At 56.9% G+C, this 112,614-nt stretch carries 112 protein-coding genes; 59 read left to right on the top strand and 53 right to left on the bottom strand.

The annotated features are described in order from the left end of the window. Positions 1 to 38: 38 nt before the first annotated feature. The 5 genes from malK (at position 39) to ubiA (ending at position 5,171) form a co-directional block, all read left to right on the top strand. Positions 39 to 1,148, top strand: coding sequence for a maltose/maltodextrin ABC transporter ATP-binding protein MalK (malK, locus tag C6A40_RS17525; RefSeq protein ID WP_008500080.1), 1,110 nt, complete (start codon positions 39 to 41; stop codon positions 1,146 to 1,148). A gap of 71 nt (positions 1,149 to 1,219) precedes the next feature. Beyond that, a complete protein-coding gene (locus tag C6A40_RS17520; protein WP_008500081.1) occupies positions 1,220 to 2,545 on the top strand; it encodes a maltoporin in 1,326 nt (441 codons plus the stop codon). Positions 2,546 to 2,657: 112 nt separating this feature from the next. After that, positions 2,658 to 3,611 (top strand): maltose operon protein MalM, encoded by a 954-nt coding sequence (gene malM, locus C6A40_RS17515; RefSeq protein WP_008500082.1) that lies wholly within the window; start codon positions 2,658 to 2,660, stop codon positions 3,609 to 3,611. 180 nt (positions 3,612 to 3,791) lie between these two features. Further along, a complete protein-coding gene (ubiC, locus tag C6A40_RS17510) occupies positions 3,792 to 4,289 on the top strand; it encodes a chorismate lyase (RefSeq protein ID WP_021242729.1) in 498 nt (165 codons plus the stop codon). 12 nt (positions 4,290 to 4,301) lie between these two features. Then, positions 4,302 to 5,171: a 4-hydroxybenzoate octaprenyltransferase gene (gene ubiA, locus C6A40_RS17505; protein WP_008500084.1), complete on the top strand. Its 870-nt coding sequence runs from the start codon at positions 4,302 to 4,304 to the stop codon at positions 5,169 to 5,171. Between the two features lie 88 nt (positions 5,172 to 5,259). Here ubiA and zntA read toward each other — a convergent pair whose 3' ends face one another. Together zntA and C6A40_RS17495 are read right to left on the bottom strand one after the other, a co-directional pair. Further along, the gene (gene zntA / locus C6A40_RS17500; RefSeq protein WP_045335133.1) at positions 5,260 to 7,431 is read right to left on the bottom strand and encodes a Zn(II)/Cd(II)/Pb(II) translocating P-type ATPase ZntA; all 2,172 of its coding nucleotides are present in this window, start codon (positions 7,429 to 7,431) and stop codon (positions 5,260 to 5,262) included. Between the two features lie 76 nt (positions 7,432 to 7,507). Then, entirely contained in the window at positions 7,508 to 8,134 is a 627-nt protein-coding gene (locus tag C6A40_RS17495) for a lysoplasmalogenase (RefSeq protein WP_008500086.1), read from the bottom strand. A 129-nt stretch (positions 8,135 to 8,263) separates the two neighbouring features. Here C6A40_RS17495 and C6A40_RS17490 point away from each other — a divergent pair, with 129 nt between their 5' ends. Then, the gene (locus tag C6A40_RS17490) at positions 8,264 to 8,623 is read left to right on the top strand and encodes a DUF2500 domain-containing protein (RefSeq protein ID WP_045335135.1); all 360 of its coding nucleotides are present in this window, start codon (positions 8,264 to 8,266) and stop codon (positions 8,621 to 8,623) included. 82 nt (positions 8,624 to 8,705) lie between these two features. On the opposite strand, the gene C6A40_RS17485 is transcribed toward C6A40_RS17490, so the two are convergent. Together C6A40_RS17485 and rsmD are read right to left on the bottom strand one after the other, a co-directional pair. Next, positions 8,706 to 8,987: a DUF1145 family protein gene (locus C6A40_RS17485; RefSeq protein WP_008500088.1), complete on the bottom strand. Its 282-nt coding sequence runs from the start codon at positions 8,985 to 8,987 to the stop codon at positions 8,706 to 8,708. Beyond that, complete coding sequence (gene rsmD / locus C6A40_RS17480) at positions 8,971 to 9,573, bottom strand: 16S rRNA (guanine(966)-N(2))-methyltransferase (protein ID WP_008500089.1); 603 nt, start codon at positions 9,571 to 9,573, stop codon at positions 8,971 to 8,973. The genes C6A40_RS17485 and rsmD overlap by 17 nt, the downstream gene beginning before the upstream one ends. Positions 9,574 to 9,700: 127 nt before the next feature. Here rsmD and ftsY point away from each other — a divergent pair, with 127 nt between their 5' ends. From ftsY to livJ, 6 genes are all read left to right on the top strand, one after another. After that, positions 9,701 to 11,161, top strand: a complete 1,461-nt coding sequence (ftsY, locus tag C6A40_RS17475; RefSeq protein WP_045335137.1) for a signal recognition particle-docking protein FtsY — start codon at positions 9,701 to 9,703, stop codon at positions 11,159 to 11,161. Between the two features lie 2 nt (positions 11,162 to 11,163). Next, positions 11,164 to 11,835, top strand: a complete 672-nt coding sequence (gene ftsE / locus C6A40_RS17470) for a cell division ATP-binding protein FtsE (protein ID WP_008500091.1) — start codon at positions 11,164 to 11,166, stop codon at positions 11,833 to 11,835. Continuing rightward, the gene (ftsX, locus tag C6A40_RS17465) at positions 11,822 to 12,877 is read left to right on the top strand and encodes a permease-like cell division protein FtsX (protein ID WP_025912214.1); all 1,056 of its coding nucleotides are present in this window, start codon (positions 11,822 to 11,824) and stop codon (positions 12,875 to 12,877) included. The genes ftsE and ftsX overlap by 14 nt, the downstream gene beginning before the upstream one ends. Before the next feature lie 251 nt (positions 12,878 to 13,128). After that, on the top strand, positions 13,129 to 13,986 hold the full coding sequence (gene rpoH / locus C6A40_RS17460) for an RNA polymerase sigma factor RpoH (RefSeq protein WP_008500093.1): 858 nt from the start codon (positions 13,129 to 13,131) through the stop codon (positions 13,984 to 13,986). A 136-nt stretch (positions 13,987 to 14,122) separates the two neighbouring features. After that, positions 14,123 to 15,388 (top strand): 4-aminobutyrate--2-oxoglutarate transaminase, encoded by a 1,266-nt coding sequence (locus C6A40_RS17455; protein WP_114191320.1) that lies wholly within the window; start codon positions 14,123 to 14,125, stop codon positions 15,386 to 15,388. 197 nt (positions 15,389 to 15,585) lie between these two features. Then, positions 15,586 to 16,686, top strand: a complete 1,101-nt coding sequence (gene livJ, locus C6A40_RS17450) for a branched chain amino acid ABC transporter substrate-binding protein LivJ (RefSeq protein ID WP_021242735.1) — start codon at positions 15,586 to 15,588, stop codon at positions 16,684 to 16,686. 177 nt (positions 16,687 to 16,863) lie between these two features. On the opposite strand, the gene panM is transcribed toward livJ, so the two are convergent. After that, positions 16,864 to 17,247 (bottom strand): aspartate 1-decarboxylase autocleavage activator PanM, encoded by a 384-nt coding sequence (gene panM, locus C6A40_RS17445; protein WP_008500097.1) that lies wholly within the window; start codon positions 17,245 to 17,247, stop codon positions 16,864 to 16,866. 424 nt (positions 17,248 to 17,671) lie between these two features. Here panM and livK point away from each other — a divergent pair, with 424 nt between their 5' ends. The 10 genes from livK (at position 17,672) to ugpQ (ending at position 27,722) form a co-directional block, all read left to right on the top strand. Continuing rightward, positions 17,672 to 18,781: a high-affinity branched-chain amino acid ABC transporter substrate-binding protein LivK gene (livK, locus tag C6A40_RS17440; RefSeq protein WP_008500098.1), complete on the top strand. Its 1,110-nt coding sequence runs from the start codon at positions 17,672 to 17,674 to the stop codon at positions 18,779 to 18,781. A gap of 46 nt (positions 18,782 to 18,827) precedes the next feature. Further along, positions 18,828 to 19,754, top strand: a complete 927-nt coding sequence (livH, locus tag C6A40_RS17435) for a high-affinity branched-chain amino acid ABC transporter permease LivH (protein ID WP_021242737.1) — start codon at positions 18,828 to 18,830, stop codon at positions 19,752 to 19,754. Continuing rightward, entirely contained in the window at positions 19,751 to 21,028 is a 1,278-nt protein-coding gene (gene livM / locus C6A40_RS17430; RefSeq protein WP_008500100.1) for a branched chain amino acid ABC transporter permease LivM, read from the top strand. Before livH ends, livM begins: the two co-directional genes overlap by 4 nt. After that, positions 21,025 to 21,792: a high-affinity branched-chain amino acid ABC transporter ATP-binding protein LivG gene (gene livG, locus C6A40_RS17425; protein ID WP_008500101.1), complete on the top strand. Its 768-nt coding sequence runs from the start codon at positions 21,025 to 21,027 to the stop codon at positions 21,790 to 21,792. The genes livM and livG overlap by 4 nt, the downstream gene beginning before the upstream one ends. 1 nt (position 21,793) lies before the next feature. Continuing rightward, positions 21,794 to 22,507 (top strand): high-affinity branched-chain amino acid ABC transporter ATP-binding protein LivF, encoded by a 714-nt coding sequence (gene livF / locus C6A40_RS17420; RefSeq protein ID WP_008500102.1) that lies wholly within the window; start codon positions 21,794 to 21,796, stop codon positions 22,505 to 22,507. Positions 22,508 to 22,754: 247 nt separating this feature from the next. Beyond that, complete coding sequence (gene ugpB / locus C6A40_RS17415; RefSeq protein WP_021242738.1) at positions 22,755 to 24,071, top strand: sn-glycerol-3-phosphate ABC transporter substrate-binding protein UgpB; 1,317 nt, start codon at positions 22,755 to 22,757, stop codon at positions 24,069 to 24,071. 106 nt (positions 24,072 to 24,177) lie between these two features. After that, a complete protein-coding gene (gene ugpA, locus C6A40_RS17410) occupies positions 24,178 to 25,065 on the top strand; it encodes a sn-glycerol-3-phosphate ABC transporter permease UgpA (protein WP_008503352.1) in 888 nt (295 codons plus the stop codon). Then, entirely contained in the window at positions 25,062 to 25,907 is an 846-nt protein-coding gene (gene ugpE / locus C6A40_RS17405) for a sn-glycerol-3-phosphate ABC transporter permease UgpE (RefSeq protein ID WP_013099125.1), read from the top strand. Before ugpA ends, ugpE begins: the two co-directional genes overlap by 4 nt. 1 nt (position 25,908) lies before the next feature. After that, positions 25,909 to 26,979: a sn-glycerol-3-phosphate import ATP-binding protein UgpC gene (locus C6A40_RS17400; protein ID WP_008503354.1), complete on the top strand. Its 1,071-nt coding sequence runs from the start codon at positions 25,909 to 25,911 to the stop codon at positions 26,977 to 26,979. Further along, positions 26,976 to 27,722, top strand: coding sequence for a glycerophosphodiester phosphodiesterase (gene ugpQ / locus C6A40_RS17395; RefSeq protein WP_021242741.1), 747 nt, complete (start codon positions 26,976 to 26,978; stop codon positions 27,720 to 27,722). The genes C6A40_RS17400 and ugpQ overlap by 4 nt, the downstream gene beginning before the upstream one ends. Here the strand turns inward: ugpQ and C6A40_RS17390 are convergent. Beyond that, positions 27,706 to 28,083 carry a DUF2756 family protein gene (locus C6A40_RS17390; RefSeq protein ID WP_045335144.1) on the bottom strand — a complete coding sequence of 126 codons (378 nt, stop codon included), beginning with the start codon at positions 28,081 to 28,083 and terminating at the stop codon, positions 27,706 to 27,708. The genes ugpQ and C6A40_RS17390 overlap by 17 nt on opposite strands. 123 nt (positions 28,084 to 28,206) lie before the next feature. Between C6A40_RS17390 and ggt the strand changes: the two genes are divergently transcribed. Beyond that, entirely contained in the window at positions 28,207 to 29,952 is a 1,746-nt protein-coding gene (gene ggt / locus C6A40_RS17385) for a gamma-glutamyltransferase (RefSeq protein ID WP_072204957.1), read from the top strand. An 86-nt stretch (positions 29,953 to 30,038) separates the two neighbouring features. On the opposite strand, the gene yhhY is transcribed toward ggt, so the two are convergent. Then, positions 30,039 to 30,527, bottom strand: coding sequence for an N-acetyltransferase (gene yhhY / locus C6A40_RS17380; RefSeq protein ID WP_045335146.1), 489 nt, complete (start codon positions 30,525 to 30,527; stop codon positions 30,039 to 30,041). Between the two features lie 256 nt (positions 30,528 to 30,783). Between yhhY and C6A40_RS17375 the strand changes: the two genes are divergently transcribed. The 5 genes from C6A40_RS17375 (at position 30,784) to gntU (ending at position 35,735) form a co-directional block, all read left to right on the top strand. After that, positions 30,784 to 31,821 (top strand): oxidoreductase, encoded by a 1,038-nt coding sequence (locus C6A40_RS17375; RefSeq protein WP_045335148.1) that lies wholly within the window; start codon positions 30,784 to 30,786, stop codon positions 31,819 to 31,821. Positions 31,822 to 31,944: 123 nt separating this feature from the next. Continuing rightward, on the top strand, positions 31,945 to 32,640 hold the full coding sequence (locus C6A40_RS17370) for a pirin family protein (RefSeq protein WP_021242746.1): 696 nt from the start codon (positions 31,945 to 31,947) through the stop codon (positions 32,638 to 32,640). A gap of 101 nt (positions 32,641 to 32,741) precedes the next feature. After that, complete coding sequence (gntR, locus tag C6A40_RS17365; protein WP_021242747.1) at positions 32,742 to 33,737, top strand: gluconate operon transcriptional repressor GntR; 996 nt, start codon at positions 32,742 to 32,744, stop codon at positions 33,735 to 33,737. A 126-nt stretch (positions 33,738 to 33,863) separates the two neighbouring features. Next, positions 33,864 to 34,391, top strand: a complete 528-nt coding sequence (gene gntK / locus C6A40_RS17360) for a gluconokinase (RefSeq protein WP_008503362.1) — start codon at positions 33,864 to 33,866, stop codon at positions 34,389 to 34,391. A gap of 3 nt (positions 34,392 to 34,394) precedes the next feature. Beyond that, positions 34,395 to 35,735 (top strand): gluconate transporter, encoded by a 1,341-nt coding sequence (gene gntU / locus C6A40_RS17355; RefSeq protein ID WP_114191319.1) that lies wholly within the window; start codon positions 34,395 to 34,397, stop codon positions 35,733 to 35,735. A gap of 102 nt (positions 35,736 to 35,837) precedes the next feature. On the opposite strand, the gene plsB is transcribed toward gntU, so the two are convergent. Next, positions 35,838 to 38,258, bottom strand: coding sequence for a glycerol-3-phosphate 1-O-acyltransferase PlsB (gene plsB, locus C6A40_RS17350; RefSeq protein ID WP_021242749.1), 2,421 nt, complete (start codon positions 38,256 to 38,258; stop codon positions 35,838 to 35,840). Between the two features lie 154 nt (positions 38,259 to 38,412). Here plsB and C6A40_RS17345 point away from each other — a divergent pair, with 154 nt between their 5' ends. The 4 genes from C6A40_RS17345 to C6A40_RS17330 all read left to right on the top strand — a co-directional run bounded on the left by C6A40_RS17345 (position 38,413) and on the right by C6A40_RS17330 (position 41,229). After that, positions 38,413 to 38,781 (top strand): diacylglycerol kinase, encoded by a 369-nt coding sequence (locus C6A40_RS17345; RefSeq protein ID WP_045335150.1) that lies wholly within the window; start codon positions 38,413 to 38,415, stop codon positions 38,779 to 38,781. A 108-nt stretch (positions 38,782 to 38,889) separates the two neighbouring features. After that, positions 38,890 to 39,498, top strand: coding sequence for a transcriptional repressor LexA (lexA, locus tag C6A40_RS17340; RefSeq protein WP_045335152.1), 609 nt, complete (start codon positions 38,890 to 38,892; stop codon positions 39,496 to 39,498). 63 nt (positions 39,499 to 39,561) lie between these two features. Continuing rightward, positions 39,562 to 40,899 carry an MATE family efflux transporter DinF gene (dinF, locus tag C6A40_RS17335; RefSeq protein ID WP_045335153.1) on the top strand — a complete coding sequence of 446 codons (1,338 nt, stop codon included), beginning with the start codon at positions 39,562 to 39,564 and terminating at the stop codon, positions 40,897 to 40,899. A 120-nt stretch (positions 40,900 to 41,019) separates the two neighbouring features. Beyond that, complete coding sequence (locus C6A40_RS17330; protein ID WP_014830284.1) at positions 41,020 to 41,229, top strand: CsbD family protein; 210 nt, start codon at positions 41,020 to 41,022, stop codon at positions 41,227 to 41,229. Between the two features lie 69 nt (positions 41,230 to 41,298). Here C6A40_RS17330 and zur read toward each other — a convergent pair whose 3' ends face one another. Further along, a complete protein-coding gene (zur, locus tag C6A40_RS17325) occupies positions 41,299 to 41,811 on the bottom strand; it encodes a zinc uptake transcriptional repressor Zur (RefSeq protein ID WP_008503369.1) in 513 nt (170 codons plus the stop codon). Between the two features lie 115 nt (positions 41,812 to 41,926). On the opposite strand from zur, the gene C6A40_RS17320 reads away from it, so the two are divergent. The 4 genes from C6A40_RS17320 (at position 41,927) to pspG (ending at position 45,355) form a co-directional block, all read left to right on the top strand. Continuing rightward, on the top strand, positions 41,927 to 42,415 hold the full coding sequence (locus C6A40_RS17320; protein WP_023293524.1) for a cupin domain-containing protein: 489 nt from the start codon (positions 41,927 to 41,929) through the stop codon (positions 42,413 to 42,415). Positions 42,416 to 42,587: 172 nt separating this feature from the next. After that, positions 42,588 to 43,898, top strand: coding sequence for a conjugal transfer protein TraF (locus C6A40_RS17315; protein ID WP_021242754.1), 1,311 nt, complete (start codon positions 42,588 to 42,590; stop codon positions 43,896 to 43,898). Between the two features lie 82 nt (positions 43,899 to 43,980). Further along, complete coding sequence (gene dusA / locus C6A40_RS17310; protein WP_045335154.1) at positions 43,981 to 44,976, top strand: tRNA dihydrouridine(20/20a) synthase DusA; 996 nt, start codon at positions 43,981 to 43,983, stop codon at positions 44,974 to 44,976. Positions 44,977 to 45,112: 136 nt separating this feature from the next. Beyond that, complete coding sequence (gene pspG, locus C6A40_RS17305; protein WP_008503373.1) at positions 45,113 to 45,355, top strand: envelope stress response protein PspG; 243 nt, start codon at positions 45,113 to 45,115, stop codon at positions 45,353 to 45,355. Positions 45,356 to 45,539: 184 nt separating this feature from the next. On the opposite strand, the gene C6A40_RS17300 is transcribed toward pspG, so the two are convergent. Continuing rightward, a complete protein-coding gene (locus tag C6A40_RS17300) occupies positions 45,540 to 46,523 on the bottom strand; it encodes a quinone oxidoreductase (RefSeq protein WP_045335155.1) in 984 nt (327 codons plus the stop codon). 60 nt (positions 46,524 to 46,583) lie between these two features. Between C6A40_RS17300 and dnaB the strand changes: the two genes are divergently transcribed. Together dnaB and alr are read left to right on the top strand one after the other, a co-directional pair. Further along, complete coding sequence (gene dnaB, locus C6A40_RS17295; RefSeq protein WP_008503375.1) at positions 46,584 to 47,996, top strand: replicative DNA helicase; 1,413 nt, start codon at positions 46,584 to 46,586, stop codon at positions 47,994 to 47,996. 16 nt (positions 47,997 to 48,012) lie between these two features. Next, a complete protein-coding gene (gene alr, locus C6A40_RS17290; protein ID WP_045335156.1) occupies positions 48,013 to 49,092 on the top strand; it encodes an alanine racemase in 1,080 nt (359 codons plus the stop codon). Between the two features lie 40 nt (positions 49,093 to 49,132). Here the strand turns inward: alr and C6A40_RS17285 are convergent, their stop codons facing one another. Then, the gene (locus C6A40_RS17285; protein ID WP_045335157.1) at positions 49,133 to 49,687 is read right to left on the bottom strand and encodes a hypothetical protein; all 555 of its coding nucleotides are present in this window, start codon (positions 49,685 to 49,687) and stop codon (positions 49,133 to 49,135) included. A gap of 302 nt (positions 49,688 to 49,989) precedes the next feature. Between C6A40_RS17285 and C6A40_RS17280 the strand changes: the two genes are divergently transcribed. After that, a complete protein-coding gene (locus C6A40_RS17280) occupies positions 49,990 to 50,583 on the top strand; it encodes a helix-turn-helix transcriptional regulator (protein ID WP_239991053.1) in 594 nt (197 codons plus the stop codon). Positions 50,584 to 50,675: 92 nt separating this feature from the next. Here the strand turns inward: C6A40_RS17280 and C6A40_RS17275 are convergent, their stop codons facing one another. From C6A40_RS17275 to C6A40_RS17245, 7 genes are all read right to left on the bottom strand, one after another. After that, positions 50,676 to 50,960 carry a hypothetical protein gene (locus C6A40_RS17275; protein WP_045335159.1) on the bottom strand — a complete coding sequence of 95 codons (285 nt, stop codon included), beginning with the start codon at positions 50,958 to 50,960 and terminating at the stop codon, positions 50,676 to 50,678. Position 50,961: 1 nt separating this feature from the next. Further along, positions 50,962 to 51,366 (bottom strand): hypothetical protein, encoded by a 405-nt coding sequence (locus C6A40_RS17270; RefSeq protein WP_045335161.1) that lies wholly within the window; start codon positions 51,364 to 51,366, stop codon positions 50,962 to 50,964. Between the two features lie 71 nt (positions 51,367 to 51,437). Next, positions 51,438 to 51,974 (bottom strand): hypothetical protein, encoded by a 537-nt coding sequence (locus C6A40_RS17265; protein ID WP_049107607.1) that lies wholly within the window; start codon positions 51,972 to 51,974, stop codon positions 51,438 to 51,440. A 24-nt stretch (positions 51,975 to 51,998) separates the two neighbouring features. Beyond that, on the bottom strand, positions 51,999 to 52,481 hold the full coding sequence (locus C6A40_RS17260; protein ID WP_045335163.1) for a ribonuclease domain-containing protein: 483 nt from the start codon (positions 52,479 to 52,481) through the stop codon (positions 51,999 to 52,001). A gap of 14 nt (positions 52,482 to 52,495) precedes the next feature. Further along, complete coding sequence (locus tag C6A40_RS17255) at positions 52,496 to 52,945, bottom strand: lysozyme (RefSeq protein WP_045335165.1); 450 nt, start codon at positions 52,943 to 52,945, stop codon at positions 52,496 to 52,498. Further along, on the bottom strand, positions 52,945 to 53,547 hold the full coding sequence (locus C6A40_RS17250) for a DUF2589 domain-containing protein (RefSeq protein WP_072050929.1): 603 nt from the start codon (positions 53,545 to 53,547) through the stop codon (positions 52,945 to 52,947). Before C6A40_RS17250 ends, C6A40_RS17255 begins: the two co-directional genes overlap by 1 nt. A gap of 75 nt (positions 53,548 to 53,622) precedes the next feature. Further along, the gene (locus C6A40_RS17245; RefSeq protein ID WP_045335167.1) at positions 53,623 to 54,180 is read right to left on the bottom strand and encodes a DUF2589 domain-containing protein; all 558 of its coding nucleotides are present in this window, start codon (positions 54,178 to 54,180) and stop codon (positions 53,623 to 53,625) included. A gap of 206 nt (positions 54,181 to 54,386) precedes the next feature. Between C6A40_RS17245 and tyrB the strand changes: the two genes are divergently transcribed. From tyrB to C6A40_RS17225, 4 genes are all read left to right on the top strand, one after another. Continuing rightward, positions 54,387 to 55,580, top strand: coding sequence for an aromatic amino acid transaminase (tyrB, locus tag C6A40_RS17240; protein WP_045335168.1), 1,194 nt, complete (start codon positions 54,387 to 54,389; stop codon positions 55,578 to 55,580). A 253-nt stretch (positions 55,581 to 55,833) separates the two neighbouring features. Next, a complete protein-coding gene (aphA, locus tag C6A40_RS17235; RefSeq protein WP_021242762.1) occupies positions 55,834 to 56,547 on the top strand; it encodes an acid phosphatase AphA in 714 nt (237 codons plus the stop codon). 113 nt (positions 56,548 to 56,660) lie between these two features. Next, entirely contained in the window at positions 56,661 to 57,077 is a 417-nt protein-coding gene (locus C6A40_RS17230) for a secondary thiamine-phosphate synthase enzyme YjbQ (protein ID WP_008503381.1), read from the top strand. Positions 57,078 to 57,079: 2 nt separating this feature from the next. Next, positions 57,080 to 57,433 (top strand): MmcQ/YjbR family DNA-binding protein, encoded by a 354-nt coding sequence (locus C6A40_RS17225; protein WP_008503382.1) that lies wholly within the window; start codon positions 57,080 to 57,082, stop codon positions 57,431 to 57,433. Positions 57,434 to 57,436: 3 nt separating this feature from the next. Here C6A40_RS17225 and uvrA read toward each other — a convergent pair whose 3' ends face one another. Next, the gene (gene uvrA / locus C6A40_RS17220; protein ID WP_045335169.1) at positions 57,437 to 60,259 is read right to left on the bottom strand and encodes an excinuclease ABC subunit UvrA; all 2,823 of its coding nucleotides are present in this window, start codon (positions 60,257 to 60,259) and stop codon (positions 57,437 to 57,439) included. Positions 60,260 to 60,510: 251 nt separating this feature from the next. Between uvrA and ssb1 the strand changes: the two genes are divergently transcribed. Then, the gene (gene ssb1, locus C6A40_RS17210; RefSeq protein ID WP_008503384.1) at positions 60,511 to 61,035 is read left to right on the top strand and encodes a single-stranded DNA-binding protein SSB1; all 525 of its coding nucleotides are present in this window, start codon (positions 60,511 to 60,513) and stop codon (positions 61,033 to 61,035) included. Between the two features lie 62 nt (positions 61,036 to 61,097). On the opposite strand, the gene C6A40_RS17205 is transcribed toward ssb1, so the two are convergent. Further along, the gene (locus C6A40_RS17205) at positions 61,098 to 61,379 is read right to left on the bottom strand and encodes a YjcB family protein (protein WP_008503385.1); all 282 of its coding nucleotides are present in this window, start codon (positions 61,377 to 61,379) and stop codon (positions 61,098 to 61,100) included. A gap of 635 nt (positions 61,380 to 62,014) precedes the next feature. Here C6A40_RS17205 and C6A40_RS17200 point away from each other — a divergent pair. Further along, positions 62,015 to 63,580, top strand: coding sequence for an EAL domain-containing protein (locus tag C6A40_RS17200; RefSeq protein WP_023293514.1), 1,566 nt, complete (start codon positions 62,015 to 62,017; stop codon positions 63,578 to 63,580). 6 nt (positions 63,581 to 63,586) lie between these two features. Here the strand turns inward: C6A40_RS17200 and soxS are convergent, their stop codons facing one another. Beyond that, on the bottom strand, positions 63,587 to 63,913 hold the full coding sequence (gene soxS, locus C6A40_RS17195) for a superoxide response transcriptional regulator SoxS (RefSeq protein WP_008503387.1): 327 nt from the start codon (positions 63,911 to 63,913) through the stop codon (positions 63,587 to 63,589). Positions 63,914 to 64,011: 98 nt separating this feature from the next. Between soxS and soxR the strand changes: the two genes are divergently transcribed. From soxR to C6A40_RS17170, 4 genes are all read left to right on the top strand, one after another. Next, positions 64,012 to 64,470, top strand: coding sequence for a redox-sensitive transcriptional activator SoxR (gene soxR, locus C6A40_RS17190; protein ID WP_008503388.1), 459 nt, complete (start codon positions 64,012 to 64,014; stop codon positions 64,468 to 64,470). Positions 64,471 to 64,832: 362 nt separating this feature from the next. After that, on the top strand, positions 64,833 to 65,504 hold the full coding sequence (locus C6A40_RS17180) for a glutathione S-transferase family protein (RefSeq protein WP_008503389.1): 672 nt from the start codon (positions 64,833 to 64,835) through the stop codon (positions 65,502 to 65,504). 294 nt (positions 65,505 to 65,798) lie between these two features. Next, positions 65,799 to 67,148, top strand: coding sequence for a guanine/hypoxanthine transporter GhxP (gene ghxP, locus C6A40_RS17175; RefSeq protein WP_008503390.1), 1,350 nt, complete (start codon positions 65,799 to 65,801; stop codon positions 67,146 to 67,148). A gap of 150 nt (positions 67,149 to 67,298) precedes the next feature. Then, entirely contained in the window at positions 67,299 to 68,945 is a 1,647-nt protein-coding gene (locus tag C6A40_RS17170; RefSeq protein ID WP_008503391.1) for a Na+/H+ antiporter, read from the top strand. Positions 68,946 to 69,026: 81 nt separating this feature from the next. On the opposite strand, the gene C6A40_RS17165 is transcribed toward C6A40_RS17170, so the two are convergent. Then, positions 69,027 to 69,914 carry a LysR family transcriptional regulator gene (locus tag C6A40_RS17165; protein WP_045335170.1) on the bottom strand — a complete coding sequence of 296 codons (888 nt, stop codon included), beginning with the start codon at positions 69,912 to 69,914 and terminating at the stop codon, positions 69,027 to 69,029. 102 nt (positions 69,915 to 70,016) lie between these two features. Here C6A40_RS17165 and C6A40_RS17160 point away from each other — a divergent pair, with 102 nt between their 5' ends. After that, entirely contained in the window at positions 70,017 to 70,427 is a 411-nt protein-coding gene (locus C6A40_RS17160) for a CidA/LrgA family protein (RefSeq protein ID WP_021242769.1), read from the top strand. Further along, on the top strand, positions 70,420 to 71,109 hold the full coding sequence (locus C6A40_RS17155; protein WP_032664712.1) for an LrgB family protein: 690 nt from the start codon (positions 70,420 to 70,422) through the stop codon (positions 71,107 to 71,109). The genes C6A40_RS17160 and C6A40_RS17155 overlap by 8 nt, the downstream gene beginning before the upstream one ends. Before the next feature lie 32 nt (positions 71,110 to 71,141). Here C6A40_RS17155 and actP read toward each other — a convergent pair whose 3' ends face one another. The 3 genes from actP to acs all read right to left on the bottom strand — a co-directional run bounded on the left by actP (position 71,142) and on the right by acs (position 75,143). Then, on the bottom strand, positions 71,142 to 72,791 hold the full coding sequence (gene actP, locus C6A40_RS17150) for a cation/acetate symporter ActP (RefSeq protein ID WP_008503395.1): 1,650 nt from the start codon (positions 72,789 to 72,791) through the stop codon (positions 71,142 to 71,144). Continuing rightward, positions 72,788 to 73,102: a DUF485 domain-containing protein gene (locus C6A40_RS17145; RefSeq protein ID WP_008503396.1), complete on the bottom strand. Its 315-nt coding sequence runs from the start codon at positions 73,100 to 73,102 to the stop codon at positions 72,788 to 72,790. The genes actP and C6A40_RS17145 overlap by 4 nt, the downstream gene beginning before the upstream one ends. An 82-nt stretch (positions 73,103 to 73,184) precedes the next feature. Continuing rightward, on the bottom strand, positions 73,185 to 75,143 hold the full coding sequence (gene acs, locus C6A40_RS17140) for an acetate--CoA ligase (protein ID WP_008503397.1): 1,959 nt from the start codon (positions 75,141 to 75,143) through the stop codon (positions 73,185 to 73,187). A gap of 423 nt (positions 75,144 to 75,566) precedes the next feature. On the opposite strand from acs, the gene gltP reads away from it, so the two are divergent. After that, positions 75,567 to 76,880, top strand: a complete 1,314-nt coding sequence (gene gltP, locus C6A40_RS17135) for a glutamate/aspartate:proton symporter GltP (protein ID WP_008503398.1) — start codon at positions 75,567 to 75,569, stop codon at positions 76,878 to 76,880. An 80-nt stretch (positions 76,881 to 76,960) separates the two neighbouring features. Here gltP and C6A40_RS17125 read toward each other — a convergent pair whose 3' ends face one another. From C6A40_RS17125 to fdhF, 3 genes are all read right to left on the bottom strand, one after another. After that, positions 76,961 to 77,635 (bottom strand): tetratricopeptide repeat protein, encoded by a 675-nt coding sequence (locus tag C6A40_RS17125; protein ID WP_023293510.1) that lies wholly within the window; start codon positions 77,633 to 77,635, stop codon positions 76,961 to 76,963. Positions 77,636 to 77,756: 121 nt separating this feature from the next. Beyond that, positions 77,757 to 77,909, bottom strand: coding sequence for a Hok/Gef family protein (locus tag C6A40_RS17120; protein ID WP_045335172.1), 153 nt, complete (start codon positions 77,907 to 77,909; stop codon positions 77,757 to 77,759). Positions 77,910 to 78,232: 323 nt separating this feature from the next. Next, entirely contained in the window at positions 78,233 to 80,380 is a 2,148-nt protein-coding gene (fdhF, locus tag C6A40_RS17115) for a formate dehydrogenase subunit alpha (RefSeq protein ID WP_084832316.1), read from the bottom strand. A 256-nt stretch (positions 80,381 to 80,636) separates the two neighbouring features. Between fdhF and C6A40_RS17110 the strand changes: the two genes are divergently transcribed. Further along, on the top strand, positions 80,637 to 81,368 hold the full coding sequence (locus C6A40_RS17110) for a response regulator (RefSeq protein ID WP_021242940.1): 732 nt from the start codon (positions 80,637 to 80,639) through the stop codon (positions 81,366 to 81,368). A gap of 3 nt (positions 81,369 to 81,371) precedes the next feature. On the opposite strand, the gene lpxO is transcribed toward C6A40_RS17110, so the two are convergent. The 7 genes from lpxO to C6A40_RS17075 form a co-directional block, all read right to left on the bottom strand. After that, on the bottom strand, positions 81,372 to 82,280 hold the full coding sequence (lpxO, locus tag C6A40_RS17105) for a lipid A hydroxylase LpxO (protein WP_045335176.1): 909 nt from the start codon (positions 82,278 to 82,280) through the stop codon (positions 81,372 to 81,374). A 143-nt stretch (positions 82,281 to 82,423) separates the two neighbouring features. After that, positions 82,424 to 83,431 (bottom strand): carbohydrate kinase family protein, encoded by a 1,008-nt coding sequence (locus tag C6A40_RS17100; protein WP_023293506.1) that lies wholly within the window; start codon positions 83,429 to 83,431, stop codon positions 82,424 to 82,426. Further along, entirely contained in the window at positions 83,428 to 84,288 is an 861-nt protein-coding gene (locus C6A40_RS17095; protein ID WP_025912336.1) for a ketose 1,6-bisphosphate aldolase, read from the bottom strand. The genes C6A40_RS17100 and C6A40_RS17095 overlap by 4 nt, the downstream gene beginning before the upstream one ends. 10 nt (positions 84,289 to 84,298) lie before the next feature. Then, positions 84,299 to 84,985, bottom strand: a complete 687-nt coding sequence (locus tag C6A40_RS17090; protein ID WP_023293504.1) for a D-lyxose/D-mannose isomerase — start codon at positions 84,983 to 84,985, stop codon at positions 84,299 to 84,301. 49 nt (positions 84,986 to 85,034) lie between these two features. After that, positions 85,035 to 85,976 (bottom strand): ABC transporter substrate-binding protein, encoded by a 942-nt coding sequence (locus C6A40_RS17085; protein WP_021242935.1) that lies wholly within the window; start codon positions 85,974 to 85,976, stop codon positions 85,035 to 85,037. A gap of 30 nt (positions 85,977 to 86,006) precedes the next feature. Further along, complete coding sequence (locus C6A40_RS17080) at positions 86,007 to 87,002, bottom strand: ABC transporter permease subunit (RefSeq protein WP_023293503.1); 996 nt, start codon at positions 87,000 to 87,002, stop codon at positions 86,007 to 86,009. Further along, entirely contained in the window at positions 86,999 to 88,519 is a 1,521-nt protein-coding gene (locus C6A40_RS17075) for a sugar ABC transporter ATP-binding protein (RefSeq protein ID WP_021242933.1), read from the bottom strand. Before C6A40_RS17075 ends, C6A40_RS17080 begins: the two co-directional genes overlap by 4 nt. Before the next feature lie 181 nt (positions 88,520 to 88,700). Here C6A40_RS17075 and C6A40_RS17070 point away from each other — a divergent pair, with 181 nt between their 5' ends. The 3 genes from C6A40_RS17070 (at position 88,701) to yjdP (ending at position 92,124) form a co-directional block, all read left to right on the top strand. After that, positions 88,701 to 90,977, top strand: a complete 2,277-nt coding sequence (locus C6A40_RS17070; protein ID WP_045335179.1) for an ATP-binding protein — start codon at positions 88,701 to 88,703, stop codon at positions 90,975 to 90,977. A gap of 121 nt (positions 90,978 to 91,098) precedes the next feature. Then, positions 91,099 to 91,725, top strand: coding sequence for a GNAT family N-acetyltransferase (locus C6A40_RS17065; protein WP_008500049.1), 627 nt, complete (start codon positions 91,099 to 91,101; stop codon positions 91,723 to 91,725). Between the two features lie 75 nt (positions 91,726 to 91,800). Further along, positions 91,801 to 92,124: a DDRRRQL repeat protein YjdP gene (gene yjdP / locus C6A40_RS17060; RefSeq protein ID WP_021242926.1), complete on the top strand. Its 324-nt coding sequence runs from the start codon at positions 91,801 to 91,803 to the stop codon at positions 92,122 to 92,124. Between the two features lie 82 nt (positions 92,125 to 92,206). On the opposite strand, the gene phnP is transcribed toward yjdP, so the two are convergent. The 16 genes from phnP to C6A40_RS16975 form a co-directional block, all read right to left on the bottom strand. Next, a complete protein-coding gene (gene phnP / locus C6A40_RS17055; RefSeq protein ID WP_045335181.1) occupies positions 92,207 to 92,965 on the bottom strand; it encodes a phosphonate metabolism protein PhnP in 759 nt (252 codons plus the stop codon). Between the two features lie 9 nt (positions 92,966 to 92,974). Next, a complete protein-coding gene (gene phnO / locus C6A40_RS17050; protein WP_021242924.1) occupies positions 92,975 to 93,409 on the bottom strand; it encodes an aminoalkylphosphonate N-acetyltransferase in 435 nt (144 codons plus the stop codon). Continuing rightward, complete coding sequence (gene phnN, locus C6A40_RS17045; RefSeq protein WP_102046715.1) at positions 93,402 to 93,953, bottom strand: ribose 1,5-bisphosphokinase; 552 nt, start codon at positions 93,951 to 93,953, stop codon at positions 93,402 to 93,404. The genes phnO and phnN overlap by 8 nt, the downstream gene beginning before the upstream one ends. Next, the gene (phnM, locus tag C6A40_RS17040) at positions 93,950 to 95,086 is read right to left on the bottom strand and encodes an alpha-D-ribose 1-methylphosphonate 5-triphosphate diphosphatase (RefSeq protein WP_045335184.1); all 1,137 of its coding nucleotides are present in this window, start codon (positions 95,084 to 95,086) and stop codon (positions 93,950 to 93,952) included. Before phnM ends, phnN begins: the two co-directional genes overlap by 4 nt. Then, positions 95,083 to 95,763, bottom strand: coding sequence for a phosphonate C-P lyase system protein PhnL (gene phnL / locus C6A40_RS17035; protein WP_045335185.1), 681 nt, complete (start codon positions 95,761 to 95,763; stop codon positions 95,083 to 95,085). Before phnL ends, phnM begins: the two co-directional genes overlap by 4 nt. A 208-nt stretch (positions 95,764 to 95,971) precedes the next feature. Next, positions 95,972 to 96,727, bottom strand: a complete 756-nt coding sequence (phnK, locus tag C6A40_RS17025; protein ID WP_008500057.1) for a phosphonate C-P lyase system protein PhnK — start codon at positions 96,725 to 96,727, stop codon at positions 95,972 to 95,974. Then, positions 96,724 to 97,569, bottom strand: coding sequence for an alpha-D-ribose 1-methylphosphonate 5-phosphate C-P-lyase PhnJ (locus tag C6A40_RS17020; protein ID WP_045335187.1), 846 nt, complete (start codon positions 97,567 to 97,569; stop codon positions 96,724 to 96,726). Before C6A40_RS17020 ends, phnK begins: the two co-directional genes overlap by 4 nt. Further along, positions 97,562 to 98,626 (bottom strand): carbon-phosphorus lyase complex subunit PhnI, encoded by a 1,065-nt coding sequence (locus C6A40_RS17015; RefSeq protein WP_045335188.1) that lies wholly within the window; start codon positions 98,624 to 98,626, stop codon positions 97,562 to 97,564. The genes C6A40_RS17020 and C6A40_RS17015 overlap by 8 nt, the downstream gene beginning before the upstream one ends. Next, positions 98,626 to 99,210: a phosphonate C-P lyase system protein PhnH gene (gene phnH, locus C6A40_RS17010; RefSeq protein ID WP_008500060.1), complete on the bottom strand. Its 585-nt coding sequence runs from the start codon at positions 99,208 to 99,210 to the stop codon at positions 98,626 to 98,628. The genes C6A40_RS17015 and phnH overlap by 1 nt, the downstream gene beginning before the upstream one ends. Further along, on the bottom strand, positions 99,207 to 99,659 hold the full coding sequence (phnG, locus tag C6A40_RS17005; protein WP_045335189.1) for a phosphonate C-P lyase system protein PhnG: 453 nt from the start codon (positions 99,657 to 99,659) through the stop codon (positions 99,207 to 99,209). The genes phnH and phnG overlap by 4 nt, the downstream gene beginning before the upstream one ends. Next, the gene (gene phnF / locus C6A40_RS17000) at positions 99,660 to 100,385 is read right to left on the bottom strand and encodes a phosphonate metabolism transcriptional regulator PhnF (protein ID WP_023326523.1); all 726 of its coding nucleotides are present in this window, start codon (positions 100,383 to 100,385) and stop codon (positions 99,660 to 99,662) included. Between the two features lie 20 nt (positions 100,386 to 100,405). Continuing rightward, positions 100,406 to 101,185: a phosphonate ABC transporter, permease protein PhnE gene (phnE, locus tag C6A40_RS16995; protein WP_008500063.1), complete on the bottom strand. Its 780-nt coding sequence runs from the start codon at positions 101,183 to 101,185 to the stop codon at positions 100,406 to 100,408. A 102-nt stretch (positions 101,186 to 101,287) separates the two neighbouring features. Further along, on the bottom strand, positions 101,288 to 102,304 hold the full coding sequence (gene phnD, locus C6A40_RS16990) for a phosphonate ABC transporter substrate-binding protein (protein ID WP_045335191.1): 1,017 nt from the start codon (positions 102,302 to 102,304) through the stop codon (positions 101,288 to 101,290). A gap of 24 nt (positions 102,305 to 102,328) precedes the next feature. Continuing rightward, positions 102,329 to 103,117 (bottom strand): phosphonate ABC transporter ATP-binding protein, encoded by a 789-nt coding sequence (phnC, locus tag C6A40_RS16985; protein WP_023618659.1) that lies wholly within the window; start codon positions 103,115 to 103,117, stop codon positions 102,329 to 102,331. 173 nt (positions 103,118 to 103,290) lie between these two features. After that, positions 103,291 to 103,731: a VOC family metalloprotein YjdN gene (gene yjdN / locus C6A40_RS16980; RefSeq protein WP_045335202.1), complete on the bottom strand. Its 441-nt coding sequence runs from the start codon at positions 103,729 to 103,731 to the stop codon at positions 103,291 to 103,293. Between the two features lie 123 nt (positions 103,732 to 103,854). Continuing rightward, complete coding sequence (locus C6A40_RS16975) at positions 103,855 to 104,190, bottom strand: zinc ribbon domain-containing protein YjdM (protein WP_008500067.1); 336 nt, start codon at positions 104,188 to 104,190, stop codon at positions 103,855 to 103,857. A gap of 594 nt (positions 104,191 to 104,784) precedes the next feature. On the opposite strand from C6A40_RS16975, the gene crfC reads away from it, so the two are divergent. Further along, complete coding sequence (crfC, locus tag C6A40_RS16970; RefSeq protein WP_045335192.1) at positions 104,785 to 107,130, top strand: clamp-binding protein CrfC; 2,346 nt, start codon at positions 104,785 to 104,787, stop codon at positions 107,128 to 107,130. Next, on the top strand, positions 107,127 to 108,002 hold the full coding sequence (locus tag C6A40_RS16965; RefSeq protein WP_045335194.1) for a diguanylate cyclase regulator RdcB family protein: 876 nt from the start codon (positions 107,127 to 107,129) through the stop codon (positions 108,000 to 108,002). Before crfC ends, C6A40_RS16965 begins: the two co-directional genes overlap by 4 nt. 57 nt (positions 108,003 to 108,059) lie before the next feature. Here C6A40_RS16965 and kdgT read toward each other — a convergent pair whose 3' ends face one another. Beyond that, positions 108,060 to 109,052, bottom strand: a complete 993-nt coding sequence (gene kdgT / locus C6A40_RS16960; protein ID WP_008500071.1) for a 2-keto-3-deoxygluconate transporter — start codon at positions 109,050 to 109,052, stop codon at positions 108,060 to 108,062. Between the two features lie 650 nt (positions 109,053 to 109,702). Here kdgT and proP point away from each other — a divergent pair. Further along, complete coding sequence (proP, locus tag C6A40_RS16955; protein ID WP_008500072.1) at positions 109,703 to 111,205, top strand: glycine betaine/L-proline transporter ProP; 1,503 nt, start codon at positions 109,703 to 109,705, stop codon at positions 111,203 to 111,205. A 32-nt stretch (positions 111,206 to 111,237) separates the two neighbouring features. Here the strand turns inward: proP and C6A40_RS16950 are convergent, their stop codons facing one another. Continuing rightward, the gene (locus C6A40_RS16950; RefSeq protein WP_045335196.1) at positions 111,238 to 112,191 is read right to left on the bottom strand and encodes a nickel/cobalt transporter; all 954 of its coding nucleotides are present in this window, start codon (positions 112,189 to 112,191) and stop codon (positions 111,238 to 111,240) included. Between the last annotated feature and the right edge of the window lie 423 nt (positions 112,192 to 112,614).

Genomic DNA, 112,614 nt, shown 5'->3' with positions numbered 1-112,614 from the left:
TTTCTGTCGGTGACAGGTTGTAACGAAGGGAGAAGGGCATGGCGAGCGTACAGCTGCGTAATGTAACGAAAGCCTGGGGTGACGTTGTGGTGTCGAAAGACATCAATCTGGACATCCACGAAGGTGAATTCGTGGTATTTGTCGGCCCATCAGGCTGCGGTAAATCAACCCTGCTGCGTATGATTGCCGGTCTTGAAACCATCACCAGCGGCGACCTGCTGATCGGTGATACCCGAATGAATGACATCCCGCCTGCCGAACGTGGCGTAGGCATGGTGTTCCAGTCTTATGCACTCTATCCCCATCTTTCCGTCGCCGAGAACATGTCCTTTGGTTTGAAGCTGGCCGGCGCGAAGAAAGAGGTGATTAACCAGCGCGTGACGCAGGTGGCGGAAGTATTACAGCTGGCGCACCTGCTGGAGCGTAAACCGAAAGCGCTTTCCGGCGGTCAGCGTCAGCGTGTGGCGATTGGCCGTACCCTGGTCGCCGAGCCGCGCGTCTTCCTGCTCGATGAACCGCTTTCCAACCTGGATGCCGCCCTGCGCGTCCAGATGCGTATCGAAATCTCCCGTCTGCACAAGCGTCTTGGCCGCACGATGATTTACGTCACCCACGATCAGGTCGAAGCGATGACCCTCGCCGACAAAATCGTGGTGCTGGATGCCGGCCGCGTGGCGCAGGTGGGCAAACCGCTGGAGCTGTATCACTACCCGGCAGACCGATTTGTTGCGGGCTTCATTGGCTCGCCAAAGATGAACTTCCTGCCCGTCAAAGTGACCGCGACAGCCATTGAACAGGTACAGGTGGAGCTGCCAAACCGCCAGCAGGTCTGGCTGCCGGTCGACAGCGCCAACGTACAGGTGGGGGCAAATATGTCCCTCGGTATTCGTCCTGAGCATTTACTGCCGAGCCACATTGCCGATGTGACGCTGGAAGGTGAGGTTCAGGTCGTCGAACAGCTTGGTCACGAAACACAGATTCATATCCAGATCCCCGCCATCCGTCAGAACCTGGTCTACCGCCAGAATGACGTGGTGTTGGTAGAAGAGGGTGCCACATTCGCTATCGGCTTGCCGCCAGAGCGCTGCCATCTGTTCCGTGAGGATGGCACCGCATGTCGTCGGTTGCACAAAGAGCCAGGCGTTTAAGCAATCCCAAAAGAAGACACGAAACCGACAGGTGAAGTGTTCAAAGAAAAGCAATGATCTCAGGAGATAGAATGATGATTACTCTGCGCAAACTTCCTCTGGCAGTTGCCGTCGCAGCGGGCGTAATGTCTGCTCAGGCACTGGCCGTGGATTTCCATGGTTATGCTCGTTCCGGTATCGGCTGGACGGGTAGTGGCGGCGAACAGCAGTGCTTCCAGGCAACCGGTGCCCAAAGTAAATACCGTCTGGGTAACGAATGTGAAACCTATGCGGAACTGAAGCTGGGCCAGGAAGTGTGGAAAGAAGGCGACAAGAGCTTCTACTTCGACACCAACGTAGCGTACTCCGTGGCGCAACAGAACGACTGGGAAGCTACCGACCCGGCGTTCCGTGAAGCCAACGTGCAGGGTAAAAACCTGATTGAGTGGCTGCCAGGTTCCACCATCTGGGCCGGTAAGCGCTTCTATCAGCGTCATGACGTTCACATGATCGACTTCTACTACTGGGATATTTCAGGTCCTGGTGCCGGTATCGAAAACGTCGATCTGGGCTTCGGTAAACTGTCTCTGGCAGCGACCCGTTCTCAGGAAGCAGGCGGCTCATACATCTTCACCAGCAACGATATCTATCATGACTTCAAAGACACCGCTAACGACGTCTTCGATGTGCGCTTGGCGCAGATGGAAATCAACCCGGGCGGCACGCTGGAGTTGGGTGTTGACTATGGCCGAGCTAACAAAACTGACGGTTACAGCTTCGCTGACGGCGCATCTAAAGATGGCTGGATGTTCACCGCTGAACATACCCAGAGCATGCTGAAAGGCTACAACAAGTTTGTTGTCCAGTACGCTACCGATGCAATGACCACTCAGGGCAAAGGTATTCCGCAGGGTTCCTTCACCGGCAACAACTATGACAAAGACGCTGAAATTGGTGTTGTAAATAACAAGATTAACAACAACGGTTCCCTGGTTCGTATTCTCGACCACGGTGCGATCTCTCTGGGTGACAGCTGGGATCTGATGTACGTCGGTATGTATCAGGATATCGATCGTGACGACAACAACGGTACGACCTGGTACACCGTGGGTGTGCGCCCAATGTATAAATGGACGCCAATCATGAGTACCTTGCTTGAAGTTGGCTACGACAACGTTAAGTCGCAGAAAACTGACGATACCAACAACCAGTACAAAATTACCCTTGCACAGCAATGGCAGGCCGGTAACAGCATCTGGTCCCGTCCAGCGATCCGTGTCTTCGCAACTTACGCGAAGTGGGATGAGAAATGGGGTTATGACAACGGCATTGCAAAAAGCGATACCAAAGCCACAACCTACAGCCGTGGTGACAACGATGAGTGGTCCTTCGGCGCCCAGATGGAAATCTGGTGGTAATCCCGTCTTAATCTGACGTAATGACCAAACTGAGGGGCGCAAGCCCCTCAATCCTTGGGACGGCGCGCTATTGCCTGGCTACCGCTGACCTGTGCATTTTGAGGTGATAACAATGAAAATGAACAAAACTCTCCTTGCCCTTTGTTTATCCGCAGGGTTGCTGGCGAGCGCGCCTGCTGTAACGCTCGCTAATGTGAATTTCGTTCCGCAAAACACAACATCCGCGCCGGCCATTCCGGCAGCTGCGTTGCAACAGCTGGTCTGGACGCCTGTCGATCAATCTAAAGCCCAAACGACCCAGCTCTCGACGGGTGGGCAACCGCTTAATGTTCCGGGTATTAGTGGTCCGGTGGTCGCGTACAGCGTGCCCGCTAACATTGGCGAACTGACGTTAACGCTCTCCAGTGAAGTCAATAAACAGACCAGCGTCTTTGCGCCGAACGTGCTGATTCTTGACCAGAACATGACGCCTTCTGCGTTCTTCCCGAGCGAATATTTTACCTATCAGGAACCGGGTGTCATGAGCGCCGATCGCCTGGAAGGGGTAATGCGCCTGACGCCTGCGCTGGGTCAGCAGAAAATTTATGTACTCGTCTTCACCACGGAAAAAGATTTGCAGCAAACCACCACGCTGCTTGATCCTGCGAAGGCCTATGCCAAAGGCGTAGGTAACGCCGCACCGGATATCCCGGATCCGATCGCCCGCCACACCACTGACGGCCTTGTGAAGCTGAAAGTGTCGACCAGCAGTGCGTCCAGCGTCCTGGTCGGCCCGCTGTTTGGCTCCTCCGGTACCGGCCCTGTCACCGTGGGCAACACCGCTGCGCCTGCCTATACCGCACCCGCTGCCACGGCAGCCGCACCGGTAGCGACCGCAGCGCCGGCCCCGGCGAAGAAAGCGGAGCCGGTACTGAACGACACCGAAGAATACTTCAACAATGCCATCAAGCAGGCGGTGAAGCGCGGCGATGTCGATAAAGCGCTGAAGCTGCTTGATGAAGCCGAACGTTTAGGTTCAACCACTGCCCGTTCCACCTTTATCAGCAGTGTAAAAGGCAAGGGGTAACCGTTTCCCCACAATGCTGATTTGTTAGTCGTTTGGTGCGCCTGAGTGGGCGCACTTTTTTTCGTCTCCGCCGGGCTGTTGCACTCTTGTTGCGATCGTGATCGTTAAATAACGTTTGGCCCCCCTCAATCCGCGTTTCTGCGATACAATGCCTGTACGTTATGTATCGGAGAGTCTGGCATGTCACACCCTGCGCTAACGCAACTGCGTGCGCTGCGCTATTTCGACCAAATACCTGCGCTTGATCCGCAGCAGCTGGACTGGCTGTTGCTGGAAGATTCCATGACAAAACGTTTTGAGCAGCAGGGAAAAACGGTCACGGTGACCCTGATTCAGGAAGGGTTTGTCTCCGGCGATGAGATCGCCAACGAGCTGCCGCTGCTGCCGCACGAGCCACGTTACTGGCTGCGTGAAATTTTACTCTGCGCTGACGGCGAGCCGTGGCTTGCCGGACGGACGGTGGTGCCCGAGTCCACCCTTTCCGGGCCCGAGCTGGCGCTGCAGCGTCTGGGGAAAACGCCGCTGGGGCGTTACCTCTTCACCTCGTCAGAACTTACCCGGGATTTTATTGAAATTGGTCGTGATGCCGAACTGTGGGGGCGTCGTTCCCGCCTTCGCCTGAGCGGTAAACCGTTAATTCTGACGGAGCTTTTTTTACCGGCATCACCGTTGTACTAAGAGGAAGAAAAAATGGAGTGGAGCCTGACGCAGAATAAGCTGTTGGCGTATCACCGCTTAATGCGTACCGATAAACCGATTGGCGCGTTACTGCTGCTGTGGCCGACCTTATGGGCGCTGTGGGTCGCCACGCCGGGCGTGCCGCCGCTGTGGATCCTGGGCGTGTTTGTTGCTGGCGTCTGGCTGATGCGCGCAGCGGGCTGCGTGGTCAATGATTATGCCGATCGTAAATTCGACGGCCATGTAAAGCGGACTGCCGGTCGTCCGTTACCCAGCGGACAGGTGACCGGGAAAGAAGCTCGCGTGCTGTTTGCTGTTCTGGTGCTGCTCTCTTTCCTGCTGGTGTTAACCCTGAACACCATGACCATACTGCTTTCCGTTGCGGCGCTGGCACTGGCCTGGGTTTATCCGTTCATGAAGCGCTATACCCACCTGCCTCAGGTGGTGCTGGGCGCAGCGTTTGGCTGGTCGATTCCAATGGCGTTTGCGGCAGTTAGTGAGTCCTTACCGCTCAGCTGCTGGCTGATGTTCCTGGCGAACATACTTTGGGCCGTGGCTTACGACACGCAATACGCGATGGTTGACCGCGACGATGACCTGAAAATTGGCATCAAATCCACCGCCATCCTCTTTGGCCGTCAGGACAAGCTGATTATCGGGATTCTGCAGGTCGCCGTGCTGGCGCTGATGGTGGCGATTGGCCGCCTGAACGGGCTGAACTGGGCGTTTTACTGGTCGGTGCTGGTGGCGGGGCTGCTGTTTGCGTACCAGCAAAAGCTGATTGCGAAGCGCGAACGCGACGCCTGCTTCAAGGCGTTTATGAACAATAACTACGTCGGTCTGGTGCTGTTTTTAGGGCTGGCGATGAGCTACTTCATATAAAAAAGCCGGGTGGCGGCTTCGCCTTACCCGGCCTACGTTTTAGCAGGATATGTAGGCCCGGTAAGCGTCAGCGCCACCGGGCGTTTTTTTACCGGCGACGCAGCAGCCGCAGCGCGTTCGCCGTCACCAGCACCGTCGCGCCGGTATCCGCCAGTACCGCCAGCCAAAGCCCGGTCATGCCCAGCAGGGTGGTCACCAGGAAAATCCCCTTCAGCCCCAGCGCGATGCCGATGTTCTGGCGGATGTTGGCACGCGTCGCCCGCGCAAGATCGATCATCTGCGCCAGTCCGGTCAGGCGGTTGTGGGTCAGCGCCGCGTCCGCCGTCTCTAGCGCCACGTCGGTGCCGCTGCCCATCGCAATGCCGATGGTGGACGCCTTCATCGCCGGGGCATCGTTAATCCCGTCTCCGACCATCGCCAGCGGGGCGTGCGCGTTCAGCTCCGTTACCGCGCTGACCTTATCCGCCGGTAGTAATCCGGCCTTAAACGCCAGCCCCAGCTCACCGGCAATCGCTGCCGCCGCGCGAGGGTTATCGCCGGTGAGAATCACCCCCTGCACGCCCAGCTGATGCAGCGCCGCCACGGCTTCTTTTGCGTCATCGCGCAGGGTGTCGCGCAGCGCCAGCATCCCTTTTGCGACGCCGTCCTGCATGACGGTCACGACAGTTTGTCCGGTCTGTTCTAACGCCTCCACCTCTGGATGAGAAGACTTGCCCGCCGCGACAATCAGAACTTTTTTACCGTCAACGGTGGCCTCAATCCCGGAGCCTACCAGCGCCCGCTGAGCGGTTGCCGGTGGGATATTCAGCCCGCGCGACTGCGCTTCTCGCACAATCGCCAGCGCCAGCGGGTGAGTGGAACCCTGCTCAACGGCGGCGGCCAGGATCAGCAGTTCGTCTTCACTGATGCCCTGCGAATACACGCCGGTCACCTGCGGCTTGCCGACGGTCAGCGTGCCGGTTTTATCGAAGGCGATATGCTGCACCTGACTCAGCTGCTCCAGCGCCGCGCCGCCCTTAATCAGCGCCCCGCGACGTGCCGCAGCCGCCAGCCCGGAGGTAATGGCCGCCGGGGTGGAAATCACCAGCGCGCACGGGCAGCCGATCAGCAATAGCGTCAGCCCTTTATAAATCCACCCCTCCCACGGCGCGCCAAAGAACAGCGGTGGGACGACGGTGACCAGCAGGGCAACCAGCATAATGGCGGGCGTGTAGATGCGGCTGAAGCGGTCGATAAAGCGTTCGACCGGCGCGCGGCGCTCTTCGGCCTCTTCAATCAGCTTCAGGATGCGGTCGATGGCGCTGTCACCCGGCTCGGAAAGCACGGTGAGCTGCACCAGACGGTCGACGCTGGTGGCGCCAGCAGGCACTTTTTCACCTGCCGCGCGTTCTACCGGAATGGATTCCCCGGTCAGGGCGCTCTCGTCGAAGCTGGCGGTGGCGGTAACCAGCGCGCCGTCGGCGGGTAAACGACCGCCCGCGGCGACTTCAATCACGTCTCCGGGACGCAGGGTATTAATCGCCACCGTTTCACGATTGCCGTTATTTACCCGTGTGGCGGTTTCAGGCTTCAGCGCCATCAGCGCGCTGACCCCTTTACGCGCCCGGCTCGCCGCCCAGCCCTCAAGACGTTCACCGATTAAGAACAGCAGCAATACCATCGCCGCTTCTGCCGTCGCGCCAATAAACAGCGCGCCGATGGCCGCCACGCTCATCAGCGTTTCAATGGCGAACCAGCTGCCGCTTTTCATCAGACGCAGTGCCTGGCGGGCAATCGGGAACAGCCCGACCAGCGTGGTGGCGATAAACGCCAGGTTGCCGAACGGATGGTTGATCTGTTCCAGCCCCCAGCTCAGGGCCATCATGATGATCAGGGTAATGAGCGGCAGGTTTTCTTTCAGTGAAGAGGTTTTTTCCGCGGGCGCGGCTTCACTACGCAGGCTGTAACCTGCCTTGCTTACCGCGTCCTCAACCTGTTTGCTGACGTCGTTATCGGCGCTAACCAGCAGCTTTTCGGTGGCGAACAGCACCTGAACGTGGCTGACGCCCGGCACCTGTTTCACCGCATTTTCCACTTTGCGGGCGCAGGCAGCGCAGTCCATGCCGTTAACGACCCAGCTGTAGCGGTTGCCGCTTTCAGGAAGCGTTTGAGTTTGCGTTTCGCACGCGCCTTCGCAGCAGCAGCCACCTTTCGACGGAACGGGACTGAGCTTAAGCGCCGAGAATTGAGGGACTTTTTTGGGTGTTTCTGGAGTCGACATGGCAGTCTCCGGCAATGATAATTTTCTCATTAACCGCAGCATACACTCTGGAGTCGACTCCAGAGTCAAGCGTTATTTAGATATACAGCGAACGCACAATCAGGAAGTGCCCGGCAAAGTAGCAGGCGGCGGCAATCGCGTTATCCGCCCGGAAACGGCGGCGATAGTGGCTGCCCAGCCACACGATATTCCCAATCAGCAGCAGCGCGGCCCCGAAGAACGCGGACATCGCCGGAGCGGTCGGACGGAAGAACCACAGTTCACCTGCCAGCCATACCATCACCAGCGTCATGGCGATAAACGTGCAGATCGGCAACCGCATCTCTTCCAGACGCGACCAGATCACCGCGATCAGCAGGGCACCAATCACCAGCAGGACCAGCGGCAGCGGCCAGAAGAAAGAGAGCGTCATCTGGCTGGCGAAGTAGATGGTATACAGCAGATGCGACAGGAAAAATGCCCCTACGGCATACAGCAGGCGCTGGCGCGGCAGCAGGGTTAAGGCATCGCCAATCAGAGAGGCGCACAGCCCGGCGAGGACCAGATAGCTGACGGCATTAAACATCGGTGCTTGCCAGGCCAGCAGCAGGAGCAGCAACAGCGTGACGGGTTTAAACAGCCAGCGCTGCCAGGTGGGACCACGGTACGACGCATCGACATAAAGCCATGCGGAAAAACAGACAGCGATAAATGACCAAAGCATATTAACTCCCTGTATCTGTTAAGTCTGAATAATCAGTTTCTGATCCAGTGTAGTGACGCGGGCGGGCGTTTGGCAATGCCGGGGAAGGCAGGGTATCCTGAATTCCGCATAATCTGATGGGATAGTTGAATGAGCAAGATGCCGCTGTTTTTCATTATCGTGGTGGCGATTATCGTCATTGCCGCCTCGTTCCGCTTCGTGCAGCAGCGCCGCGAGAAGGCGGATAACGATGCCGCGCCGCTGATGCAAAAGCGCGTGGTGGTGACGAACAAACGCGAAAAGCCGCTCAATGACCGCCGCTCGCGCCAGCAGCAGGTGACGCCTGCGGGCACAACAATGCGTTATGAAGCGAGCTTTAAGCCGGAAACGGGCGGCCTGGAGATAACCTTCCGCCTGGAGGCGCAGCAGTACCACCAGCTGACGGTGGGAGAGAAAGGAACGCTGAGTTACAAAGGATCGCGGTTTGAGGGGTTTGTTCCGGAGTTGTAACGCCGGGCGGCACTGCGTTTGCCCGGCCTACGTGGTTTCGTAGTCCCGGTAAGCGAAGCGCCACCGGGCGACTAAACGCACCTTACTTCTTCACCTGCGCCTTAAACTTCTTCATCCAAACCAGCAGCTCAAACACGCCGAAAATAAACACGCGCAGCTGCTGCCAGCCCGTCATCTGCGGGCCATCTTTCGGCAGACCGTTTTTCAGCATCACCATCTGCAGGGCGTGCATGAACGAGGTGAAAATCAGCGCCACGTTAACGAAAATATTCATCGGGCGCGGGAACGGGTGCACCAGGTTGAGCAGCAAAAACGCCCAGACGCCCAGCATCAGCAAACGTCCCAGATTAATCAGTACCGGCATCGGATCCTCCTTGTGCCTGACGGTGATACAGACGATAAGCAACCTGACCTGCCACTTTTTCACGGTGCAGATCCCAGTGAGCGGGAACCGGCGGCAAACCGTTTTCCACTTCGCTTTCCACGTAAATCAATGCGTCATCCGCCAGCCAGCCGTTTTGCTCCAGCAGGGATAACGTCTCTTCCAGCAGCCCCTTGCGGAACGGCGGGTCGACAAACACCACGGTGTGCGGCGTGCCCTTTTGCGCGAGGAAGCTCAGCGTGTTGGTGTTAACCACTTTCGCGTTGCTCGCTTTCAGCGTCGCCAGATTTTGCTGCAGCGTCTGCGCCACGCCGCGCTCCATCTCCAGCAGCGTGGCGCTGGCAGCATAGCGCGACAGCGCTTCCAGCCCGAGCGCGCCGCTACCGGCGAAGCAGTCCAGGCAGCGGGCGTCTACCATTGACGGGGCCAGCCAGTTAAACAGCGTCTCGCGCACGCGGTCGGTAGTAGGGCGTAAACCGGGGCTGTCCGGCACCGGTAATTTCCGGCCTCGCCACTGACCGCCGATAATACGAATTTGACCGGCCGGGGCGCGGTTGGGTTTCTTCATCTCAGGAAAGCTCTGTTAACAATTGGCCTGCGATTGCGGGCGGTGATGTCAATTAAGTAAAGTGTTAGACTATTTCATCATTTTTTTAGCTTCCATGTATATAGCGCCGCGAGGAGTGTAGTCGCAGATGGCAAAACAAAAAAAACGTGGCTTCTTTTCCTGGCTGGGCTTCGGTGAAAAAGAGCAAGAAACAGAACAGAAAACCGAAGAGCAACAAGCCGTTGAAGAGCCATCGCAGCCTGAAACGCCAGTAGAAACCGCCGCGGTTGTCGATGCGGAAGAAACGGCGCACAGCAAAGAAGAGGTTGAAACCTTTGCTGAAGAGGTGGTTGAGGTCACTGAACAGGTTCAGGAGAGCGAGAAGCCAGAACCGGTTGTCGTAGAAGCCGCTATCGAAGCGCCACAGGCCGCTATCGAACACGAAGAGCTTCCGCTGCCGGAAGAGGTCAAAGACGAAGCGGTGTCTGCCGAAGAGTGGCAGGCCGAAGCGGAAACCGTTGAAATCGTTGAGGCGGTGGAAGAAGAAGCGCCGCTCGAGCCGGAGCTGACCGACGAAGAGCTGGAAGCCCAGGCGCTGGCGGCGGAAGCGGCTGAAGAAGCGGTCATCGTTGTGCCGGTAGAAGAGCAGGCCGAAGAAGAGACCGTTCAGGAGCAGGAAAAACCGACCAAAGAGGGTTTCTTCGCGCGCCTGAAGCGCAGCCTGCTTAAAACCAAAGAAAACTTAGGTTCCGGATTTATCAGTCTGTTCCGCGGCAAGAAGATCGACGACGATCTGTTTGAAGAGCTGGAAGAGCAGCTGCTGATTGCGGACGTTGGGGTGGAAACCACCCGTAAGATCATTGCCAATCTGACCGAAGGGGCGAGCCGCAAGCAATTGCGTGACGCCGAAGCGCTGTACGGCCTGCTGAAAGACGAGATGGGTGAAATTCTCGCAAAAGTTGACGAACCGCTTAATATTGAAGGCAAAACGCCATTTGTTATTCTGATGGTTGGCGTGAACGGCGTGGGTAAAACCACCACCATCGGCAAGCTGGCGCGTCAGTTCGAGCAGCAGGGCAAATCGGTGATGCTGGCGGCGGGCGATACCTTCCGTGCGGCGGCGGTTGAGCAGCTGCAGGTCTGGGGCCAGCGCAACAACATCCCGGTGATTGCTCAGCATACCGGCGCGGATTCCGCATCCGTGATCTTTGACGCCATCCAGGCGGCGAAGGCGCGCAACGTGGACGTGCTGATTGCCGATACCGCAGGGCGTTTGCAGAACAAATCGCACCTGATGGAAGAGCTGAAGAAGATCGTTCGCGTCATGAAGAAGCTGGACGAAGACGCACCGCATGAAATTATGCTGACCATTGATGCCAGCACCGGACAAAACGCCATCAGCCAGGCAAAACTGTTCCATGAAGCGGTAGGACTGACGGGAATCACGCTGACCAAACTGGACGGCACCGCGAAAGGCGGGGTGATCTTCTCCGTGGCCGACCAGTTCGGCATTCCTATCCGTTACATCGGTGTGGGCGAGCGTATTGAGGATTTACGTCCGTTTAAGGCGGACGACTTTATTGAGGCATTATTTGCCCGAGAGGACTAACAATGATTCGCTTTGAACACGTCAGCAAGGCCTATCTCGGTGGGAGACAAGCGCTGCAGGGGGTGACCTTCCACCTGCAGCCGGGCGAGATGGCATTCCTGACCGGCCATTCCGGCGCGGGGAAAAGTACCCTGCTCAAGCTTATCTGTGGGATCGAGCGGCCAAGCGCCGGAAAAATCTTTTTCAGCGGCCATGAGATCAGCCGTCTGAAAAACCGTGAGGTGCCGTTCCTGCGTCGTCAGATCGGCATGATTTTCCAGGATCACCACCTGCTGATGGATCGCACCGTTTTCGATAACGTGGCCATTCCGCTGATTATTGCCGGCGCCAGCTATGACGATATCCGCCGCCGCGTCTCTGCGGCGCTGGATAAGGTCGGGCTACTGGACAAAGCGAAGAACTTCCCGATCCAGCTCTCCGGCGGTGAACAGCAGCGCGTGGGCATCGCCCGCGCGGTGGTGAACAAGCCTGCTGTGCTGCTGGCGGATGAACCGACCGGTAACCTGGACGATGCCCTGTCAGAAGGGATTTTGCGTCTGTTTGAGGAGTTTAACCGCGTAGGGGTTACCGTATTGATGGCAACGCACGACATCGGGCTGATTTCCCGTCGTTCGTACCGCATGCTGACCCTGAGCGACGGGCATTTGCACGGAGGCCACGGTGAACAAGCGTGATGCAATAAACCAGATTCGGCAGTTCGGGAACCGGTTTGACCGTTTCCGTAAGCCGCAGGGCGGGGGTGACGGCAATCGTAATGCGCCGAAGCGCCAGAAGGCCGCGCCAAAACCGGCCTCCCGCAAAACCAACGTCTTTAACGAGCAGGTGCGCTACGCGTTCCACGGCGCGCTGCAGGACCTGAAAAGCAAACCGCTGGCGACGTTCCTGACGGTGATGGTAATCGCCATCTCCCTGACGCTGCCAAGCGTCTGCTACATGGTTTACAAGAACGTCAACCAGGCGGCGTCGCAGTATTATCCGTCTCCGCAGATCACGGTCTATCTGGATAAAGCGCTCGACGATAACGCGGCGGCGCAGGTGGTTGGGCAAATTCAGGCCGAGCAGGGCGTGGAGAAGGTCAACTATCTTTCACGTGAAGACGCGCTGGGCGAGTTCCGCAACTGGTCAGGCTTTGGCGGTGCGCTGGATATGCTTGAAGAGAACCCGCTGCCCGCCGTGGCGGTGGTGATCCCGAAGCTGGATTTCCAGGGGACCGATTCGCTTAACACCCTGCGCGATCGCATCACGCGCATTAAGGGCATTGATGAAGTGCGCATGGATGACAGCTGGTTTGCGCGTCTCGCTGCTTTGACCGGGCTGGTAGGCCGCATCGCGGCGATGATTGGCGTGCTGATGGTGGCGGCGGTCTTCCTCGTCATCGGCAACAGCGTACGCCTGAGCATCTTCGCTCGTCGCGATACCATCAACGTGCAGAAACTGATTGGTGCGACGGATGGCTTCATCCTCCGACCGTTCCTTTACGGTGGCGCACTGCTCGGTTTTTCCGGCGCATTTCTTTCACTGATATTGTCAGAAATTTTGGTGATGCGGCTTTCCTCTGCCGTGACTGAAGTGGCGCAGGTTTTCGGAACGAAGTTTGATATCAGTGGCTTAGGGTTCGATGAGTGCCTGTTACTGCTGCTGGTGTGTTCGATGATTGGGTGGGTGGCAGCGTGGCTGGCAACCGTTCAACATTTACGTCACTTTACTCCCGACTAATAAAAGCGTGATATAATCTTTCCCTGCACCGAGATGTTCGCTCTGCAGGGAAAGCGTCCCTGTTGTCTCTTCCCCTGTTATCATCTCCATGTCACATTTTGTGCGTAATTTATTCACCGTTGCACCTGGAACTTGTGGATAAAATCACTGTCTGATAAAAGAGTGAATGCTAATCTCGTTGCTCAAACGCTTTGGCATGGTTGTTGCCTGACGGGGACAGCCTGGACCAGAAGAAACACTGAGAGGAATGAATGACCAAAGAAATGCAAACTTTAGCTTTAGCCCCTGTTGGTAACCTGGAATCCTATATCCGGGCTGCGAACACCTGGCCGATGTTAACGGCCGAGGAAGAAAAGGAGCTTGCTGAAAAGCTGCATTACCAGGGCGATCTGGAAGCAGCGAAAAAGCTGATCCTGTCTCACCTGCGCTTTGTTGTTCACATTGCTCGTAATTATGCGGGCTATGGCCTGCCGCAGGCGGACTTGATTCAGGAAGGTAACATCGGCCTGATGAAGGCTGTGCGTCGCTTTAACCCGGAAGTGGGGGTGCGACTGGTCTCCTTCGCCGTCCACTGGATCAAAGCAGAAATTCATGAATACGTGCTGCGCAACTGGCGTATCGTGAAAGTCGCCACGACAAAAGCGCAACGCAAACTGTTCTTCAACCTGCGTAAAACCAAGCAGCGTCTGGGCTGGTTCAATCAGGATGAAGTGGAAATGGTGGCGCGCGAGCTGGGCGTATCCAGCAAAGACGTGCGTGAGATGGAATCCCGTATGGCCGCGCAGGACATGACTTTTGACATGTCTTCCGACGACGACGCATCTGACAGCCAGCCGATGGCACCGGTTCTGTATCTGCAGGATAAAACCTCTAACTTTGCCGACGGCATCGAAGAGGATAACTGGGAAGATCAGGCCGCGAACAAGCTGAGCTATGCGATGGAAGGCCTCGACGAACGTAGCCAGGATATTATCCGCGCCCGCTGGCTGGATGAAGACAACAAGTCCACGCTGCAGGAGCTGGCCGACCGCTACGGCGTCTCTGCGGAACGTGTCCGTCAGCTTGAAAAGAACGCCATGAAGAAACTTCGCGCCGCTATCGAAGCGTAATTAACGCGAAGTACACCGAGAACCCCTGGATGAGAGTCTGGGGGTTTTGTTTTTTTAGCGCCCGCTCTGGCGAATTCCCTCCCCCTGGCAAACACTTACTGATGCGCTAAGCAGGCGACTTTCTCAGGGGGACAGGGTGAAAAACAACGAACTGAACGACCGGCGGTTACAGGCGACGCCGCGCGGCATCGGGGTGATGTGTAACTTCTATGCCGATAAAGCCGAAAACGCCACGGTGTGGGACGTGGAAGGCAATGAGTACATCGACTTCGCCGCCGGGATCGCGGTGCTGAATACCGGCCATCGCCATCCTAAAGTCATTTCCGCCATCGAAAAACAACTCCACGCGTTTACCCACACGGCCTACCAGATTGTGCCGTACGAAGGCTACGTGGCGCTTGCCGAGCGCATCAACCAGCGCGTGCCGATTGACGGCCCGGCCAAAACCGCGTTCTTCTCGACGGGGGCTGAGGCGGTCGAAAACGCGGTGAAAATTGCCCGCGCCTTTACCAAACGCCCCGGCCTTATCACCTTCGGCGGCGCGTTCCACGGCCGCACCTTTATGACCATGGCGCTGACCGGCAAAGTTGCGCCGTACAAGCTCGGATTCGGACCCTTCCCCGGCTCGGTGTATCACGCCCAGTATCCGAATGAACTGCACGGCGTCAGCACGGCGGAAGCGTTGAAAAGCCTGGAACGCATCTTTAAAGCGGATATTGCCCCTGACCAGGTCGCGGCGATTATTCTCGAACCGGTTCAGGGAGAGGGCGGTTTCAACATCGCCCCGGCTGATTTTATGCAGGCGCTGCGCGCCCTGTGCGATACCCACGGCATTTTGCTGATTGCCGACGAGGTGCAAAGCGGCTTCGCCCGCACCGGCAAGTTGTTCTCGATGGAACATCACTGCGTGAAGGCCGATCTGATCACTATGGCGAAAAGCCTGGCGGGCGGGATGCCGCTCTCGGCGGTGTCGGGCCGTGCTGAAGTGATGGATGCGCCCGCGCCGGGTGGGCTGGGCGGTACCTACGCGGGTAACCCGCTGGCGATTGCGGCGGCGCACGCCGTGCTGGACGTGATTGACGAAGAGGATCTCTGCACGCGATCGGCGCATCTTGGCCATCACCTGGTGGAAGTGTTGAACAAGGCGAAGGAACACTGCCAGTATATCGCGGATATTCGCGCGCAGGGCTCGATGGTGGCGGTGGAGTTTAACGATCCGCAAACGGGTCAGCCTTCGCCGGAATTTACCCGCCAGGTGCAGGAGCGTGCATTGCAGGAAGGTCTGCTGCTTCTGAGCTGCGGCGTTTACGGCAACGTCATTCGTTTCCTGTATCCGCTGACGATTCCCGAAGTGCAGTTCCGTAAAGCGCTGGACATTATCTCCGCGTCGCTGACACGTTAAAGCCACATGCCCGGCGGAACTCTCTGCCGGGCTTATCATATATTCATTTCAAATTTGCTATTCCAAAATCATAAAAATGGGGTATGTTTTAGCAGAGTATGCTGAAAAAGCGCGAACAGCACACCTATAACTGAAATAAAGCGCTGCACAACAACATCACAACAATCGTAATAACCATAATAATGGGGAATCTCAGGATGAACATGAAGGGTAAAGCGTTACTGGCAGGATGTATCGCGTTGGCATTCAGCACCATGGCGCAGGCAGACATTAAAGTGGCTGTGGTTGGCGCCATGTCCGGACCGGTAGCGCAGTACGGCGACCAGGAGTTTACTGGCGCAGAACAGGCGGTTGCAGACATTAATGCCAAAGGCGGTATTAAGGGCGAAAAACTGCAGATCGTAAAATATGATGATGCCTGTGACCCGAAACAAGCGGTCGCGGTCGCGAACAAAGTGGTGAACGACGGGATCAAATACGTTATCGGTCACCTGTGCTCTTCTTCTACTCAGCCCGCGTCTGACATCTACGAAGACGAAGGTATCCTGATGATCACCCCGGCTGCGACCGCACCGGAGCTGACCGCACGCGGTTACAAGCTGACCCTGCGTACCACCGGGCTGGACTCTGACCAGGGCCCAACCGCGGCGAAGTACATCGTTGAAAAAGTGAAGCCGAAACGCATTGCCATCGTTCATGACAAGCAGCAGTACGGTGAAGGTCTGGCGCGTTCAGTGCAGGACAACCTCAAGAAAGCCAATGCCGATGTGGTGTTCTTCGACGGGATCACCGCCGGTGAGAAAGACTTCTCCACCCTGGTGGCGCGTCTGAAGAAAGAGAATATCGACTTCGTATACTACGGCGGCTACCACCCGGAAATGGGCCAGATCCTGCGCCAGGCGCGCGCGGCGGGTCTGAAAACCCAGTTCATGGGCCCGGAAGGGGTGGCGAACGTTTCTCTGTCTAACATCGCAGGTGAATCCGCTGAAGGCCTGCTGGTGACCAAACCGAAGAACTACGACCAGGTTCCTGCGAACAAACCTATCGTAGATGCCATCAAGGCGAAGAAACAGGATCCAAGCGGCGCGTTCGTCTGGACCACCTATGCTGCGCTGCAGTCGCTGCAGGCGGGCCTGAACCAGTCAGCCGATCCGGCTGAGATTGCCACCTGGCTGAAAGCGAACACCGTCGAAACCGTTATGGGGCCTCTCTCCTGGGACACGAAGGGCGACCTGAAGGGCTTCGAGTTCGGCGTGTTTGACTGGCATGCTAACGGCACGGCGACCGACGCCAAATAATTTTCCCGTCGCCTTTCGCGCCGCAGGTGCGTTGGCTGCGTTATTCAACCCCGGTCACTTACTTATGTAAGCTCCCGGGGATTTCATAACTTGCCGCCTTCCTGCAACACGAAATGCTTGGGAAAATGCGGTAGAAATTGTAGGCCGGGCAAGGCGCAGCCGCCACCCGGCTTTCTTTTAGCGCTTCTCCCACCCGCTCTCCTGCGCTGTAAACCCTAACGCCTGCATAAACGCCGCCATGACGCCGCGGTCTTCCACGCCCACGTCGGCCATCCACCATGATGTCACGCCCGGGTTTTCGCGGAGCACTTCTTCAATTAAATACTGCCCCACGCCGCGACGGCGGGTCACGTCACGCACGCGCAGCGAGTCCAACGCCCCTTCCGTGCCGCTCAGCGTTACGCGAACGGCGGCCAGAAGACGCTCGTTAAAGCGCGCGGCATAGATACGGTGATTTTCGTCGACGGCCAGCGACGAAGGGGAATATTCCGGCCAGATCTTGCCCAGGTCGATATGATCCTGGTCGCTAAAGGTCACCAGACGCACGATAGTCAGTTTCATTAGCTGCTTGTCCAAATCAAATTGAGTAGAGGCAGTGTACTCAATTTATTCGCTCAGCGGCTTCCTCTTTTTATCGCCGTTTGCCAGGTGATTAGTTTTTTGGCAGCGCGTTGGGCAGTTTGAAAACACATGGATCGAAAAATAAGCAGGATTTTAACCTGAATGGCAGTGATTTATTCGGCGCTTTGTACCGTTATTTTATGCTGCAAACTGCACTTTTATTTGTTTATCTCTGCCTGATTTCAGAATATTATCTTTGCTTAATCTCCTGAAAAATAGAGATTTTAGTCTGGTTTTTGACAAAAGCCTGCGCTAAACCATTAAAGGCACTGGTAAAAATAGCGTTGTTCATTAAAAGTACAGAATGCTTTTTAACCATAATAAAACAAAATATAAACACGACATCACGAATGGGGATTCAGAGATGAAAAGGAACGCGAAGACGTTAATCGCGGGGATGGTCGCACTGTCGATCTCGCATGCCGCCATGGCGGAAGACATAAAAGTTGCGGTAGTGGGTGCGATGTCCGGCCCTGTTGCCCAGTGGGGTGACATGGAGTTCAACGGTGCGCGCCAGGCCATCAAAGACATCAACGCTAAGGGCGGCATCAAGGGCGACAAGCTGGTGGGCGTGGAGTATGACGACGCCTGCGATCCGAAACAGGCCGTCGCGGTCGCCAACAAAATCGTCAACGATGGCATCCAGTATGTGATCGGCCACCTGTGCTCATCGTCCACCCAGCCCGCGTCTGACATCTACGAAGACGAAGGCATTCTGATGATCACCCCTGGCGCCACTAACCCTGAGCTGACCCAGCGCGGCTACCAGCACATCATGCGCACCGCCGGTCTGGACTCCTCTCAGGGGCCTACCGCCGCCAAATACATCCTTGAAACCGTCAAGCCGCAGCGTATCGCCATTATTCATGACAAGCAGCAGTACGGCGAAGGCCTGGCGCGCTCCGTTCAGGACGGCCTGAAAAAAGGCGGCGCGAACATCGTCTTCTTCGACGGCATTACCGCCGGTGAGAAAGACTTCTCCGCGCTGATCGCCCGTCTGCAAAAAGAGAATATCGACTTTGTTTACTACGGCGGCTACTACCCGGAGATGGGGCAGATGCTGCGTCAGGCGCGCGCCACCGGTCTGAAAACTCAGTTTATGGGGCCAGAGGGTGTGGGCAATGCCTCCCTGTCCAACATCGCCGGGGATTCTGCCGAAGGCATGCTGGTGACGATGCCAAAACGCTATGACCAGGATCCGGCCAACAAGGCTATCGTGGATGCGCTCAAGGCGCAGAAGAAAGATCCGAGTGGTCCGTACGTCTGGATCACCTATGCCGCCGTACAGTCTCTGGCCACCGCGCTGGATCGTACCGGCAGCAAAGAACCGCTGGATCTGGTGAAAGATTTAAAAGCACACGGGGCGAACACCGTGATTGGGCCGCTGAACTGGGATGAGAAAGGCGATCTGAAGGGATTTGAGTTTGGTGTCTTTAAGTGGCACGCCGACGGTTCGTCTTCGGCCGCCAAATAATTATCCCACCGCCCGGCATGACGGGCGGGTATAAAAAGGTTTGCATATGTCCGAGCAGTTTCTCTATTTCCTGCAGCAGATGTTTAACGGCGTCACGCTGGGAAGCACCTACGCGCTGATCGCCATCGGCTATACGATGGTTTACGGCATTATCGGCATGATCAACTTCGCCCACGGCGAGGTCTACATGATCGGTAGCTATGTCTCCTTTATGATTATCGCCGCCCTGATGATGATGGGCATCGACAGCAGCTGGCTGCTGGTCGCCGCCGGGTTTGTCGGCGCGATTGTGATTGCCAGCGCCTACGGCTGGAGCATCGAGCGCGTGGCCTATCGGCCGGTGCGCAGCTCCAAACGCCTGATTGCACTGATTTCCGCCATCGGGATGTCGATCTTCCTGCAAAACTACGTCAGCCTGACCGAAGGCTCGCGCGACGTGGCGCTGCCAAGCCTGTTTAACGGCCAGTGGATTGTGGGAGCCAGCGAAAACTTCGCGGCCTCTATCACCACCATGCAGCTGGTTATCTGGGTCGTGACCTTTATTGCGATGCTGGCCCTGACGCTGTTCATCCGCTACTCGCGGATGGGACGCGCCTGCCGCGCGTGCGCAGAAGACCTGAAGATGGCGAGCCTGCTCGGCATCAACACCGACCGCGTGATTGCCCTGACCTTCGTGATTGGCGCCTCGATGGCTGCCGTCGCAGGCGTGCTGCTCGGCCAGTTCTACGGCGTGATCAACCCGTACATCGGCTTTATGGCCGGGATGAAAGCTTTTACCGCGGCGGTGCTGGGCGGTATCGGCAGTATTCCGGGCGCGATGATTGGCGGCCTGATCCTGGGCGTGGCGGAAGCGCTCTCTTCGGCGTACCTGAGCACGGAATATAAAGACGTGGTGTCGTTTGCCCTGCTGATTCTGGTTCTGCTGGTCATGCCTACCGGTATTCTGGGCCGTCCGGAGGTAGAGAAAGTATGAAACCGATGCATTTTGCAATGGCGCTGCTCTCTGCCGCCATGTTCTTCGTGCTGGCGGGCGTCTTTATGGGCGTCCAGCTTGAGCTGAATGGCACCAAACTGGTGGTGGATACCGCCCCCGACATCCGCTGGCAGTGGGTGTTTATCGGTACCGCCGTCGTGTTCCTGTTCCAGCTGCTGCGTCCGCTGTTCCAGAAGTCGCTGAAAAACGTCTCCGGGCCGAAATTCGTCCTGCCGGCCATCGACGGGTCTACCGTTAAGCAGAAGCTGTTCCTCGTGGCGCTGCTGGTGGCTGCCGTGGCGTGGCCGTTCGTGGTGTCTCGTGGAACCGTGGATATCGCTACCCTGACCATGATCTACGTGATCCTCGGTCTCGGTCTGAACGTGGTGGTGGGGCTCTCAGGCCTGCTGGTGCTGGGCTACGGCGGCTTCTACGCCATCGGCGCCTACACCTTCGCGCTGCTGAACCACTATTACGGGCTCGGCTTCTGGACCTGCCTGCCGCTGGCAGGGCTGGTCTCTGCCGCCGCAGGCTTCCTGCTCGGTTTCCCGGTGCTGCGCCTGCGCGGTGACTACCTGGCGATTGTGACCTTAGGCTTCGGTGAAATCGTCCGTATCCTGCTGCTGAACAACACCGAAGTGACCGGCGGCCCGAACGGCATCAGCCAGATCCCGAAACCAACCTTCTTCGGCCTGGAGTTCAGTCGCACCGCCCGCGAAGGCGGCTGGGACACCTTCAGTAACTTCTTCGGCGTGAAGTATGACCCGTCCGACCGCGTCATCTGGCTCTATCTGGTGGCGCTGCTGCTGGTGGTCATCACCCTGTTCGTGATTAACCGCCTGCTGCGCATGCCGCTGGGCCGCGCGTGGGAAGCGCTGCGCGAAGATGAGATCGCCTGCCGCTCCCTGGGCCTGAACCCGACCCGCATCAAGCTGACCGCGTTTACCATCAGCGCCGCGTTTGCCGGTTTTGCCGGGACGCTGTTTGCCGCGCGTCAGGGCTTCGTCAGCCCGGAATCGTTCACCTTTGCCGAATCCGCCTTTGTGCTGGCGATTGTGGTGCTGGGCGGGATGGGCTCGCAGTTCGCCGTTATCCTGGCGGCCATCCTGCTGGTGGTCTCGCGCGAGCTGATGCGCGACTTTAACGAATACAGCATGTTAATGCTGGGTGGTTTGATGGTGCTGATGATGATCTGGCGTCCGCAGGGCTTGCTGCCGATGACCCGTCCACAGCTGAAGCTGAAGAACGGGCAAGCGAAAGGAGAGCAGGCATGAGTCAGCCATTATTATCCGTTAACGGTCTGATGATGCGTTTTGGCGGCCTGCTGGCGGTCAACAACGTGAATCTGGATCTGCACAAGAAAGAGATTGTCTCCCTGATTGGCCCGAACGGTGCGGGGAAAACCACGGTCTTTAACTGCCTGACCGGCTTCTACAAGCCGACGGGCGGCACCATCATGCTGCGCGATCAGCATCTTGAAGGGCTGCCGGGCCAGCAGATTGCCCGCATGGGCGTAGTGCGTACCTTCCAGCACGTGCGTCTGTTCCGCGAGATGACGGTGATTGAGAACCTGCTGGTGGCGCAGCATCAGCAGCTGAAAACCGGGCTGTTCTCCGGCCTGCTGAAAACCCCGGCCTTCCGCCGCGCCCAGGATGAAGCGCTCGATCGCGCCGCCACCTGGCTCGACCGCATTGGCCTGCTGCAGCACGCCAACCGTCAGGCGAGCAACTTGGCCTACGGCGATCAGCGTCGCCTGGAGATTGTGCGCTGCATGGTGACGCAGCCGGAAATCCTGATGCTCGACGAACCGGCGGCGGGCCTCAACCCGAAAGAGACCAAAGAGCTGGACGAGCTGATTGCCGAACTGCGCGATCACCACGACACCACCATTCTGCTGATTGAGCACGACATGAAGCTGGTGATGGGCATTTCCGACCGTATCTACGTGGTTAACCAGGGTACGCCGCTGGCAAACGGCACGCCGGAAGAGATCCGCAACAACCCGGACGTGATCCGCGCATACCTGGGTGAGGCATAAGATGGAAAAAGCGATGTTAACGTTCGACAAGGTCAATGCGCACTACGGCAAGATCCAGGCGCTGCACGACGTCAGCCTGCATATCAACCAGGGTGAAATCGTCACCCTGATTGGCGCCAACGGCGCGGGTAAAACCACGCTGCTCGGCACCCTGTGCGGTGACCCGCGCGCCACCAGCGGGCGGATTGTGTTTGACGGCAAAGACATTACCGACTGGCAGACCGCCAGAATCATGCGCGAGGCGGTGGCGATTGTTCCGGAAGGGCGTCGCGTGTTCTCACGTATGACGGTGGAAGAGAACCTGGCGATGGGCGGCTTCTTCGCCCACCGCGATGAATACCAGACCCGCATCAAGTGGGTGTACGAACTCTTCCCGCGCCTGTGGGAGCGTCGCATCCAGCGTGCAGGCACCATGTCAGGCGGTGAACAGCAGATGCTGGCGATCGGCCGCGCGCTGATGAGTCAGCCGCGCCTGCTGCTGCTGGATGAGCCGTCGCTCGGCCTGGCGCCGATCATCATCCAGCAGATCTTCGACACCATTGAGCAGTTGCGTAAAGAGGGGATGACCATCTTCCTCGTTGAGCAGAACGCCAACCAGGCGCTGAAGCTGGCTGACCGTGGCTACGTGCTGGAGAACGGCCGCGTGGTGCTGGAAGATACCGGAGACGCGCTGCTGGCGAACGAAGCGGTGCGGAGCGCTTACCTGGGCGGCTGAGCCGTCTGTATCGCCCGGTGGCGCTGCGCTTACCGGGCCTACAGGGATCGAGTAGGCCGGGTAAGGCGTAGCCGCCACCCGGCTTTTTTAACCACTACACCCCTTCACACAACCATCATCCCCCTGACCCTTTGCTGTCACTTATCTGTAAACAAACAGTTATTTTTCTGTCATTCGAGCATGTCATGTTACCTCGCGAGCATAAAACGCGTGATATCGCGCATCCGGCACAATAAGAGAGATGACAATGACATCGTTACGACACACAGCTTTGGGTCTGGCACTGGGTCTGGCTTTTGCGACGAACGCAATGGCTGTCACGACCATTCCGTTCTGGCATTCCATGGAAGGGGAGTTGGGTAAAGAAGTTGACTCCCTGGCGCAGCGTTTCAACGACACCCATCCGGATTACAAAATTGTGCCGGTGTACAAAGGCAACTACGAGCAGAGCCTGAGCGCGGGCATCGCCGCCTTCCGTACCGGCAACGCGCCTGCGCTGTTACAGGTTTATGAAGTGGGCACCGCCACCATGATGGCCTCCAAAGCCATCAAGCCGGTCTATGAAGTGTTCAAAGAAGCGGGTATTAACTTCGATGAATCCCAGTTCGTGCCAACCGTAGCGGGTTACTACACCGATTCCAAAACCGGACATCTGCTGTCTCAGCCGTTTAACAGCTCCACGCCGGTGCTGTACTACAACAAAGACGCCTTCAAGAAAGCCGGTTTAGACCCGGAGCAGCCGCCAAAAACCTGGCAGGACCTGGCCGAATACACCGCGAAGCTGAAAGCGGCGGGAATGAAGTGCGGCTACGCCAGCGGCTGGCAGGGCTGGATCCAGATCGAAAACTTCAGCGCCTGGCACGGCCTGCCGGTGGCGACCAAAAACAACGGCTTCGACGGCACCGACGCGGTACTGGAGTTTAACAAGCCGGAGCAGGTGAAGCACATCGCGCTGCTGGAAGAACTCAACAAGAAGGGCGACTTCAGCTACTTCGGGCGTAAAGACGAATCCACCGAGAAGTTCTATAACGGCGACTGCGCCATTACCACCGCCTCGTCCGGCTCGCTGGCGGATATCCGCCACTACGCCAAATTCAACTACGGCGTGGGCATGATGCCGTATGACGCTGACGTGAAGGGCGCGCCGCAGAACGCCATCATCGGCGGGGCGAGTCTGTGGGTGATGCAGGGTAAAGACAAGGGCACCTATAAAGGCGTGGCCGAGTTCCTCGACTTCCTGGCGAAACCTGAAAACGCGGCCGAATGGCACCAGAAGACCGGCTACCTGCCGATCACCAAAGCCGCGTATGACCTGACCCGCGAGCAGGGCTTCTACAGTAAGAACCCGGGCGCGGATATCGCGACGCGTCAGATGCTGAACAAGCCGCCGTTGCCGTTCACCAAAGGCCTGCGTCTGGGCAACATGCCGCAGATCCGCACCATCGTGGATGAAGAGCTGGAAAGCGTCTGGACCGGGAAGAAAACGCCACAGCAGGCGCTGGATTCCGCGGTAGAGCGCGGGAATCAGCTGCTGCGCCGCTTTGAGCAGTCGACGAAATCGTAATCCGTGATTCGCCCGGTGACGCGTAGCGATCCGGGCCTACGATGTGCCCCATGTAGGCCGGGTAAGGCGTAGCCGCCACCCGGCATTGCTCAGGAACCCAATCTCAATGTCATCATCCCGTCCGGTGTTCCGTTCCCGCTGGCTGCCGTACCTGCTGGTCGCGCCTCAGCTGGTCATCACCGTTATCTTCTTTATCTGGCCTGCGGGCGAAGCGCTGTGGTACTCGGTACAAAGCGTCGATCCGTTTGGGCTCTCCAGCCAGTTTGTCGGGCTGGACAACTTTACCGCGCTGTTCCATGACAGCTACTACCTGGACGCCTTCTGGACGACGATCAGGTTCAGCGCGCTGGTCACCGTCAGCGGCCTTGTTGCCTCGCTGTTTTTCGCCGCGCTGGTGGATTACGTGGTGCGCGGCAGCCGCCTGTATCAGACCCTGATGCTGCTGCCTTACGCCGTGGCACCCGCCGTCGCCGCCGTCCTGTGGATTTTCCTGTTTAACCCCGGTCGCGGGCTGATTACCCATTTCCTGGCAGAGTTCGGCTACGACTGGAACCACGCCCAGAACAGCGGTCAGGCCATGTTCCTGGTGGTATTCGCCTCGGTGTGGAAGCAGATCAGCTACAACTTCCTGTTCTTCTTTGCCGCGCTGCAGTCCATCCCGCGTTCGCTGGTGGAGGCCGCCGCCATTGACGGGGCAGGGCCGATTCGTCGCTTCTTCAGGCTGTCGCTGCCGCTGATTGCCCCGGTGAGCTTCTTCCTGCTGGTGGTTAACCTCGTATACGCCTTCTTCGACACCTTCCCGGTGATCGATGCGGCGACCGCAGGCGGTCCGGTGCAGGCGACCACCACGCTGATTTATAAAATCTACCGCGAAGGCTTCGCCGGGCTGGATCTCTCGGCCTCCGCCGCGCAGTCGGTGGTGCTGATGTTCCTCGTCATCATCCTCACGGTGGTGCAGTTCCGTTATGTCGAAAGTAAGGTGCGCTACCAATGATTGAGAACCGTCGCGGGCTGACGATTTTCAGCCACACCATGCTGATTCTGGGGATCATCGTCATCCTGTTTCCACTGTACGTGGCCTTTGTCGCCGCCACGCTGGACACCAAAGCGGTGTTCGACACGCCGATGACGCTGATCCCAGGCACGCATCTGTTCGAGAACATGAAGACCATCTGGACCCAGGGCGTGGGCGCCAACAGCGCGCCGTTCTGGCTGATGATGCTCAACAGCTTCATCATGGCGTTCGGCATTACGGTCGGCAAAATTACGGTGTCGATGCTCTCGGCCTTCGCCATCGTCTGGTTCCGCTTTCCGCTGCGTAACCTCTTTTTCTGGATGATTTTTATCACCCTGATGCTGCCGGTGGAGGTGCGTATCTTCCCCACCGTGGAAGTGATCGCCAACCTGAAGATGCTCGACAGCTACGCGGGCTTAACCCTGCCGCTGATGGCCTCGGCGACCGCCACCTTCCTGTTCCGCCAGTTCTTTATGACCCTGCCGGACGAGCTGATTGAAGCCGCGCGGATCGACGGCGCCTCGCCGATGCGCTTCTTCCGCGACATCGTGCTGCCGCTGTCGAAAACCAACCTTGCGGCGCTGTTTGTGATCACCTTTATCTACGGCTGGAACCAGTACCTGTGGCCGCTGCTGATTATTCAGGACGTCAACCTCGGCACCGCCGTGGCGGGCATCAAAGGCATGATTGCCACCGGCGAAGGCACCACCCTCTGGAACCAGGTGATGGCGGCGATGCTGCTCACCCTCATCCCACCCGTAGTCATTGTTTTAGCCATGCAGCGCGCGTTTGTCCGCGGCCTGGTCGATAGCGAGAAATAAGATGGCAGGTTTAAAACTTCAGGCAGTAACCAAAAGCTGGGACGGCAAAACCCAGGTGATTCAGCCGCTCACGCTCGACGTGGCGGACGGGGAGTTTATCGTGATGGTCGGCCCGTCCGGCTGCGGCAAATCTACGCTGCTGCGCATGGTGGCGGGGCTGGAGCGCGTAACGTCCGGGGATATCTGGATTGACCGCCAGCGCGTCACCGAGATGGAGCCGAAAGACAGGGGCATCGCGATGGTGTTCCAGAACTACGCTCTCTACCCGCACATGAGCGTGGAGGAGAACATGGCCTGGGGGCTGAAAATCCGCGGCATGGGCAAAGGCCATATTGAGGAGCGCGTGAAAGAAGCGGCGCGCATTCTGGAGCTGGACGGCCTGCTCAAGCGCCGCCCGCGCGAACTCTCCGGCGGCCAACGCCAGCGCGTGGCGATGGGGCGCGCCATCGTGCGCGATCCGGCGGTATTCCTCTTCGACGAGCCGCTCTCTAACCTCGACGCCAAGCTGCGCGTGCAGATGCGTCTTGAGCTGCAGCAGTTGCACCGTCGTCTGAAAACCACGTCACTGTACGTTACCCACGATCAGGTTGAGGCCATGACCCTCGCCCAGCGCGTGATGGTGATGAACAAAGGCGTTGCCGAGCAGATTGGTACCCCCGTGGAAGTCTACGAGAAACCGGCCACCCGCTTTGTGGCGAGCTTTATCGGCAGCCCGGCGATGAACCTGCTCGAAGGGCGCATCAGCAGCACGGGCACGCACTTTGAGCTTGAAAGCGGGATGGCATTGCCGATCAACTGGTACTATCGTGGCTACGCCGGGCGTAAGATGACGCTCGGTATCCGCCCGGAACATATCGGTTTAACCTCTCAGGCGGAAGGCGGCGTGCCGCTGGTGATGGACACGCTGGAGATGTTAGGTGCAGATAACCTGGCGCACGGGCGCTGGGGCGAGCAAAAGATGGTGGTGCGTCTGGCGCATCAGGAGCGTCCGAAAGCAGGCAGCACGCTGTGGCTGCACCTGCCGGAAAATCATCTGCACCTTTTTGACGGTGAAACAGGACAACGAGTATGAGCAACTGGCCTTATCCCCACGTCGTCGCCCACCGCGGCGGCGGTAAGCTGGCGCCGGAGAACACCCTGGCGGCGATTGATGTTGGCGCGCGTTACGGCCACACCATGATCGAGTTCGACGCCAAGCTGTCGAAAGACGGCGAGATTTTCCTGCTGCATGACGATAACCTCGAACGCACCAGCAACGGCTGGGGCGTGGCGGGCGAGCTGCCGTGGCGCGATCTGCTGAAAGTCGACGCCGGAAGCTGGTACAGCGGCGAATTCAAAGGCGAACCGCTGCCGCTGCTGGCGGAAGTGGCCGATCGCTGTCGCCAGCACGGCATGATGGCCAATATCGAAATCAAACCGACCACCGGCACCGGGCCGCTGACGGGCAAAGTCATTGCCCTTGCCGCGCGCGAGCTGTGGGAAGGGATGACCGCGCCGCTGCTCTCCTCGTTTGAAATTGACGCCCTGGAGGCGGCGCAGGCGGCCGTGCCGGAATTGCCGCGCGGGCTATTGCTGGACGAGTGGCGCGAGGACTGGCGCGAGCTGACGACGCGCTTAGCGTGTGTCTCTATTCATCTTAATCACAAGCTGCTGGATGAGGCGCGGGTGAAGATGCTAAAAGACGCGGGACTGCATATTCTGGTTTACACCGTCAATAAACCCCAGCGTGCAGCCGAACTGCTGCGCTGGGGCGTGGACAGCATCTGTACCGATGCGATTGACCTGATCGGCCCGGACTTTAGTTCTGCGGATTAAGCATACTGCCATTCGACTGCGGCGGCAGCATATGCTGCTGTCCGCTGCCTGACGAGGTCATCCCACCTAACATTCCGCCGTTTTTGTTCGGCAACGGCTGCTCGCGCACCTGCCCCTGCTGCACGCGCTGGGTGTTGGCGTTCATCTGATTTTGCAGGCTTTGCTGCTGCATCTGGGTCTGCGTTCTTAGCTGCTGATTCAGCATCCCTTTTTGCTGCTGTTGCTGGCTCATCATCTCGGTCTGCATACGCTGCTGGCTCGGGATAACGTAACCCTGCTGGTTCGGGTTATTCATGGTGTTGAGTGGCTGTGCGAGCGCGGCAATGGGGATCAGCGCCGTAAGAATCATCAAGCGTTTCATTGTCATTTCCTCCTCTTGAGGTCTCTCTTAAGTTTACCCTGATTTCACCATGACGATGATTTTTTAGGAGTTGTGAACCAGGCTTAAGCGGGGAATATGGATCCCTTCACCTGGAGAACAATAATGATGAAACCAACGTTTTTGCGCTGGGTCGCCCTCGCCGCGCTGATGGCTGGCGGTACATTTAGCGTGGCGGCCAACCCGCCCGCGGCGCCTCCGGTCTCTTACGGCGTGGAGGAAGATGTCTTTCATCCCGTGCGGGCAACCCACGGCATGGTGGCGTCGGTGGATGCGCTGGCGACCCGCGTGGGCGTCGATATTCTCAGGCAGGGCGGTAACGCGGTGGATGCGGCGGTCGCCGTCGGCTATGCGCTGGCGGTGACGCACCCGCAGGCGGGGAACCTGGGCGGCGGCGGCTTTATGATGCTGCGCACCAAAGACGGGAAAACCACCGCCATCGACTTCCGTGAAATGGCGCCTTCTCAGGCGTCACGGGACATGTTCCTCGATGACCAGGGCAACCCGGACAGTAAAAAATCCCTGACCTCGCACCTGGCCTCCGGCACGCCGGGCACCGTTGCGGGCTTCTCGCTGGCGCTGGAAAAATACGGCACGATGCCGCTGAACAAGGTGGTGCAGCCTGCTATCAAGCTGGCGCGGGAGGGCTTTGTGGTGAATGACGCCCTGGCAGACGACCTCAAAACCTACGGTAGCGAAGTCATTCCGAATCACGAAAACAGTAAGGCGATCTTCTGGAAAGACGGTGAACCGCTGAAGAAGGGCGATAAGCTGGTGCAGAAGAACCTCGCCAAAAGCCTGGAGCTGATTGCGGAGCACGGCCCGGACGCTTTCTACAAAGGGGCGATTGCCGACCAGATTGCACAAGAGATGCAGAAGAACGGCGGGCTCATCACCAAAGCGGATCTGGCGGACTACAAGGCGGTGGAGCGCGAGCCGATTAGCGGCACCTACCGCGGGTACGAGGTCTTCTCCATGCCGCCGCCATCTTCCGGGGGCATTCACATCGTGCAGATCCTCAACATTCTTGAAAACTTCGATATGCACAAGTTCGGCTTCGGCAGCGCGGATGCCATGCAGGTGATGGCGGAAGCGGAAAAACGCGCCTATGCCGACCGCTCGGAATATCTCGGCGACCCGGACTTCGTGAAGGTGCCGTGGCAGGCGCTGACCAACAAGGCGTATGCCAAATCGATTGCCGATCAGATCGACATCAACAAGGCCAAGCCGTCGAGCGAGATCCGTCCCGGCAAGCTGGCACCGTATGAAAGCAACCAGACCACCCACTTCTCGGTGGTGGATAAAGACGGTAACGCGGTGGCGGTGACCTATACGCTCAACACCACCTTCGGCACCGGGATTGTGGCGGGCAATAGCGGCATTCTGCTGAACAACGAGATGGATGACTTCTCTGCCAAGCCGGGCGTGCCGAACGTCTACGGGCTGGTCGGCGGCGATGCGAACGCGGTAGGGCCGAAGAAACGTCCGCTGTCGTCCATGTCGCCCACCATCGTGGTGAAAGAGGGCAAAACCTGGCTGGTAACCGGTAGCCCGGGCGGCAGCCGGATTATCACCACCGTATTGCAGATGGTGGTGAACAGCATCGACTTTGGGATGAACGTCGCCGAAGCGACTAACGCCCCGCGTTTCCACCACCAGTGGCTGCCGGACGAGCTGCGCGTCGAGAAGGGCTTTAGCCCGGACACCATTAAACTGCTTGAGCAGCGTGGGCAGAAGGTGGCGGTGAAAGAGGCGATGGGCAGCACCCAGAGCATTATGGTGGGGCCGGACGGCGCGCTGTTTGGCGCATCAGATCCGCGTTCGGTGGATGATTTGACGGCGGGGTATTGATGTATTGCCCGGTGGCGCTGCGCTTACCGGGCCGACAACTGCACGAACGTAGGCCGGGTAAGGCGAAGCCGCCACCCGGCAAATCACTACTTCATTCTCGCCATATAATACGCATCCACATACTCGCCGTTGCGCAGGGCATAGCGCTTGCCGGTGCCTTCAATTTCGAACCCGTGTTTTTTGTACACCGCAATCGCCGGTTCGTTATCGACAAACACCGTCAGCTCAATGCGGTCAACGCGCAGCCAGTTATCGCACATATCAATCATGGTGCGCATCAGCGCGCTGGCAACGCCCCGGTTTTGCCACTGCGCGCCAACACAAATCCCAAAATCAGCCACATGGCTGCGGCGTGGGCGTTGCGCGACGGCGATGCACAGATGCCCAGCGACATGACCGTCTACACAGGCGACCAGTTGCTTAATGCCGGGCTGGTCGGTGAGTCGTTCTTGCCACATTTGCTCAGACGGATGAGGAACCTGTAGTGTGTTGTGGTACACCTCCGGTTGGGCGTGGATCTGACGAATGGCGTCATAATCTTTCGGTTCCGCATGGCGTATCACTATCTCACTCATTCCTTGTTCCTCAGTCAGTTAAAAGGCCCTTCCAACATCAATGACTTTAAAATTTGAGTCAACCGCTATTTTTTGCAAAAAGTATTGGACAAGTGCGAATGAGAATGATTATTATTGCTTTGCATTCAGGAAGACCGCTACGGGAACCTGAAAGCACGACATTGCTCACATTGCTTCCAGTATTACTTTAGCCAGCTTTTAGCTGGCTTTTTTTTTGTTATGGTTAGACTCAGTAACCTTCCAAAAGGACTGAGCCATGACACTACATTGCGCATTTATTGGATTTGGTAAAAGTACGACCCGCTATCACCTGCCGTATGTCCTTAACCGCAAAGACAGCTGGCATGTGGCCCATATCTACCGCCGCCGCGCGAAGCCGGAAGAGCAATCTCCGCAGTATTCCCACATCCACTTCACCAGCGATCTCGATGAGGTGCTTAACGACCCGCAGGTGAAGCTGGTGGTTGTCTGCACCCACGCCGACAGCCATTTTGACTATGCGAAACGCGCGCTGGAAGCGGGCAAAAACGTGCTGGTAGAAAAGCCGTTCACCCCGACCATCGCCGAAGCGAAAGCGCTGTTCGCGCTGGCGAAAAGTAAAGGGCTGACCGTCACGCCGTACCAGAACCGTCGCTTTGACAGCTGCTTCCTGACGGCAAAAAAAGCGATTGAAAGCGGCAAGCTCGGCGACATTGTGGAGATCGAAAGCCACTTCGATTACTACCGCCCGGTGGCGGAAACGCAACCCGGACTGCCGCAGGATGGTTCGTTCTACGGGCTGGGCGTGCACACCATGGACCAGATCATCTCCCTGTTTGGCCGCCCGGACCACGTGGCGTATGACATTCGCAGCCTGCGCAATAAAGCCAACCCGGACGATACCTTCGAAGCCCAGCTGTTCTACGGCGACCTGAAGGCCATCGTCAAAACCAGCCACCTGGTGAAGATCGACTACCCGAAATTTATCGTTCACGGCACTAAAGGTTCGTTTATCAAATACGGTATCGACCAGCAGGAGACCAGCCTGAAGGCCAATATCATGCCCGGTGAACCTGGCTTTGCGGCGGACGATTCCGTGGGCGTGCTGGAGTATGTGAACGATGAGGGCGTGACGGTCAAAGAAACGCTGAAGCCGGAAACCGGCGACTATGGCCGCGTCTATGATGCGCTGTTTGAGACCCTCACAAACGGCACGGCGAATTACGTCAAGGAATCTGACGTTCTGACCAACCTCGAAATCCTTGAGCGGGCCTTCGAACAGGCTTCTCCTGCCACGGTAACCCTCGCAAAATAAGCAAAAACGGCTCCTCTGCACTTGTTCACAATTTTTGAACAGAGGAGTCAATTTTCACCCCCTATGATCCCAGGCCGTTTGCGTCCACACTTACTCCATCGAAACGAACTGAGGGTGAAAACAATGATCTACTTACGCAAAGCAAACGAACGTGGTCACGCGAATCATGGCTGGCTGGACTCATGGCATTCATTCTCGTTTGCCGACTACTACGACCCGAACTTCATGGGCTTCTCCGCACTGCGGGTGATTAACGACGACGTGATTGATGCAGGCCAGGGCTTCGGTACCCACCCGCACAAAGACATGGAAATCCTGACCTATGTGCTGGAAGGCGCGGTTGAGCACCAGGACAGCATGGGCAACAAAGAGCAGGTTCCGGCGGGCGAGTTCCAGATTATGAGCGCGGGTACCGGGGTGCGTCACTCCGAGTACAACCCAAGCAAAACGGAAAAACTGCACCTGTATCAAATCTGGATCATTCCAGAAGAGACCGGCATCACGCCGCGCTACGAGCAGCGCCGCTTCGACGCCAAACAGGGTAAACAGCTGGTGCTCTCCCCGGATGCGCGTGAAGGTTCCCTGAAAGTGCATCAGGATATGGAGCTGTACCGCTGGGCGCTGGCGAAAGATGAACAGTCCGTGCATCAGATTGCCGCTAACCGCCGCGTCTGGATCCAGGTGGTGAAAGGCGACGTGTCCATCAACGGCACCAAAGCGACAACCGCCGATGGTCTGGCTATCTGGGATGAGCAGGCGATCTCCGTGCATGCCGACAGCGAAAGCGAAATTCTGCTGTTTGACCTGCCGCCGGTGTAATAAAACATAAATAAATCCTCATCCTTCCCTTTGACAGGGGAAGGATGGGCTTTGTCCGTGGTAAACTGAGCAAATCTCTCACTTCAAGATTTCTCAGGACGATGAAAAAGAAACGCCCCGTACTTCAGGATGTCGCCGATCGCGTCGGTGTGACCAAAATGACGGTCAGCCGTTTTTTACGTAACCCGGAACAGGTTTCCGTGGCGTTACGTGGCAAGATTGCCGCTGCCCTTGATGAACTGGGTTACATCCCCAACCGTGCACCCGATATTCTCTCGAATGCGACCAGCCGCGCGGTGGGCGTTCTGCTTCCTTCTTTGACCAACCAGGTTTTCGCCGAAGTATTACGTGGAATTGAAAGCGTCACCGATGCGTTTGGCTACCAGACCATGCTCGCCCACTACGGGTACAAGCCGGAACTCGAAGAGGAACGTCTTGAATCGATGCTTTCCTGGAACATTGACGGCCTGATTTTAACCGAACGTACCCACACTGCCCGCACGCTCAAAATGATTGAAGTGGCCGGTATTCCGGTCGTGGAGCTGATGGACAGCCAGTCGCCGTGCCTCGACATCGCCGTCGGCTTTGATAACTTCGAAGCGGCGCGCCAGATGACGGCGGCCATTATCGCCCGCGGGCATCGTCATATCGCCTATCTGGGTGCGCGTCTTGATGAACGTACTATCATCAAACAGAAGGGATACGAGCAGGCGATGCTCGACGCGAACTTAACCCCGTACAGCGTGATGGTGGAGCAGTCCTCTTCCTATACGTCGGGTATTGAGCTGATGCGTCAGGCGCGACGCGAGTATCCGCAACTGGACGGTATTTTCTGTACCAACGATGACCTTGCGGTCGGCGCAGCGTTTGAGTGCCAGCGTCTGGGGCTGAAGATCCCTGATGATATGGCGATCGCCGGTTTCCACGGCCATGACATCGGTCAGGTGATGGAGCCGCGTCTGGCGAGCGTCCTGACGCCGCGTGAACGTATGGGCCGCATTGGCGCAGAACGCCTGCTGGCGCGCATTCGTGGCGAGACGGTTACGCCGAAAATGTTAGATTTAGGTTTCACCTTGTCACCGGGTGGATCTATTTGAACTGACAAATTTGAAGTAGCTCACACTTATTCACTTCGCGCACGTTTGGATATTGCTTCTCTTTTGCCCCGGCAGGACAATGTTACCGATAACTGTTACCCGTAACAATTGACTGAGGGACACCCTTTGAGCACGACTAATCACGATCACCACGTCTACGTCCTGATGGGCGTTTCCGGTAGCGGGAAATCAGCCGTGGCCAGCGAAGTGGCGCATCAACTCCAGGCTGCGTTTCTTGATGGCGACTTCCTCCATCCGCGCAGCAACATCATGAAAATGGCCTCCGGCGAGCCGCTGAACGACGACGACCGCAAACCGTGGTTGCAGGCGCTGAACGACGCCGCGTTCGCGATGCAGCGCACCAATAAAGTCTCCCTGATCGTCTGCTCCGCGCTGAAAAAAACCTACCGCGATCTGCTGCGTGACGGCAATCCGAACCTCTCTTTCATCTACCTGAAAGGGGATTTCGAGGTGATTGAAAGCCGCCTGAAGGCGCGTAAAGGTCACTTCTTCAAAACCCAGATGCTGGTGACGCAGTTTGAAGCGCTGCAGGAGCCGGGTGAAGACGAAAAAGACGTCTTAGTGGTTGATATCGATCAGTCACTGGAGGGTGTTGTTGCCAGCACCATCGAGGTCATTAATAAAAGGCAGTAAGTTTTGAGTACATTAACGCTAGTTTTGACAGCAGTGGGTTCGGTATTGCTGCTGCTGTTTTTAGTGATGAAGGCGCGCATGCACGCCTTTGTTGCTTTGATGGTGGTTTCTATTGGTGCTGGTCTCTTTTCCGGTATGCCGCTCGACAAGATCGCCGCGACGATGGAAAAAGGGATGGGCGGTACGCTGGGCTTCCTGGCGATTGTGGTCGCCCTTGGCGCCATGTTTGGTAAGATTTTGCACGAGACGGGCGCGGTCGACCAGATTGCCGTCAAGATGCTGAAGTCCTTCGGCCACAGCCGCGCGCACTACGCGATTGGCCTGGCCGGTCTGATTTGCGCACTGCCGCTGTTCTTCGAAGTGGCCGTTGTGCTGCTGATAAGCGTCGCCTTCTCCATGGCGCGCCATACCGGCACTAACCTCGTGAAGCTGGTCATTCCGCTGTTTGCGGGCGTGGCGGCGGCCGCAGCGTTTCTGCTGCCGGGGCCTGCCCCGATGCTGCTGGCTTCCCAGATGCACGCCGACTTTGGCTGGATGATCCTGATTGGCCTGTGCGCGGCAATCCCGGGGATGATTATTGCCGGTCCGCTGTGGGGCAACTTCATCAGCCGTTACGTTGAGCTGCACATTCCGGACGACATTACCGAGCCGCACCTGGGCGAGGGCAAAATGCCATCCTTCGGCTTCAGCCTGTCGCTGATCCTGCTGTCGCTGGTGCTGGTGGGCCTGAAAACCATCGCCGCGCGCTTTGTGCCGGTCGGTTCTACCGCCTACGAATGGTTTGAGTTCATTGGTCATCCGTTCACGGCGATCCTGGTGGCGTGCCTGGTGGCGATTTACGGCCTGGCGATGCGTCAGGGGATGCCAAAAGACCGGGTGATGGAGATCTGCGGTGCGGCGCTGCAGCCTGCGGGGATTATCCTGCTGGTGATCGGTGCAGGCGGCGTGTTCAAGCAGGTGCTGGTGGATTCCGGCGTGGGCCCGGCTCTGGGCGAAGCGCTGACCGGGATGGGCTTGCCGATTGCGGTCACCTGCTTTGTGCTGGCTGCGGCGGTGCGTATCATCCAGGGTTCCGCCACCGTGGCGTGTTTAACCGCCGTGGGTCTGGTGATGCCGGTGATTGAACAGCTGAACTACTCCGGTGCCCAGATGGCCGCGCTCTCTATCTGTATCGCGGGCGGTTCGATTGTGGTCTCTCACGTTAACGACGCGGGCTTCTGGCTGTTCGGTAAGTTTACCGGTGCCACCGAAGCGCAAACCCTGAAAACCTGGACGCTGATGGAAACTATCCTCGGCACGACGGGTGCAATTGTCGGGATGATTGCCTTTACGCTGCTCAGCTAAATGCAATGATTTAACAAGGCAAAAAAAGGCCCGGTAGCGTCAGCGCTTACCGGGCCTTTTTATTATCCAGGGCGTCAGGCCGGGCCATAACCCGGCATTGTGTTACTCGCCCTGCGTGGCGCTCTCAATCGTTAAGCGCACGTCCGAGGTAATCAGCTCTGCCAGCATCTGGTATACCTTCAGCGTCTCTTCCGGCTCGGCATCACCCGTATCGCTGATGAAGCCTTCATCGCGCAGCGTCAGCACCAGAGAACTGAAGACCGCTTTGTCGAAGAATTCAGGGGCGTTAATGCCGTGCAGAACGGACAGGCGCTGGGCCAGCGTCCGGCTCTCTTTCTCCAGCGTACCGCGGTTGATGGACGGGTTCGCGCTCAGCAGCCAGAACGTGATGGCGTAGCGCTGCAGCGTTTCGCGCGCACCGGCCGCCAGCAGCTGCAGGGTGCGGGAGCGTGACGGATTGATGTGCAGCTCGTCGTTGTTCAGGGTAATCAGCCCCTGGCGACGCATCTCTTCCGTCATCTTATCCAGTTCTGTCGCCAGCTCATCCTTACTCCAGCGCAGGAACAGCTCCGCTTTCAGCATCGGATAGATGGTCTCAAGATGGCGCAATAGCTCCTGACGGGAGATATGACGATGCTGGGTAATAATGGCGGCCATGAGCGACGGCAGCATCAGCATATGCGTGATGTTGTTGCGGTAGTAGGTCATCAGCACCGCCTGCTCGCGCGGCAGAATGATGATGTCGCCGATCGTGTCCTTCTCCACTTCAAACTTGTTCATCTGCAACGCGTGATCGATAAGTTCACTGGCGGTTGCAGAAGGCACGGTCGAGTCAACCGAATACGGCACGTTACGCATCATGTCCAGATAGCAATCCAGCTGCTCCGTAAGCTGTTCACGGGTCAGGGAACGCTGACGTGAAGCCAGAAGTGCCGTACAGCACAGGTTCATGGCGTTAGCCGCACCGGCGTTGTTAATGCGCACCATCAGCTCGGATGCGATGCCGTTAACCGTTGGCGTCAGCCAGGCCGGACGCACCGCTTCGATAGGATCGATGGACTCGCGCCATTCCGGCACATGATGGTTCAGGTAGGTCATCAGCGGCATCGGCTCGCCGAAGTTCACGTAGCCCTGACCGAGATTACGCAGCTTGCTCAAGCCGCGCAGCATCTGCGGCAGGCTCTCTTTCTCTTTGGTCGCGCCACGCAGCTCTTTCGCGTACGTGCCCACTTCCATCACGTGCTCATAGCCAATGTAAATTGGCACCAGCGTGATCGGACGGGTACCGCCGCGCAGCATGGCCTGGATGGTCATCGACAGCGTGCCGGTCTTCGGATCGAGCAGACGACCGGTACGGGAACGACCGCCCTCCACGAAGTACTCCACGGAATAGCCGCGGCTGAACAGCTCGCCCAGATACTCGCGGAACACGGTGGAGTAGAGCTTGTTGCCCTTGAAGGTACGACGAATAAAGAACGCGCCCAGGCGGCGGAAAATCGGGCCCGCGGGCCAGAAGTTCAGGTTGATACCGGCTGCGATGTGCGGTGGCACCAGCCCCTGGTGATAGAGCACGTAGGAAAGGAGCAGGTAGTCCATGTGGCTGCGGTGGCAGGGGACATAGACAATCTCATGGCCATCGTGCGCCAGCTGACGCACGCGCTCGGCGTTATGCACGTTGATGCCCTGATACAGGCGGTTCCAGGTAAAGCCAAGAATACGATCGGACAGGCGAATCATCTCGTAAGAGAAGTTCGCTGCAATCTCTTCCATCAGCGCAATGGCGTTCTGCTGGGCTTTCTCATGCGAAATTTTCTTGCTGCGCGCTTCGTCTTCAACGGCGCGGGCGATCGCTTTTGAAGCCAACAGCTTGTTGAACAGATCCTGACGCGCCGGGAGGCGTGGCCCTACGGCCGCCAGGCGCTGACGAGCGAAGTGCATACGCGCCACGCGCGCCAGTTTTTGCGCGATGATCTTGTCGGTGCCGTGCTCGTCCGCCATGCGACGCAGCGAAACGGAAGGGGAGAAACGCACAAAGCTGTCGCGTCCCAGCCAGGAGACCGCGAAGAACTTCTGGATGCCGTTAAGCATGCGCAGCGGCGGATTCTCTTCGCCTTTTTCACGACCTGGACGACGACCAAACATCACCGATACCGGCACCATCTGCACATCCAGATCGGGGTTGCTGCGGTGCAGGTCGAGATAGTCATGGAACAGCTTGATGGACTCTTCTTTCGGCGTGTAATAGGTAAACACGCGCGGCCCGCCGTGGATGAAGACGTAGCGCGGCAGCAGCGTACCGTCAACTTCCAGCGGTTCAAGCGGGTCAGGTAAGTCATGCGCCAGACACTGGGCGCGAAGCGTCAGTAAGTCTGCCTTCGAGTTATAAGGCAAAACGTACATAATAGGGCGCGACGTATCGAGCCCCAGTTCCAGCGCGGGTTCTGCTGGGATAGACTTGCTTTTTACCAGGATGCTTAATGGTAAATTAAGTAATTTGTAGTAAATTCGTGGCCAGCCGGACATAAACGATGTAAAGCCTCTGGTTAATAATGCAATTGCGGCGCAAGGATAACAGAAAGCGCGCAAAATTTCTGTTGTTACCCGTCATACTTCAGGCTGTAGCGAAACGCGCTACGGCTCCTGTTACTGACGCTCTTTTTTAAAAAAGGTTCTTTTAATGGCCAATAATACCACTGGGTTAACACGTATCATCAAAGCCGCTGGCTATTCATGGAAAGGTTTCCGTGCCGCATGGGTCAACGAAGCCGCCTTTCGCCAGGAGGGCGTCGCCGCTATCGTCGCGGTGATCGTCGCCTGTTTCCTTGATGTTGATGCGATTACCCGCGTACTGCTTATCGGTTCCGTTCTTCTGGTGATGATAGTGGAAATTCTTAATAGCGCTATTGAGGCCGTTGTGGATCGCATTGGTTCCGATTTCCATGAGCTTTCTGGCCGTGCAAAAGACATGGGCTCTGCTGCCGTGTTGCTGGCGATTATCACTGCCGTTATCACCTGGGTCACGCTGCTTTGGTCACATTTCCGATGAGCCTCGAGGAATAATTAAGTCCCTGGTTTTTTGTGCAGTTTTTGGTTCCAAAATCGCCTTTGACTGTATATACTCACAGCATAACTGTATATACACCCAGGGGGCGGAATGAAAGCGTTAACGACCAGGCAGCAAGAGGTGTTTGATCTCATTCGGGATCAGATCGGCCAGACGGGTATGCCACCCACGCGTGCGGAAATCGCGCAGCGTCTGGGCTTCCGTTCTCCGAATGCTGCCGAAGAACACCTGAAAGCGCTGGCGCGTAAGGGTGTGATTGAGATTGTGTCAGGCGCGTCGCGTGGTATCCGCCTGCTGGTGGAAGAAGAGACGGGCATTCCGCTGATAGGCCGCGTTGCTGCAGGTGAGCCGCTGCTGGCACAACAGCATATTGAAGGTCACTACCAGGTCGATCCCGGCATGTTCAAACCGAGCGCTGATTTCCTGCTGCGCGTCAGCGGCATGTCGATGAAAGACATCGGCATTCTTGATGGCGATCTGCTTGCGGTGCATAAAACTCAGGACGTGCGAAACGGCCAGGTCGTGGTCGCACGCATTGATGACGAAGTGACCGTTAAGCGTCTGAAAAAGCAGGGTAACACTGTTCAGTTGCTGCCCGAAAACAGCGAGTTCACCCCGATTGTGGTCGACCTCCGCGAACAGAGCTTCTCTATTGAAGGTCTGGCGGTAGGCGTGATTCGCAACGGTGAATGGCTGTAATCTCTTCCTGACAGGCTATGGCACCGCTGTAGCCTGATTCATTCCCCACTCCCGGTATCTTTCATGTCACTGCTGACGGCATCCGATAAGGCATTGTGGCGTCTTGCTCTGCCGATGATTTTCTCCAATATTGCCGTGCCCTTGCTGGGGCTGGTCGATACTGCCGTTATAGGCCATCTTGATTCACCGGTTTATCTTGGCGGCGTGGCGATTGGCGCGACGGCAACCAGCTTCCTGTTTATGCTGCTGCTCTTTTTGCGCATGAGTACCACCGGTCTTACCGCACAGGCTTATGGCGCGAAAGATCCGCTGCGTCTGGCGCGCGCACTGGTGCAGCCGCTAATCCTCGCGGTTGGCGCGGGTGCGTTAATCGTTGTATTGCGGGCCCCCCTGATCGATCTTGCGCTTCATATCGTCGGTGGCAGCGAAGCGGTACTGGCGCAGGCGCGACGGTTCCTGGAAATCCGCTGGCTCAGCGCACCCGCCTCGCTGGCAAATCTGGTTCTGCTGGGGTGGCTACTGGGCGTGCAGTACGCCCGCGCGCCCGTGATATTGCTGGTGGTGGGTAACCTGCTCAACATTGTTCTGGACGTCTGGCTGGTCATGGGTCTGCATATGAACGTGCAGGGCGCGGCGCTGGCGACGGCGATTGCCGAATACGGGACCTTTATCATTGGCTTGTGGATGGTCCGGCGTGTGCTGGCCATGCGCGGGATCTCCCTGGCGCTGCTCAAAACCGCATGGCGCGGCAATATCCGTAAGCTGCTGGCGCTCAACCGTGACATCATGCTGCGCTCGCTTCTTCTTCAGCTCTGCTTCGGTGCGCTGACGGTTTTCGGGGCTCGACTGGGGCCGGAAATCGTTGCGGTGAATGCGGTATTGATGACGCTTCTGACCTTTACCGCCTATGCGCTGGACGGTTTTGCCTACGCGGTTGAAGCGCATTCCGGGCAGGCGTACGGGGCGCGCGAAAGCGGGCAGCTACGGGAGGTCTGGCGGGCTGCCTGCCGTCAGTCGGGGCTGGTGGCGCTGGCCTTTGGTCTGGTTTACGCCTGCTTCGGTGAGCAGATCGTTGCATTGCTTACCTCTCTCCCTGCGCTGCGCGAGCTGGCGAGCCACTATCTCATCTGGCAAGTCGTCTTACCGGTGGTTGGCGTCTGGTGTTATCTGCTGGACGGCATGTTTATTGGGGCGACGCGCGGAGCCGAAATGCGCAACAGTATGGCTGTCGCGGCGGCCGGATTTGGCCTGACGCTCCTGACGCTCCCCTGGCTGGGGAATCATGGTTTATGGCTGGCCCTGGCCGTCTTCCTCTCGTTGCGCGGATTATCGCTGGCGTTTATCTGGCACCGACACTGGCAAAACAATACCTGGTTTCCCTCGCGCTCCGATATATCGTGACGGTTAAAGATTCCGAATATGAAATTAACCACGGAATCCTTAACTACAATAATTATCACGTCCAGCAGAAAAGAACGTAACGGACGTTACGACCCGACGCTTAACGAAGAGGACACGATGATGAATAAAGACGAAATCGGCGGCAACTGGAAGCAGTTCAAAGGTAAAGCGAAAGAACAGTGGGGTAAGCTGACGGATGACGACATGACCGTCATCGAAGGTAAACGCGATCAGCTTGTCGGTAAAATCCAGGAGCGTTACGGCTACGCAAAAGACCAGGCGGAAAAAGAAGTGGGCGACTGGGAAAAACGCAACGACTACCGCTGGTAACCGGGCTACACCCGAAAGTACAAGGAAGTACACCCTGAGGGCGGCCATGAGCCGCCTTTGCTTTTGCCGCTAACGCGGCTTTTTCTTCACCAGGATAGAGTGGTCGTGCTGACACGCGTCCTGATGGCGACAGGCTTCCACCTCCACGCACGCGGAACAGAGCCCGTGCGCTTCAATCACGTTATGACGCAGGGCAAAGCCCATTTTCGCTGCCAGCGTATGCATAATATCTTCCACGCCTTCCGCAGCCTCTTCCTTCACCACGCCGCAGCGGTCACAGATAAACATCGCCGATGTGTGGGTGGGCTGATCGAACAGATGGCATAGCACATAGCTGTTGGTGGATTCCACCTTGTGCACGAACCCTTGTTCAAGCAGGAAATCCAGCGCGCGATAGACCGTCGGCGGCTTTGCCTGCGGCTCGCTTTCGCGGAGTAGATCCAGCAGATCGTAGGCGCTGATGGCACCCTGCTGCAGGCTCATCAGACGTAATACTTCAAGGCGCTGCGGAGTCAGGCGCACATTGCGTTGCGCACACAGCTTTTCGGCCTGCGCTAACAGCTCTTTTGTGGACTTATCCATGTAGCACCCCGGATGTTATAGGACGGAAAACCTTCACTTTATCATGTTCTGCTAAAAACACCGAGATCCGCCAGTCTGTGCTATACCTGACCCATCGAAAACCGGGAGAACCAGAATGAAAAGACCTGACTGCATTCGACACTGGCGCGACGTGGAAGGCGCGGATGACTCGACCTACCCCGACAGCGATGAGCTGTTTTCCATTGGTGCACCGCTGGCTCGCAAGCTTGGACTCGGGCGTATTGGCATCCATCATGAGCGCCTGCCGCCTGGGCGCAGAACGTCCTATCCGCATGCGGAGAGCGACGAAGAAGAGTTTGTTTACGTGCTCGAAGGCTACCCTGAAGCCTGGATTAACGGCCACTTGTGGAAACTGGAGCCTGGCGACAGCGTAGGTTTTCCCGCCGGAACCGGCATCTGTCATACCTTTATCAACAACACGGACGATGAGGTTCGGCTCCTGGTCGTTGGCGAGGCCAACAAGAAGCACAACCGCATCTACTACCCGCTCAACCCCGTGTATGCCGCCACGCGGGAAGATCGCTGGGTAGATCATCCCCCGCAGTTTTTTGGACCGCATGATGGAAAACCTGGGAAAAAATAATTTCCTCTTCTATAAATATTGAGGGCCGTCACAAAATATAACAGGCCGTAAGGGAATTTTACTTAGGGAAAGAAATAGCGGGTCTTTTACTACTTATTCACAGCAATAGTTCGTTCCTGTTTGGGTGATAACAGACAGGGGTTATTTCATAACAGACTATAACGGGCATACTGTGAAAAAAAATTTTAAATTTTCGGTGGTTAGCATTGCTGTCTCCTTGTTTATGGCAAATCAGGCGGGAGCAGCCAATACCTGGACAGAATCACGCAGCGACGCAATGGGTGGCACCGGCGTGGCTTCGGGAAGCTATGGTAGTGGGGCGTTAATCAACCCCGCGCTGCTGGCAAAGGCAAAGCCGGACGATGATGTGACGGTCATATTGCCTTCGGTTGGCGCGCAAATCACGGATGAAGACAATCTTCAGGACGAGATTGATAACATCAACGACAAAATTAATCACTACAAGGATGTGGTTGATAATCTCACGCCACGAGAAATTATCACCAATCCATTAGGTTCCATTAATCAATTCCAGGGCGCGGCCAAAGATCTGGCCGATGAGCTGGATTATCTCAAAGGCAAAACCGCACGCGCAACGGCAGGGGCAGGGCTTGCGGTGAGTATCCCTAACGATGTCCTTTCGGTAGCCTTCATGGCGAAAGGCTATGCCCATGGCCGGGTGAGCTCGTCTATCGATCAGCAAGATATTGATTACCTTCGCCGTATTCAACGAAGCAATGTCGTGGCTGCCGGTGTCGCGCTGGACGCTGCGCTGAATGGTACGGATCAGATCACCAAAAACCTCAACTCAACGGCATCCGGCCGGGCGGCGATAGTCTCCGATTACGGTGTTGCTGTTGCCCGTCAGTTCGATCTGGGTGGCGTCCCGGTTTCCGTGGGGGTTACGCCAAAACTGCAAAAAACCTGGGTCTATAACTACACCACGTCAATCTACGATTACGACAGTAACAAGTGGAACGACAGCCGCTACCGCACTGACGATACGGGCTTCAACGTGGATGCCGGTATTGCGGCCGATTTCGGCGAACACTGGACCGTGGGCGTGAGCGGACAAAACCTGATGTCGCGTGATATCGACACCAAAGACATCCGTATTCGCAACGGCCGTACGGGAGAAGTGGTGAGCTATAAAGACACCTATCAGATCCGTCCGCTGGTGACCGCCGGTGCTGCCTGGCACAACGACCTGGTGACGCTGACCGCCGATGGCGATCTGACCGAAACCAAAGGCTTCAAGAGCGAAGATACATCGCAGTACGTGGGTGTTGGTGCCGAGGTGACGCCGCTGAGCTGGCTGGCGGTGCGTGCGGGTTATCGTGCCGACGTGAAGGGTAACGACAGCAATGTCTTTACCGGCGGTGTCGGTTTCGCGCCGTTTAGCACCGTGCATGTTGACCTGATGGGCCTGTACGGTGAAGACGAAACCTGGGGCGCAGGGGCTCAGCTGAGCATGACGTTCTAAAGTCCACCGGAGGCGCTGCGCCTCCGGCTTTTCTTTGTGCTATAGTAGCGCCCCTTTTCCACCAGATGCTTAAAACTTCGCCATGTCGTCAGAATTACAGACCGCTTTCCCTGCACACCGTTTTTCCATTGCGCCGATGCTCGACTGGACGGACAGACACTGCCGCTATTTCCTGCGCCAGCTCTCCCGCCGTACGCTGCTGTACACCGAAATGGTGACCACAGGCGCAATCATTCACGGCAAGGGCGACTATCTGGCCTATAGCGAAGAAGAGCATCCGGTTGCCCTGCAGCTGGGCGGCAGCGATCCGGCCGCCCTGGCGCAGTGCGCGAAGCTGGCTGAAGCGCGCGGCTACGACGAGATCAACCTCAACGTTGGCTGCCCGTCCGATCGCGTGCAAAACGGCATGTTCGGCGCCTGCCTGATGGGGAACGCGCAGCTGGTGGCGGACTGTATCAAGGCGATGCGCGACGTCGTTTCCATTCCGGTGACGGTCAAAACCCGCATCGGCATTGACGACCAGGACAGCTACGAATTCCTGTGCGATTTCATCAATACGGTCTCCGGCAAGGGCGAATGCGAGATGTTCATCATCCACGCGCGAAAAGCCTGGCTCTCCGGCCTGAGCCCGAAAGAGAACCGTGAGATCCCGCCGCTGGACTACCCGCGCGTGTATCAGCTGAAGCGTGACTTCCCGCACCTGACGATGTCCATTAACGGCGGCATCAAGTCGCTGGAAGAGGCCAAAGCGCATCTTGAACATATGGATGGGGTGATGGTCGGGCGCGAGGCGTATCAGAACCCGGGCATTCTGGCGACGGTCGATCGCGAAATCTTTGGCATCGAAGGTGCAGACACCGATCCGGTTGGCGTCGTGCGTGCGATGTATCCTTACATTGAGCGCGAGCTGAGCAACGGTACGTATCTCGGCCATATCACTCGCCATATGCTTGGGCTGTTCCAGGGCATTCCGGGCGCGCGTCAGTGGCGTCGCTACCTGAGCGAAAACGCGCATAAAGCCGGGGCCGATATTGAGGTGCTGGAACATGCGTTGCGCCTGGTGGCGGACAAGCGATAACTTTCGCTAAAAGTTCGTCAAATTCACCACGCCCTGCGAATTCTCGCGGGGCGTTTTGCTTTAAGAACAACATGTTATGTCTGGCATGATTCTTGTAATGTTTGCAGCATCATTCGGGAACTCGTGGGAGAGCACCATGCTGGAACTACTTTTTGTGATTGGCTTTTTTGTCATGCTGTTAGCAACGGGCATTTCGCTGCTCGGCATTCTGGCGGCTATCGTGGTGGCGACGGTCGTCATGTTTATTGGCGGATTGTTTGCCCTGACGATCAAACTGCTGCCGTGGTTACTGCTGGCCGTGGCGGTGGTGTGGGTGATACGGGCGATTAAATCGCCAAAAGTGCCCAGTTATCAGCGCAATAACCGCTTTCGTTACTAAGGTATTGAGGGGTTCGTCACAGAGTTGTAACTTTTCCGGCAGCCTGGCTTAGAACAGAATAGGATTTACTTATCGAATCTGTCACTATGACTGCCGTTAAAGAATTCATCGCGCTGTACCCTACATACAGCCGAACTAAAAAAAGAAAGGGCTTCCCACGGGAAGCCCAATTTCTTTTTGGGGCTCAGGGAATCAATAAACTCGACCCCTGCGTTGCCCGGCTCTCCAGCACCTCATGCGCACGCTGCGCATCGGCTAGCGGGTATTTCTGCGCTTCTGCCACATCCACCTTAATGACGCCGCTGGCGATCAGCGAGAACAGCTCGTTGCTGGCTTCCTCAAGTTCTTCCCGGTTGGTGATGTAGCCCTGCAGGGAAGGGCGCGTGACGTACAGCGAGCCTTTCTGGTTCAGGATGCCGAGATTCACGCCGGTGACAGCACCTGACGCATTCCCGAAGCTCACCATCAGCCCACGACGCTGCAGGCAGTCCAGCGACGCTTCCCAGGTATCTTTCCCTACCGAGTCATACACCACGCGCACCTTTTTGCCGCTGGTGATCTCCTTCAGCCGTTCGACAATGCTCTCTTCACGGTAGTTAATCACCTGCCAGGCACCCGCCTGCAGCGCGCGCTGGGCTTTTTGGGCATTGCCCACGGTGCCGATCAGTTTTGCGCCCAGCGCTTTTGCCCACTGACAGGCGATGAGCCCGACGCCACCCGCCGCGGCATGAAACAGGAACTGCTCGTCGGGTTTAATTTCATAGGTTTTGCGCAGCAGGTAGTAAACGGTTAACCCTTTCAGAAAGGAGGCCGCCGCCTGCTCAAAGGAGATGGCGTTGGGCAGCAGGGCGGCTTTATCCGCCGGGACGTTGTGGACGGAACTGTAAGCGCCCAGCGCAGATTGCGCGTACACCACGCGGTCGCCTTCTTTAATATGCTTAACCGCGCTGCCCACTTTGACGACGACGCCGGCCGCCTCGGTGCCCAGTCCGCTCGGCATCGACGGAGGCGGGTAGAGCCCGCCGCGAATATAGGTGTCGATGTAGTTTATGCCGATGGCTTTGTTTTCAACCTGCACTTCGTTTTCGCCAGGCGCGGTGGGGGTGAACTCCACCGCGTTGAGTACGTCAGGGCCACCATGCTTGTGAAATTCAATACGTGTTGCCATGCTTCCTCCAGAATGTGGTAATCTTTCGACCCACTCTTTATCTCGGTAACTCCATTCACTATGGCAGGAAACAAACCCTTCAACAAACAGACTGAACCTCGCGAGCGGGATTTCCAGGTCGCAGGGTTAAAAGTCCCGCCGCACTCGATTGAAGCGGAACAGTCGGTGTTGGGCGGTTTAATGCTGGATAACGAACGCTGGGACGACGTCGCCGAGCGCGTGGTGTCTGAGGATTTCTACACCCGTCCGCACCGTCATATCTTTACCGAAATGGCGCGCCTGCAGGAGTCGGGTAGCCCAATTGACCTGATCACGCTCGCGGAATCGCTGGAGCGTCAGGGACAGCTGGACAGCGTCGGCGGGTTTGCCTATCTGGCAGAACTGTCAAAAAACACGCCAAGTGCGGCAAACATCAGCGCTTATGCCGACATCGTGCGTGAACGTGCCGTTGTCCGCGAGATGATCTCGGTGGCGAATGAGATCGCCGAAGCGGGTTTTGATCCGCAGGGTCGCACCAGTGAAGATCTGCTCGACCTTGCCGAGTCCCGCGTCTTCAAAATCGCCGAAAGCCGCGCCAACAAAGACGAAGGCCCCAAAAACATCGCCGACGTCCTCGACGCCACCGTTGCCCGTATCGAACAGCTGTTCCAGCAGCCGCACGACGGTGTGACCGGGGTGAACACCGGCTATGACGATCTCAACAAAAAAACCGCCGGTCTGCAGCCGTCGGATTTGATTATCGTCGCCGCGCGTCCGTCGATGGGTAAAACGACATTTGCGATGAACCTCGTCGAAAATGCGGCGATGTTGCAGGATAAGCCGGTACTGATTTTCAGCCTTGAGATGCCCTCCGAGCAGATCATGATGCGTTCTCTGGCATCGCTGTCACGCGTGGACCAGACCCGCATCCGTACCGGTCAGCTCGACGATGAGGACTGGGCGCGCATCTCCGGCACCATGGGCATTCTGCTGGAAAAACGTAACATCTATATTGATGACTCCTCCGGCCTGACGCCGACGGAAGTCCGTTCCCGCGCGCGTCGTATCGCCCGCGAACACGGCGGTATCGGCCTTATCATGATCGACTACCTTCAGCTGATGCGCGTCCCGTCGCTCTCCGACAACCGTACGCTGGAGATCGCCGAAATTTCCCGCTCGCTCAAGGCGTTAGCCAAAGAGCTGCACGTGCCGGTGGTGGCGCTGTCGCAGCTTAACCGCTCTCTGGAACAACGTGCCGACAAGCGCCCGGTCAACTCCGACCTGCGTGAATCCGGCTCGATCGAGCAGGATGCCGACTTAATCATGTTTATCTACCGTGATGAGGTTTATCACGAGAACAGCGACCTGAAAGGGATCGCCGAAATTATTATTGGTAAACAACGTAACGGCCCGATCGGGACGGTGCGTCTGACCTTTAACGGCCAGTGGTCGCGTTTCGACAACTATGCCGGTCCTCAATATGATGATGAGTAATTTCTAAGGAATTCAAATGCAAGCGGCAACTGTTGTCATTAACCGCCGCGCTCTGCGACACAACCTGCAACGTCTGCGTGAACTGGCACCCGCCAGCAAGCTCGTTGCAGTCGTGAAAGCGAACGCTTACGGACACGGTCTTCTTGAGACCGCGCGAACGCTCCCCGATGCCGACGCCTTTGGCGTCGCCCGTCTTGAAGAAGCCCTCCGCCTGCGCGCGGGGGGGATTACCCAGCCGATTCTGCTCCTCGAAGGCTTTTTCGAAGCCACCGATCTGCCAACCATCGCAGATCAGCATCTGCACACGGCGGTACACAACGAAGAACAGCTGGCCGCACTGGAAACCGCCGAGCTGAGCGAGCCGGTGACCGTGTGGATGAAGCTTGATACGGGCATGCACCGTCTGGGCGTGCGTCCGGAAAGCGCCGAAGCGTTTTATCAGCGTTTATGCCGGTGTAAAAACGTGCGCCAGCCGGTGAATATTGTCAGCCACTTCGCCCGTGCCGATGAGCCCGAGTGCGGTGCGACCGAGCGGCAGCTGGATATCTTTAATACATTCTGCGAAGGCAAGCCGGGGATGCGCTCGATCGCCGCATCCGGCGGGATCCTGCTGTGGCCGCAGTCGCATTTCGACTGGGCGCGACCGGGCATCATTCTTTACGGCGTGTCGCCGCTGGAGAATAAACCCTGGGGACCGGACATGGGTTTCCAGCCGGTGATGTCTCTGGTGTCTACTCTGATTGCCGTGCGTGAACACAAAGCCGGTGAACCGGTGGGCTATGGTGGCACCTGGACCAGCGAGCGCGACACGCGTCTCGGCGTGGTGGCGATGGGCTACGGCGACGGCTATCCGCGCGCTGCACCAACGGGTACGCCGGTGCTGGTTAACGGTCGCGAGGTGAAGATCGTTGGGCGCGTGGCGATGGACATGATTTGCGTCGATCTGGGGTTAGAAGCGCAGGATAAACCCGGCGACGATGTGGTGATGTGGGGGGAAGGTTTACCCGTTGAACGTATTGCTGAAATCACTAAAGTGAGTGCTTACGAACTTATCACCCGCCTGACGTCGCGGGTGGCGATGAAGTATCTGGATTGATCCGCAAAATGGTGGCTCCTGGGGAGCCACCGTCACCGTTTTACGGACGAAGCAGCATTACAAAGGTTCCGGCAATAATCGGTTGCTTGTTCGCCCTGTTAATCACTCGTACCGCGTGTTGCCCCTGATGCTCGACAACATCAAGGTCCAGGTTTGCATAGTGTTCAACGTGCACCTGGTTGATGTCCGGGGAAGGGATCACATGAACAAACCCGGTAGTGGTCCGGTAAATCACTGTCGCATGCCCGACACCGATGATCATTGCACTATAGCCAGCCAGATAGTGTTGAGTCTCCTGCTCTAGCGCCTGACGATTAACGTAATCTCCCAGCATTGACGGAGTGATAATCCGGCAGCCAGCTCCTTTTAGATCGGTACGTGCCAGGTTACGATTAACATCATCCTCATTCGGCGCCTGCGCAGCGAGACCGGGAAGATGGTGGGCAACCTGAAGTGCATCCCACTGGTTTTCGAGAATATCGTTGCGGGAATAGGTACCGAAATTAGCCAGAACCATCTGCAGGCAATTCGGGAAGCACGAATTCTGAAAAACCATATTTTTATAATTAAAACCATATTGATTGGACCACGGCATATGTTTCTCCTTGGTTAATTGTGTTTACAGCACAGAAATAATAAACAGCAGCGTTATGAATGAATATATGCTCTGTGGGAAATGCTATTTTTCGTAGAAAATGATGCAGAACATTATTTGTGGATTGTACTCCTGCTTCATCTTGATGTTAGTCATGCTGTATATGATATTTACCCTATGGCAAATGATGTTTTATAAGATCTTAATTAGCGCTCATACTCATTTTTGGAATATGTTGATGTTAATATTCATAACCTAAAAGAATAGTACTTGGATGAGGTTAAGTTGAGATGAATATATTGATGATCGATGAATTACCGATCTACATTCATAGTATGAAAAATGAACTGAAGAGAGTCATGCCAGAATGTACTTTTTCTGCTACTAACAGCTACGAAGATGCAAAAGAAGTGCTCAAGTCGATGCCTGTTTCGATTGTGCTGCTTGATGGCGATATGGACTATTCTAAGTTTGTTGAAGAGCTTGAGCTTGAATGGCCGATGGTGCCGATAGTGATCATGTTCCGTAAAGCATGCGAGCGAAATTTTAACCTTTATCAGCATCATAATATTAGAGGTGTTTTCACAAAATCACTCTCTGCTGAAAAAATAGTACAAGTTATCAATGTAGTGTTGTCGGGAGTTATCTGTATCCCAGAGCAAGTAATTATGCAGGGTTCCGCAACGACAATTAATTCACCCGTTCTTATGCTTAGCCAGCGGCAAAAGGAAGTATTGAGCTTGCTGGCAAATGGCGGAACAAACAAGCAAATCGGTAGAGCATTGAACATTAGTGCTGGTACCGTCAAGGTCCATCTGGAATCAATATTTCATCGTTTGCAGGTGAATAACCGCACACAAGCAGCAAGGTTATATTTTAAATACATTGATAAATGAGTTATCATTTATACTCCGTTATATCCTGAAAACTTTTTATTTAAAAATGCGTGACAACGATGGCATTTGTCACGCATTTTGTCATGCGATAATTATCTTGCTAAAAAGAAACGAATGATGATCATTAAGGTGCCAGCATCCTGAAGAAACCAAAAAGGAACACTTGCGCTAAAATTATCATGGCCTGTCAACAAACTTTCAATGTTTAATCCGCTTTGTGCAAATAGCCCAAAAGCTATCGCGGCAAATCCTATCTTATAGAGGATAGGCTGTTTTTTAATTCTATTACTGTAAGCGCAAAAGAGAATAATAAAAGAAATAACAAGGTCCAGCATGATTGTTATAAATAACATCCACCAGTCTGTTACGCTGCTCATGTTAGTCCTCTTTATCAGTATTAATAAGGGATGCGTCGGGGAGTGCTTCATTACGTACTCTTTTCTTGATGACTGAGGCGACATCAAAAATATCTTGCTGCTCGTGACGGCGAAAAAAATTTGCCAACCAAACAATAAGACCATTGCTCATTGCTCCGAGAATATAACCTAATCCCAGGGTGATATCCGACTGGTTTAAATCAATCTTCAACCATCTTGCGGCCAGACCGCCTAACGCTACGGCGGCACCCATACTGATTCCACCAAATATAATGCCTGCAATGAACTTACTATGCTGATGTAAGCGCTGTGGTTGCCAAAAAAAAGATATACTGACACCACCGAATAATCCTGCGAGAGCCAGGAGTGAAGCGCTAATTAAAGCTGGAGGAACGGAGGTATACATGACAATCTCCTCATTGATAACAAGACCCTCGCAGGAGGGTCTTTTTGTGAATAAAAGCCACATTATTATGTCTATTTGACATATTTGGTCAGTGTCTGACCAACGCCATTTATAAATATTTGCTGCTTATAGCTTTGTAGCGCTACGTTATCAACCAGGTCGTTTGGTATAATGATTTCCATATCGTTACTATCTTCGTTATTGTAACATTTAAAGTAGAAACGATAGCGGGCTAGTGTGGGTATTAACAAATCACTATCCGCTACGGGAATTTCTATTCTGCGTAATGCTTCTTTAATTTCATTTAATAATGCCGTCTTGTCCTGCACCGGGGATTTAAATCTCTCATCCTGGCATACAATAATACGCGCAGGTGTAGTTATGTTCACAATGTTCAGATAGGCCGTCCCATTCCCCTGATTGTCAGTGCAATCTGGCATATAGCCGAATGTCAGGGTTTCCGTACTACCCGTATAAAATCCAGACCATTCATCATTGTTTGTTGCCTCACTACGATACTTCGTTGAATCCCAGTCTTTTGCTTTATATTTGCAGGCCTTGTAGCCGAGCACGCCTGCTGGGAGACATTCTGTTTTCAGTTCCATCATGCTTCTCCGGTGTTAACGTATGGATTAATTGCAGGCGTTTACTTCCACTAAATGTTGGTATTTATCGGTGGTGATATAGCGCTGAGGTCCGGAAAGGGTGTAGATCAGTCGTTTGGTCCCCCGGTATCCTTTAGAAACATCAATATCGGCGCTAAACCAGGATTGTGCTGAGGGAAGTTTTGAACTGACATAGTTATCCCCGCCTATCCATTTGTTATTGGTGGGTTTAATACCCCAAAGTGTTTCTGTTTCATTACCCGACCATCCCTGACGTTTCGCTTCATCACTGGTGATGTAGCGCGGCGGCAGTCGCCCAGTTTGTGTGAGACTGCGCAATGTTTTTGCCAGATCATCCACATCATTTATTCGGGCGGTACCCTGTAAAGACAGGAAGGTATTAACGTCCTTAATCTCACTCTCGCAGGTGGGTAACGCTGCATTGACCTGCATAACGGTAAGCAGGGGTACAAAGAAAATCACTTTTTTTAAAGCCACAGATGATGTCATGTTAACCTCCAAATTTAACCAAGAAATAACTTCATTTCCGCCTCGCGGCGACGCGTCAGACCGGCCAATACCTTCCCGCCTGCCTTATTCCAGCTTTTGAACTGCAGTGCGGCACCCTGAACATCGCCCGCGTTGAATTTTTTTAGCAGCGTTGATTTCTTTAAATTGCCAACGCCGAGGTTGAAGGCGAAGGAAACCAGCGCGTCGAATTGCGCCTGCGTTGCTGGCTGGTTCAGCAGCTTTTTCACGCCGTCCTCGGTGCGTTTCAAATCTTTGCGCAGCAGATCTTTGGCTTCGCCGGTAGTAATTTTGGTGAGCTTTTCCATCTCCTCTTTGAGGATCAAATGGCCATAGCCGATGGTCCATAAACCTACGGCATCGCGATAACGCTCCAGCTTCAGTCCTTCAAACTGGCAAATCAGCTGAATACCCTTGTCACCTGTACGTTCTGGTTGTGTGTGCATTACGGAGTCTCCTCTGCTTTCGGACGGGGAATCACCTTGTTGGTGTATTCGTCAATCAAGCGCATAACGCTTTCCGGTGGCTCAAGCGCGGTAAACTGCATCTCCACATCGACGTGGCGGCTGTCACGCCCGCCTTTGTTATCGCTGGAAGGCGAAAGGCTGACATGAAAGCGACCAAATTCGTTTTCACCGGACTGGCGGGAAGGTGCCTGCATGCCTTCCGTACGGATCGTCAGGTTGACCTTCATTTTCTCCAGCATCAGCCCGCGCGGCGTTGAAAGTGCGACCAAGGGCAGGTCAAAGTAGTGCTTTTCATCCAGTGCCAGCTGTACCGTGCGTGGAACCAACGAACCGTCCTCAGCAGGTTCGAAAAAGGGATCCAGCGCTTTCATATACTGCTGAGCAATCAGTTCGTTGGCTGCCGTGGCCGCGTACTGCATCCCGCGCGTGATATCTTCAAGCGAGATCGGCACGCCGGGAATATCGGCTGGCGGCGTAGGGGGCGTGTTTTCCTGTACCAGCGGCGTGCCTTCATCCTCTTTGCCCGTCCTGTTTTCCGGCTCTTCATCCTTGCCGCCGCGCAGCCATTTTTTAAAAGACATATTTCGCTCCTGGAAAAAGGGCTACCCGGGTAGCCCCTGCGTTACGGAATCGCACGTATGTCGCGGCGTGGAAGATTATTGCGCGGCGACAGGCTTGGTTTTGGCGTTGGTCAGGTAGTCAATTACGCGCTGCAGAGCTTCTGGTGGCTCCTGGCGTTTGATCTGGGTATGAATGGAGTATTTCGCGCGTGTATCGGTCGAACGGGTCTGCTCCGATTTATGGGAGACCTTGCCGGTCATTTTGGCTTTAAAGACACCCCAGCCGACGGACGCTTCCACGGAGGCCTCCGCTTCGGTACTGCTGGAACTGGCTTCGCTCTGGCTCACTTCCAGCTCAAAGTCGATGGTGCCGTCTTCGATACAGATGATAGGGTGCGTGATCGCCGCCAGCAGCGGAATGCTCATCTTGCGGGTCACGCTGCCTTTGTTCACGCCTTGTTCGTCTACCACGGTTTCGTCGTAGTCGAACTCGATCGCGACGGCTTTGCCGTCTTTAATGCAGACAGAGAGCAGGAAGTCGGTATAGGACTTGCTCGCCTGAACCTGTGCTTTGATCATCGCCTGCAGCGGACCGCCGATCATATGCTCCAGCGGCAGGGCGTTAATAACTGAACCAATAAATTGTGAATCCATGATGTGAACTCCTTGAATCAGTGAATGCGCGGTTGCGCAGGAGTCACATTACGGAAAGCGAGAAGGGGAAAATATTGGGTAAATGTCATGGCTAAAGGACGCAAAAAACCTATGCCGATCGCAGGATAATCTTAAGGGGTGGTGTTGCGTGATATTCCGGTTTATTGTTGAAATCCCTGCCTCATCGAATTCCGGAGAACCATCGCGTGTTTCAGAAAGTTGACGCCTATGCCGGCGACCCTATCCTCTCCTTAATGGAGCGTTTCAAAGAAGATCCTCGCAGCGACAAAGTGAACCTCAGCATCGGTCTGTATTACAACGAGGATGGCATTATTCCTCAATTAAAAGCGGTTGCCGAAGCCGAAGCGCGTCTGAACGCGGTTCCACACGGCGCGTCTCTGTATCTGCCGATGGAAGGGCTAAACGCTTATCGCCACACCATTGCACCGCTGCTGTTCGGCGCCGATCACGCTGTGCTCGCGCAAAAACGCGTGGCGACCATCCAGACGCTGGGCGGCTCGGGCGCGCTGAAAGTGGGTGCAGACTTCCTGAAAAAATACTTCCCGGATTCAGGCGTGTGGGTCAGCGACCCGACGTGGGAAAACCACGTTGCGATCTTCGAGGGCGCGGGCTTTAAGGTGGCGACCTATCCGTGGTTCGACAGCGAAACGAACGGCGTGCGCGTTGACGCGCTGCTGGAAAAGCTGAACACGCTGCCAGCGCGCAGTATTGTGCTGCTGCACCCATGCTGCCATAACCCAACCGGGGCGGATCTCACCCATGCCCAGTGGGATGCGGTGATCGAGGTGCTGAAGACCCGCGACCTAATCCCGTTCCTCGACATTGCCTACCAGGGCTTTGGCGCGGGTATGGAAGAAGACGCCTATGCCATCCGTGCCGCTGCCAGCGCCGGGCTGCCTGTACTGGTGAGTAACTCCTTCTCTAAGATCTTCTCCCTGTACGGTGAACGCGTTGGTGGCCTGTCCGTGGTGTGTGAAGACGCCGAAGCGGCGGGCCGCGTGCTGGGCCAGCTGAAAGCGACGGTGCGCCGTATCTACTCCAGCCCACCAAACTTTGGTGCTCAGGTGGTGGCGACGGTTCTCGGTGACGAAACGCTGAAAGCATCCTGGCTTGCCGAAGTGGAGGCGATGCGTAAGCGCATCCTGTCGATGCGTCAGGAGCTGGTTAACGTCCTGAAAGAGGCTGTGCCAGGGCATAACTTCGACTATCTGCTCAAGCAGCGCGGGATGTTCAGCTATACCGGACTGAGCGCGGCGCAGGTCGATCGCCTGCGCGAAGAGTTCGGTGTCTACCTGATCGCCAGCGGCCGTATGTGCGTGGCGGGCCTGAATGCCAGCAACGTTCACCGCGTGGCGCAGGCGTTTGCAGCTGTGATGTAAGTACTCACTACTTTTTATCTCCCTCTCCCTGTGGGAGAGGGCATCAGGCCGCAGAAAATCTTGCCCGGTGGCGGCTGCGCCTGCGCCTTACCGGGCCTACATCACTCATCCACACTTTGTGATCGTCTTCTTTTTATTCCGCTTCATAAGCAAAAACTCCTTCCCTTCACCTCCCGCTGGGGTTAAGGTCGGATAGTTTTTTGACCATTCACTCAAAATAAAACGATAACAAGCTGAATATTCAGGGGAAAATATGCGCAAGATCACACTGGCGCTCAGCGCCGCCTGCTTATTGTTCTCACTTAATAGCGCCGTCGTCGCACGTGCCTCGGCGCCGACGCCGCTTTACACCGGCACCACCGCCGCCATGCTTGCCGAACAGGCGCCCATTCACTGGGTCTCCGTGGCCCAAATCGAAAACAGCCTGATGGGACGCGCACCAATGGCCGTGGGCTTCGACATTGACGATACCGTGCTGTTCTCAAGCCCTGGCTTCTGGCGCGGCAAAAAAATGTATTCACCGGACAGCGAAGCGTATCTGAAGAATCCGGAGTTCTGGGAAAAAATGAATAACGGCTGGGACGAGTACAGCATCCCGAAAGAGGTCGCCCGGGCGCTTATTGCTATGCACGTTAAGCGCGGTGACAGCATTTACTTCGTTACCGGCCGTAGCCAGACCAAAACGGAAACCGTCTCCAGAACACTGCAGGACGATTTCCAGATCCCGGCTGCCAATATGAATCCGGTCATTTTTGCGGGTGACAAAGAGGGGCAAAACACCAAAATCCAGTGGCTGGAAAAGAAAAACATCAAAGTGTTTTATGGCGATTCGGATAACGACATTACCGCCGCGCAGGATGCTGGTGCCAGAGGGATCAGGGTGTTACGCGCGTCTAACTCGACCTATCGACCGCTGCCGATGGCCGGAAAGTTTGGTGAAGAGGTGATCGTCAACTCGGAGTATTAAGCCTCTGGCAGCGAGTTTGACTCTTTTTTAATCAAATCTCGCTGCTGCGGGTTTTACCTTTCGCCTTCTTGCTGCACACTTAGAAAGATTCATCTTTCATTACGGAGCAGCAGATGTGGTACCAACAGACCCTGACCTTAAGCGCTAAACCACGCGGTTTTCACCTGGTGACGGATGAAGTCATCGGGCAGCTCCGCGACCTGTCGCGGGTCAAAACGGGTTTGCTGCATCTGCTGCTTCAGCACACGTCAGCCTCTCTCACGCTGAATGAAAATTGCGATCCCACCGTCCGGTCTGACATGGAGCGTCATTTTCTGAAGAGCGTCCCGGACAACGCGCCCTACGAGCATGACTATGAGGGGGCGGACGATATGCCTTCGCATATCAAATCTTCCCTGCTGGGCGTATCGCTGATGCTGCCGGTCCACAACGGACGGCTGCTGTTGGGCACGTGGCAGGGGATCTGGCTGGGAGAGCATCGCATTCACGGTGGTTCGCGTAAAATTATCGCCACGCTACAAGGGGAATAAAGATGACAATTTCGGAGATACTTCAGTACTGCATGAGCAAGCCCGGCGCGGAGCAGAGCGTCCATAGCGACTGGAAAGCCACGCAGGTTAAGGTGGGGGATGTGCTGTTTGCGATGGTGAAAGAGGTGGAGGGCCGTCCGGCGGCGTCGCTGAAAACCAGCCCTGAACTGGCGGATTTACTGCGTCAGCAGCATGATGACGTGAGGCCGAGCCAGCACCTCAATAAGGCGCACTGGAGCACCGTCTATCTGGATGGATCGATTCCAGGCTCGCAAATTTACTACCTGGTGGACGCGTCCTATCAGCAGGCGGTTGAGCTGCTGCCGGAAACGACCCGACAGCAACTCTCCGTGTGACAATTACAGCAACGGTTTAAGGAAGCGCGCGGTGTGCGAGGCTTCGCACTCTGCAACGGTCTCTGGCGTACCGGAGACGAGGATTTCACCGCCGCCGCTGCCGCCTTCCGGGCCAAGATCGACAATCCAGTCCGCGGTTTTAATCACGTCCAGGTTATGCTCGATGACCACGATGGTGTTGCCCTGATCGCGCAGCTGATGCAGCACGTCCAGCAGCTGCTGGATGTCGGCAAAGTGCAGACCGGTGGTCGGCTCATCCAGGATATACAGCGTCTGACCGGTGCCGCGTTTTGACAGCTCGCGCGCCAGCTTCACGCGCTGCGCTTCACCGCCGGACAGCGTCGTGGCGGACTGCCCCAGACGAATGTAGGTCAGGCCGACGTCCATCAGCGTCTGCAGCTTACGCGCCAGCGCGGGAACGGCGTCAAAGAACTCGCGCGCCTCTTCGATGGTCATATCCAGCACTTCGTGGATGGTCTTGCCCTTGTACTTAATCTCCAGCGTTTCGCGGTTATAGCGCTTGCCTTTGCACTGGTCGCACGGCACGTAGATATCCGGCAGGAAGTGCATCTCAACCTTGATCACGCCGTCGCCCTGGCACGCTTCACAGCGACCGCCGCGCACGTTAAAGCTGAAACGTCCCGGCGTGTAGCCGCGTGAACGCGCTTCCGGCACACCGGCAAACAGTTCACGTACGGGCGTGAAAACACCGGTATAGGTTGCCGGGTTAGAGCGTGGCGTACGGCCAATCGGGCTCTGGTCGATGTCGATAACCTTATCGAAATGCTCCAGCCCCTGGATGTCGCGGTACGGTGCCGGTTCGGCCAGCGTCGCGCCGTTCAGCGCCGTCTGCGCAATCGGGAACAGCGTATCGTTGATCAGCGTCGATTTACCGGAACCGGACACGCCGGTAATGCAGGTAAACAGGCCCACCGGCAGCGTCAGGGTAACGTCTTTCAGGTTGTTGCCGCGCGCGCCGGTCAGCTTCAGCACTTTTTCCGGGTTCGCCGCCACGCGCTGTTTTGGTACTTCAATCTTGCGCTTGCCGCTCATGTACTGGCCGGTCAGCGACTCGGGCACCGCCATAATGTCCTTCAGCGTGCCTTCCGCCACCACCTGGCCGCCGTGCACGCCAGCGCCCGGGCCAATGTCGATCACGTGGTCTGCGGCGCGGATCGCGTCTTCGTCGTGCTCCACCACGATCACCGTGTTACCGAGGTTACGCAGGTGAACCAGGGTGCCGAGCAGACGTTCGTTATCGCGCTGGTGCAGGCCGATGGACGGCTCATCGAGCACGTACATCACGCCCACCAGGCCCGCACCAATCTGGCTCGCCAGACGAATACGCTGGGCTTCACCGCCGGAGAGCGTTTCTGCCGAGCGTGAAAGCGTCAGGTAGTTCAGGCCGACGTTCACCAGGAACTTCAGGCGATCGCCAATCTCTTTCAAGACTTTTTCAGCGATTTTCGCGCGCTGGCCGGACAGCTTCAGGTTATTGAAGAAGTCCATCGCGTGGCCGATGCTCATGTCTGAGATGGTCGGCAGCGCCGTATTTTCCACAAACACGTGGCGCGCTTCGCGACGCAGGCGCGTGCCCTCGCAGGTGGCGCAGGAGCGGTTGCTGATGAACTTCGCCAGCTCCTCGCGCACCGCGCTGGATTCGGTCTCTTTGTAGCGGCGCTCCATATTGTGCAGCACCCCTTCAAACGGGTGGCGACGCACGGAGGTATCGCCGCGATCGTTCATATACTTGAACTCGATGTTCTCTTTGCCAGAACCGAACAGGATCACTTTGTGTACGTTCGGGCTCAGGCTGGCCCACGGCGCTTCCACGTCGAACTTGTAGTGCTCCGCCAGCGACTTCAGCATCTGGAAGTAATAGAAGTTACGCTTGTCCCAGCCGCGAATGGCGCCACCCGCCAGCGACAGCTCCGGATTCTGGATCACGCGGTCCGGGTCGAAATACTGCTGGACGCCCAGACCGTCACACGTCGGGCAGGCGCCCGCCGGGTTGTTAAACGAGAACAGGCGCGGTTCCAGCTCGCGCATGCTGTAGCCGCAAATCGGGCAGGCAAAGTTGGCGGAGAAGAGCAGCTCTTCCCCCTGCGGGTCGTCCATGTCGGAAACCACGGCCGTGCCGCCGGAGAGCTCCAGCGCCGTTTCAAACGATTCTGCGAGACGCGTGGCGAGATCGTCACGCACCTTAAAGCGGTCAATCACCACCTCTATGGTGTGCTTCTTCTGCAGTTCTAGCTTGGGCGGGTCGGACAGGTCACACACTTCGCCGTCAATACGGGCGCGGATATAGCCCTGGCTTGCCAGGTTTTCCAGCGTTTTGGTGTGCTCACCCTTACGCTCTTTAATGATTGGTGCCAGCAGCATCAGGCGTTTGCCTTCCGGCTGCGACAGCACGTTATCCACCATCTGGCTCACGGTCTGTGCCGCCAGCGGGACGTCGTGGTCCGGGCAGCGCGGCTCACCCACGCGGGCATACAGCAGACGCAGGTAGTCATGAATTTCAGTAATGGTACCGACCGTGGAGCGCGGGTTATGCGACGTGGACTTCTGCTCGATAGAGATAGCAGGAGACAACCCTTCAATGTGGTCGACATCCGGTTTTTCCATCAGCGACAGGAACTGACGCGCGTACGCCGAGAGCGATTCAACGTAACGACGCTGTCCTTCGGCATACAGAGTGTCGAAAGCCAGTGAGGATTTGCCAGACCCCGAAAGCCCGGTCACGACAATGAGTTTGTCGCGAGGGATTATGAGGTTGATATTCTTGAGATTGTGGGTGCGGGCGCCCCGAACTTCGATCTTATCCATTCACCTTTCCCGGTTGGAACACGGATTGCCTGGTTTGTTTGAAGGACAAACGGCTGTCAGAAACGGCTAATTATGACACAATTTGACCTGTTTGAATATACAGTATTGGAATGCATTTTCTGACGGACTGTGTAACAATGTTATGTTCGCACGAGAACTCTGGAATCCATCTCGCAGCTATCAAAATGCAGCGTGGAAATGGTACACTCGCGCGTTTACACTATTAAGAAACGTATTCAGGAGACACGAACATGGCCAGCAGAGGCGTAAACAAGGTGATTCTCGTCGGTAATCTGGGCCAGGACCCGGAAGTACGCTACATGCCGAGTGGTGGCGCAGTTGCCAACATTACGCTGGCTACTTCCGAATCCTGGCGTGATAAAGCGACCGGTGAGATGAAAGAGCAGACCGAATGGCACCGCGTTGTGCTGTTTGGCAAACTGGCAGAAGTGGCCGGTGAGTATCTGCGTAAAGGTTCTCAGGTCTATATCGAAGGCCAGCTGCGTACCCGCAAATGGACCGATCAGTCCGGTGCTGAGAAGTACACCACTGAAGTCGTGGTTAACGTCGGCGGCACCATGCAGATGCTGGGTGGCCGTCAGGGCGGTGGCGCACCAGCAGGTGGCGGCCAGCAGCAGGGCGGTTGGGGTCAGCCTCAGCAGCCACAGGGCGGCAACCAGTTCAGCGGCGGCGCGCAGTCTCGTCCGCAGCAGCAGTCTGCTCCGGCGCCGTCTAACGAACCGCCAATGGATTTCGACGACGACATTCCGTTCTGATTTGTGCGTCCTTCAAACAAAAAACCCAGACATCGTCTGGGTTTTTTTATTCCATAAAGGGATCAGGTAATCACCATTGGCCAGTCTGGTGGCGTGTGGCTCATCGCTTCAACCATCACCACTTTGATATTTTCCCAGACGGCGGCGATATCCAGCAGGGTAATGCCAAGCAGCCCCGTTGCAAACCAACATGCTGCACCCAGCCCCAACAGCGTGCTGATGACAGCGAGACCCGCGTAGTCAGATTTACGAAACTGAATGTTCAGCGTGCTGGCCAAAAACATCAGTACCGCACTCAACAAAGGCCAGCGCAGGAGAACCATGCTGGTAGTAATGGTTGCCATAAACCCATCCTCTACAAAACAGACGACCTGAATGAAACAGTGTTTCTCGTTACAGAATATGTGTGAACTATATCACATTTGTTGATTTATTCGCCAGTGTCTGTGCGATCAAAAAACGATTTTTATTCCTCAGGTAAAGAGTGTGTGCAGGCTGGCCCTGCCTTCGGCGCGCGAGGAGGCGCCCCCCAGCGTGCCGGAAACGTTCATCGGGCTAGTGGTGATACCTCAAATTCGGTTTTTATAAGAGGGGCTCAGTCGAATCATAAAATAGTGCGGCGAAGACTGATTATTTATAAATCAACGCACACAATGCCCCACAGTAAATAGCATAAAACGTCATGATAAAGGTGCGCTTTTTTCATGCTGCCAGAAGTTTGGCTTAATCAACGATCGTCTGTTGTGTTATCTTCCCTCCGTCCTCGAGGGCTGGATAATTATTTTCCTTAATTGAAACGGAACGAATACTTACAGTTTCACTTACGGGAAAATATTATCGTCATAACGAAATTTAAGATTTTTAATACGAAAAGTCAGTTGCTAACTTCGCATGATTCATGCAACGTAATCACCTGTTTAACACAGCATCCGGCCTTCATTACTACAGGCGTACAACATGCAGGGATATAGGGCGGGAAATGAATCGTAGCGCGCGGCGCAAGATGCTCAGGGTGGTAGGGATCATCATGGTAGTTATGCTGCCGGTGATGCTTGCGCTATGGTTTGCCCAGCTAAGAGCCGTGTCTGAAACAAGCGCCCAGCTACGGACATTTGCTGAACTGGCTTTAGACAAAACTGAGCTGGTTATACAACAGGTTGATCTGGCCCGGGACGAGGCAGAAAAATATCGGGGCGAGCTCTGTACCCCGGGACACCGTCAATATATGTTGAACGTTGTTCGTGGTCGCCTGTTTGTTGCCGATTTAATTTACGCTGAAGGTCAGAATTTTCTTTGTTCGACCGTTTTTACACCGGATCAACCCTACGCCATACCCGTCGCTAATTACACGCGAAAACCTGACGTCGCTATCTATTATTATCGCGACACCCCATTTTATACTGGCTATAAAATGACATATATGCAGCGCGGAAATTATGTAGTGGTCGTTAATCCACTTTCATACAGCGAAGTCATGTCCGCGGATCATTCTCTCTCGTGGGGGGTTTACGACACGGTAACCAATGCTTTCTTTTCCGTCAGTCAGAAAGCCAACGTTTCGTTATTAAATTCGCTGATTCGGGATAAGGAATCGGTATTTCAAAAAGATAACCGCTTTTATACGATCGTCACATCCCCTAAAAGACCGATTGCGGCCATCGTGTCGACATCGAATAAACGCTTTTATGAAACGCTTTATCATCAGGCGACATTAACACTGCCGCTGGGCATGATCTGCAGCATTATTATTTTGCTGGTCTGGTCCCGTACTCATCGTGAGCTTAATTCGCCGGGGCGTTTACTGCATCGGGCGCTGAACAAACGCCAGCTTTGCGTGCACTATCAACCGATTATTGATATTAAGAACAACCGGTGTGTCGGCGCGGAGGCGTTGTTACGCTGGCCGGGTTTTAACGGGCAGGTGATGAGCCCGGCTGAGTTTATTCCGCTGGCTGAAAATGAGGGGATGAGCGAGCGGATTACGGATTACGTCGTTGAGGAAGTGTTCAGCGATTTGGGCCATTTCCTGGCCGAGCATCCTCATCTCTATATTTCGATTAACCTGTCGGCCACGGATTTCCACTCCTCGCGGCTGATCGCCATGATTTCTGAGAAGGCTCGCCACTACGCCGTCCGCGCGCAGCAAATCAAAATTGAAGTGACGGAACGCGGTTTTATCGATGTGCCTAAAACCACGCCGGTGATTCAGGCTTTCCGTCAGGCGGGGTATGAAGTGGCGATCGATGATTTCGGTACCGGCTATTCGAACCTGCACAACCTCTATTCGCTGAACGTCGATATTCTGAAAATCGATAAATCGTTTATCGATACCTTAACGACCAACAGCACCAGCCATCTGATCGCCGAGCATATTATCGAGATGGCGCAAAGCCTGCGGCTGAAAACCATTGCGGAAGGGGTCGAGACGGCAGAGCAGGTGAGCTGGCTGTTGAAGCGCGGCGTCCAGTTTTGTCAGGGATGGCACTTCGCGAAAGCGATGCCGCCCCAGGAATTTATGACCTGGCAGCAGCAACCTTTGCACTGAGCGTGATTAATTCAACTGGTGGCGATAGTCGCTCGGCGTGCGGTCAAACTCGCGGCGAAACACGCGGGAAAAGGTTTGTTGCGACACATAGCCAAGATCCATCGCGATATCAAAAATCGGCCGCTGCGTTGAGCGTAGCGCCTGCGCCGCCAGCAGCAGCCTGCGCTGACGAATGTACTCACCCAGCGTCTGGTGCATGACCGTGCGGAACATTCTCTGTAAATACCATTTCGAATAGCCCGACTTTTTCGCGACCACATCAATGTTCAACGGTTGGTCGATATGATCGTCAATCCATTCAATAAGCGTCTGAATAATCTGCTGATGCGACATAAGGTTGCCCCTCTGTAGATACAACTTTCTCGGTTGATTCGTCGTTTTCTCTGCGGGGGAGTATAATTCCTCAAGTTAACTTGAGGTAAAGAGGTTTTATGGAAAAGAGATTGCCGCGCATTAAAGCGCTGTTAACACCCGGCGAAGTGGCAAAGCGAAGCGGCGTTGCGGTATCGGCGCTCCACTTCTATGAAAGCAAAGGGTTAATTAAAAGCATCCGCAACGGCGGCAACCAGCGTCGCTATACTCGCGACGTGCTCCGCTACGTGGCGATTATCAAAATTGCGCAACGAATCGGCATTCCCCTGGCTACCATTGGAGAAGCATTTGGCGTGCTGCCGGAAGGGCATACGCTGAGCCCGAAAGAGTGGAAAGAGCTTTCATCCCAGTGGCGAGAAGAGCTGGACAGGCGTATCCATACGCTGGTCGCGCTGCGTGATGAGCTGGACGGTTGTATCGGCTGCGGCTGCCTGTCGCGCAGCGACTGCCCGTTGCGTAACCCCGGCGACAAACTGGGCGAGCAGGGGACGGGAGCGCGGTTGCTGGAAGAGGATTGAGATCGGTTTGCCGGGTGGCGGCTGCGCCTTACCCGGCCTACAAAACCGAGAACGTAGGGCGGGTAAGCGAAGCGCCACCCGGCAAAACCCCGCATAATAAAGAACTAAAGCGCCACGAAGGGCGCTTTAGTTTTTCCCGGTCTTTGTCTTTCTCTCTATCCCGCTGGTTCACGGGAGGGTTTCCCCCGACGTCAGCACCCCTCATGTCGAGCTGGTTGGGGAGGTTCCGGATTGTGCTGACACTTTAATTCTATGCAAGACCCGTTTTTTCGCCAGCGTCGCTGACCGGTTTTTAGCCGAATTTTTTTCGCGGTGTTGTTCGATTTTCTATAGTTAAAAAGTATGAATAACAGGAGAAAACCATGCTCACGGTACACCACCTTAACCAGTCGCGCTCGCACCGCGTGATCTGGGCGCTGGAAGAACTCGGTCTGCCTTATGAGATCGTTCACTATCAGCGCGAAAAGAACATGCTTGCGCCGGAGGCTCTCAAAAAGGTGCATCCGTTGGGCAAATCGCCGGTCATCGAAGATAACGGGCTGATCCTCGCGGAGTCTGGCGCCATTCTGGAGTATCTGCAGGAAACATACGATGCCGAGTCGCGGCTTAAGCCTTTAGATCCGGCGCATAAGGTGCAGTATCGCTTCTGGCTGCACTACGCGGAAGGATCGCTGATGCCGCTGCTGCTAATGAAGCTGGTCTTCAGCAGTCTCGGCAAGCCGCCGGTGCCGTTTGGTATCCGAACCCTGGGCAAAGCGCTTGGGCAGGGGGTGCAGAAAGCGTACCTTAACCGCCAGCTGGAAACCCATGCGCGCTTTATTGAGTCGCACCTTGCTAAAAACAGCTGGTTTGCCGGGGATTCGCTCAGCATGGCCGACATTCAAATGAGCTTCCCGATCTTTGCCCTGCTGGCGCGCGGCGGTATCGACAACCTGCCGCATAGTCAGGCATGGAAAACGAAAGTTGAAAACAGCCCCGGCTGGCAACGAACCCTGGCACAAGGGGGGCCGTTATCCATCCCGGGTGAGGATTGAAATGTAAACAAATTGCGCATAGACGATAACGTTTGCGCATCCTCTGTTTATTTCTTCAGCGTCATAAGGGAATTTTAGCGAAAAACGATAAAGTTCAGTTGAAAAGGGCGGGGATTAGGCTAGATAATCGTTTGCCTTAATTTGACCACCCGTTTGTAAGCGCGGAGCTAAACGTTTGCTTTTTTTGTGACGCCCTTTCGTCACAAACGCAACACAAGGATTTGACGTTTAGCTGGCAGTGGCGTCTCCACCTCGCTTACGGACTTCCTAAAAAACTCTCAGGGGATGTTTTCTATGTCTACGCCATCTGCGCGTACTGGCGGTTCACTTGACGCCATGTTTAAAATTTCGGCCCGCGGCAGCACCGTGCGCCAGGAAATCGTTGCCGGTTTGACAACGTTTCTGGCGATGGTTTATTCCGTCATCGTTGTGCCGGGTATGCTGGGCAAAGCGGGCTTCCCGCCAGCGGCTGTCTTTGTGGCGACCTGCCTTGTGGCCGGCGTGGGCTCTATCGTGATGGGCCTGTGGGCGAACCTGCCGCTGGCGATTGGTTGCGCCATCTCCCTGACCGCGTTTACCGCGTTCAGCCTGGTGCTGGGCCAGCACATCAGCGTACCGGTTGCGCTTGGCGCCGTGTTCCTGATGGGTGTGCTGTTTACCGTTATTTCAGCGACCGGCATCCGTAGCTGGATCTTGCGCAACCTGCCGCAGGGCGTGGCGCACGGTACCGGCATCGGCATCGGCCTGTTCCTGCTGCTGATCGCCGCCAATGGCGTCGGTCTGGTTATCAAGAACCCGCTCGACGGCCTGCCGGTTGCGCTGGGCCACTTCGCCAGCTTCCCGGTGATCATGTCGCTGATCGGCCTGGCGGTGATTATCGGTCTGGAAAAACTGAAAGTCCCGGGCGGCATTCTGCTGACTATTATCGGCGTGTCCATTGTGGGCCTGATTTTCGATCCGAACGTCCACTTCTCCGGCATTTTCGCCATGCCGTCGCTGAGCGATGACAAAGGCAACTCTCTGATTGGCAGCCTGGATATCGTTGGCGCGCTCAACCCGGTGATCCTGCCAAGCGTGCTGGCGCTGGTGATGACCGCCGTGTTTGACGCGACCGGTACCATTCGTGCGGTGGCCGGTCAGGCGAACCTGCTGGATAAAGACGGTCAGATTATTGACGGCGGCAAAGCGCTGACTACGGACTCCCTGAGCAGCGTCTTCTCGGGCCTGGTGGGCGCAGCGCCTGCGGCGGTGTACATCGAGTCCGCAGCGGGTACGGCGGCGGGCGGTAAAACCGGCCTGACGGCGATCACCGTGGGCGTGCTGTTCATGCTGATCCTGTTCCTCTCCCCGCTCTCCTATCTGGTTCCGGCGTACGCGACCGCGCCAGCGCTGATGTACGTTGGCCTGCTGATGCTGAGCAACGTGGCGAAAATCGACTTTGCGGATTTCGTTGACGCGATGTCTGGCCTGATTACCGCGGTCTTCATCGTACTGACCTGTAACATCGTGACCGGCATTATGATCGGCTTCGCGTCGCTGGTGATTGGTCGTCTGGTCTCCGGTGAATGGCGCAAGCTGAACGTTGGCACCGTTGTGATTGCCGTTGCGCTGGTGGCGTTTTACGCGGGCGGCTGGGCAATCTGAGTTGTCCTTTGATGCGAAAACGGGTGGCTCAGGCCGCCCGTTTTTATTTTCAGGACTCATCCTGTTGCCTTTTGCGTTACTCTGGGGAAGATAGAATAAAAGGCACGACGCCTTCCGGAGTACATAAGCAACACAGCAAACAGGGAACGCATGGAAATCTTCTTCACAATACTCATCATGACCCTTGTGGTCTCGCTATCCGGGGTGGTTACACGCGTACTGCCCTTTCAGGTCCCCCTGCCATTAATGCAAATTGCCATCGGCGCGCTGCTGGCGTGGCCGACGTTTGGCCTGCACGTGGAATTTGACCCCGAACTGTTCCTCGTGCTGTTCATCCCGCCACTGCTGTTTGCCGATGGCTGGAAAACGCCCACGCGCGAGTTCCTTGAGCACGGGCGAGAGATCTTCGGCCTGGCGCTTGCGCTGGTGGTGGTTACCGTCGTCGGGATTGGTTTCCTGATCTACTGGACGGTACCGGGTATCCCGTTAATTCCTGCCTTTGCGCTGGCCGCCGTGCTGTCGCCAACCGATGCCGTGGCGCTGTCCGGCATTGTGGGCGAAGGCCGCATTCCGAAGAAAATCATGGGGATTTTACAGGGTGAGGCGCTGATGAATGACGCCTCCGGCCTGGTCGCCCTGAAGTTTGCCGTGGCCGTTGCGATGGGCACGATGGTCTTTACCGTCGGCGGCGCGACGCTGGAGTTCTTTAAGGTAGCCATCGGCGGTATTCTCGCGGGCTTCGTGGTGAGCTGGCTGTACGGCCGCTCATTGCGCTTCCTCAGCCGCTGGGGCGGCGATGAACCCGCGACGCAGATCGTGCTGCTGTTCCTGCTGCCGTTCGCCTCTTATCTGATTGCCGAACATATCGGCGTGTCGGGCATTCTGGCCGCGGTCGCGGCAGGGATGACCATCACCCGCTCCGGCGTGATGCGCCGCGCGCCGCTGGCGATGCGCCTGCGTGCCAACAGCACCTGGGCGATGCTGGAGTTTGTCTTTAACGGCATGGTGTTCCTGCTGTTGGGCCTGCAGCTGCCGGGCATTATGGAATCCTCGCTGGTGGCGGCGGAGGCCGATCCGAACGTTGAGGTCTGGATGCTGTTTACCGACATCGTGCTGATCTACCTGGCGCTGATGCTGGTGCGTTTCGGCTGGCTGTGGACGATGAAAAACTTCAGCGTCCGCTTCCTGAAGAAAAAACCGATGGAGTTCGGCTCGTGGACAACGCGTGAGCTGCTGATTGCCTCTTTTGCGGGCGTACGCGGGGCGATAACCCTCGCCGGTGTGCTCTCCATTCCGCTGCTGCTGCCGACGGGCGATGTCTTCCCGGCGCGTTACGAACTGGTGTTCCTGGCGGCGGGGGTGATTCTGTTCTCCCTGTTCGTCGGCGTGATTATGCTGCCGATTTTGCTCCAGCATATTGATGTTGGCGATTCGACCCAGCAGCACAAGGAAGAGCGTATTGCGCGTGCTGCGACCGCCGAAGTGGCGATTGTCGCCATCCAGAAAATGGAAGAGCGCCTGGCCGCGGATGCGGAAGAGAACATCGACAATCAGCTGCTGACGGAGGTGAGTTCCCGCGTAATTGGTAACCTGCGTCGCCGCGCGGACGGGCGTAACGATGTAGAAAGCTCGCTGCAGGAGGAGAACCTGGAACGCCGGTTCCGTCTGGCCGCGCTGCGCTCAGAGCGTGCCGAACTGTATCACCTGCGCGCCACGCGCCAGATCAGCAACGAGACGCTGCAAAAGCTACTGCACGATCTGGACCTGCTGGAAGCGCTGTTGATAGAGAATCAGTAGCGCTGTTTTGCCGGGTGGCGGCTTCGCCTTACCCGGCCTACGGTTCGAACGTAGGCCCGGTAAGCGCAGCGCCACCGGGCACTATTCAGACCGCACCCAAAACCCCTCACAACACTGCAGCCACGCCTGCGCGCTCTGCGACAAATAGACCCCTTCACGCCAGATCATCCCTAACTGCCAGTGCAGATCGCTCTCCAGCGGGATCCAGCGCAGCGTGTTTTTATCCAGACGTTCGCAAATCGGCTGCGGCAGAATGGCAATCCCCACGCCGGCCTGCACCATCGCGGCCAGGAAATCCCACTGCCCGCTGCGCACCGCGATGCGCGGCTTGACGTTATGGTGGTTAAACAGCGTCATCAGCTGGCGGCTGAGAGCGAAGTCTTCGTTGTAGATCAGCAGAGGGTGCTCGCCGAGCAGCTCAGGCTTCACCGCGTCCCTTTTCAGCCAGTCGCCGGAGCGGGGCACCAGCACGCACAGCGGGTGGCTAAAGAGCGGAAGCGTCGCCAGGCCGCTCTCTTCCTCAACGGGGAGGGCGGTCATGGCCACGTCGAGCTCGCCGTTAGTGACGGCCTGCTGGACGGTTAAGCCACCAAACTCCGAAATCTTCAGCTCTACGCCAGGATAGCGCTGGCGAAACAGGCCGATCGGCCCGGCCATCATCATCCCCACCATCGGTGGAATGCCGAGGCGAAGCACCCCTTTGGTCAGATGATTAATATCGTCCAGCTCCGCTTCCAGCTGGCGGAACTCCGCCAGAATGGCCAGCCCGCGTTCGAACACCACGCGTCCGGTGTCGGTCAGCAGCAGCTTGCGACCATCGCGGATCAGCAGGGTACAGTTAAGTTCATCTTCGAGGTTTTTCAGCATCTTGCTGATGGTGGGCTGGGTAACAAACAACTTCTCCGCTGCGCGGGTAAAACTTTGCTGGCGAACCACTTCGACAAAATAGCGCAGCGTTCTTATGTCCATGATTATTCCTCGAAACTATACCTGTGATGATTTTAATTCATTTCAGTCCATACCGTGCGCTCACTATACTGGCGCCTCGTCTCATTTTTGAGGAAAACCCCCATGGCCGTGGCGTTAAGCCGTGTTACGCCTGCCGTTGTGCAACGACTCCAGGTCCCGGTTCAGGTACTGCTCTACGCGGGACTGTTTGTTTTCGCCGAATATCTTGTCGGCTGGCTCCACCTGCCGCTGCCTGCCAACCTGGTGGGGATGCTGCTGATGTTGACGCTCATCCTCTGTCGCGTGATCCCCCTTAACTGGGTGCGCGCCGGGGCGCGCTGGCTGCTGGCGGAGATGCTGCTGTTCTTTGTGCCTGCCGTGGTGGCGGTGGTGAACTATGCGCAGCTGCTGATGGTGGACGGCTGGCGCATCTTCGCGGTGATCGCGCTGAGTACGCTGATGGTGCTGGGAGCGACCGCCTGGGTGGTGGATAAAGTGTATCGCTTTGAAATCAGCAGGCACAAACATGACTAACTTTCAGATCAGCGTCTTGTGCCTGATCGCGACGCTGGCGATCTACTTTGCCAACAAGCGGCTGTATCGCCGGTTTCATGCGCTGCCGCTGATGCCGCTGGTCTTCACGCCGATCCTGCTGGTGCTGATGCTGGTCTTCGGCCACATCTCCTGGCAGAACTACATTGGTGAATCCCACTGGCTGCTGTGGCTGCTCGGCCCGGCGACCATCGCCTTTGCCGTGCCCGTTTACGACAACCTGGCGATTATCAGGCGCCACTGGATGTCGCTCAGCGCAGGCGTGATCACCGCTACGGTGGTCGCGGTCTGTAGCTCCGTCTGGCTGGCGAGACTGTTTACGCTGCCCGATGAAATTCAGCGCAGCCTGGCCGTGCGCTCGGTGACCACGCCGTTTGCGCTCGCGGCGGCGAAACCCCTCGGCGGACAGCCGGACCTGGTGGCGCTGTTTGTGGTGGTGACGGGCGTCTTTGGGATGGCGGTGGGCGATATGCTCTTTCTGCGGCTTTCTATTCGGGAAGGAATGGCCAAAGGCGCGGGGTTTGGCGCGGCGTCGCACGGCGCGGGGACGGCGCGTTCGTATGAACTCGGTCAGCAGGAGGGGGTTGTCGCAAGCCTGGTGATGATGCTCTCGGGCGTGACGATGGTGCTGATTGCGCCGCTGGTGGCGTGGGTGATGTTTTGAACTCCCCGGCCAGAGCGGCCGGGGAGAAAGGTTTAGTGCGCGCGGCCCTGCTCAACGCCAAGACCGGTTTGTGAACGAATAAACTGGGCGCGGAATTTCTCGCGCTCCAGGTTACCCTCCGGCGAATTGTCGGTAGCCGAGAAGACCCAGATACCGATAAACGCCACGGCAATCGAGAACAGCGCCGGATATTCATACGGGAAGATGGCGCTGGCGTGACCGAGGATCTGCACCCAGATCGTCGGGCCCAGAATCATCAGGATCACCGCCGTCAGCAGCCCCAGCCAGCCGCCAATCATCGCGCCACGGGTGGTCAGCTTCGACCAGTACATGGAGAGCAGGATGATCGGGAAGTTACAGCTTGCCGCGATGGAGAAGGCCAGCCCCACCATAAAGGCGATGTTTTGCTTCTCGAACAGAATGCCCAGCAGGATCGCCACGACGCCCAGCACCAGCACGGTGATTTTAGAAACCTTCAGCTCATCGCGCTCGCTCGCGCCTTTGCGGAAGACGTTGGCGTAGAGGTCATGCGAAACCGCCGACGCGCCAGCCAGCGTCAGACCCGCAACCACCGCAAGAATGGTGGCGAAGGCCACGGCGGAGATAAAGCCGAGGAACAGGTTGCCGCCCACCGCGTCGGCCAGATGCACCGCCGCCATGTTATTGCCGCCAATCAGCGCGCCTGCCGCATCTTTAAACGCCGGGTTCGCCCCCACCAGCATGATCGCGCCAAAGCCGATAATAAAGGTCAGGATATAGAAGTAACCCATGAAGCCGGTCGCGTAGAAGACGCTCTTGCGCGCTTCACGCGCGTCGCTCACGGTGAAGAAGCGCATCAGGATATGCGGCAGACCCGCCGTGCCAAACATCAGGCCCAGACCGAGCGACAGGGCCGATATCGGGTCTTTCACCAGCCCGCCCGGGCTCATGATGGCTTCCCCTTTCGGGTGGACCGCCATGGCTTCAGTGAACAGGTTATTGAAGCTGAACCCGACGTGCTTCATCACCATAAAGGCCATAAAGCTGGCGCCGAACAGCAGCAGCACGGCTTTGATGATCTGCACCCAGGTCGTCGCCAGCATGCCGCCGAACAGAACGTACATCACCATCAGCACGCCCACCAGCACCACCGCGATGTGGTAGTTCAGGCCGAACAGCAGTTGGATCAGTTTACCCGCGCCCACCATCTGCGCAATCAGGTACAGCGCCACCACCACCAGCGAACCGCAGGCGGAGAGGGTGCGAATCGGTCCCTGCTTCAGGCGATACGAGGCCACGTCGGCGAAGGTGTAGCGGCCCAGATTGCGCAGGCGCTCGGCAATCAGGAACAGAATGATCGGCCAGCCGACGAGGAAGCCGAGGGAGTAAATCAGGCCGTCATAGCCGGAGGTGTAGACCAGCGCGGAGATCCCGAGGAACGAGGCGGCGGACATAAAGTCACCCGCAATCGCCAGCCCGTTCTGGAAGCCGGTAATGTTGCCGCCTGCGGTGTAGTAATCGTTACGGGAGCGCACGCGTTTCGACGCCCAGTAAGTGATATACAGCGTCAGCACCACGAAAATCAGGAACATCACAATCGCCTGCCAGTTGGTTGGCTGGCGCTGTACCTCGCCGGTAATCGCATCTGCCGCGTGGGCGGCAAAGGGAAGCGTGGCGGCGAGCGCCGTCAGAATTCTCTTCATGATGCTTTTACCTCTTGCAGTACCGCTTTATTAAGGCGATCGAATTCACCGTTCGCGCGCCAGACGTAAACGCCGGTCAGCACAAATGAAATCACGATGACGCCAATGCCAATGGGAATACCGCGCGTCACGCTGGTGCCCTCGTGCAGCGGGGTGCCCAGCCAGTGCGGCGCAAAGGCGATCAGCAGAATAAAGCCGACATAGATAATCAGCATGATGATGGAAAGGGTGAAGGCAAACCGTTGCCGCTTATCGACGAGCTCCCTGTAGTGCGCACTATTCTCTATCTGCTGACAAATATGGTCATTCATCACAGAGTCTCCAAAGGTAAGGTTGGTTTGTTTTTATCCCCTCTCCCCTATGGGGAGAGGGTGAGGGGAGAGGGAGAAAACACTAGGAAGGCATTGCGATGGCCTGCTTCTCTTCGAGCAGTTTTTCCACCACGCCAGGATCTGCGAGCGTTGAGGTATCACCGAGGTTGCTGGTGTCCCCTGCCGCGATTTTGCGCAAGATACGGCGCATGATTTTGCCGGAGCGGGTTTTCGGCAGCGAGTCGGTCCAGTGCAGCACGTCCGGCGTCGCCAGCGGGCCAATCTCTTTACGCACCCAGTTGCGCACCTCAGCATAGAGCTCTGGCGACGGCTCTTCCCCGTGGTTCAGGGTGACGTAAGCGTAAATTGCCTGGCCCTTGATGTTGTGCGGAATGCCGACAACGGCGGCTTCGGCAATCTTCGGATGCGACACCAGCGCCGATTCAATCTCCGCGGTGCCCAGACGGTGGCCGGAGACGTTCAGCACGTCGTCCACGCGTCCGGTGATCCAGTAATAGCCATCTTCATCACGACGCGCGCCGTCGCCGCTGAAGTACATGTTTTTAAAGGTCGAGAAGTAGGTCTGCTCGAAGCGATCGTGATCGCCGAACAGGGTACGCGCCTGACCCGGCCACGAGTCCGTGATCACCAGGTTGCCTTCGGTGGCCCCTTCCAGCGGGTTGCCTTCGTTATCCACCAGCGCAGGCTGTACGCCGAAGAACGGACGCGTTGCCGAGCCCGCTTTCAGCTGCGTGGCACCCGGCATCGGGGTGATCATAAAGCCGCCGGTTTCGGTCTGCCACCAGGTGTCCATGACCGGGCATTTCTCGTTGCCGATTTTCTTCCAGTACCACTCCCAGGCTTCCGGGTTAATGGGCTCACCCACGGAACCGAGGATGCGCAATGAAGAGCGGTCGGTGCCTTCGATGGCTTTGTCGCCTTCCGCCATTAAGGCGCGGATGGCCGTTGGTGCGGTGTAGAGAATGTTGACCTGGTGTTTGTCGACCACCTGGCACATACGCGCCGGGGTCGGCCAGTTTGGCACGCCTTCAAACATCAGCGTTGTTGCGCCACAGGCCAGCGGACCGTACAGCAGGTAGCTGTGCCCGGTGACCCAGCCCACGTCGGCAGTACACCAGTAGATGTCGCCCGGGTGGTAGTCGAAGACGTATTTGAAGGTAGTGGCCGCGTAGACCAGATAACCGCCGGTGGTGTGCAGCACGCCTTTCGGTTTGCCGGTTGAGCCAGAGGTGTAAAGAATGAAGAGCGGATCTTCCGCGTTCATCTCTTCCGGCTGATGCTGGTCGCTCGCCTTTTCAATCAGGTCGCTCCACCACAGGTCGCGCCCCTCGTGCCAGTCGATTTTGCCGCCGGTACGCTTAAGGACGATGACGTTGCTGACCGTGTTGACGTTCGGGTTTTTCAGCGCTTCGTCGACGTTTTTCTTCAGGGGGATACTGCGTCCTGCGCGCACGCCTTCATCGGCGGTGATCACCAGTTTTGAGCTTGAATCGACAATACGACCCGCAACCGCCTCTGGCGAGAACCCACCGAAAATAACGGAATGAATCGCGCCGATACGCGCACAGGCCAGCATGGCCACCGCCGCTTCCGGCACCATCGGCATATAGATAGCGACCACGTCGCCTTTTTTAATGCCTTTATCCAGCAGGACGTTGGCAAAGCGGCACACGTCGCGGTGCAGTTCTTTATAGGTAATGTGTTTGCTCTGCGAGGCATCATCGCCTTCCCAGATAATCGCCGTCTCGTTCCCGCGCGCGGCAAGGTGACGGTCCAGACAGTTTGCCGCCAGGTTCAGCGTGCCATCTTCATACCATTTAATGGAGACGTTACCGGGCGCAAAGGAGGTGTTCTTTACCTTCTGATAAGGTTTGATCCAGTCAAGGATATGGCCCTGCTCACCCCAGAAGGTGTCCGGGGCGGTAATAGATTGCTGATATTTCTCGTGGTACTGCTCCGGGTTGATCAGGCAACGGTCCGCAATGTTTGCGGGAATGTCATGTTTGTGTATTTGGCTCATGGCTTTTTTTCTCCTTGTAAGATGTTAATAATATGTCGCAAAAACGTTAATAGTAGGGGCTTTACAAGCTTTGTTTATTATTTGGGCGACAGATCACGCATTGTTTGAACAGGTTGAAAAATGAGCGAATGAAACTTTGAAGGAAAATAATTTATGCTGACGATTATTCACATTTATGTTTAAAAAAGGTTTTTTATAACAAAAGGTTATTTATTAGAATCAGGAGAAACTCCCGTCACAGACGCTTTTACGAGTGAAATGCGTCGTTCTTTAAGGCTTGCGCAACAGGCCGCGCAAATGATACTCATACGCCGCGTTAAAAAATCCCATAAATCGACGCAACACAATTCATACCCTTTCAGTATGTCCCCATATTCATGCAGTTTAAGTGAATAAGGCGCTTCATTGAGGAAGTCAGTTTCTATGAAAAACGTTAAAGTCAGCCTGGCCTGGCAGATCTTAATCGCCCTTGTGCTGGGCATCCTGCTGGGCAGTTACCTCCACTATCACAGCGACAGCCGCGACTGGCTGATTGCGAACCTGCTTTCACCGGCAGGGGATATCTTTATTCACCTGATCAAGATGATCGTGGTACCGATTGTGATCTCGACGCTGGTGGTGGGTATTGCAGGCGTCGGCGATGCGAAGCAGTTAGGCCGTATTGGTGCGAAAACCATTATCTATTTCGAAGTGATCACTACGGTTGCGATCATTCTCGGTATCACCCTGGCGAACGTTTTCCAGCCGGGTTCCGGGATTGATATGTCGCAGCTGGCGACGGTGGATATTTCGAAATACCAAAGTACGACCGCTGACGTGCAAAGCCATGCACACGGCCTGATGGGCACGATCCTTTCTCTGGTACCGACCAACATCGTGGCGTCGATGGCGAAGGGCGAGATGCTGCCTATTATCTTCTTCTCGGTCCTGTTTGGTCTGGGGCTCTCTTCACTGCCCGCGACGCACCGCGAACCGCTGGTGACCGTGTTCCGCTCGATCTCCGAAACCATGTTTAAAGTGACCCACATGGTAATGCGTTACGCGCCGGTAGGGGTGTTTGCGCTTATCGCCGTCACCGTGGCGAACTTCGGTTTTGCCTCCCTCTGGCCGCTGGCGAAGCTGGTGCTCCTGGTGCACTTTGCCATCCTGTTCTTTGCGCTGGTGGTGCTGGGAATTGTGGCGCGTCTGTGTGGGCTGAGCATCTGGATCCTGATTCGTATCCTGAAAGATGAGCTGATTCTGGCCTACTCCACGGCAAGCTCTGAAAGCGTGCTGCCGCGTATTATTGAGAAGATGGAAGCCTACGGTGCGCCAGCGTCGATCACCAGCTTCGTGGTGCCGACCGGTTACTCCTTTAACCTGGATGGTTCCACGCTCTACCAGAGTATCGCCGCTATCTTTATTGCGCAGCTGTACGGCATTGACCTGTCGCTGTGGCAGGAGATCGTCCTGGTGCTGACCCTGATGGTGACGTCTAAAGGTATCGCAGGCGTACCGGGCGTTTCGTTCGTGGTACTGCTGGCGACGCTGGGCAGCGTAGGCATTCCGCTGGAAGGCCTGGCCTTTATCGCGGGTGTGGACCGTATCCTCGACATGGCGCGTACGGCGCTGAACGTGGTGGGGAATGCGCTGGCGGTGCTGGTTATCGCCAAGTGGGAACACAAATTCGACCGTAAAAAGGCGCTGGCGTATGAACGCGAGGTGCTGGGTCGTTTTGATAAGACGGCTGACCAGTAACATCCTAAGCCCGGTGGCGCTGCGCTTACCGGGCCTACGGGCTTTGTAGGCCGGGTAAGGCGAAGCCGCCACCCGGCACTTTATTCTCCGCTCAACGCATCAAACTCTTCGCACCCCGTATCAAACCCTTCCGTACAGCTCAGGTTTAACCAGTACAGCGCTTTCTGTTTATTGGGCGTGATAAAGCCTTTCTCACCCTGCCTGAACAACATCCCAGCCCAGTACTCGGCGTAGCCGGTACGCGAAAGGGCTGAACTCCGCTTGAACCACGAGGCGGCTTGCACGTCATCCTGCGCTACCTCGACGCCGTTGGCATAAATCAGCCCCAGCAGCAGCTGTGCATCGACCGCAGAGTCGCTGTCGATATCTTCGGTTGCCGTGTGCAGCAGTCTGATGGCCTGGGGATAGTCCGTTTTTCCCGCCTGAGTATTCACCAGAATGCGCGCCAGCATGATCGCGCCGCGTTTGCTGCCAGCAATGTTTGCCTGTTGGGCCAGGGCTTTGGCCTGAGTGTAATCGCCCTGCGTAAAGAGGATTTGCGAGAGCAACCCCATGGCGTCGACATCGCCGCCTTTCGCGGCTTTCTCGGCCCACAGCGCGGCCTGCTTGCTGTCGCCGGAGCTGAAGTACGTATCGGCAAGATAATACTGGGCACGCGCATCACCGGCTTCCGCCTGTTTCCGATACTGGCTGCCTATCTCATCGGCGCGGGCGAAGGATGTTAAAAACACTAACAACAGAAAAATGGCTTTCATGGATTCTTATCATCTGGGTACACGCCGCGCAGTATAATCGCGGGCGCAAAAGAAAAAAATGGGTGCATTAAGACCTCAGCATCCTACAAGCCGGGCGGAACCGTTGTTCCGCCCGTAGAGGTTAGCCTGGGTTGCAGGCTAATTTAGCCGCCACCTCCTGATGCTCACTCTTTATTGAAAACTCGCAGAGCCTGCCGCGAGTAATAAAGGTAAAGATCACTATCGTCAGGCAAACAATAACGACGATGCCTAACGCAGTTTTTAATGGCGTCATGCCTTTTACTCCTTGTCAAAAAAAGAATAAGAGGCTACTCTCAACTTGTTGGAGTTGAGGGAGAGTAGCCTCGGGTAAATGAAAATTTCCCGGGGCTTTCTACTTTCTGTCCCTCAACAATGCTCAAGACAGAAAGTCTTAAGCACCCGCCGCACATCTTATCCCTCTGAATTAAAATGCAAAGATGTAATTCCTTTTCGCGAAAATTACATTATTTCTGCGAGCCGCTTTCCAGAATGATAATTTCTATTTCTTATGAATTAATCGGAAATAAAAAGGGAGTGAATATATCACTCCCTTTATTCAACGATAAATTAACGGCTTCAACCCATTGCGCTTTCGCGCAGTCGGGCTTTCAGCTTGTTATATTCGTCGATCACATACTGTTCCGCCGCGTGCTGATCCGCAATCGGCTCCACGCGCACGGCGCAGTATTTATACTCCGGCGTTTTGGTTATCGGGCTTAGGTTCTCCGTGACCAGCTCGTTACAGGCGCCAATCCACCACTGGTAGGTCATATAGACCGCCCCTTTGTTTGGACGATCGCTGACCTGCGCACGGGTGATAATCCGCCCTTTGCGCGAGTTCACCCACACCAGCGCTTCATCCTCAATACCGAGCCGTTCCGCATCGGCGGTGTTGATTTGCGCATAGCCGGGCTCGTCCGCCAGCGCGGCCAGCGCGGCGCAGTTTCCGGTCATCGAGCGGCAGGAGTAGTGGCCCACTTCGCGTACGGTGGAGAGCACCATCGGATACTCATCGGTGAGTTTATCGATCGGCGCGACCCAGTCGCAGGTGAAGAACTGCGCCAGCCCGTTCGGGGTGTCGAATTTCTCCTTAAAGAGATAGGACGTCCCCTGATCGGCCTCCGACTCGTCCCGGCACGGCCACTGGATGTATCCCAGCTCACCCATTTTTTCATAGGTGGCGCCGTAGAAGTCCGGACACAGGCTGCGCAACTCATCCCAGATCTCCTGGGTGTTGTTGTAGTGCATCGGGTAGCCCATGCGGGTGGCGATTTCACTGATGATCTGCCAGTCCGTTTTCAGATCCCACTTCGGCTCGACCGCCTTGAAGAAGCGCTGGAAGCCGCGGTCGGCCGCCGTGTAGACGCCTTCATGCTCGCCCCAGGAGGTCGACGGTAAAATGACATCCGCCGCCGCCGCGGTTTTGGTCATGAAGATATCCTGGACAATCACCAGCTCCAGATCCTCAAACCCTTTACGCACTGCAGAAAGCTCGGCGTCGGTCTGAAGCGGATCTTCACCCATGATATAGGCCGCACGCACTTCGCCATGCGCCGCGCGGTGCGGCAGCTCGCTGATGCGATACCCGGTATGTTCCGGCAGGCTTTCCACGCCCCACGCCTTCGCGAACTTGGCGCGGTTTTCCGGGAACTTCACGTACTGGTAGCCCGGATACGTGTCCGGCAGCGCGCCCATATCGCAGGCGCCCTGCACGTTATTCTGACCACGCACCGGGTTCACGCCAACGTGGGCTTTACCCAGATTACCGGTCAGCATCGCAAGGCTGGTGAGCGAGCGCACGGTTTCCACTCCCTGGTAGAACTGGGTCACGCCCATACCCCAGAGAATGGCGGCGGTTTTTGCCCCGGCATACATTCTGGCCGCCTGACGAATCTCCTGCGCGCTGACGCCGGTTATCGCTTCGACGGATTCAGGCGTATAGCCCTCGACTATTTTCTTATACTCTTCAAAGCCTTCTGTACGGGTCGCGACAAACGCCTGATCGTACAGGTTCTCCTCAATAATGACGTGCCCCATTGCGTTCAACAGCGCGATGTTTGAGCCGTTTTTCAATGCAATGTGCATATCCGCAATGCGCGCGGTTTCAATTTTGCGCGGATCGCAGACGATGATTTTCGCCCCATTCTGTTTAGCGCGAATAACGTGGTTCGCGACGATAGGGTGAGAATCCGCCGGGTTATAACCAAAGATGAAAACGAGATCGGTATTATCTATCTCGTTGATGGCATTACTCATTGCGCCGTTACCGACCGACTGGTGCAGACCTGCAACCGATGGGCCGTGTCAGACGCGAGCGCAGCAGTCGACGTTATTGGTACCAATAACGGCGCGCGCGAATTTTTGCATCACATAGTTGGTTTCATTTCCCGTCCCGCGGGAAGAGCCGGTGGTCTGGATGGCATCCGGGCCATACTTGGCCTTAATGGCACTCAGGCGCGTGGCGACATAATCCAGCGCCTCGTTCCAGGAGACGGCTTCCAGCTTGCCGCCGCGCTCGCGGCGGATCATAGGGGTTTTCAGGCGCGGGGTAAGAATTTGGGTATCGTTAATAAAATCCCAGCCGTAGTAACCTTTCAGGCACAGCGTGCCCTGGTTGGTTTTCCCCTGCGCGGCCTCCGCCCGGACGATTTTGCCGTTATCGACCACCAGGTGGATCTTGCAACCTGAGGCACAATAAGGGCAAACCGTGACGACTTTTTTCATCAGTCTGCTCCAGTTAATCGAATCGTTCGCACCCACTATGCAGCTTCTATGCCATGTTTTTTGTATGGGTATCCCCTGACTTTACGGCCCATCCGGGGTGAAAACCCTGACAAAAAGCAGTCAATCGTCAAAATTGACGTGTCGACAGGGCGGCGGATGTGACATGGGTTGAATTTCCGTCACTGAAAAAACCTTTTGACTGGAGCCGACGGCAGAATAGTTCAGACTTAACATAATCCCCTGACGGAAGCATACGATGAAACCGGCGATTCTGGTGGTTGATGACGATACGGCAGTCTGCGAACTGCTTCAGGACGTGCTGAGCGAGCACGTCTTTAGCGTGCTTGTCTGCCATAACGGCCAGGATGCGCTGCGCCAGGTGCAGCAGGAGCCGAATATCGCGCTTGTGCTGCTGGATATGATGCTGCCGGATATCAACGGCCTGCAGGTTCTGCTGCAGCTGCAAAAGCAGCGTCCGGCGCTACCGGTTGTGATGTTAACCGGCCTGGGCAGTGAGTCAGACGTGGTGGTGGGGCTGGAGATGGGGGCCGACGATTATATTGGCAAACCGTTCAACCCGCGCGTGGTGGTCGCCCGGGTGAAAGCGGTGTTGCGCCGAACGGGCGCGCTGGCGGCAGAAGCCCCCGCAGCGCCCGTCGCGGGCATTGCGTTTAATGGATGGACGCTTGATACCACCCGCTGTGAGCTGATTGATCCGCAGCGTAATACCGTGCCCTTAACCCAGGGCGAGTACGGCCTGCTGCTGGCGCTCACGCAAAATGCCCGCCGGGTGCTGAGCCGCGATCGGCTGCTTGAGCTGACCCACAGCGAAAGTGCCGACGTGTTCGACCGCACGATTGACGTGCTGATCATGCGCCTGCGCCGGAAAATAGAGGCTAACCCGCATCAGCCTGCGCTCATCAAAACCATCCGCGGGTTGGGTTACGTGTTTGCCACTGACGTGAGCCGGCCCGAACAGGCGGCATAAGGCTTACGTTATCGCCGGAACAATGATGGCGGCAAAAATCGCGATGATGCACAAATACTTGAGGGCGTAATAGGCCTTACGGTTCCTTTTTTTCAGACGCTGCCCCCGTTCGCGGCCCGCATGAACGTATTTAAAAATGCGGTTAATGCCGCCGGTGCTGTCATTCTCGTCATTCGGTGAGCTGGCCGCAGACATCAGCGTGGTTCCCACCCAATGGTTAACCGCCTGCGCCCAGCGCCATTTCATCGGACGCTCGATATCGCAGAAGAGAATAATGCGCGTTTGATCCGATTTATTTTCTGCCCAGTGGACGTAGGTCTCATCAAAAATAACGGCTTCACCATCCCGCCAGCTGTGGCGCTGCCCGTCGACTTCAATAAAGCAGCGATCGTCATTCGGGGTGAATAAGCCCAGATGGTAACGAACCGAGCCCGCATACGGATCCCGGTGCTTGCCAAGCTTTGCACCCGCCGGCAGCTCGGCAAACATGGCCGCCTTCACCGAAGGGATTTCACTCACCAGCCGGGTCGTCACCGGGCATAAAGACTGCGCGGAGGGATGGGCATCGGCATACCACTTCAGATAAAAACGTTTCCAGCCGCGTTTAAAAAAGGTGTTAAAGCCAGCGTCGTTATTATTTTCCGCTGCCTTAATATGATGTTGCAAACGCAGCGCCTCTTCGCGAATAACCAGCCAGTTTTCCGTCAGCTTATTTAATTCCGGGAAGCGCTCTGTTTCAAAGAAAGGCTGCCTGGCGGGCAGGGAAGAAAACGCCGTCATAAACATATTGATGGGCGCCATAAACGTCGAATGGTCGAAGAGCTGACGGGAAAGCGTCTGTTTTTCTTTGCCGCGGGAATGCGCATAAATAACGCTGATACTGAAAATACCGATGATGATGGCTGCGAACATTTTTCCCTTGTCCTCTTTCTATCTCATTTCGGAAAAGCGTGCGGACAGAGTGCTGCCCACGCCGAATATGCCAGATGGAGAGAGTGTAGTTCGGGAATATAAAATTCATAGAACTGTAATGAAAAATCGCAATTATTGTTAAATTAAATGCTCTCGCGAATAAACGCCTGCAGCTCGGCCAGCGTTTTTGCGCCGTCAATCGCATTGGCGGCCAGCAGGCTTGCCCGCGCGCAGGCGTGCGCCAGATAAATACTTTCTGTCAGCGGGAGCGATTCATGGCAGCCGTATAAAAAGCCCGCGCAAAAGGCATCGCCCGCGCCGACGCTGCCAATAATCTCTTCCTGCTCCAGCATCCATGACGGGATCCAGCGACCCTCTTCACCGCGAGCTTCTCCCCATGCGCCTTCCGGACAGTGGATCACCACCCGCTGGCGTACGCCGGCCGCCAGCAGCTGCGCCGCGGCGTCCGCGATATGGGCAATGTGCGGGGCGTCGTTTTCGTCACGCATTGTCAGGCCGCTAAACTCACCGGCCTCCAGCTCGTTAATCACCAGATAGTCGAGATGGCGAAGGGCAGGGAGCACCAGCGGCTGATAGCGCGGGTCGCCCTTGCGGGAAACCAGATCGAGCGAGGTTTCATACCCCTGGTCGCGCATCTGCGCCAGCAGCCGCGCGCTGCGGGTGCCAAATTCGTCATCGGGCATATCCAGGCTGTCGAGCAGCAGGAGATAGCCGAGATGGAAGATCTTCATCGATCCGTCTAAGCGATCGAAGGCGGGAAGATCCAGCAGGCGGTTGGCCCCCGGCGAGTGGAAAAAGGTGCGCTGTCCGCTGGGGTCGGTCATCACCTGCGACATGGAGGTTGGCGCAAAGGTGGTGCGCTGTACGCGCTGGCGGTTGACGTGGTACTGGTCGAGCATCGCCAGAATGTAGTCCCCGTCGCCGTCTTCGCCAATCAGCCCCACCGCCTGCAGCGGCAGGCCAACGTGCATTTTTGCCAGCGTCAGCAGGACGTTGAGCGGCGCGCCGCCGGTTGAGCGTTCGCTGTGGGTGATTTCCGCCAGCCAGCCGCGCTCCGGCCACTGCACGATCTGGTGGACGTGGTCCACCAGCATATTGCCTGCGGCGATGATGCCTTTGCGTTCCATCATGCCTGCCCCGCGCTGCCGAAGATGCGCATCTGTTCGGCGACCGTATCGGTAATCGCTTCTTCAATGCCGAGCAGCAGTTCGGCAAACTCGTCGTACAGCGGCTGGCGGTTCGCCATGCGCTGCTCCACGGCGGCGAGCGCGGCCTGCGACATGCCGGTATAGAAATTGATTTTATGAATGCCCAGCTCGATGGCGCGGCGGAAGTCGGCATCGCTAATCCCGGAGCCGCCGTGTAAAACCAGCGGCAGCCCCGTCTGCTGACGAATGGCGTCCAGACGCGGGAAATCGAGCTTCGGCTCGCCTTTATACTTGCCGTGTGCGTTGCCGATGGCGACGGCCAGCGCGTCGATGCCGGTTGAATCAACAAATTCGCGCGCCAGCTGCGGATCGGTGAAGAAGGCTTCATCCGCATGTCCGTAAAGCGCGCCCCCTTCATCACCCCCGACCGCGCCCAGCTCTGCCTCCACGGAGACGCCCACCGCATGGCACATTTTCACCACTTCCCGCGTCTGGCGAACATTTTCCTCATAGCTCAGCGTAGAGCCATCGAACATCACGGAGCTGAACCCTAAGCGCAGGGCGCGCACGACGGCGTCATAATGCAGGCCGTGGTCGAGGTTGAGCACCACGGGAATAGCGTGGCGAGCGGCCTCGAACTTCACCGCTTCGACAAGGGAATCCAGCGACACGTACTTAAAATGCACTTCCGCGATGTTGATGATAAACGGCGAGCGTTCCTGCTTTGCGGCGGCGAACAGCGCGCGCAGGAAGTGGGAGTCGAGCACGTTAAACGCGCCCAGCGCATAGCGGTGTTGTCTGGCGTGCGCAAGACCGTCGGCAAGAGAAATCAATGGCATCATTCACCCCTTATATCCGGAACAGGTTGTACTCGTTGCACAGCACCAGCAGTGCCGGTTCGTCTTCTTCGATGTTGTTATAGCGGGCAACGGGCTGCAAAAAGTGGTTGTCGTGTTCATCGTCATTAACCGAGGAGACTTCCCCCACCAGCACGTCGCCGAAGCCGCGTTCGCCCCAGAAACTGTGGTAAAGAGTGGGCGTCAGGCAGATGCTTTCCCCTGGCGTGAGGCGCAGCTGGCTGCCGGGGGCGTGGGTCTGGCGGCAGCCGTCGACGGTGACGGTCACGTCGGTGTTTTCCGTCTCTTCATGCGCTCCGGCATTCCATAACTCAATGATCAGATTCCCGCCGCCCCGGTTGATGATGTCTTCGCGCTTGCGCCAGTGAAAATGCATCGGCGTCACCTGGCCGTCGCGCACGTGCATGATTTTTTCGGCATAGCTTTTTTCATAAGGCACGCCGTTGGGCGAGCCGTTGCGCAGGGTAAACAGCGTCAGGCCCTCAGCGGCAAAGTTGTTGCCGCCGAACGCCGTCACGTCCCAGCCGAGCTTGAGGTCGAACACTTCCTGCCATGCGGCCTGGTCAAGCTGCTGCCATTTCGTTGGCGGAAAGCTGGCAAAAGGCGGGAGATGAACGTCGTGCATGGAGAAAAACTGCCGCGTGTGGCCGAGGATTTCATTGATGTCGGAGCGTTTCATGGGGACTCCTTGAAAACAGTACCCTCTCCCTGCGGGAGAGGGAAAAGGATCATTTAACCGTCCACCCCTTATACGTGCCGACGTTCTTTTTATCGATCATCGTCACCGGGATCAGCACGGGCGCTTTCGGCGCGGGTTTGCCCTGGAGAATGTCATAGCCGATCTCCACCGCCTTTGCCGCCATGACCTGCGGATCCTGCGCCGGGGTTGCGACAAACAGGGAATTTTCGCGCTTCAGCGCTTCCTCACCGTCCGGCGATCCATCCACGCCAACGATAAAGAACTCATTGCGCTGCGCCTGTTTCGCGGCCAGATCGGCACCGATCGCGGTCGGATCGTTAATCGCAAACACGCCGTCGATCTTCGGATTGGCCGCCAGCAGGGAGGTCATGACTTCCAGACCGCCTTCACGACTGCCCTTGGCGTTCTGGTTATCCGAGAGCACCTTGATATCAGGATGTTTTTTGAACTCCGTCTGGCACCCTTCTACGCGGTTTTGTACCGCAGAGACCGGCGGTCCGTTGATGATCACCACGTTGCCTTTCCCTTTCAGGCGGTCGGTAATGTACTTACAGGCCATCTCACCCGCCTGGGTGTTATCGGAGGTGATGGTGGCATCAGCCCCTTCCGCCGCCACGTCAACCGCCACGACCACGATCCCGGCGTCCTTCGCGCGCTTCACCGCCGGGCCGATCCCTTTGGAGTCCGCGGCGTTGAGGATGATCATGTCCACTTTCGCGGCAATGAAGTTGTCGATCTGCGCCACCTGCTGGCCCAGGTCGTACCCGCTGGAGACCAGCGTCACCTTGACGTTATCGCCCGCCAGCTTGCGCGCTTCCAGCTCGGCACCTTTGGTGATCTGCACGAAGAACGGGTTAGCCAGGTCGCCCACCGTCACGCCAATGGACTTCAGATCTTTCGCCTGCGCAAACGGCGTTGCGGCAAGCAGCGCGCCAGCACAGAGCGCGGTCACTAAGGGTTTCAAACGCATCTTGTCTTCCTCACTCGTAGGGTATTGTTGTTATGCACTTTGATGGTGTCGGGTACGGTATTTGTCGATCAGCACCGCAATGATGATCACCGCCCCTTTGATCACTAGCTGCCAGAAGTAGGAGACGCCCATCAGCGTCATGCCGTTGTTGAGGGTGGCGATGATCAAGGCACCGACCAGCGTGCCGGTGATCGTGCCGATCCCGCCAACGAAGCTGGTGCCGCCGAGGATCACCGCCGCAATCGCATCCAGCTCGTAGCCCGTGCCGAGGTTGCCGTTAGCGCTGTAGAGGCGTGAGGCGCTCATGACGCCGCCGAGGCCGGAGAGCAGGCCGCTCATGCCGTAGACAAACAGCAGCACCAGCCAGACCTTAATGCCCGTTAAGCGCGCCGCCTGCATGTTGCCGCCCACGGCGTAGATGTGAACGCCGAGCGTGGTGCGGCGCAGGATGAACCAGCACACCACAATGACCGCCAGGGCGATCGCCACCAGCCAGGGGATCGGGCCGAGGTAGTTATTGCCGATCCACTCGAAGTTGATGTTGGAGTTAATGACCGTCGTGCCGTCGGCCAGCAGATAGGCCGCGCCGCGCAGCGCCGTATAGGTGCCGAGCGTGACGATGAAGGGGGGCAGCCCGGCAAAGGCCACCAGTGCGCCGTTGAACAGGCCCAGCACCATGCCGAGCATCAGCGCGGCCGGAATGGACAGCCCGGCGAATTCGGGAATGAGCGACACCACCATCGCCGCCACCGCCGTGGTGCCGAGAATCGACCCCACCGAGAGGTCAATCCCGCCGGTGAGGATAATAAAGGTCATTCCCGCCGCCAGCACGATGTTGATCGACGCCTGACGGGTGATGTTGAGCAGGTTGCTCTCAGTGAAGAAGTTGGGCGCAATAAAGCCAAAAACCGCCACAATCAGGATCAGAATCGGCAAAATACCGACCGTTTGCATCAGATCGCTCATCAGCATTTTTTTGGCGGAGGCGGATTTCGCCACCTGCTGCGGTTGGGTTGGAGTTGTCATGATTGCACCGCCTGATGATGAGTGTCGTTCACGCCGGTTGCCAGCGTCATAATGTTTTCCTGAGAGATGTCACGCCCGTGAAGCTCGCCCGCGATGCTGCCTTCCCGCATCACGTAAACCCGGTCGCTCATGCCCACCACTTCCGGCAGCTCGCTGGAGATCATCAGGATCGCCACGCCTTTGCGCGCCATCTGGTTCATGATGCGGTAGATCTCGCTTTTTGCGCCGACGTCCACGCCGCGCGTGGGTTCGTCCAGAATCAGAATGCGCGGGCCGATGGCGACCCAGCGGGAGATGAGCAGTTTTTGCTGGTTGCCGCCGGAAAGACCGCCTGCGCGCACCTGCGAATGGGGCACGCGGATATTGAGCAGGGCAATGGCGTCATCGGAAATGGACTGGGCTTTTTTGCGGTTCAGCCAGCCGAAGGTGGCGTCGCGCTCCAGCGTCGCCATAGTGATGTTCTCCTGCGCCGCCAGCTCCAGAAACAGCCCCTGCTCCTTGCGGTTCTCGGTGAGAAAACCGATGCCGTTTTCGATGGCCGCGCGCGGGGAGTGGATCACCACCGGCTCGCCGTCGACCTCAATCATGCCGCCCGTGGCTTTACGCACGCCGAAGATAAGCTGTGCCAGCTCGGAACGTCCGGCCCCCACCAGTCCTGCCAGCCCGACGATTTCGCCGGAACGCACCTGCAGGCTGCACGGCTGTACTTTTTTACCGTCGGTGAGGTGGTGGACGTTGAGACGCGGGCTGCCGAGGGGAATATCACGCTCCTTGTTGAACAGGTCGCTTAGCGGGCGGCCCACCATCATCTTTACCAGTTCCGACGCGTTCAGCTTGTCGCGCGTCAGGCTCCCGACGTACTGCCCGTCGCGCAGAACGCTGACGCGGTCAGAGAGTTCATAGACCTCCGCCATGCGGTGGCTGATATAGATGATCGCCATCCCTTCATCGCGCAGGCGCAAAATCAGTTCAAACAGGCGATGGGTTTCGCGGGAGGAGAGGGCGGCGGTGGGTTCATCCATCACCAGAATGCGGCTGTTGCGGTGCAGCGCGCGAGCAATTTCCACCTGCTGCTGTTCGGCGATGGTGAGCTTCATCACCAGATCGGTGGCGCTAAACTGCGCGCCGAGGCGGTCAATCACCGCCTGCGCTTGGGCGGCCATCTCTTTGCGCTGGACCAGCCCGCCGCGCGACAGCTCGCTGCCGAGGAAGATATTTTCGGCTACGGTCAAATTGGGCGCGAGCTGCATCTCCTGGTAAATCAGCGTGATGCCTGCGGCCAGGGCATCCTTCGGCCCTTTAATGTGAAACGGCTGGCCGTCGATCAGGATCTCGCCGCCGGTGGCGGTATAGGCGCCCGCAAGGATTTTCATCAGCGTGCTTTTGCCTGCGCCGTTTTCACCCATCAGCGCGTGGATCTCACCAGCAAAGACCGTCAAATCCACACCCTTGAGCGCGTGGAAACTGCCAAACGTTTTGGCAATGCTGCGCATCTCTAATACCGGGGTTCTGCTCATGGCGGATCTCCTGTGAATGCCGATTTCTGCACTTCATCACAGGTGCGTAAATGCAAAATGTCAGAAGCTGTTCATATTTGTCATAGTTATGAATAGCTAATCGCCGTCACATTTTCCTTTTCCCTCTCCCTGTGGGAGAGGGCCAGGGTGAGGGCACCAAACCGCACAGGAGCCCAACCCCATGCCATCACGCCCCCCGTTCTTCGCCAGCGCCCGAGGCCGCCTGCTGATTTTCAATCTGCTGGTGGTCGCCGTGACGCTGATGGTGAGCGGCGTGGCGGTGCTCGGCTTCCGCCACGCCAGCCAAATCCAGGAGCAGGTCCAGCAGCAAACGCTGGACGACATGACCGGCAGCATGAACCTGGCCCGCGACACCGCCAGCGTGGCAACGGCGGCGGTGCGGCTCTCGCAGGTGGTCGGGGCGCTCGAGTATAAAGGTGAAGCCGAGCGCCTGAAGCAGACGCAAATGGCCCTGCGCCACTCGCTGGAGCAGCTTGCGGAGGCGCCGCTGGCGCAGCAGGAGCCAGCCCTGGTGGCGCGTATTATTCAACGAAGCAATGAGCTACAGCAGAGCGTGACGGAGATGCTGGAGCGCGGACAGCGACGCCATCTGGAGCGTAACGCGCTGCTGAGCTCGCTGTACCAAAGCCAGAGCTACCTGCGTCATCTGCAGGATATCAACCGTCGTTATGACAGTAACGTACCGGATGCGCAGCAGCTGATGGAGATGGACCGGCTGATCGCTGCTGCCATCGACACCCCCTCGCCGCGCGCGACCGTTCAGCAGCTGGACGCGGTGGCCGCAACGCTGCCCCGGAGTGCCGCACAGCCGGTTGTGAAGGCGGTTCTGCCTGATTTTAATGCCGAGCTAGGTCAGCTCGCCCCGCTGTCGAAGCAGCTGGAAGAGAGCGATCTGGCGATAAGCTGGTACATGTTCCACATCAAGGCACTGGTGGCGATCCTCAACAGCGATATTAATCAGTACGTTGAGCAGGTGGCGCAGGCCTCCCGGCTTCGCACGGCCCAGAGCCATCACGAACTGCAATCCATCAGCGTGTTTATCACCATTTTCGCCGTGCTGGCGCTGATCATCACCGGGTGTGCCTGCTGGTATATCTACCGCCATCTGGCCTCCAATCTGACGGCAATTTCCCGGGCGATGTCACGCCTTGCGCACGGCGAACAGGATGTTTCCGTTCCCGCGCTGCAGCGGCGTGATGAGCTGGGCGAACTGGCGCGCGCGTTTAACGTTTTTGCCCGCAACACCGCCTCGCTTGAGCACACCACGCGCCTGTTGAAAGAGAAGACCACGCAGATGGAGATCGACCGCATTGAGCGTCAGGGGCTGGAAGAGGCGCTCCTGCACAGCCAGAAAATGAAGGCCGTCGGACAGCTGACGGGCGGGCTGGCGCATGATTTTAATAACCTGCTGGCGGTGATCATCGGCAGCCTTGAGCTAACCGACCCCGAATCAAACGACGCGCCGCGCATTACCCGGGCGCTGAAGGCGGCCGAGCGTGGCGCCTTGCTGACCCAGCGCCTGCTGGCGTTTTCCCGCAAGCAATCCCTGACCCCGCATGCGGTAGAGATGCAGCCGCTGCTGGAGAACCTCCGGGAACTGCTGCGTCACTCCCTCCCTGCCACCCTGACCCTTGAGATCGAAGCGCAATCCCCGGCATGGCCCGCCTGGATAGACGTTAGCCAGCTGGAAAACGCCATCATAAACCTGGTGATGAACGCGCGCGATGCAATGGAAGGGCAAAGCGGGGTGATAAAAATCCGCACCTGGAATCAGCGCGTCACCCGCAGCGACGGGCGCAGGCAGGATATGGTGGCGCTGGAGGTCATTGACCGCGGCTGCGGGATGTCTCAGGAGGTGAAATCCCGCGTCTTTGAGCCGTTCTTCACCACCAAACAGACCGGGAGCGGGAGCGGGTTAGGCCTGTCGATGGTCTACGGCTTTGTCCGCCAGTCCGGCGGTCGCGTGGAGATCGAGAGCGCGCCGGGGCAGGGGACGACCGTCCGGCTTCACCTTCCGCGATCGACGCTACCCGTAGTTCCTGAAGATGAAACGCTCTCTGCCACCGCCTCCGTCGATAGCGAGCGGCTGGTACTGGTGCTGGAAGATGAAGCCGATGTCCGTCAGACCCTGTGCGAGCAGCTGCACCAGCTTGGCTACCTGACGCTCGAAGCGGAAAACGGCGAGCAGGCGCTGAACATGCTGGCGGCGTCGCCGGATATTGGCATGTTTATCAGCGACCTGATGTTGCCCGGAAGCCTGAGCGGGGCCGAGGTGATTAGCCATGTGCGCAGCTACTATCCGCAGCTTCCGGTGCTGCTGATCAGCGGACAGGATTTACGGCCCACGCATAATCCTCAGCTGCCGGACGTTCAGCTACTGCGCAAGCCGTTTACGCGGGTGCAGCTGGCGCAGGCGCTGCGGAAAATATGTTTTTAAATGCCCCTGTTTAGGATTTCATCAAGAGCAACGTTGACGCCGGTGATGTTAATCTGCGCAAAATTTAGCAGATTGGGATATAAAAGGAATTATGCCGGTACTCACAAAGGGGGACTCACAAATGATCGTGATGCCTACAACATACAGCCCGAGCACAATTGCCAGGTCGTTTAAACTCGTTGATGAGTTTGAGCTTTCCGGGCGAGTGCTACATGTTATTTTTGATAGCCAGACGCCAAGAGCTGCGATTATTGAAGCGGATATCGAAACCTTCGATGGGGTGCCCCGGCATCGGGTTGTTGCTGCCCTGGATTTACAACGTAAAACGCATTTGGGTGAAGATATCATTGCCGTCGAGCGCTGTTGGGAAGATGCCAATGTTATTCAGGTAGAAGGTATCTGTGTTGATCCCGCCGAGCGTGACAAGGGACTGGCAACTCGCCTGTATGAAGCCCTGGTATTACAATGTGGCGTGACACTTGTCAGCGACTTTGAACAATATGAGGGTGGGAAGATGCTCTGGCAGAAAATTGCCCGCGAGTCTGACCAAATCGCTGTATTTGTTCTTGATACCGAGCAGGGCGCATTTTGGCCGTATGATGGTAGCAAGGTTATCTATGACGGAGGGTGTATCCCCGAAGATCGTATCTGGAGCCATTCGCCGGATCAAAAATGCTACGGCATCGTCCTGGTCGCAGAAAATAAACAGCGTGCGAATCAACTGATGGAAGTCCCAGGACACAACTGAATTTGAGATTCCTCCGCTACCCCCACACCCTGCTGTTCATTACCTTAAGGCCAGTTCACCTGCGAGTCTGGCCTTATGAAACGTTACTCTACCGCTCTGTTATTTGGTCTGCTGTCACTCACCAGCCAGCTGGCGCATGCCGATATCGTTGATGATGCTATTGGCAACATTCAACAGGCAATCAACGACGCCTATAACCCCAGCAGCAGCCGCAGCAACGATGATGACGATCGTTATGACGATAACCGTCGCATGGATAGCCGTCAGTATGACGATCGCCGTCGGCAGCTCGAAGACAGACGCCGCCGTTTAGACGAGCGTCAGCGCCAGCTGGATGACGACAGACGCCGTCTGGAAGAGGATGAGCGCAGGTTAGAAGACGATTACGATCGAGGCTAAAGCCTGGTGGCGCTTCGCTTACGCAGGCCTGCAAAACCCTGGCGCGTAGGCCGGGTAAGGCGCAGCCGCCACCCGGCAAAACTCAGTCGAGAACCAACACCATTCCGTCATACCCCGCTTCAATGCCGTCAGGCAGCGGGTTATCCATCATCCACACGTCAAACTGATGGCTAATGTGCGTCAGGATCACCTGCGGGCAGCCAATCACTTCGTTTAACGCCATCACGGTATTTAAGTCGCAATGGTTTCGCGGCGTCTCGTCGCGCGGTTCGTGGCTGCAGTCGATAATCATCGTCTGCGGCTGATTGTTAAGCAGGAACTTCACCGTTTTTTCCGGCAGCCCGGCGGTGTCGGACAGCCAGGCCACGCGGCTGTGGGCCGATTCCAGCAGATACCCGAAGGTCAGTTTCGAATGGTTGAGCGGCAGCGGCGTGACCCGCATTCCCTGAAGTTCAAACATCACAAAGGGTTCGACCGTGTGGCTGAAATCCAGAATCCCCGGATGTTTAAACAGGTCGTCGCATCCTGCTTCGTCCGGCGGACCGTAAACCGGAATCGTCGCGCCCACGCCCCAGCGCAGGGGGAAGAGTCCCTGAACGTGATCCATATGGTAATGGGTCAGCAAAAACTGCTGAAAGCTGCCTGCAGCCCAGTCGTCCATCAGATGTGGAATACCGGCATCCAGCAGGGTCACCGCATCGTTGAATTTGACCACCGCGCTACAGGGGCGACGGCGATAGGTCTCCTGCAGGCGCGCCCGGCGGCACGCCGCGCAGTCGCAGCCAAAGACCGGCACCAGTTGCGCGCTTCCGGTTCCTGTTAACGTGATTGTCAGACTCATAACGCACCTCTACAGCGGTTTGGTGAATCGGAAATGGCTCTGCGTATATCCTTCACGGACGTAAAAACGGTGGGCGTCGGTGCGTTTCACGCTGGTGGAGAGCTCGGTCAGCTCCGCACCGGCCTCTCGTGCCACCCCTTCCGCCCAGGCCAGCAGCTGGCTGCCCACCTTTAACCCGCGCGCCTGCGGCATCACCACCAGCTCCTGGATCTCGCCGATCCAGCGTGCGTGGTGGAGGTGAAACTGCATGTGCAGGCCGATCATGCCGATGACCTGCCCGTCCAGTTCGGCAAGCTGGTAGCGCATATTGTGATCCTGCAGATTGGCAAGATAGCCCGCGTGAAACGCCTGGTGATCAAATTCGGCCTGCTTTAATTCGCAGATTAACGCATAGACGATTTGCGCATCGTCGGCGGTGGCGGGGCGAAGCGTGCAGTCAGGCATGCTGTTTCTCCTTCTGACGGATAAGCGATAAAAAGGTCTCGACTGACTGTAGCAAACTTCCGTCGTTATTAAGGATATGGCAGTCGGACGGGGCGTAGCGCGCCGCACGCGCAAGCCGCTGATCGATCTCACGGGCGGATTCACGACCCCGGCTCTGCAACCGGCTGCGCAGGACGTCCGGTGAAACCTGCAGGCAGACCGGCAGCAGGGCCGCCCCATAGCGGGCGCGCGCCTGCGGAAGATGCGCCCGTGAACCGTTGACCAACACGTCGAACCCCGCATGCAGCCACAGATCGGTCTCGATGCCGATCCCATAGTAATAGCCGTTGGCGTGCCAGCTCAGCGCCAGCAGGTTTTGCCCGGCACGAATGAAAAACTCCTGCTCGCTCAGGGCGATATGGTTTTCACTCCCCGCATTCGCCGACCGGGTAATGTACCGGTGCGCCACCAGCAGTTGCGGATGCTCCTGCTGCCGTAAGGCGGACAGCAGGCTGTCCTTACCGGAGCCGGACGGCCCCATTAACCAGATAAGTCTTCCCATCAGAACACCCTTTTTCCCTGACGCCAGACGTGGTCAATATGGATGTGCTCGCCCTTGCGGTGGGCCAGCACCAAATCCGCCCGCTTGCCTTCGGCTATCTCGCCGCGATCCTGCAAGTTAAGCGCCGAGGCCGGGTTTTTCGTCACCAGGCGAATCGCCTGCGGCAGCGTAAAGCGGTTGCCCTCGTCGTCCGCGACGCAGAAGGCCGCGTCGAGCAGGCTGGCGGGGTAGTAGTCGGACGAGAGAATATCCAGCAGGCCGAGGGACGCGAGCCTGCTTGCCGCAACGTTGCCGGAGTGCGAGCCGCCGCGCACGATGTTCGGTGCGCCCATCAGCACGTTCATGCCGTGCTTGCGGGAGGCTTCAGCCGCCTCGAACGTGGTGGGAAATTCGGCGATCACGCTGCCAAGCTGGTGGGATTCGAGCACGTGATCGTGCGTGGCATCGTCATGGCTGGCCAGCGCGATATTGCGGTCCCGGCACATCGCCGCAATTCGGACACGGTTAGGCTGCGACCACCGTGCCGCAAGCGCCAGCTGCTCTTCTTCATAACGGGCCATCTCCGCGTCGCTGAGGGAATATTTGCCCTGATAGTATTCGCGATATTTTTCAATGTTGGCGAACTGACGCTGCCCCGGCGAGTGGTCCATCAGGGAGACCAGCGACACCGGCTCGCGGCCGACCAGCTTTTCAAACAGCGGCAGGGTAGTGTGGTGCGGCAGCTCGCAGCGCAGGTGCAGGCGGTGCTCGGCGCGGTTGAGGCCGCGCTTTTGCGTCTCCTCGACGGCGTTGATCATCTTCTCCAGGTTCTCCAGACGGTCGCCGCCGTCGCGCACGTCGCCAATAGCCACCGCGTCCAGTACGGTGGTGATGCCGCTGGCGACCATCAGCGCGTCGTGGCTGCTCATCGCTGAATGCGCGGGCCAGTCCACCTTCGGGCGGGGGGTGAAGAACTTGTCCAGATTATCGGTATGCAGTTCGATCAGCCCCGGCAGCAGCCAGCCGCCGTCGCCGTCCATCGCCTCGGGCGAGCGGCTCTGGGTTTCAGCAAACGCGCGGATTGTTCCGTCCTGGATCTCAATCGAGCCGTCAACCACTTCATTATCCAGTATCAGCTTGACGTTATTGATAATCATGCGGGAGTCCCCATTGGGTGCAGCCTGTCCGCGACGCGGGTGCGAACACTCTCGTCGTGGAAGATCCCGACGATCGCCGCCCCGCGCGCTTTGGCCTGTTCGATCAGCTCCACCACGGCCGCGCTGTTTTTAGCGTCGAGCGAGGCGGTGGGTTCATCCAGAAGTAAAATCGGGTAGTCGACGATAAAGCCGCGGGCGATATTGACGCGCTGCTGCTCGCCGCCGGAAAAGGTCGACGGGGCAAGGTGCCACAGGCGCTCGGGCACGTTCAGGCGCGTCAGCAGGCTGGCGGCTTTGGCGGCACAGGTTTCGCGCGGTACGCCAAGATCCAGCAGGGGCTGCATCACCACGTCCAGGGCGGAGATCCGCGGGATCACCCGCAGAAACTGGCTCACCCAGCCGATCGTCGAGCGGCGCACCTCCAGCACCTTACGCGCCGGGGCCTGCACCAGGTCGATCCATTCATCGCCGTGGCGAATATGAATATGGCCTTCGTCGGGCAGATAGTTGGCGTAGAGGGAGCGCAGCAGGGTCGATTTTCCGCTGCCGGAGTGGCCGTGCAGCACCACGCATTCGCCGCGATTAACCTCCAGCGAGGCATTTTGCAGCACCGGCAGGCGCACGCCGTTTTGCTGGTGGAGCACAAAGGTCTTACTTACGTTTTGTACGTGGATCATGTTGGCCTCGCGATTCGTTTTGCCGGGTGGCGGCTATGCCTTACCCGGCCTACAAGGTGCGGTGTTCGTGTTGCCGGGTGGCGGCTTCGCCTTACCCGGCCTACAAGGTGCGGTGTTCGTGTTGCCGGGTGGCGGCTACGCCTTACCCGGCCTACAGGTGCGCTATTCGTAGGCCGGGTAAGCGCAGCGCCACCCGGCAGCAGCAACCTCAGTTCTGCAACACGGACGACACCAGAAGCTGGGTGTACGGATGATGGGGATCGTCGAGCACGCGGTCGGTTAACCCACTTTCCACCACCTGGCCCTGCTTCATCACCAGCAGGCGGTCCGCCAGCAGGCGCGCGACGCCCAAATCGTGGGTGACAATCACCACCGCCAGGTTCAGTTCCACCACCAGGCCGCGCAGCAGGTCGAGCAGGCGGGCCTGCACCGAGACGTCCAGCCCGCCGGTGGGTTCATCCATAAACACCAGCTTCGGGTGCGTGACCAGGTTGCGGGCAATTTGCAGGCGCTGCTGCATGCCGCCGGAGAAGGTTGTCGGCAGGTCGTCGATACGCGAGGCGGGGATTTCCACTTCTTCCAGCCAGTGCTGCGCCGTAGCGCGGATATTGCCGTAGTGGCGCGCGCCGGTGGCCATCAGGCGTTCGCCGATATTGCCTCCGGCAGAGACCTGACGGCGCAGGCCGTCCATCGGATGCTGGTGCACCACGCCCCACTCGGTGCGCAGCAGACGGCGGCGCTCGGCCTCGCTCATGCCGTAGAGCGAGGCGCCCTCATACAAAATGTCGCCGTTCTGCGGCGTCAGGCGCGCGGAGATGGATTTCAGCAGGGTGGTTTTGCCGGAACCGGACTCGCCGACGATCCCCAGCACTTCGCCCGGCCACAGCTCGAACGACACGTCGCTAAAGCCTTTGCCCGGCGCATACAGGTGGGTCAGGTGATTTACCGAAAGCAGCGGTTTCATTGGCCGTTCGCCTCGCTCTGTTGGCGGCAGAAATCGGTGTCGGAGCAGACAAACATCCGTTTGCCCGTGTCGTCCAGCACCACTTCGTCCAGGTAGCTGTGTTTGGATCCGCAGATGGCGCACGGCTCGTCCCATTCCTGCACCGTAAACGGGTGATCGTCAAAATCGAGACTTTCCACGCGGGTGTACGGCGGTACGGCGTAGATGCGTTTTTCACGTCCGGCACCGAACAGCTGCAGGGCGGGCATCATGTCCATCTTCGGGTTATCGAATTTTGGGATCGGCGACGGGTCCATCACGTAGCGGCCGTTCACCTTCACCGGGTAGGCGTAGGTGGTGGCGATATGGCCGAAGCGGGCGATATCCTCATACAGCTTCACCTGCATCACGCCGTACTCTTCCAGCGCGTGCATGGTGCGGGTTTCGGTTTCGCGCGGCTCGATAAAGCGCAGCGGTTCCGGGATCGGCACCTGAAAAATCAAAATCTGATCTTCCGTGAGCGGGGTTTCCGGAATGCGGTGGCGGGTCTGGATCAGCGTCGCGTCTTCGGTTTTTTCGGTGGTCGCGACGCCCGTTACCCGCTGAAAGAAGGTGCGGATCGATACGGCGTTGGTGGTGTCGTCCGCGCCCTGGTCGATGACTTTCAACACGTCCGCCTCGCCGATCACGCTGGCGGTAATCTGGATGCCGCCCGTCCCCCAGCCGTAGGGCATCGGCATTTCTCGGCCGCCGAACGGCACCTGATAGCCAGGAATCGCCACCGCTTTTAAGATGGCGCGCCGGATCATGCGTTTGGTTTGCTCGTCCAGATAGGCAAAGTTGTAGCCGCTTAAGTTAGTCATTGGCGCGCTCCCGTTGCAGGCGTTTCAGCAGTTCCAGTTCGGCCTGGAAATCGACGTAGTGCGGCAGCTTGAGGTGCGAGACAAAGCCCGCGGCCTCGACGTTATCCGCGTGGGCCAGCACAAACTCTTCGTCCTGCGCCGGGCCAGCAACGTGCTCGCCGTAGTCCGGTGCCTGCAGGGCGCGGTCGACCAGCGCCATGGCCATCGCCTTGCGTTCGCCGAGGCCAAACACCAGCCCGTAGCCGCGGGTAAAGTGCGGGTCTTCATTTTCGGGCGCGACAAAACCGTTCACCATTTCACACTCGGTCATCAGTAGTTCGCCGACGTTTACGGCAAAACCCAGCTCTTCCGGCACGATTTCGACGTCGATATAGCCGCTGCGAATTTCGGCGGCAAACGGGTGGTTGCGCCCGTAGCCACGCTGGGTGGAGTAGGCCAGCGCCAGCAGATAGCCTTCGTCGCCGCGCATCAGCTGCTGCAGGCGGGACGAGCGCGAGCACGGGTAAACCGGCGGCGTGCGGGTGATGTCATCCGGCTGCGCGCCGGAGTCCTCTTCCGCCTTCGCCAGGCCCTGTTTCGCCAGCAGGCTGAAGACGTGCGGAGACGGTTCCTGTTCGGCGTCAGAGGTGCTGAGTCGTGGCGCCTCGCCGTTCGCCAGCAGGGTAAAATCCAGCAGGCGATGGGTGTAGTCATAGGTAGGGCCGAGCCGCTGGCCGCCGGGAATGTCTTTATAAACGGCAGAAATGCGACGCTCCAGGCGCATCTGTGCCGTGTTGATGGGTTCGCTGACCGCCAGCTTCGCCAGCGTGGTGCGGTAGGCGCGCAGCAGGAAGATGGCTTCCACGTTATCGCCGCTGGCCTGCTTGAGGGCCAGCGCCGCCAGCTCGCGGTCGGCGATACCGCCCTCGGTCATCACCCGATCGACGGCGAGATTAAGCTGCTGTTCAATCTGGGCGACGCTCAGCTCGGGGAGCTGTTCATCGCCCCGTCGTCTGTGCGCCTGCAACGCATGGGCGGCGGCGATGGCCTTCTCGCCCCCTTTGACGGCAACGTACATCAGCACACCTCCACGTGGGTGGTCCGCGGGATGGCCAGCAGGCGCTCGCCGCAGGTCAGGATCAGGTCAATGCCCAGCGGGAACGGGTGCGGGCGCTCGGTCAGCTCGTGAATGATGCACTCCGGCAGCTGCGGCGCGACCATGCGCTCGTCGGCGATGCCTGCGCCCGTCAGGCGCAGCATGCGGCCGCCGCTCAGGCTGGCGACCTGCAAAATCAGCGTGGCGCTGGTTTCCGGGGCGACGGCGGTGCCTTCGCTCAGGGCATTCAGCTGTTCATGGCTGATTTGTTCGTCGGCCACGGCAAAGATTGCCTGCTGCGGCTGTTCAACAAGCGGGGCGCCGGTGTGAAAACGCAGGTTCTGGTTGGCGATATCGTTCGACAGCGCGCCCGAAAGCCATACCGGGGTATCGTTGTCGGCCAGGGTGAGCAGCACGCTGGTTGTCGCCAGGTTCAGCGGCAGCCAGCCCTGAGAGAGCTGGTGCAGCGAGACAATCACGCCCGGCTCGCTCATGGCCTTCAGCAGGCGACGAAAACTGTGTTGGGCATCCTGGACGGCCAGGGTAAAAGCAGGTTGAAGCGTCATGCGTTGTCTCCGCGAACGAGCGTAAAGAAGTCGACCCGGCTGGTATTCACTTCGGCCTGACGCGCGGCAAGACGTGCGGCGCGGTCGGCCTCCAGCGGGGAAATAAGGGTTTCCATCAGCGTCTGGAAATGCGGTTGTTCCTGTAAAAGCGCGTCGATGACCGCGCAGCGCTCGGCGTGCGCTTTATCACGCCCCAGCACGTAGCCGTAGCCCAGCGTGCCGCTGTGCAGGCGGATCGCTGCGCGGGTGAGGGTGGCGTCCCCGGCGAAGAAGCGCTCGCCGGTGCCGCCCATGCGCGCCTGGATCTGAACGAGGCCGATCTCCGGCGCGCGGAGGAGGTCGTACCCGGGAGCCAGGGCAAGGGCGTTCATGCGGGCAGCCAGCGCAGCAGGCTGGCTGTGGGCCAGCACGCGCATCCAGCGCTGTCGGGTGGCGGTGTCGAAGTGCATTCAGTGCTCCATGGTGAATTCGATCATGTCGGCGCGGGTCAGGCTGACGGAGTATTCCGTCGCGTCTATCTCGCCGTCACGGTGGTTGAGGGTGCGCACGCAGAGCAGCGGGGCCATATTGGGGATCTCCAGCACCTTGCTCTCTTTCGCCTGCGCGCGGCGGGCGCTGATGCGCGTCTGGGTGCGTTTCAGCGCAATGCCTGTCGCATTCTGGAGAAAATCATGCAGCGATCCGCTGGAGAAATTCTGCAGCACCGGCCAGAGGGTGAGGTCCGCGAAGTAGTGATCGATCTGGCACACCGCGACGCCGTTGACCCGGCGCAGCGTGCGCAGGTGGATGACGTTGTCGCCCTCCTGAATACCCAGCGCGTCCGCCACGTGGCTGGAGGCCGGACGCAGCACCGAGAGCAGCTTTTCGCTGGTCGGGTGGCTGCCCTGATCCAGCAGGTTCTGGCTAAAGCGCGCCTGGGCGTTAAGCGGGTAGTCGAACGGGCGCATCAGCACCAGCACGCCCACGCCCTGACGGCGCTGGACCCAGCCGCGCTCGACCAGCTGGTCAATGGCGCGGCGCAGGGTGTGTCGGTTCACCTCATAGCGGTCAGCAAGCTGCTGCTCGGCAGGAAGGTAGTCTCCGCAGCGGTAGTGCGTGCGAAGCTCCACTTCGAGCTTTGCCGCGATCTCTTGCCAGCGGGTGGGGTAACTGGTCGGATGTCTGGATAAGTGCATAGAAAACAAAGCCTCGCTTCTCAGATGAAGTGCTTACGCAAACGTTGAGAGAGGAAATCCAGCAGGCTGACGGTGACGATGATGAGCACCATCAGGGCGCAGGTTTGCTGGAACTGGAAACCGCGAATCGCTTCCCACAGGGTGACGCCAATCCCGCCTGCGCCGACCATGCCGACGACGGTGGCGGAGCGGACGTTGGACTCAAAGCGGTACAGGGAGTAGGAGATCAGGAGCGGCATCACCTGCGGCAGGACGCCGTAGAGGATCTCTTCGATTTTATTGGCGCCGGTGGCGCGAATGCCTTCCACCGGACCGGGCTCGATGGCTTCGACCGCCTCGGAAAGCAGCTTGGAGAGCACGCCGGTGGTGTGAATGAACAGCGCCATGACGCCCGCGAACGGACCGAGGCCGACGGCGACCACGAACAGCATCGCAAAGACCATTTCGTTGATCGCACGACAGGCGTCCATCAGGCGGCGCATGGGCTGGTATACCCACCACGGCACGATGTTTTCAGCGCTCATCAGGCCAAACGGAATGGAGAGAATAACGGCCAGCGCGGTGCCCCAGACGGCGATTTGCAGGGTGACCGCCATTTCACTGAGGTAGTCCTGCCACTGGCTGAAGTCCGGCGGGAAGAAGTCGGCAGCGAAGGTCGCCATATTGCCCGCGTCTTTGAAGAGCAGCAGCGGATCCATTTCCGCGCCCTTCCAGGAGATAACCAGCACCGCCAGCAGGATGGCCCAGCTTATGAGCGAGAACCAGCTGCGCTTCGGCGGCGGGAGGGTGATGGTTTGCATGTGTAACTCCGCAGGTCTTTGTGTGCCGGATGGCGCTACGCTTATCCGGCCTACGATCCAAAATGTAGGCCCGGTAAGCGCAGCGCCACCGGGCGAAAAGCGTTACTGCACCGCTTTATTCACGCTGGTCATCGCGCCGAGCGCGGCGGTCAGGCGGTCGAGGTCTTCAAGCTGGGCCTGAATCGCGGCCACTTTGCTGGTCTTCTCCTCGTCCTTCAGGCCTTTGTTGTCCTTCACGCCCTGCATCTCTTTAAACAGCGCCAGCTGGCGAATCGGCACCAGCTGCAGGTCGCTTGACGGGCGGAACGGTGCCCAGCCCAGACGTTCCAGAACTGCTTTCTCTTCCGGCGTTTTGCCGTAGGTCATAAAGAAGTCGTACACCTTGTCCTTGGTGCTTTCGGACAGGTTTTTACGCCACACTATCGGGTCGCCGGGGATCAGCGGGGATTTCCAGATAACCTTGATCTCTTTCAGCTTGTCCGGTGCGGACGTCTTCAGCTTGTCGAGGTTCTCGGTGTTGTTGGTGGCAACGTCCACCTGCTTGTTGGCCACGGCCAGAGCGTTGGTTTCATGGCTGGCGTTTACCGTGCGCTTGAAGTCGCTGGCGGAGGCGTTGTTTTTGGCGAAGACGTAGTAGCCAGGGACCAGGTAACCCGAGGTGGAGTTCGGATCGCCGTTGCCGAAGGTTAGCTCTTTGCGTTTGGCGAGCATGTCGTTGAGGTTGTTGATCGGGCTGTCTTTGTTGACGATCAGTACGCTCCAGTAGCCCGGGGAGCCATCTGCCGCGACGGTCTGGGCAAAGACCTGGCCGTTCGCGCGGTCCACCGCTTCCATGGCGGAGAGGTTGCCGTACCAGGCGATGTCCACTTTGTTAAAGCGCATCCCCTGGATGATGCCCGCGTAGTCCGGGGCGAAGAAGGCGTTCACTTTGATCCCCAGCTTGGTTTCCATATCTTTCAGGAACGGTTCCCACTGAGGTTTCAGGTTTTGCTGTGATTCCGTCGAAATAATGCCGAAGTTCAGCGCTTTTTCCTGCTCTTCCGCATACGCCGGGCTTAACAGGGTGCTGAGGCTGAACATGCTGGTAAAGGCCAGCGCGGCAACGGCTTTGTAGCTCATGTACTTTCCTCGGATCGGGTTTAATTAAGCAGCCTGCGCGTTCTCTTCGACGCGGTTAATGCTGCGGTAGAGATGGTCAAAACGTTCGTTATCAAACTGATGGCTCGCGCCATCAAAGAACACGTGCCCCTGACGCAGGGCGACGATGCGTTCGCAGTAGCGCAGGGCGTAATCCACCTGATGGAGCGTGACCACCACGGTAATGCCGTCGTTCTGGTTAATGTCGCGCAGGGTCTCCATCACGATGCGGGCGGACTCCGGGTCCAGCGAGGCGATGGGTTCGTCAGCAAGAATGATTTGCGCTTTTTGCATCAGCGCGCGCGCAATCGCCACGCGCTGCTGTTGTCCACCGGACAGGGTGGAGACGCGCTGGTGGGCGAAATGCGCCATGCCGACGCGGGTCAGCGCCTGTAAAGCTTCCTGCTTCTGGGAAGGGGTGAACCAGCGCAGACAGGTGCGCCAGAACGGGGTGCTGCCGAGCGCGCCAATCAGCACGTTCTCCAGCACCGTCAGGCGGTTTACCAGGTTGAACTGCTGGAAGATGTAGCCCGTCTGGGCGCGGCTCTTGCGGATATCGCTCGCCAGACGCCCGGCGCGCTGTACGGTATTACCCAGCAGCTCGACGTGGCTTTCCGGCGTTTTATCGCCGGTGATAAGCCCGCTCAAATGGCGCAGAAGGGTGGATTTACCCGAGCCGGAAGGCCCGAGAAGCGCCACCATGTCGCCCTGCCGGACGGTCAGATCAACGGCATGCAGAGCCTTGTTATGATTGAAGGTCTTGCTCAGTTTCTCGACGCGGATGACAGTTTGCATGTGCTGGGCCTCACGATAAATGTGGCCTCATGCTGGCGCATCAATGTGACATTTGGGTTAAGTGCAGGTTGCGGGAGTTTGAAGAGTTGAGCGGAGTTTGATGACAATCACAGTAGGCCCGGTCAGCGCAGCGCCACCGGTCGCTGTTGCCGGCTGCGCTGCGCGTGTCCTGCCTACGACGTTTGTTGCTTGACGACGTTAATCATCCACGGCACGCCGTATTTGTCGGTGACTTTACCGAAACCGTGCGCCCAGAAGGTCTCCTGCCACGCCATGTCGATATTCCCGCCATCGGCAAGGTTGTCGAACCAGCGCTTGCCTTCTGACACATCCTGCGTGTCGAGAACCAGCGTAAAGCCCGCGTACTGCGCGTTGCTGCCGGGCGGCATCCCGTCGCTCATCATGATATCGCTGCCCGCAATGCGGACGTTGGAGTGGGCGATAGCCGAATCCGGAAACTGCATACCGGACGGACAGCCTTCTTCGCTGTTATCGCTTTTTGGCATTTCGCCGAAGGTAATTTTATAGAGAAGTTCTGCGCCGACGGCTTGCTGGTAAAAGGCGGTGGCCTCAGCGCAGTTGCCGGCGAAAGAGATGTAGGGACTTAACGGCATAATCTTTACCTCACGAAAGAAAAGCCCGTTAAGTTTAGTTCTTTTTTTGTAGGCCGGATAAGCGTAGCGCATCCGGCAAAAGCGCCCGGTGGCGCTTCGCTTACCGGGCGTACAGGTGGAAAATCAGTTCTTTTTCACGAACTCAGATTTCAGTTTCATTGGACCGAAGCCGTCAATTTTGCAGTCGATATTATGATCGCCTTCAACCAGACGGATATTCTTCACTTTGGTGCCGATTTTCAGCATGGAAGAACTGCCTTTCACCTTCAGGTCCTTAACGACGGTAACGCTGTCACCGTCTGCCAGCAGATTGCCGTTCGCATCTTTTACGATGAGCGCATCAGCATCCTGAGCCGGCTCGGCATCATTCCATTCATGAGCGCATTCCGGGCAGATGAACATGCCATTATCTTCATAGGTGTATTCAGAATTGCATTTTGGGCAGTGTGGGAGAGACATATCGGTATCCTCAAAAGTGTAAACGCGCTGGAAAGTGCCAGCTAAATGACGGCAGGGTGCCGAAAAAGGCGGCAAGTATAGCGCAAATCCACACCGTTGTCGGTGATATTGTGAATTAAAAAAGCCAAAAAGCGTATCGGGAGTGACACGTTCTGTCAGTCAGTTACGCGAAGCTTATGTCCATTAACACGGTGGGAAGAAATGACGATAAATATATCGAATATTTTATTGCAGCAAATTGCTACGCTCTGCCATTTCGGATAAGGTGAAGCGACACATTGTTATTTATCTCCGGACTTTGCTGCCATACATATCTTATGGCAGTGGTGCATTACCTCTCTTTTTAGGTGGGTAAATAATGGTGATATATCCTGAAGTTTCTTAAAAATGGGCTACGCTTTTTTCTTTTGGCTATCAGGCCTGGAGAAGAGTTCTACACGCCATGCAAGGATAGGGAATTATTCCTGATTATCTTCAATCAGTTATATTTCGGCGAACATGTTTTCCACACGTGATCATATAAGCCTGAACAACATAATAAAAACCAGTGGCTTAATAAAAGTAATAAATTTGCGTTAAGGAAAGGCTTTTATCATGCACACACAGACCATTTTTGAATTAAGCCAGGAAGCCGAGCGTTTGTTACAGCTTGCCCTGCAAAATCTTGATACGTTGAAATCAATGCCCACTGAGATGCTGGAGAGCACAGAGGCTGCTATTACTGGCGAAACAAACAACGTTTTACCTTTGCATTTTAGCGCGCGCGGTGTCGATGCCCAGCAGGCGATGCTGAATAATGAATTACGCAAAATAACCCGGCTGGAAATGGTCCTGGCCATTGTTGGCACCATGAAAGCGGGGAAATCGACCACCATTAATGCGATTGTGGGTACCGAAGTGTTGCCGAACCGCAATCGTCCAATGACGGCGCTTCCGACGTTGATTCGCCACACGCCGGGTCAGAAGGAACCGGTGCTGCATTTCTCTCATGCCTCCCCGATTGATGAATTGATCCAACTGCTTCAGAAACAGCTCTGTGATTACGACCGCGGGAAGCTGGCTCAGCGTCTGGAAATTGATAAAGACATGAATACGCTGCTGGAGCGCATTGAAAAAGGGGAAGCGTTTGAGAAGCATCACCTGGGCGCGCAGCCGATATTTCATTGTCTGAAAAGCCTCAACGATCTGGTGAGACTTTCCCAGGCGCTGGGTGTGGAGTTTCCGTTCTCTGAATATACGGCTATTGAACATATCCCGGTGATTGAAGTGGAGTTCGTGCATCTTGCGGGCCTGGATGCCCACCTCGGGCAGCTGACGCTGCTCGATACGCCCGGGCCGAACGAGGCCGGACAGCCGCATCTGCAAAAAATGCTCAGCGAGCAGTTGTCCCGCGCATCGGCGGTGCTGGCCGTGATGGATTATACCCAGCTTAAATCCATTTCTGATGAAGAAGTCCGCCAGGCGATTTCCGCGGCGGGAAAATCGGTGCCGCTGTATGCGCTGGTCAATAAATTCGATCAGAAAGATCGCAATAGCGATGATGAAGAACAGATTCGGGCGATGATCTCCGGCACCTTAATGAAAGGCAATATTTCGCCTGGCCAGATTTACCCCGTGTCGTCCATGTGGGCGTATCTGGCGAACCGCGCGCGCTATGAGCTAGGTTCGCATGGACGACTGCCGGATCATCAGGAGCAACCCTGGGTGCAGGATTTTGCCGAAGCCGCACTCGGACGTCGCTGGCGTACGGCGGACCTGGACGATATCGACCATATCCGACATTCTGCCGATTTGCTCTGGGAAGATTCGCTCTTCGAGCAACCGATACGGAAACTGATTTACGCCGCCTATGCCAATGCCTCGCTCTACGCGCTGCGTTCGGCCTCGCATAAGCTTCTCAACTACGCGCAAAACGCCCGCGAGTATCTCGATTTCCGCTATCAGGGGCTGACGGTGGCCTTTGAGGCGCTGGAGCTGAATATCGCACGTCTGGAAGAGGACATGGCGCTTTTGCAGACGCGTCAGCGCGTGGTGAGCGATGAGGTGAAACACGAGGTTGAGGAAGCGCTGAACGCCACCGCGGACTTTATGGGATCCCAAAAAACCGCGCTTCACCAGGCGATTGACCAGGTGTTCAGCACGCTCCCGATTCTTGATTCGGCAGGCACCGAACGGCAGCAACTTCGCGGTGAGAGGGTGAAGCAGCTGGTGCTGGACGATGAAGGGCAGGCGCAGATTGCGCTGAGTAAATTACGCGCCTCCTGCGAGCGGGTGATGCTGGATGCCCAGACGAAGATCGGCCGGGAGCTGGCGTTACGCTTCGATCAGCTGGAGTCCACGCTGGCGCGTTCTCTTAACGAAGCCATGCGTCCCATCGAAACGCGTATTAAAGAGCATCTGAGCCATGCGGGTTTTCGGGCGCGCATCAGCTTCCCGGCGTTTCAGGCAAGCCAGCTTAACTTCAATACGCGAGCGCTGTTTAACGATGCGATTGCGCAGGACGACAGCCGGGCCGCCCCACCTTCCGGCGGGAGCAGCATGCGTGAAACGGTCTCTCGCTGGCTCAATAATCCTGGCTGGGGCTGGGACGAGTATGTGGAAACGCGCACGCGCTATGTTATCGACATTGCGCAGCTACATGACAAATTTAAGCAACATATTGATCAGTTTTGTGAACAAATACGTAAAGCTTTGTCCGCGCAGGTCGATGTCTCTGTTACGGCAGGAATGGCGACGTTCTTTGCAGAATTTTCGTTGTGCCTGACCGGGTTACAGGAAAGCTTGCGTGATAGCCTCGCAGTGCGTCAGCAAAATGAGCACTCAACCCGAGCGCTCTGCCAGTTGTTGAAGCAAAGCATCACTACTGCGACGTGGATACAGGAAGATACCCGACTGTTACGCGATGATATTCAAACTCTATTCGCGGCAGAGCAACCATGACAACACCACTACTGGACGGCCCCGGGCGAACGCTGGAGTGTATTAATCCAAAATTTATGGTCGATCTGGTGCAGGGGGGAGACGCGGCGCGTCATCCTCGCCTGGGACCACAGCAGCTGCAGTTTCGCGAGCGTTTGACGCAGGAAATCATGACGCATACCCGGCTACGCCCTTGGGCGATGGCGGGGATGCTCAATGAAAATGCGGCGCTGCGCCTGGGGCTGGCGGAAAAGCTGGCCGGGATGCTTGATCCGGGCCATCTCGCGCTGACGCTGATGGCAGAGAAGCTGATTGCGCTGCGTCAGCAGACTCACCCACGCACCCTGCAGTCTCCCGGACTGACGCAGCAGTACGCCGATCTCGTGTCTCATTTTACCCAACGCGCAGCCTGGAAAGAAAAGGCGCTGACCCAGCGCGGGCTAACGGTGCAGGCGGGTGAGCACAGTGAGCAAATTTTTACCCGCTGGCGGGCCGGACATTATGATGGCTGGTCGCTGGCCGGGCGCTGTTTTATCGTTCTGGAAGAGCTGCGCTGGGGAGCATTTGGCGACGCTTGCCGCCTCGCGAAAGAAGATGTGGCGGCCATGCTTAAGGATAACCTGCGCAGCATGGCGGCTAACTATCTGGCGCAGGGCATTAATGCCTCACCCACGACCCGCCATTTTTATCACCAGTGGCTGACAGCGCCTGCTTCTCCCGGAACTATCGATCATAAAGACATGCTGGGCTGGCTGGGGGACTGGTGTCAGGCGGATAAGCATCCGGTGAGCTGGTCAGTGACGCAAAACTGGCAGACCGTCGCACTGGGGATGCCGAGGCTCTGTTCGGCAAAACGGCTGGTGGACGGGATGGTAGAAGAGATTTTTGGGTAAATCCCTTACCCCTCACCCTCTCCCCGCAGGGAAGAGGGGATGGTTTGGTGCAGTGTGTTAATGGCGGAGTTCGACCGCTTTTCGTTCGATATTTTGCTCGGGGGCATTGGCGTAGCGTTTCGCATATAGCGCCGTGATGATCGGCACCAGTAGCGCAGTGACAATCACGCTGGCGGCAACCAGCGCCGTCGCTGAAGCGGCTACCGGTTCGAAGGCCGGGTTAATCTGGGCAATAATCACCGGGTTGGCGACGGCAGCGCCTGCGGCTGAAGAGGCGGCGACGCCCGCCGTGCCGTTTCCTCCCCCGATCACGCGGTCGGCAACAATCAGCGGAATACCGGTAATGACGATTACGGCGACACCCAGCACAATACCCAGCAGGCCGGTATCAAGGATAACCTTCAGGTTGATGGTGTTCCCCAGCGCAAAGCCGAAGAACGGGATCAGCACCGGCGTGGCTTTGCTGAAGAAATCACGCAGATCGTGATCGAGGTTGCCAAGGGCAAAGCCGATCAGGAAGGGCAGGATTGCGCCGACAAAGTGGTGGGGTTCAAAAGAGGCCAGGCCAGCAGACCCCAGGATCAGCATCGTCATCAGCGGGCCTGATTCGAGAGACATCAAGACAAATGCGCCGGACTCTTCTTTCGTCCCGTACTGGTTCATCAGGCTGGCGTACAATCCGCCGTTAGTCATATCCATCGCGGAGACAATCGCCAGCACCGATAACCCCGCGAAGAACCCGGTCTGAATTCCATTCTCCGGGATGAACATCGCGCATATCATTGCCACCGCCCAGGCTACCGCTATTTTGGTTATTACCAGCGTGCCGGATTTCCGTAATACGGTACCTGTCGCCCGCAAATTAATGGATGCACCGATACAAAAAAACCAGACGGCAAGAATTGGAACCGTGCCCGTTATCATGCCTTTTGTGAAACCACCAAAATAAGCCCCGGTATCAGGGGCAAGGGTATTCAGGATGGCGCCCAGCACCAGCGGAACCAGCATCATACCGCCGGGTATGCGTTCTATCGTGGCTTTAATCTTCATGGACAATCCTCACATCTGACCCCGCAGGACGGGCGTTCGGTGTTAAAAATTAGTCAATAAATTCAATTGATTGGCATTTGTTTTTGAGTGGCGTTTCTCGATAATCCCGCCAGGAAAATAATTGTTTTCTCTCGATTAACTTCATTGGAAAACACATGAAATGCTGTATTCGGATTTATCATGCGATCATTGGAATATTGATTCAATCAAAATAAAACATCGTTTTAGTTATCTTTGTCACATATTCAATGTAAAACTATCGGCGGCTTCACGATGAAGAAAATTTATGTAAATTGAATGTGAGTAAACGTGGTTTGTTTTTTTGTTGCGAAAGAACTCATGACGTGCGTGAGAGTGCTCATGAGGCGGGGATGAGAAAGGGCTTATTTGCACTGATTGACAAATACTGGACTGAGTTGACCTGACGCTGAAATATGTGTGAAGTTGATCACAAATATAAACGCTGGTAGGGTAAAAAGGTCATTAACTGCCCAGACAGGCGTCAACAGGTTCGGTTGTATCGACGTAAAACGTCAATGTAAGTAAACCTGCTACGCTTGAATAAGGCGATTCGCATGGAGCGGATCCCATGGTTCACAGAACGCACGCTGGACTGTGAAACAGACAGGGCCGAGTCAACGAGGATAGCTATGCTGAGAAGGAAAAAGATTAAACCCATCACGCTTCGCGACGTCACCATTATTGATGACGCCAAACTGCGTAAAGCGATTACCGCAGCCTCGCTCGGTAATGCGATGGAATGGTTCGATTTTGGTGTCTACGGCTTTGTGGCCTATGCGTTAGGTAAAGTGTTTTTCCCCGGGGCCGATCCCAGCCTGCAGATGATTGCGGCACTGGGTACGTTCTCCGTTCCCTTCCTGATTCGCCCGCTGGGTGGTCTGTTCTTCGGTATGCTCGGTGATAAATATGGTCGTCAGAAGATCCTGGCTATCACCATCGTCATTATGTCGATCAGTACATTCTGTATCGGCCTTATACCGTCTTACGCCACTATCGGCATTTGGGCACCGATTCTGCTGCTGATCTGTAAGATGGCACAGGGCTTCTCCGTGGGCGGTGAATATACTGGCGCCTCGATCTTCGTTGCCGAGTATTCTCCTGACCGTAAGCGCGGGTTTATGGGAAGCTGGCTGGACTTCGGCTCCATTGCCGGTTTTGTCCTGGGCGCGGGTGTGGTGGTCCTGATTTCAACCGTGGTGGGGGAAGAGAACTTCCTCGACTGGGGCTGGCGTATCCCATTCTTCCTGGCACTGCCGCTGGGGATCATTGGTCTCTACCTGCGTCATGCGCTTGAAGAGACGCCTGCGTTCCAGCAGCACGTTGATAAGCTGGAGCAGGGTGACCGCGAAGGGCTGCAGGACGGTCCGAAGGTATCGTTCAAAGAGATTGCCACTAAGCACTGGCGAAGCCTGCTGGTCTGTATCGGTCTGGTGATCTCCACCAACGTGACCTATTACATGCTGCTGACCTACATGCCGAGCTATCTGTCGCATAACCTGCACTACTCGGAAGATCACGGTGTGCTGATCATTATCGCCATCATGGTGGGTATGCTGTTTGTGCAGCCGATTATGGGCCTGTTGAGTGACCGCTTTGGTCGTCGACCGTTCATTATTCTGGGAAGCGTTGCGCTGTTTGCCCTCGCCATCCCGGCATTTATTCTGATCAACAGTAATGTACTGGGGCTGATTTTTGCCGGTCTGCTGATGCTGGCGGTGATCCTTAACTGCTTTATCGGGGTGATGGCCTCAACGCTGCCCGCGATGTTCCCGACCCATATTCGCTACAGCGCGCTGGCCGCGGCCTTCAACATCTCGGTGCTGATTGCCGGTCTGACCCCGACGCTTGCCGCCTCGCTGGTGGAGAGCACGCAGAACCTGATGATGCCTGCTTATTACCTGATGGTGATCGCGGTGATTGGTTTGATTACCGGTATTACCATGAAGGAGACGGCGAATCGCCCTCTGAAAGGCGCAACGCCTGCGGCATCGGATATCCAGGAAGCGAAAGAGATCCTCCGTGAGCACTACGATAATGTAGAGCAGAAGATTGAGGATATTGACGCCGAGATTGAAGAACTGCAGAAAAAACGTTCCCGACTGGTGGATCAGCATCCACGCATCAACGAGTAACAAAAAACCCGCCGCTGGCGGGTTTTCTTTTATTAGCATCCTGCGGCGATGTAGTCGCCATTGGCGCTGATGGGGATCACCGTCAGGAACAGCACCGTCGCGAACAGGATCAGGACTATCCCTCCGGCTATTTTGACGGTCGGCACCAGCCATTTTAACGAGGCGCTTTCTCCGAACCAGGCCACCGTGCGTTCGCGGGCGTAACGTACAGCCAATGAAAGCCCCATAATAGAGAGCGCGGTTCCCAGCGACATAGTCATGACTGCGGCCATCCCCCAGGTTACGATGCCCAGCGCGTTGGAGAACATCAGGATCATGATTGCCCCGCTGCACGGGCGTGCGCCAATCGCCAGTATCACGCCCAGACGGGTTTTCCAGTCGCCCTGCGTCAGGTCTGCACCTACGCCGTGATGACCGCAGCCACAGTGTTCGTCGTGCTGATGAAGGGGCTTAATGGCAGAGACAGACATCCTGCGCGGGCGCAGGCTCTTCAGCGCCCGGTAAATGACGAATGCGCCGAATGCGCCAATAAGCACTGCGCTGATCTTCTCCACATACCAGCGGCTGGTACTGATATCCCCAGAGGCGAGGTTAAATCCTACCGCCAGGATAAAGACAAACAGAATGGCGCTGACGCCCTGCATCAGGCTGCCCAGGAAAGGGACGACCCGGGCGGCCAGCTCGCTTTCCTTATTGGTAGTCAGATAGGTCGTCACAATGAATTTTCCGTGCCCGGGGCCAATGGCGTGGAGTACGCCATAAAGGAAAGCCCCCGTTAACAACCATAATCCGCCGCTGTACTGGTGGTTATTTAGCTGCAGCAGGTACATCACCAGATAGCGGTGCAGGGTAATTTGGGTGGCGAGACACCACTGGATAAAGGCGTTCCAGTGCGCATGCAGGGTAAAACCGGCAAAGAGAATTGCCAGCAGCATCAACCCAGCGGTAGGGAGACGCCAGTCACGGGTGAGGCGTTGTGTGGTCATGAAGCGGCCTGCACAGAGAAGAGTATTTGCCGCCAGTATAGTTGATCTTCCCGCTCAGTTCGTGGGATCGCATTGGGATCCGTGCAGAATTGTGGATAACTTTGTGCATAAATGGGTATAAGGCGGGGTTTTGCTGGGGAATGCAGCAGTCAGTCATTTTTTTGCAACTTTTCGGTTGCGGTCGTTCGCGAACTCCCTATAATGCGCCTCCATCGACACGGCGGATGTGAATCACTTCACAGACAACGCGGTCGGTTGAAGAGAAAAAATCCTGAAATAACGGGTTGACTCTGAAAGAGGAAAGCGTAATATACGCCACCTCGCAACGGTGAGCGAAAGCCGCGTTGCACTGCTCTTTAACAATTTATCAGACAATCTGTGTGGGCACTCAAAGTGACATGGATTCTTAACGTCCTCGGACGA

It is taken from the genome of Enterobacter sp. GER_MD16_1505_Eko_090 (genome assembly GCF_003331015.1).
GTDB lineage: Bacteria > Pseudomonadota > Gammaproteobacteria > Enterobacterales > Enterobacteriaceae > Enterobacter > Enterobacter roggenkampii.
This window is presented reverse-complemented; position numbering and strand designations above follow the sequence as displayed.

Bases quoted from the DNA above. Each gene is read 5' to 3' on its own strand.
- malK (WP_008500080.1), top strand. From the start codon at position 39: ATGGCGAGCGTACAGCTGCGTAATGTAACGAAAGCCTGGGGTGACGTT.
- C6A40_RS17520 (WP_008500081.1), top strand. From the start codon at position 1,220: ATGATGATTACTCTGCGCAAACTTCCTCTGGCAGTTGCCGTCGCAGCG.
- malM (WP_008500082.1), top strand. From the start codon at position 2,658: ATGAAAATGAACAAAACTCTCCTTGCCCTTTGTTTATCCGCAGGGTTG.
- ubiC (WP_021242729.1), top strand. From the start codon at position 3,792: ATGTCACACCCTGCGCTAACGCAACTGCGTGCGCTGCGCTATTTCGAC.
- ubiA (WP_008500084.1), top strand. From the start codon at position 4,302: ATGGAGTGGAGCCTGACGCAGAATAAGCTGTTGGCGTATCACCGCTTA.
- zntA (WP_045335133.1), bottom strand. From the start codon at position 7,431: ATGTCGACTCCAGAAACACCCAAAAAAGTCCCTCAATTCTCGGCGCTT.
- C6A40_RS17495 (WP_008500086.1), bottom strand. From the start codon at position 8,134: ATGCTTTGGTCATTTATCGCTGTCTGTTTTTCCGCATGGCTTTATGTC.
- C6A40_RS17490 (WP_045335135.1), top strand. From the start codon at position 8,264: ATGAGCAAGATGCCGCTGTTTTTCATTATCGTGGTGGCGATTATCGTC.
- C6A40_RS17485 (WP_008500088.1), bottom strand. From the start codon at position 8,987: ATGCCGGTACTGATTAATCTGGGACGTTTGCTGATGCTGGGCGTCTGG.
- rsmD (WP_008500089.1), bottom strand. From the start codon at position 9,573: ATGAAGAAACCCAACCGCGCCCCGGCCGGTCAAATTCGTATTATCGGC.
- ftsY (WP_045335137.1), top strand. From the start codon at position 9,701: ATGGCAAAACAAAAAAAACGTGGCTTCTTTTCCTGGCTGGGCTTCGGT.
- ftsE (WP_008500091.1), top strand. From the start codon at position 11,164: ATGATTCGCTTTGAACACGTCAGCAAGGCCTATCTCGGTGGGAGACAA.
- rpoH (WP_008500093.1), top strand. From the start codon at position 13,129: ATGACCAAAGAAATGCAAACTTTAGCTTTAGCCCCTGTTGGTAACCTG.
- livJ (WP_021242735.1), top strand. From the start codon at position 15,586: ATGAACATGAAGGGTAAAGCGTTACTGGCAGGATGTATCGCGTTGGCA.
- panM (WP_008500097.1), bottom strand. From the start codon at position 17,247: ATGAAACTGACTATCGTGCGTCTGGTGACCTTTAGCGACCAGGATCAT.
- livK (WP_008500098.1), top strand. From the start codon at position 17,672: ATGAAAAGGAACGCGAAGACGTTAATCGCGGGGATGGTCGCACTGTCG.
- livH (WP_021242737.1), top strand. From the start codon at position 18,828: ATGTCCGAGCAGTTTCTCTATTTCCTGCAGCAGATGTTTAACGGCGTC.
- livM (WP_008500100.1), top strand. From the start codon at position 19,751: ATGAAACCGATGCATTTTGCAATGGCGCTGCTCTCTGCCGCCATGTTC.
- livG (WP_008500101.1), top strand. From the start codon at position 21,025: ATGAGTCAGCCATTATTATCCGTTAACGGTCTGATGATGCGTTTTGGC.
- livF (WP_008500102.1), top strand. From the start codon at position 21,794: ATGGAAAAAGCGATGTTAACGTTCGACAAGGTCAATGCGCACTACGGC.
- ugpB (WP_021242738.1), top strand. From the start codon at position 22,755: ATGACATCGTTACGACACACAGCTTTGGGTCTGGCACTGGGTCTGGCT.
- ugpA (WP_008503352.1), top strand. From the start codon at position 24,178: ATGTCATCATCCCGTCCGGTGTTCCGTTCCCGCTGGCTGCCGTACCTG.
- ugpE (WP_013099125.1), top strand. From the start codon at position 25,062: ATGATTGAGAACCGTCGCGGGCTGACGATTTTCAGCCACACCATGCTG.
- C6A40_RS17400 (WP_008503354.1), top strand. From the start codon at position 25,909: ATGGCAGGTTTAAAACTTCAGGCAGTAACCAAAAGCTGGGACGGCAAA.
- ugpQ (WP_021242741.1), top strand. From the start codon at position 26,976: ATGAGCAACTGGCCTTATCCCCACGTCGTCGCCCACCGCGGCGGCGGT.
- C6A40_RS17390 (WP_045335144.1), bottom strand. From the start codon at position 28,083: ATGAAACGCTTGATGATTCTTACGGCGCTGATCCCCATTGCCGCGCTC.
- ggt (WP_072204957.1), top strand. From the start codon at position 28,207: ATGATGAAACCAACGTTTTTGCGCTGGGTCGCCCTCGCCGCGCTGATG.
- yhhY (WP_045335146.1), bottom strand. From the start codon at position 30,527: ATGAGTGAGATAGTGATACGCCATGCGGAACCGAAAGATTATGACGCC.
- C6A40_RS17375 (WP_045335148.1), top strand. From the start codon at position 30,784: ATGACACTACATTGCGCATTTATTGGATTTGGTAAAAGTACGACCCGC.
- C6A40_RS17370 (WP_021242746.1), top strand. From the start codon at position 31,945: ATGATCTACTTACGCAAAGCAAACGAACGTGGTCACGCGAATCATGGC.
- gntR (WP_021242747.1), top strand. From the start codon at position 32,742: ATGAAAAAGAAACGCCCCGTACTTCAGGATGTCGCCGATCGCGTCGGT.
- plsB (WP_021242749.1), bottom strand. From the start codon at position 38,258: ATGTCCGGCTGGCCACGAATTTACTACAAATTACTTAATTTACCATTA.
- C6A40_RS17345 (WP_045335150.1), top strand. From the start codon at position 38,413: ATGGCCAATAATACCACTGGGTTAACACGTATCATCAAAGCCGCTGGC.
- lexA (WP_045335152.1), top strand. From the start codon at position 38,890: ATGAAAGCGTTAACGACCAGGCAGCAAGAGGTGTTTGATCTCATTCGG.
- dinF (WP_045335153.1), top strand. From the start codon at position 39,562: ATGTCACTGCTGACGGCATCCGATAAGGCATTGTGGCGTCTTGCTCTG.
- C6A40_RS17330 (WP_014830284.1), top strand. From the start codon at position 41,020: ATGAATAAAGACGAAATCGGCGGCAACTGGAAGCAGTTCAAAGGTAAA.
- zur (WP_008503369.1), bottom strand. From the start codon at position 41,811: ATGGATAAGTCCACAAAAGAGCTGTTAGCGCAGGCCGAAAAGCTGTGT.
- C6A40_RS17320 (WP_023293524.1), top strand. From the start codon at position 41,927: ATGAAAAGACCTGACTGCATTCGACACTGGCGCGACGTGGAAGGCGCG.
- dusA (WP_045335154.1), top strand. From the start codon at position 43,981: ATGTCGTCAGAATTACAGACCGCTTTCCCTGCACACCGTTTTTCCATT.
- pspG (WP_008503373.1), top strand. From the start codon at position 45,113: ATGCTGGAACTACTTTTTGTGATTGGCTTTTTTGTCATGCTGTTAGCA.
- C6A40_RS17300 (WP_045335155.1), bottom strand. From the start codon at position 46,523: ATGGCAACACGTATTGAATTTCACAAGCATGGTGGCCCTGACGTACTC.
- dnaB (WP_008503375.1), top strand. From the start codon at position 46,584: ATGGCAGGAAACAAACCCTTCAACAAACAGACTGAACCTCGCGAGCGG.
- alr (WP_045335156.1), top strand. From the start codon at position 48,013: ATGCAAGCGGCAACTGTTGTCATTAACCGCCGCGCTCTGCGACACAAC.
- C6A40_RS17285 (WP_045335157.1), bottom strand. From the start codon at position 49,687: ATGCCGTGGTCCAATCAATATGGTTTTAATTATAAAAATATGGTTTTT.
- C6A40_RS17280 (WP_239991053.1), top strand. From the start codon at position 49,990: ATGATCGATGAATTACCGATCTACATTCATAGTATGAAAAATGAACTG.
- C6A40_RS17275 (WP_045335159.1), bottom strand. From the start codon at position 50,960: ATGAGCAGCGTAACAGACTGGTGGATGTTATTTATAACAATCATGCTG.
- C6A40_RS17270 (WP_045335161.1), bottom strand. From the start codon at position 51,366: ATGTATACCTCCGTTCCTCCAGCTTTAATTAGCGCTTCACTCCTGGCT.
- C6A40_RS17265 (WP_049107607.1), bottom strand. From the start codon at position 51,974: ATGATGGAACTGAAAACAGAATGTCTCCCAGCAGGCGTGCTCGGCTAC.
- C6A40_RS17260 (WP_045335163.1), bottom strand. From the start codon at position 52,481: ATGACATCATCTGTGGCTTTAAAAAAAGTGATTTTCTTTGTACCCCTG.
- C6A40_RS17255 (WP_045335165.1), bottom strand. From the start codon at position 52,945: ATGCACACACAACCAGAACGTACAGGTGACAAGGGTATTCAGCTGATT.
- C6A40_RS17250 (WP_072050929.1), bottom strand. From the start codon at position 53,547: ATGTCTTTTAAAAAATGGCTGCGCGGCGGCAAGGATGAAGAGCCGGAA.
- C6A40_RS17245 (WP_045335167.1), bottom strand. From the start codon at position 54,180: ATGGATTCACAATTTATTGGTTCAGTTATTAACGCCCTGCCGCTGGAG.
- aphA (WP_021242762.1), top strand. From the start codon at position 55,834: ATGCGCAAGATCACACTGGCGCTCAGCGCCGCCTGCTTATTGTTCTCA.
- C6A40_RS17230 (WP_008503381.1), top strand. From the start codon at position 56,661: ATGTGGTACCAACAGACCCTGACCTTAAGCGCTAAACCACGCGGTTTT.
- C6A40_RS17225 (WP_008503382.1), top strand. From the start codon at position 57,080: ATGACAATTTCGGAGATACTTCAGTACTGCATGAGCAAGCCCGGCGCG.
- uvrA (WP_045335169.1), bottom strand. From the start codon at position 60,259: ATGGATAAGATCGAAGTTCGGGGCGCCCGCACCCACAATCTCAAGAAT.
- ssb1 (WP_008503384.1), top strand. From the start codon at position 60,511: ATGGCCAGCAGAGGCGTAAACAAGGTGATTCTCGTCGGTAATCTGGGC.
- C6A40_RS17205 (WP_008503385.1), bottom strand. From the start codon at position 61,379: ATGGCAACCATTACTACCAGCATGGTTCTCCTGCGCTGGCCTTTGTTG.
- C6A40_RS17200 (WP_023293514.1), top strand. From the start codon at position 62,015: ATGAATCGTAGCGCGCGGCGCAAGATGCTCAGGGTGGTAGGGATCATC.
- soxS (WP_008503387.1), bottom strand. From the start codon at position 63,913: ATGTCGCATCAGCAGATTATTCAGACGCTTATTGAATGGATTGACGAT.
- soxR (WP_008503388.1), top strand. From the start codon at position 64,012: ATGGAAAAGAGATTGCCGCGCATTAAAGCGCTGTTAACACCCGGCGAA.
- C6A40_RS17180 (WP_008503389.1), top strand. From the start codon at position 64,833: ATGCTCACGGTACACCACCTTAACCAGTCGCGCTCGCACCGCGTGATC.
- ghxP (WP_008503390.1), top strand. From the start codon at position 65,799: ATGTCTACGCCATCTGCGCGTACTGGCGGTTCACTTGACGCCATGTTT.
- C6A40_RS17170 (WP_008503391.1), top strand. From the start codon at position 67,299: ATGGAAATCTTCTTCACAATACTCATCATGACCCTTGTGGTCTCGCTA.
- C6A40_RS17165 (WP_045335170.1), bottom strand. From the start codon at position 69,914: ATGGACATAAGAACGCTGCGCTATTTTGTCGAAGTGGTTCGCCAGCAA.
- C6A40_RS17160 (WP_021242769.1), top strand. From the start codon at position 70,017: ATGGCCGTGGCGTTAAGCCGTGTTACGCCTGCCGTTGTGCAACGACTC.
- C6A40_RS17155 (WP_032664712.1), top strand. From the start codon at position 70,420: ATGACTAACTTTCAGATCAGCGTCTTGTGCCTGATCGCGACGCTGGCG.
- actP (WP_008503395.1), bottom strand. From the start codon at position 72,791: ATGAAGAGAATTCTGACGGCGCTCGCCGCCACGCTTCCCTTTGCCGCC.
- C6A40_RS17145 (WP_008503396.1), bottom strand. From the start codon at position 73,102: ATGAATGACCATATTTGTCAGCAGATAGAGAATAGTGCGCACTACAGG.
- acs (WP_008503397.1), bottom strand. From the start codon at position 75,143: ATGAGCCAAATACACAAACATGACATTCCCGCAAACATTGCGGACCGT.
- gltP (WP_008503398.1), top strand. From the start codon at position 75,567: ATGAAAAACGTTAAAGTCAGCCTGGCCTGGCAGATCTTAATCGCCCTT.
- C6A40_RS17125 (WP_023293510.1), bottom strand. From the start codon at position 77,635: ATGAAAGCCATTTTTCTGTTGTTAGTGTTTTTAACATCCTTCGCCCGC.
- C6A40_RS17120 (WP_045335172.1), bottom strand. From the start codon at position 77,909: ATGACGCCATTAAAAACTGCGTTAGGCATCGTCGTTATTGTTTGCCTG.
- C6A40_RS17110 (WP_021242940.1), top strand. From the start codon at position 80,637: ATGAAACCGGCGATTCTGGTGGTTGATGACGATACGGCAGTCTGCGAA.
- lpxO (WP_045335176.1), bottom strand. From the start codon at position 82,280: ATGTTCGCAGCCATCATCATCGGTATTTTCAGTATCAGCGTTATTTAT.
- C6A40_RS17100 (WP_023293506.1), bottom strand. From the start codon at position 83,431: ATGATGGAACGCAAAGGCATCATCGCCGCAGGCAATATGCTGGTGGAC.
- C6A40_RS17095 (WP_025912336.1), bottom strand. From the start codon at position 84,288: ATGCCATTGATTTCTCTTGCCGACGGTCTTGCGCACGCCAGACAACAC.
- C6A40_RS17090 (WP_023293504.1), bottom strand. From the start codon at position 84,985: ATGAAACGCTCCGACATCAATGAAATCCTCGGCCACACGCGGCAGTTT.
- C6A40_RS17085 (WP_021242935.1), bottom strand. From the start codon at position 85,976: ATGCGTTTGAAACCCTTAGTGACCGCGCTCTGTGCTGGCGCGCTGCTT.
- C6A40_RS17080 (WP_023293503.1), bottom strand. From the start codon at position 87,002: ATGACAACTCCAACCCAACCGCAGCAGGTGGCGAAATCCGCCTCCGCC.
- C6A40_RS17075 (WP_021242933.1), bottom strand. From the start codon at position 88,519: ATGAGCAGAACCCCGGTATTAGAGATGCGCAGCATTGCCAAAACGTTT.
- C6A40_RS17070 (WP_045335179.1), top strand. From the start codon at position 88,701: ATGCCATCACGCCCCCCGTTCTTCGCCAGCGCCCGAGGCCGCCTGCTG.
- C6A40_RS17065 (WP_008500049.1), top strand. From the start codon at position 91,099: ATGATCGTGATGCCTACAACATACAGCCCGAGCACAATTGCCAGGTCG.
- yjdP (WP_021242926.1), top strand. From the start codon at position 91,801: ATGAAACGTTACTCTACCGCTCTGTTATTTGGTCTGCTGTCACTCACC.
- phnP (WP_045335181.1), bottom strand. From the start codon at position 92,965: ATGAGTCTGACAATCACGTTAACAGGAACCGGAAGCGCGCAACTGGTG.
- phnO (WP_021242924.1), bottom strand. From the start codon at position 93,409: ATGCCTGACTGCACGCTTCGCCCCGCCACCGCCGACGATGCGCAAATC.
- phnM (WP_045335184.1), bottom strand. From the start codon at position 95,086: ATGATTATCAATAACGTCAAGCTGATACTGGATAATGAAGTGGTTGAC.
- phnL (WP_045335185.1), bottom strand. From the start codon at position 95,763: ATGATCCACGTACAAAACGTAAGTAAGACCTTTGTGCTCCACCAGCAA.
- phnK (WP_008500057.1), bottom strand. From the start codon at position 96,727: ATGAAACCGCTGCTTTCGGTAAATCACCTGACCCACCTGTATGCGCCG.
- C6A40_RS17020 (WP_045335187.1), bottom strand. From the start codon at position 97,569: ATGACTAACTTAAGCGGCTACAACTTTGCCTATCTGGACGAGCAAACC.
- C6A40_RS17015 (WP_045335188.1), bottom strand. From the start codon at position 98,626: ATGTACGTTGCCGTCAAAGGGGGCGAGAAGGCCATCGCCGCCGCCCAT.
- phnH (WP_008500060.1), bottom strand. From the start codon at position 99,210: ATGACGCTTCAACCTGCTTTTACCCTGGCCGTCCAGGATGCCCAACAC.
- phnG (WP_045335189.1), bottom strand. From the start codon at position 99,659: ATGCACTTCGACACCGCCACCCGACAGCGCTGGATGCGCGTGCTGGCC.
- phnF (WP_023326523.1), bottom strand. From the start codon at position 100,385: ATGCACTTATCCAGACATCCGACCAGTTACCCCACCCGCTGGCAAGAG.
- phnE (WP_008500063.1), bottom strand. From the start codon at position 101,185: ATGCAAACCATCACCCTCCCGCCGCCGAAGCGCAGCTGGTTCTCGCTC.
- phnD (WP_045335191.1), bottom strand. From the start codon at position 102,304: ATGAGCTACAAAGCCGTTGCCGCGCTGGCCTTTACCAGCATGTTCAGC.
- phnC (WP_023618659.1), bottom strand. From the start codon at position 103,117: ATGCAAACTGTCATCCGCGTCGAGAAACTGAGCAAGACCTTCAATCAT.
- yjdN (WP_045335202.1), bottom strand. From the start codon at position 103,731: ATGCCGTTAAGTCCCTACATCTCTTTCGCCGGCAACTGCGCTGAGGCC.
- C6A40_RS16975 (WP_008500067.1), bottom strand. From the start codon at position 104,190: ATGTCTCTCCCACACTGCCCAAAATGCAATTCTGAATACACCTATGAA.
- crfC (WP_045335192.1), top strand. From the start codon at position 104,785: ATGCACACACAGACCATTTTTGAATTAAGCCAGGAAGCCGAGCGTTTG.
- C6A40_RS16965 (WP_045335194.1), top strand. From the start codon at position 107,127: ATGACAACACCACTACTGGACGGCCCCGGGCGAACGCTGGAGTGTATT.
- kdgT (WP_008500071.1), bottom strand. From the start codon at position 109,052: ATGAAGATTAAAGCCACGATAGAACGCATACCCGGCGGTATGATGCTG.
- proP (WP_008500072.1), top strand. From the start codon at position 109,703: ATGCTGAGAAGGAAAAAGATTAAACCCATCACGCTTCGCGACGTCACC.
- C6A40_RS16950 (WP_045335196.1), bottom strand. From the start codon at position 112,191: ATGACCACACAACGCCTCACCCGTGACTGGCGTCTCCCTACCGCTGGG.